Annotated in this window: 120 protein-coding genes and 3 riboswitches (2 of these 123 cut by a window edge); of the genes, 33 read left to right on the forward strand and 87 right to left on the reverse strand. The window is 44.2% G+C overall.

The features are described 5' to 3' along the window. Both ACK8P5_RS21010 and thpR read right to left on the reverse strand, forming a co-directional pair. Nucleotides 1-448: the 5' portion of a cell wall hydrolase gene (locus ACK8P5_RS21010; protein ID WP_422658186.1), read on the reverse strand. 443 nt of this gene lie to the left of the window's left edge; 448 of the gene's 891 nt are visible here — the first part of the coding sequence; it begins with the start codon at nt 446-448; the stop codon falls past the left edge of the window. Between the two features lie 94 nt (nt 449-542). Then, nucleotides 543-1,151 carry an RNA 2',3'-cyclic phosphodiesterase gene (gene thpR / locus ACK8P5_RS21015; protein ID WP_422658187.1) on the reverse strand — a complete coding sequence of 203 codons (609 nt, stop codon included), beginning with the start codon at nt 1,149-1,151 and terminating at the stop codon, nt 543-545. A gap of 297 nt (nt 1,152-1,448) precedes the next feature. On the opposite strand from thpR, the gene ACK8P5_RS21020 reads away from it, so the two are divergent. After that, nucleotides 1,449-2,402 (forward strand): D-2-hydroxyacid dehydrogenase, encoded by a 954-nt coding sequence (locus ACK8P5_RS21020; protein ID WP_422658188.1) that lies wholly within the window; start codon nt 1,449-1,451, stop codon nt 2,400-2,402. Nucleotides 2,403-2,478: 76 nt separating this feature from the next. On the opposite strand, the gene ACK8P5_RS21025 is transcribed toward ACK8P5_RS21020, so the two are convergent. The 21 genes from ACK8P5_RS21025 to ACK8P5_RS21125 all read right to left on the reverse strand — a co-directional run bounded on the left by ACK8P5_RS21025 (nt 2,479) and on the right by ACK8P5_RS21125 (nt 19,669). Further along, entirely contained in the window at nt 2,479-3,498 is a 1,020-nt protein-coding gene (locus tag ACK8P5_RS21025; RefSeq protein WP_422658189.1) for a TRM11 family SAM-dependent methyltransferase, read from the reverse strand. Nucleotides 3,499-3,582: 84 nt separating this feature from the next. Then, on the reverse strand, nt 3,583-4,533 hold the full coding sequence (locus ACK8P5_RS21030; protein ID WP_422658190.1) for an LLM class flavin-dependent oxidoreductase: 951 nt from the start codon (nt 4,531-4,533) through the stop codon (nt 3,583-3,585). Nucleotides 4,534-4,566: 33 nt separating this feature from the next. Next, entirely contained in the window at nt 4,567-5,991 is a 1,425-nt protein-coding gene (locus tag ACK8P5_RS21035) for a deoxyguanosinetriphosphate triphosphohydrolase family protein (RefSeq protein ID WP_422658191.1), read from the reverse strand. Nucleotides 5,992-6,108: 117 nt separating this feature from the next. Next, entirely contained in the window at nt 6,109-6,897 is a 789-nt protein-coding gene (locus ACK8P5_RS21040) for a glucosaminidase domain-containing protein (RefSeq protein WP_422658192.1), read from the reverse strand. Further along, nucleotides 6,884-7,333 carry a phage holin family protein gene (locus tag ACK8P5_RS21045; RefSeq protein WP_422658193.1) on the reverse strand — a complete coding sequence of 150 codons (450 nt, stop codon included), beginning with the start codon at nt 7,331-7,333 and terminating at the stop codon, nt 6,884-6,886. Before ACK8P5_RS21045 ends, ACK8P5_RS21040 begins: the two co-directional genes overlap by 14 nt. Nucleotides 7,334-7,437: 104 nt before the next feature. Beyond that, a complete protein-coding gene (locus tag ACK8P5_RS21050) occupies nt 7,438-7,878 on the reverse strand; it encodes a hypothetical protein (RefSeq protein WP_422658194.1) in 441 nt (146 codons plus the stop codon). A 15-nt stretch (nt 7,879-7,893) separates the two neighbouring features. Continuing rightward, nucleotides 7,894-9,000 (reverse strand): phage tail protein, encoded by a 1,107-nt coding sequence (locus ACK8P5_RS21055; RefSeq protein WP_422658195.1) that lies wholly within the window; start codon nt 8,998-9,000, stop codon nt 7,894-7,896. A 1-nt stretch (nt 9,001) separates the two neighbouring features. Further along, nucleotides 9,002-9,568, reverse strand: a complete 567-nt coding sequence (locus ACK8P5_RS21060) for a YmfQ family protein (RefSeq protein ID WP_422658196.1) — start codon at nt 9,566-9,568, stop codon at nt 9,002-9,004. Next, nucleotides 9,561-10,715, reverse strand: coding sequence for a baseplate J/gp47 family protein (locus ACK8P5_RS21065; RefSeq protein WP_422658197.1), 1,155 nt, complete (start codon nt 10,713-10,715; stop codon nt 9,561-9,563). Before ACK8P5_RS21065 ends, ACK8P5_RS21060 begins: the two co-directional genes overlap by 8 nt. Further along, entirely contained in the window at nt 10,716-11,174 is a 459-nt protein-coding gene (locus ACK8P5_RS21070) for a DUF2634 domain-containing protein (RefSeq protein ID WP_422658198.1), read from the reverse strand. Next, nucleotides 11,167-11,556 carry a hypothetical protein gene (locus ACK8P5_RS21075; RefSeq protein ID WP_422658199.1) on the reverse strand — a complete coding sequence of 130 codons (390 nt, stop codon included), beginning with the start codon at nt 11,554-11,556 and terminating at the stop codon, nt 11,167-11,169. Before ACK8P5_RS21075 ends, ACK8P5_RS21070 begins: the two co-directional genes overlap by 8 nt. Beyond that, nucleotides 11,549-12,526, reverse strand: a complete 978-nt coding sequence (locus ACK8P5_RS21080; RefSeq protein WP_422658200.1) for an XkdQ/YqbQ family protein — start codon at nt 12,524-12,526, stop codon at nt 11,549-11,551. The genes ACK8P5_RS21075 and ACK8P5_RS21080 overlap by 8 nt, the downstream gene beginning before the upstream one ends. Continuing rightward, entirely contained in the window at nt 12,523-13,173 is a 651-nt protein-coding gene (locus ACK8P5_RS21085; RefSeq protein ID WP_422658201.1) for a LysM peptidoglycan-binding domain-containing protein, read from the reverse strand. The genes ACK8P5_RS21080 and ACK8P5_RS21085 overlap by 4 nt, the downstream gene beginning before the upstream one ends. 62 nt (nt 13,174-13,235) lie before the next feature. Further along, a complete protein-coding gene (locus ACK8P5_RS21090; RefSeq protein ID WP_422658202.1) occupies nt 13,236-14,969 on the reverse strand; it encodes a hypothetical protein in 1,734 nt (577 codons plus the stop codon). Nucleotides 14,970-14,992: 23 nt separating this feature from the next. After that, complete coding sequence (locus ACK8P5_RS21095) at nt 14,993-15,121, reverse strand: hypothetical protein (protein WP_422658203.1); 129 nt, start codon at nt 15,119-15,121, stop codon at nt 14,993-14,995. Between the two features lie 23 nt (nt 15,122-15,144). Then, nucleotides 15,145-15,579, reverse strand: coding sequence for a phage tail assembly chaperone (locus tag ACK8P5_RS21100; protein WP_422658204.1), 435 nt, complete (start codon nt 15,577-15,579; stop codon nt 15,145-15,147). Nucleotides 15,580-15,761: 182 nt separating this feature from the next. Further along, a complete protein-coding gene (locus ACK8P5_RS21105) occupies nt 15,762-16,169 on the reverse strand; it encodes a phage tail tube protein (RefSeq protein WP_422658205.1) in 408 nt (135 codons plus the stop codon). Between the two features lie 30 nt (nt 16,170-16,199). Next, a complete protein-coding gene (locus ACK8P5_RS21110) occupies nt 16,200-17,669 on the reverse strand; it encodes a phage tail sheath family protein (protein WP_422658206.1) in 1,470 nt (489 codons plus the stop codon). Nucleotides 17,670-17,671: 2 nt separating this feature from the next. Beyond that, on the reverse strand, nt 17,672-17,881 hold the full coding sequence (locus ACK8P5_RS21115; protein ID WP_422658207.1) for a hypothetical protein: 210 nt from the start codon (nt 17,879-17,881) through the stop codon (nt 17,672-17,674). 10 nt (nt 17,882-17,891) lie between these two features. After that, complete coding sequence (locus ACK8P5_RS21120; RefSeq protein ID WP_422658208.1) at nt 17,892-18,725, reverse strand: hypothetical protein; 834 nt, start codon at nt 18,723-18,725, stop codon at nt 17,892-17,894. Between the two features lie 467 nt (nt 18,726-19,192). Further along, nucleotides 19,193-19,669 carry an ArpU family phage packaging/lysis transcriptional regulator gene (locus ACK8P5_RS21125; protein WP_422658209.1) on the reverse strand — a complete coding sequence of 159 codons (477 nt, stop codon included), beginning with the start codon at nt 19,667-19,669 and terminating at the stop codon, nt 19,193-19,195. A 305-nt stretch (nt 19,670-19,974) separates the two neighbouring features. On the opposite strand from ACK8P5_RS21125, the gene ACK8P5_RS21130 reads away from it, so the two are divergent. Together ACK8P5_RS21130 and ACK8P5_RS21135 are read left to right on the forward strand one after the other, a co-directional pair. Next, a complete protein-coding gene (locus tag ACK8P5_RS21130) occupies nt 19,975-20,406 on the forward strand; it encodes a helix-turn-helix domain-containing protein (RefSeq protein WP_422658210.1) in 432 nt (143 codons plus the stop codon). A gap of 62 nt (nt 20,407-20,468) precedes the next feature. After that, nucleotides 20,469-20,894, forward strand: a complete 426-nt coding sequence (locus ACK8P5_RS21135) for an ImmA/IrrE family metallo-endopeptidase (protein ID WP_422658211.1) — start codon at nt 20,469-20,471, stop codon at nt 20,892-20,894. An 89-nt stretch (nt 20,895-20,983) separates the two neighbouring features. Here the strand turns inward: ACK8P5_RS21135 and ACK8P5_RS21140 are convergent, their stop codons facing one another. The 6 genes from ACK8P5_RS21140 to ACK8P5_RS21165 all read right to left on the reverse strand — a co-directional run bounded on the left by ACK8P5_RS21140 (nt 20,984) and on the right by ACK8P5_RS21165 (nt 30,511). After that, nucleotides 20,984-22,303 carry an APC family permease gene (locus tag ACK8P5_RS21140; protein ID WP_422658212.1) on the reverse strand — a complete coding sequence of 440 codons (1,320 nt, stop codon included), beginning with the start codon at nt 22,301-22,303 and terminating at the stop codon, nt 20,984-20,986. Nucleotides 22,304-22,490: 187 nt separating this feature from the next. After that, nucleotides 22,491-25,826, reverse strand: coding sequence for a DUF5704 domain-containing protein (locus ACK8P5_RS21145; RefSeq protein ID WP_422661535.1), 3,336 nt, complete (start codon nt 25,824-25,826; stop codon nt 22,491-22,493). Nucleotides 25,827-25,837: 11 nt separating this feature from the next. Then, nucleotides 25,838-27,064, reverse strand: a complete 1,227-nt coding sequence (locus ACK8P5_RS21150) for an S-layer homology domain-containing protein (protein ID WP_422658213.1) — start codon at nt 27,062-27,064, stop codon at nt 25,838-25,840. 300 nt (nt 27,065-27,364) lie between these two features. Continuing rightward, on the reverse strand, nt 27,365-28,171 hold the full coding sequence (locus tag ACK8P5_RS21155; RefSeq protein ID WP_422658214.1) for an energy-coupling factor transporter transmembrane component T family protein: 807 nt from the start codon (nt 28,169-28,171) through the stop codon (nt 27,365-27,367). After that, nucleotides 28,168-29,841 carry an ABC transporter ATP-binding protein gene (locus ACK8P5_RS21160; protein WP_422661536.1) on the reverse strand — a complete coding sequence of 558 codons (1,674 nt, stop codon included), beginning with the start codon at nt 29,839-29,841 and terminating at the stop codon, nt 28,168-28,170. The genes ACK8P5_RS21155 and ACK8P5_RS21160 overlap by 4 nt, the downstream gene beginning before the upstream one ends. A gap of 40 nt (nt 29,842-29,881) precedes the next feature. Further along, nucleotides 29,882-30,511 carry an ECF transporter S component gene (locus ACK8P5_RS21165; protein ID WP_422658215.1) on the reverse strand — a complete coding sequence of 210 codons (630 nt, stop codon included), beginning with the start codon at nt 30,509-30,511 and terminating at the stop codon, nt 29,882-29,884. 89 nt (nt 30,512-30,600) lie between these two features. Continuing rightward, nucleotides 30,601-30,714, reverse strand: a riboswitch (TPP riboswitch). 165 nt (nt 30,715-30,879) lie between these two features. Between ACK8P5_RS21165 and asd the strand changes: the two genes are divergently transcribed. Further along, entirely contained in the window at nt 30,880-31,680 is an 801-nt protein-coding gene (gene asd / locus ACK8P5_RS21170; protein WP_422658216.1) for an archaetidylserine decarboxylase, read from the forward strand. Between the two features lie 11 nt (nt 31,681-31,691). Here the strand turns inward: asd and ACK8P5_RS21175 are convergent, their stop codons facing one another. From ACK8P5_RS21175 to ACK8P5_RS21185, 3 genes are all read right to left on the reverse strand, one after another. Further along, complete coding sequence (locus tag ACK8P5_RS21175) at nt 31,692-32,549, reverse strand: SDR family oxidoreductase (RefSeq protein WP_422658217.1); 858 nt, start codon at nt 32,547-32,549, stop codon at nt 31,692-31,694. Between the two features lie 335 nt (nt 32,550-32,884). Next, nucleotides 32,885-33,670 (reverse strand): helix-turn-helix domain-containing protein, encoded by a 786-nt coding sequence (locus tag ACK8P5_RS21180; protein ID WP_422658218.1) that lies wholly within the window; start codon nt 33,668-33,670, stop codon nt 32,885-32,887. Nucleotides 33,671-33,701: 31 nt separating this feature from the next. Next, complete coding sequence (locus ACK8P5_RS21185) at nt 33,702-35,240, reverse strand: PLP-dependent aminotransferase family protein (RefSeq protein ID WP_422658219.1); 1,539 nt, start codon at nt 35,238-35,240, stop codon at nt 33,702-33,704. A 116-nt stretch (nt 35,241-35,356) separates the two neighbouring features. On the opposite strand from ACK8P5_RS21185, the gene ACK8P5_RS21190 reads away from it, so the two are divergent. The 3 genes from ACK8P5_RS21190 to ACK8P5_RS21200 all read left to right on the forward strand — a co-directional run bounded on the left by ACK8P5_RS21190 (nt 35,357) and on the right by ACK8P5_RS21200 (nt 37,665). Next, entirely contained in the window at nt 35,357-35,971 is a 615-nt protein-coding gene (locus ACK8P5_RS21190; RefSeq protein ID WP_422658220.1) for a pyridoxamine 5'-phosphate oxidase family protein, read from the forward strand. Between the two features lie 116 nt (nt 35,972-36,087). Further along, on the forward strand, nt 36,088-37,386 hold the full coding sequence (locus ACK8P5_RS21195) for an aminotransferase class I/II-fold pyridoxal phosphate-dependent enzyme (protein ID WP_422658221.1): 1,299 nt from the start codon (nt 36,088-36,090) through the stop codon (nt 37,384-37,386). A 141-nt stretch (nt 37,387-37,527) separates the two neighbouring features. Beyond that, the gene (locus ACK8P5_RS21200; protein WP_422658222.1) at nt 37,528-37,665 is read left to right on the forward strand and encodes a YjcZ family sporulation protein; all 138 of its coding nucleotides are present in this window, start codon (nt 37,528-37,530) and stop codon (nt 37,663-37,665) included. 117 nt (nt 37,666-37,782) lie between these two features. On the opposite strand, the gene ACK8P5_RS21205 is transcribed toward ACK8P5_RS21200, so the two are convergent. From ACK8P5_RS21205 to ACK8P5_RS21225, 5 genes are all read right to left on the reverse strand, one after another. Continuing rightward, entirely contained in the window at nt 37,783-39,009 is a 1,227-nt protein-coding gene (locus ACK8P5_RS21205) for an ABC transporter permease (protein WP_422658223.1), read from the reverse strand. Beyond that, a complete protein-coding gene (locus ACK8P5_RS21210; RefSeq protein WP_422658224.1) occupies nt 39,006-39,758 on the reverse strand; it encodes an ABC transporter ATP-binding protein in 753 nt (250 codons plus the stop codon). The genes ACK8P5_RS21205 and ACK8P5_RS21210 overlap by 4 nt, the downstream gene beginning before the upstream one ends. Nucleotides 39,759-39,886: 128 nt before the next feature. Beyond that, the gene (locus ACK8P5_RS21215) at nt 39,887-41,251 is read right to left on the reverse strand and encodes a DEAD/DEAH box helicase (protein ID WP_422658225.1); all 1,365 of its coding nucleotides are present in this window, start codon (nt 41,249-41,251) and stop codon (nt 39,887-39,889) included. Nucleotides 41,252-41,423: 172 nt separating this feature from the next. Beyond that, nucleotides 41,424-42,197 carry an SDR family NAD(P)-dependent oxidoreductase gene (locus ACK8P5_RS21220; protein ID WP_422658226.1) on the reverse strand — a complete coding sequence of 258 codons (774 nt, stop codon included), beginning with the start codon at nt 42,195-42,197 and terminating at the stop codon, nt 41,424-41,426. A gap of 81 nt (nt 42,198-42,278) precedes the next feature. Further along, nucleotides 42,279-42,737, reverse strand: a complete 459-nt coding sequence (locus ACK8P5_RS21225; protein WP_422658227.1) for a chemotaxis protein CheX — start codon at nt 42,735-42,737, stop codon at nt 42,279-42,281. Between the two features lie 396 nt (nt 42,738-43,133). Between ACK8P5_RS21225 and ACK8P5_RS21230 the strand changes: the two genes are divergently transcribed. Both ACK8P5_RS21230 and ACK8P5_RS21235 read left to right on the forward strand, forming a co-directional pair. Then, the gene (locus ACK8P5_RS21230) at nt 43,134-44,036 is read left to right on the forward strand and encodes a LysR family transcriptional regulator (RefSeq protein WP_422658228.1); all 903 of its coding nucleotides are present in this window, start codon (nt 43,134-43,136) and stop codon (nt 44,034-44,036) included. A 37-nt stretch (nt 44,037-44,073) separates the two neighbouring features. After that, nucleotides 44,074-44,883, forward strand: a complete 810-nt coding sequence (locus ACK8P5_RS21235) for a histidinol-phosphatase (protein ID WP_422658229.1) — start codon at nt 44,074-44,076, stop codon at nt 44,881-44,883. 189 nt (nt 44,884-45,072) lie between these two features. On the opposite strand, the gene ACK8P5_RS21240 is transcribed toward ACK8P5_RS21235, so the two are convergent. Next, nucleotides 45,073-45,975, reverse strand: coding sequence for a metallophosphoesterase (locus ACK8P5_RS21240; RefSeq protein ID WP_422658230.1), 903 nt, complete (start codon nt 45,973-45,975; stop codon nt 45,073-45,075). A gap of 79 nt (nt 45,976-46,054) precedes the next feature. On the opposite strand from ACK8P5_RS21240, the gene ACK8P5_RS21245 reads away from it, so the two are divergent. After that, on the forward strand, nt 46,055-47,434 hold the full coding sequence (locus ACK8P5_RS21245; RefSeq protein WP_422658231.1) for an aldehyde dehydrogenase: 1,380 nt from the start codon (nt 46,055-46,057) through the stop codon (nt 47,432-47,434). 109 nt (nt 47,435-47,543) lie between these two features. Here ACK8P5_RS21245 and ACK8P5_RS21250 read toward each other — a convergent pair whose 3' ends face one another. The 4 genes from ACK8P5_RS21250 to ACK8P5_RS21265 form a co-directional block, all read right to left on the reverse strand. Beyond that, nucleotides 47,544-48,350 (reverse strand): aminoglycoside N(3)-acetyltransferase, encoded by an 807-nt coding sequence (locus ACK8P5_RS21250; RefSeq protein WP_422658232.1) that lies wholly within the window; start codon nt 48,348-48,350, stop codon nt 47,544-47,546. Nucleotides 48,351-48,442: 92 nt separating this feature from the next. After that, the gene (sdhB, locus tag ACK8P5_RS21255) at nt 48,443-49,207 is read right to left on the reverse strand and encodes a succinate dehydrogenase iron-sulfur subunit (RefSeq protein ID WP_422658233.1); all 765 of its coding nucleotides are present in this window, start codon (nt 49,205-49,207) and stop codon (nt 48,443-48,445) included. A gap of 15 nt (nt 49,208-49,222) precedes the next feature. Beyond that, on the reverse strand, nt 49,223-50,965 hold the full coding sequence (gene sdhA / locus ACK8P5_RS21260) for a succinate dehydrogenase flavoprotein subunit (protein WP_422658234.1): 1,743 nt from the start codon (nt 50,963-50,965) through the stop codon (nt 49,223-49,225). A gap of 16 nt (nt 50,966-50,981) precedes the next feature. Next, the gene (locus ACK8P5_RS21265; RefSeq protein WP_422661537.1) at nt 50,982-51,647 is read right to left on the reverse strand and encodes a succinate dehydrogenase cytochrome b558 subunit; all 666 of its coding nucleotides are present in this window, start codon (nt 51,645-51,647) and stop codon (nt 50,982-50,984) included. Nucleotides 51,648-51,888: 241 nt separating this feature from the next. On the opposite strand from ACK8P5_RS21265, the gene ACK8P5_RS21270 reads away from it, so the two are divergent. Then, nucleotides 51,889-52,806 carry a LysR family transcriptional regulator gene (locus ACK8P5_RS21270; RefSeq protein WP_422658235.1) on the forward strand — a complete coding sequence of 306 codons (918 nt, stop codon included), beginning with the start codon at nt 51,889-51,891 and terminating at the stop codon, nt 52,804-52,806. 66 nt (nt 52,807-52,872) lie between these two features. Here the strand turns inward: ACK8P5_RS21270 and ACK8P5_RS21275 are convergent, their stop codons facing one another. Both ACK8P5_RS21275 and ACK8P5_RS21280 read right to left on the reverse strand, forming a co-directional pair. Continuing rightward, nucleotides 52,873-53,538, reverse strand: coding sequence for a potassium channel family protein (locus tag ACK8P5_RS21275; protein ID WP_422658236.1), 666 nt, complete (start codon nt 53,536-53,538; stop codon nt 52,873-52,875). A gap of 16 nt (nt 53,539-53,554) precedes the next feature. Beyond that, nucleotides 53,555-54,898 carry a TrkH family potassium uptake protein gene (locus tag ACK8P5_RS21280; protein ID WP_422658237.1) on the reverse strand — a complete coding sequence of 448 codons (1,344 nt, stop codon included), beginning with the start codon at nt 54,896-54,898 and terminating at the stop codon, nt 53,555-53,557. 62 nt (nt 54,899-54,960) lie between these two features. Beyond that, nucleotides 54,961-55,103, reverse strand: a riboswitch (cyclic di-AMP (ydaO/yuaA leader). Nucleotides 55,104-55,423: 320 nt separating this feature from the next. On the opposite strand from ACK8P5_RS21280, the gene ACK8P5_RS21285 reads away from it, so the two are divergent. Continuing rightward, entirely contained in the window at nt 55,424-57,088 is a 1,665-nt protein-coding gene (locus tag ACK8P5_RS21285) for a CPBP family intramembrane glutamic endopeptidase (RefSeq protein ID WP_422658238.1), read from the forward strand. Between the two features lie 111 nt (nt 57,089-57,199). Here ACK8P5_RS21285 and uvrC read toward each other — a convergent pair whose 3' ends face one another. Together uvrC and trxA are read right to left on the reverse strand one after the other, a co-directional pair. After that, nucleotides 57,200-59,194, reverse strand: coding sequence for an excinuclease ABC subunit UvrC (gene uvrC / locus ACK8P5_RS21290; protein ID WP_422658239.1), 1,995 nt, complete (start codon nt 59,192-59,194; stop codon nt 57,200-57,202). Nucleotides 59,195-59,304: 110 nt separating this feature from the next. After that, nucleotides 59,305-59,622, reverse strand: coding sequence for a thioredoxin (trxA, locus tag ACK8P5_RS21295; RefSeq protein WP_208917865.1), 318 nt, complete (start codon nt 59,620-59,622; stop codon nt 59,305-59,307). A gap of 238 nt (nt 59,623-59,860) precedes the next feature. Between trxA and ACK8P5_RS21300 the strand changes: the two genes are divergently transcribed. Then, nucleotides 59,861-60,016, forward strand: a complete 156-nt coding sequence (locus ACK8P5_RS21300) for a YqzM family protein (RefSeq protein ID WP_422658240.1) — start codon at nt 59,861-59,863, stop codon at nt 60,014-60,016. A 101-nt stretch (nt 60,017-60,117) separates the two neighbouring features. Here ACK8P5_RS21300 and dnaI read toward each other — a convergent pair whose 3' ends face one another. From dnaI to ACK8P5_RS21315, 3 genes are all read right to left on the reverse strand, one after another. Beyond that, nucleotides 60,118-61,071: a primosomal protein DnaI gene (dnaI, locus tag ACK8P5_RS21305; RefSeq protein ID WP_422658241.1), complete on the reverse strand. Its 954-nt coding sequence runs from the start codon at nt 61,069-61,071 to the stop codon at nt 60,118-60,120. Between the two features lie 35 nt (nt 61,072-61,106). Next, nucleotides 61,107-62,615: a helicase DnaB gene (locus tag ACK8P5_RS21310; protein WP_422658242.1), complete on the reverse strand. Its 1,509-nt coding sequence runs from the start codon at nt 62,613-62,615 to the stop codon at nt 61,107-61,109. A gap of 185 nt (nt 62,616-62,800) precedes the next feature. Continuing rightward, entirely contained in the window at nt 62,801-63,100 is a 300-nt protein-coding gene (locus tag ACK8P5_RS21315) for a YuiB family protein (protein WP_422658243.1), read from the reverse strand. Between the two features lie 251 nt (nt 63,101-63,351). On the opposite strand from ACK8P5_RS21315, the gene hemQ reads away from it, so the two are divergent. Next, on the forward strand, nt 63,352-64,101 hold the full coding sequence (hemQ, locus tag ACK8P5_RS21320) for a hydrogen peroxide-dependent heme synthase (RefSeq protein ID WP_422658244.1): 750 nt from the start codon (nt 63,352-63,354) through the stop codon (nt 64,099-64,101). Between the two features lie 53 nt (nt 64,102-64,154). On the opposite strand, the gene ACK8P5_RS21325 is transcribed toward hemQ, so the two are convergent. Together ACK8P5_RS21325 and ACK8P5_RS21330 are read right to left on the reverse strand one after the other, a co-directional pair. Further along, the gene (locus ACK8P5_RS21325) at nt 64,155-64,403 is read right to left on the reverse strand and encodes a hypothetical protein (protein ID WP_422658245.1); all 249 of its coding nucleotides are present in this window, start codon (nt 64,401-64,403) and stop codon (nt 64,155-64,157) included. Further along, the gene (locus ACK8P5_RS21330; protein ID WP_422658246.1) at nt 64,404-65,594 is read right to left on the reverse strand and encodes an NAD(P)/FAD-dependent oxidoreductase; all 1,191 of its coding nucleotides are present in this window, start codon (nt 65,592-65,594) and stop codon (nt 64,404-64,406) included. It abuts the gene before it with no gap. Between the two features lie 423 nt (nt 65,595-66,017). Between ACK8P5_RS21330 and ACK8P5_RS21335 the strand changes: the two genes are divergently transcribed. Further along, entirely contained in the window at nt 66,018-67,019 is a 1,002-nt protein-coding gene (locus ACK8P5_RS21335; RefSeq protein ID WP_422658247.1) for an NAD(P)/FAD-dependent oxidoreductase, read from the forward strand. A 158-nt stretch (nt 67,020-67,177) separates the two neighbouring features. On the opposite strand, the gene ACK8P5_RS21340 is transcribed toward ACK8P5_RS21335, so the two are convergent. Both ACK8P5_RS21340 and ACK8P5_RS21345 read right to left on the reverse strand, forming a co-directional pair. Beyond that, nucleotides 67,178-67,321 (reverse strand): sporulation histidine kinase inhibitor Sda, encoded by a 144-nt coding sequence (locus ACK8P5_RS21340; protein WP_152669237.1) that lies wholly within the window; start codon nt 67,319-67,321, stop codon nt 67,178-67,180. 294 nt (nt 67,322-67,615) lie between these two features. Beyond that, nucleotides 67,616-68,278, reverse strand: a complete 663-nt coding sequence (locus ACK8P5_RS21345) for a YheC/YheD family protein (RefSeq protein ID WP_422658248.1) — start codon at nt 68,276-68,278, stop codon at nt 67,616-67,618. A 229-nt stretch (nt 68,279-68,507) separates the two neighbouring features. On the opposite strand from ACK8P5_RS21345, the gene ACK8P5_RS21350 reads away from it, so the two are divergent. The 3 genes from ACK8P5_RS21350 (at nt 68,508) to ACK8P5_RS21360 (ending at nt 70,179) form a co-directional block, all read left to right on the forward strand. Continuing rightward, entirely contained in the window at nt 68,508-68,714 is a 207-nt protein-coding gene (locus ACK8P5_RS21350) for a hypothetical protein (protein WP_422658249.1), read from the forward strand. 122 nt (nt 68,715-68,836) lie between these two features. After that, a complete protein-coding gene (locus ACK8P5_RS21355; protein ID WP_422658250.1) occupies nt 68,837-69,163 on the forward strand; it encodes a hypothetical protein in 327 nt (108 codons plus the stop codon). Between the two features lie 290 nt (nt 69,164-69,453). Further along, nucleotides 69,454-70,179, forward strand: a complete 726-nt coding sequence (locus ACK8P5_RS21360; RefSeq protein ID WP_422658251.1) for a hypothetical protein — start codon at nt 69,454-69,456, stop codon at nt 70,177-70,179. A 264-nt stretch (nt 70,180-70,443) separates the two neighbouring features. Here ACK8P5_RS21360 and ACK8P5_RS21365 read toward each other — a convergent pair whose 3' ends face one another. Beyond that, nucleotides 70,444-70,803 (reverse strand): HesB/IscA family protein, encoded by a 360-nt coding sequence (locus ACK8P5_RS21365; protein ID WP_422658252.1) that lies wholly within the window; start codon nt 70,801-70,803, stop codon nt 70,444-70,446. A gap of 332 nt (nt 70,804-71,135) precedes the next feature. On the opposite strand from ACK8P5_RS21365, the gene mqnE reads away from it, so the two are divergent. Beyond that, complete coding sequence (mqnE, locus tag ACK8P5_RS21370; protein WP_422658253.1) at nt 71,136-72,242, forward strand: aminofutalosine synthase MqnE; 1,107 nt, start codon at nt 71,136-71,138, stop codon at nt 72,240-72,242. Nucleotides 72,243-72,326: 84 nt separating this feature from the next. Continuing rightward, nucleotides 72,327-73,385: an NAD(P)/FAD-dependent oxidoreductase gene (locus tag ACK8P5_RS21375; protein ID WP_422658254.1), complete on the forward strand. Its 1,059-nt coding sequence runs from the start codon at nt 72,327-72,329 to the stop codon at nt 73,383-73,385. 8 nt (nt 73,386-73,393) lie between these two features. Here ACK8P5_RS21375 and ACK8P5_RS21380 read toward each other — a convergent pair whose 3' ends face one another. Continuing rightward, nucleotides 73,394-73,624 (reverse strand): YuzB family protein, encoded by a 231-nt coding sequence (locus tag ACK8P5_RS21380; RefSeq protein ID WP_422658255.1) that lies wholly within the window; start codon nt 73,622-73,624, stop codon nt 73,394-73,396. Nucleotides 73,625-73,705: 81 nt separating this feature from the next. Between ACK8P5_RS21380 and ACK8P5_RS21385 the strand changes: the two genes are divergently transcribed. Beyond that, nucleotides 73,706-73,951 (forward strand): NifU family protein, encoded by a 246-nt coding sequence (locus tag ACK8P5_RS21385; protein ID WP_208917847.1) that lies wholly within the window; start codon nt 73,706-73,708, stop codon nt 73,949-73,951. Nucleotides 73,952-74,040: 89 nt separating this feature from the next. Here the strand turns inward: ACK8P5_RS21385 and ACK8P5_RS21390 are convergent, their stop codons facing one another. From ACK8P5_RS21390 to ACK8P5_RS21420, 7 genes are all read right to left on the reverse strand, one after another. Further along, on the reverse strand, nt 74,041-74,814 hold the full coding sequence (locus tag ACK8P5_RS21390) for an SDR family oxidoreductase (RefSeq protein WP_422658256.1): 774 nt from the start codon (nt 74,812-74,814) through the stop codon (nt 74,041-74,043). Between the two features lie 143 nt (nt 74,815-74,957). After that, nucleotides 74,958-75,770, reverse strand: a complete 813-nt coding sequence (locus tag ACK8P5_RS21395; protein WP_422661538.1) for a MetQ/NlpA family ABC transporter substrate-binding protein — start codon at nt 75,768-75,770, stop codon at nt 74,958-74,960. Between the two features lie 53 nt (nt 75,771-75,823). Beyond that, on the reverse strand, nt 75,824-76,492 hold the full coding sequence (locus ACK8P5_RS21400; protein ID WP_422658257.1) for a methionine ABC transporter permease: 669 nt from the start codon (nt 76,490-76,492) through the stop codon (nt 75,824-75,826). After that, entirely contained in the window at nt 76,492-77,508 is a 1,017-nt protein-coding gene (locus ACK8P5_RS21405) for a methionine ABC transporter ATP-binding protein (RefSeq protein ID WP_422658258.1), read from the reverse strand. Before ACK8P5_RS21405 ends, ACK8P5_RS21400 begins: the two co-directional genes overlap by 1 nt. A 102-nt stretch (nt 77,509-77,610) precedes the next feature. Beyond that, a riboswitch (SAM riboswitch) is annotated at nt 77,611-77,758 on the reverse strand. 118 nt (nt 77,759-77,876) lie between these two features. After that, complete coding sequence (locus ACK8P5_RS21410) at nt 77,877-78,596, reverse strand: Cthe_2314 family HEPN domain-containing protein (RefSeq protein ID WP_422658259.1); 720 nt, start codon at nt 78,594-78,596, stop codon at nt 77,877-77,879. Nucleotides 78,597-78,781: 185 nt separating this feature from the next. Beyond that, nucleotides 78,782-79,726, reverse strand: coding sequence for a COX15/CtaA family protein (locus tag ACK8P5_RS21415; RefSeq protein WP_422658260.1), 945 nt, complete (start codon nt 79,724-79,726; stop codon nt 78,782-78,784). A gap of 180 nt (nt 79,727-79,906) precedes the next feature. Then, a complete protein-coding gene (locus tag ACK8P5_RS21420; RefSeq protein WP_422658261.1) occupies nt 79,907-80,251 on the reverse strand; it encodes a thioredoxin family protein in 345 nt (114 codons plus the stop codon). A gap of 120 nt (nt 80,252-80,371) precedes the next feature. Here ACK8P5_RS21420 and ACK8P5_RS21425 point away from each other — a divergent pair, with 120 nt between their 5' ends. Next, on the forward strand, nt 80,372-81,727 hold the full coding sequence (locus tag ACK8P5_RS21425; protein WP_422658262.1) for a DUF2515 family protein: 1,356 nt from the start codon (nt 80,372-80,374) through the stop codon (nt 81,725-81,727). 157 nt (nt 81,728-81,884) lie between these two features. Here ACK8P5_RS21425 and ACK8P5_RS21430 read toward each other — a convergent pair whose 3' ends face one another. The 6 genes from ACK8P5_RS21430 to ACK8P5_RS21455 form a co-directional block, all read right to left on the reverse strand. Then, nucleotides 81,885-83,510 (reverse strand): putative polysaccharide biosynthesis protein, encoded by a 1,626-nt coding sequence (locus ACK8P5_RS21430; protein WP_422658263.1) that lies wholly within the window; start codon nt 83,508-83,510, stop codon nt 81,885-81,887. Nucleotides 83,511-83,561: 51 nt separating this feature from the next. Next, complete coding sequence (locus tag ACK8P5_RS21435) at nt 83,562-84,041, reverse strand: DUF456 domain-containing protein (protein WP_422658264.1); 480 nt, start codon at nt 84,039-84,041, stop codon at nt 83,562-83,564. Between the two features lie 8 nt (nt 84,042-84,049). Further along, entirely contained in the window at nt 84,050-84,796 is a 747-nt protein-coding gene (locus ACK8P5_RS21440) for a Cof-type HAD-IIB family hydrolase (RefSeq protein ID WP_422658265.1), read from the reverse strand. Between the two features lie 161 nt (nt 84,797-84,957). Further along, the gene (locus ACK8P5_RS21445) at nt 84,958-87,024 is read right to left on the reverse strand and encodes a peptidoglycan D,D-transpeptidase FtsI family protein (protein WP_422658266.1); all 2,067 of its coding nucleotides are present in this window, start codon (nt 87,022-87,024) and stop codon (nt 84,958-84,960) included. Between the two features lie 178 nt (nt 87,025-87,202). Next, nucleotides 87,203-88,354: a transglutaminase domain-containing protein gene (locus ACK8P5_RS21450; protein WP_422658267.1), complete on the reverse strand. Its 1,152-nt coding sequence runs from the start codon at nt 88,352-88,354 to the stop codon at nt 87,203-87,205. A 40-nt stretch (nt 88,355-88,394) separates the two neighbouring features. Next, nucleotides 88,395-88,829: a hypothetical protein gene (locus ACK8P5_RS21455; RefSeq protein ID WP_422658268.1), complete on the reverse strand. Its 435-nt coding sequence runs from the start codon at nt 88,827-88,829 to the stop codon at nt 88,395-88,397. 181 nt (nt 88,830-89,010) lie between these two features. Here ACK8P5_RS21455 and ACK8P5_RS21460 point away from each other — a divergent pair, with 181 nt between their 5' ends. Together ACK8P5_RS21460 and ACK8P5_RS21465 are read left to right on the forward strand one after the other, a co-directional pair. Next, nucleotides 89,011-90,162 carry an MFS transporter gene (locus ACK8P5_RS21460; protein ID WP_422658269.1) on the forward strand — a complete coding sequence of 384 codons (1,152 nt, stop codon included), beginning with the start codon at nt 89,011-89,013 and terminating at the stop codon, nt 90,160-90,162. Between the two features lie 387 nt (nt 90,163-90,549). Further along, entirely contained in the window at nt 90,550-90,897 is a 348-nt protein-coding gene (locus tag ACK8P5_RS21465) for a toprim domain-containing protein (protein ID WP_422658270.1), read from the forward strand. Nucleotides 90,898-90,962: 65 nt separating this feature from the next. Here ACK8P5_RS21465 and ACK8P5_RS21470 read toward each other — a convergent pair whose 3' ends face one another. The 3 genes from ACK8P5_RS21470 to ACK8P5_RS21480 all read right to left on the reverse strand — a co-directional run bounded on the left by ACK8P5_RS21470 (nt 90,963) and on the right by ACK8P5_RS21480 (nt 93,076). Beyond that, complete coding sequence (locus tag ACK8P5_RS21470) at nt 90,963-91,580, reverse strand: SCO family protein (protein WP_422658271.1); 618 nt, start codon at nt 91,578-91,580, stop codon at nt 90,963-90,965. A 54-nt stretch (nt 91,581-91,634) separates the two neighbouring features. Continuing rightward, nucleotides 91,635-92,573: a heme o synthase gene (cyoE, locus tag ACK8P5_RS21475; protein WP_422658272.1), complete on the reverse strand. Its 939-nt coding sequence runs from the start codon at nt 92,571-92,573 to the stop codon at nt 91,635-91,637. Nucleotides 92,574-92,854: 281 nt separating this feature from the next. After that, nucleotides 92,855-93,076 carry a small, acid-soluble spore protein, alpha/beta type gene (locus tag ACK8P5_RS21480; protein ID WP_422658273.1) on the reverse strand — a complete coding sequence of 74 codons (222 nt, stop codon included), beginning with the start codon at nt 93,074-93,076 and terminating at the stop codon, nt 92,855-92,857. Nucleotides 93,077-93,194: 118 nt separating this feature from the next. Between ACK8P5_RS21480 and ACK8P5_RS21485 the strand changes: the two genes are divergently transcribed. The 3 genes from ACK8P5_RS21485 to ACK8P5_RS21495 all read left to right on the forward strand — a co-directional run bounded on the left by ACK8P5_RS21485 (nt 93,195) and on the right by ACK8P5_RS21495 (nt 94,828). Further along, the gene (locus ACK8P5_RS21485; RefSeq protein ID WP_422658274.1) at nt 93,195-93,362 is read left to right on the forward strand and encodes a hypothetical protein; all 168 of its coding nucleotides are present in this window, start codon (nt 93,195-93,197) and stop codon (nt 93,360-93,362) included. 87 nt (nt 93,363-93,449) lie between these two features. Continuing rightward, nucleotides 93,450-94,430, forward strand: a complete 981-nt coding sequence (locus ACK8P5_RS21490; protein WP_422658275.1) for an aldose 1-epimerase — start codon at nt 93,450-93,452, stop codon at nt 94,428-94,430. 155 nt (nt 94,431-94,585) lie between these two features. Then, nucleotides 94,586-94,828 carry a small, acid-soluble spore protein, alpha/beta type gene (locus ACK8P5_RS21495; RefSeq protein ID WP_422661539.1) on the forward strand — a complete coding sequence of 81 codons (243 nt, stop codon included), beginning with the start codon at nt 94,586-94,588 and terminating at the stop codon, nt 94,826-94,828. A 67-nt stretch (nt 94,829-94,895) separates the two neighbouring features. Here the strand turns inward: ACK8P5_RS21495 and ACK8P5_RS21500 are convergent, their stop codons facing one another. After that, nucleotides 94,896-95,300: an O-methyltransferase gene (locus ACK8P5_RS21500; protein ID WP_422658276.1), complete on the reverse strand. Its 405-nt coding sequence runs from the start codon at nt 95,298-95,300 to the stop codon at nt 94,896-94,898. A 232-nt stretch (nt 95,301-95,532) separates the two neighbouring features. Then, nucleotides 95,533-97,332: a M3 family oligoendopeptidase gene (locus tag ACK8P5_RS21505; RefSeq protein ID WP_422661540.1), complete on the reverse strand. Its 1,800-nt coding sequence runs from the start codon at nt 97,330-97,332 to the stop codon at nt 95,533-95,535. Between the two features lie 111 nt (nt 97,333-97,443). Between ACK8P5_RS21505 and ACK8P5_RS21510 the strand changes: the two genes are divergently transcribed. Further along, nucleotides 97,444-97,635: a YycC family protein gene (locus tag ACK8P5_RS21510; RefSeq protein ID WP_422658277.1), complete on the forward strand. Its 192-nt coding sequence runs from the start codon at nt 97,444-97,446 to the stop codon at nt 97,633-97,635. Next, nucleotides 97,632-97,862, forward strand: coding sequence for a hypothetical protein (locus tag ACK8P5_RS21515; protein ID WP_422658278.1), 231 nt, complete (start codon nt 97,632-97,634; stop codon nt 97,860-97,862). The genes ACK8P5_RS21510 and ACK8P5_RS21515 overlap by 4 nt, the downstream gene beginning before the upstream one ends. 42 nt (nt 97,863-97,904) lie before the next feature. Here ACK8P5_RS21515 and ACK8P5_RS21520 read toward each other — a convergent pair whose 3' ends face one another. Both ACK8P5_RS21520 and ACK8P5_RS21525 read right to left on the reverse strand, forming a co-directional pair. Beyond that, a complete protein-coding gene (locus ACK8P5_RS21520) occupies nt 97,905-98,606 on the reverse strand; it encodes a DUF2225 domain-containing protein (RefSeq protein WP_422661541.1) in 702 nt (233 codons plus the stop codon). 50 nt (nt 98,607-98,656) lie between these two features. Further along, nucleotides 98,657-99,034: a globin gene (locus ACK8P5_RS21525; protein ID WP_422658279.1), complete on the reverse strand. Its 378-nt coding sequence runs from the start codon at nt 99,032-99,034 to the stop codon at nt 98,657-98,659. 475 nt (nt 99,035-99,509) lie between these two features. On the opposite strand from ACK8P5_RS21525, the gene ylbJ reads away from it, so the two are divergent. Continuing rightward, entirely contained in the window at nt 99,510-100,733 is a 1,224-nt protein-coding gene (gene ylbJ / locus ACK8P5_RS21530) for a sporulation integral membrane protein YlbJ (RefSeq protein ID WP_422658280.1), read from the forward strand. Between the two features lie 65 nt (nt 100,734-100,798). After that, on the forward strand, nt 100,799-101,602 hold the full coding sequence (locus tag ACK8P5_RS21535) for an NAD kinase (RefSeq protein ID WP_422658281.1): 804 nt from the start codon (nt 100,799-100,801) through the stop codon (nt 101,600-101,602). A 165-nt stretch (nt 101,603-101,767) separates the two neighbouring features. Here ACK8P5_RS21535 and ACK8P5_RS21540 read toward each other — a convergent pair whose 3' ends face one another. Then, the gene (locus tag ACK8P5_RS21540) at nt 101,768-102,421 is read right to left on the reverse strand and encodes a YutD family protein (protein WP_422658282.1); all 654 of its coding nucleotides are present in this window, start codon (nt 102,419-102,421) and stop codon (nt 101,768-101,770) included. A 24-nt stretch (nt 102,422-102,445) separates the two neighbouring features. Then, entirely contained in the window at nt 102,446-103,345 is a 900-nt protein-coding gene (gene lipA, locus ACK8P5_RS21545; protein ID WP_422658283.1) for a lipoyl synthase, read from the reverse strand. A gap of 293 nt (nt 103,346-103,638) precedes the next feature. Between lipA and ACK8P5_RS21550 the strand changes: the two genes are divergently transcribed. Next, entirely contained in the window at nt 103,639-104,652 is a 1,014-nt protein-coding gene (locus tag ACK8P5_RS21550; RefSeq protein WP_422661542.1) for a M23 family metallopeptidase, read from the forward strand. Between the two features lie 31 nt (nt 104,653-104,683). Here the strand turns inward: ACK8P5_RS21550 and yunB are convergent, their stop codons facing one another. The 4 genes from yunB to ACK8P5_RS21570 all read right to left on the reverse strand — a co-directional run bounded on the left by yunB (nt 104,684) and on the right by ACK8P5_RS21570 (nt 108,455). Continuing rightward, nucleotides 104,684-105,682 carry a sporulation protein YunB gene (gene yunB, locus ACK8P5_RS21555; protein ID WP_422658284.1) on the reverse strand — a complete coding sequence of 333 codons (999 nt, stop codon included), beginning with the start codon at nt 105,680-105,682 and terminating at the stop codon, nt 104,684-104,686. Nucleotides 105,683-105,787: 105 nt separating this feature from the next. Beyond that, complete coding sequence (locus ACK8P5_RS21560) at nt 105,788-106,585, reverse strand: sensor domain-containing diguanylate cyclase (protein ID WP_422658285.1); 798 nt, start codon at nt 106,583-106,585, stop codon at nt 105,788-105,790. 370 nt (nt 106,586-106,955) lie between these two features. Next, nucleotides 106,956-107,744 (reverse strand): TrmH family RNA methyltransferase, encoded by a 789-nt coding sequence (locus ACK8P5_RS21565; RefSeq protein WP_422661543.1) that lies wholly within the window; start codon nt 107,742-107,744, stop codon nt 106,956-106,958. Nucleotides 107,745-107,792: 48 nt separating this feature from the next. Then, nucleotides 107,793-108,455 (reverse strand): potassium channel family protein, encoded by a 663-nt coding sequence (locus tag ACK8P5_RS21570; protein WP_422658286.1) that lies wholly within the window; start codon nt 108,453-108,455, stop codon nt 107,793-107,795. A 129-nt stretch (nt 108,456-108,584) separates the two neighbouring features. On the opposite strand from ACK8P5_RS21570, the gene sspI reads away from it, so the two are divergent. Then, entirely contained in the window at nt 108,585-108,818 is a 234-nt protein-coding gene (gene sspI / locus ACK8P5_RS21575) for a small acid-soluble spore protein SspI (protein WP_422658287.1), read from the forward strand. A 79-nt stretch (nt 108,819-108,897) separates the two neighbouring features. Here sspI and ACK8P5_RS21580 read toward each other — a convergent pair whose 3' ends face one another. From ACK8P5_RS21580 to liaF, 6 genes are all read right to left on the reverse strand, one after another. Then, nucleotides 108,898-110,478 (reverse strand): peptide chain release factor 3, encoded by a 1,581-nt coding sequence (locus ACK8P5_RS21580; RefSeq protein ID WP_422658288.1) that lies wholly within the window; start codon nt 110,476-110,478, stop codon nt 108,898-108,900. A 113-nt stretch (nt 110,479-110,591) separates the two neighbouring features. Next, nucleotides 110,592-112,145 (reverse strand): glucose-6-phosphate dehydrogenase, encoded by a 1,554-nt coding sequence (gene zwf, locus ACK8P5_RS21585; protein WP_422658289.1) that lies wholly within the window; start codon nt 112,143-112,145, stop codon nt 110,592-110,594. Nucleotides 112,146-112,282: 137 nt separating this feature from the next. Then, nucleotides 112,283-113,038, reverse strand: coding sequence for a YwmB family TATA-box binding protein (locus ACK8P5_RS21590; RefSeq protein WP_422658290.1), 756 nt, complete (start codon nt 113,036-113,038; stop codon nt 112,283-112,285). 156 nt (nt 113,039-113,194) lie between these two features. Next, on the reverse strand, nt 113,195-113,845 hold the full coding sequence (locus ACK8P5_RS21595; protein WP_422658291.1) for a response regulator: 651 nt from the start codon (nt 113,843-113,845) through the stop codon (nt 113,195-113,197). After that, nucleotides 113,823-114,905, reverse strand: coding sequence for a sensor histidine kinase (locus ACK8P5_RS21600; protein WP_422658292.1), 1,083 nt, complete (start codon nt 114,903-114,905; stop codon nt 113,823-113,825). The genes ACK8P5_RS21595 and ACK8P5_RS21600 overlap by 23 nt, the downstream gene beginning before the upstream one ends. 39 nt (nt 114,906-114,944) lie before the next feature. Beyond that, nucleotides 114,945-115,343 carry the 3' portion of a cell wall-active antibiotics response protein LiaF gene (gene liaF / locus ACK8P5_RS21605; protein ID WP_422658293.1) on the reverse strand. The gene runs 246 nt beyond the window's last position, so the window shows 399 of its 645 coding nt (coding positions 247-645); its start codon lies off the right edge, out of view; the stop codon is at nt 114,945-114,947.

The following is a 115,343-nucleotide window of genomic DNA, read 5'->3' on the forward strand; positions in this document are numbered from 1 at the left end:
GTTGTTGGCTCTTGGCCTTTGATTTTACGACTTTTGTCCCCTCTTGTTTCTTGGGCTTGGTCTGGTTTGCAGGCTCTGACTCAGCCGCAGCCTTGGACTTACTCTTAGAAGTTCGATTTGCGGTGTCAATGGCGAAATGATTTCCCTTCAGCCCTGACTCCGAAAAGGACAAAATAACATCTTCCTCCGGTTTCCAATACTGGAATTCTTTTGAAGGTATAAGAGCTGGTAATACCCTATCATTTTTATCTACAGAGATTCGCCCTGCTGTATTAGGTTCAGCTTCAGGAATAAGGGCGGATGCATCCTTGTGAGAATGTGGCTGCTCCTTCTCCCCTTCGCTTGCATTGGTCTGCATTCCCAGCAGACTTATTAAAGACAAACTCACAAAAAGCACTCCAACAAGCAGAGCAACCCAGCGATTTTGTCGTAAAATTTTGCTATTCATAATCTTCCTCCTATATGTCGGCACATTCCCTCACTATGTAACCAGAAATTCAGGAGATGAAAACTTAGAAGTCCTTTGAATTCAAAAAAGAGACTCAACCTTCGAACTTTATTTCTCCTAAAACCTCGTACATAGGGCTGGAATGCATATTCGTACGGAACAACACCAATCGATCTGCTGTAAAGATTCGCGGCTCTGGCCCGGTGCTTAACAAATCCGTTCGTATGCTGCCACCTGTAAACTTTCTAGCTACGGTAATATGCGGGTTGTAAGGCCTGTCCTCTGCTCTAAAACCTAAGGGGGCCATACCCGTTATTACGCGTTGTTGCAGTTTATCAAGCTTCTCCCTCTCACCTGCAATGCCTGCCCATAAAATGCGAGGTGCGGAAGAAAGGCCGAATATTCCGGCGCCTTGAAGACTTAATTCGATCGGCTGCTGCTCAGCAGCTACCGTTTGAAGCGAAGACAAGACGGACTCCACACTTCCGGCTTGTACATCTCCCAGAAATTGGACTGTAATATGATAATCCTGCGGGTGTACCCATTTTCGAAATGACATGTGCTTCTTAAGTTCCTGTGTCCAATTGTTAATGTTCTCTGACACAACTTCCGGCAAAGGTATGGCTATGAATAAACGCATAACCGGTTCCGTTTCGGCAGCATTCATGATATAACCTTCTTTCATTTTCGAAGTGGATTTCATGCCTACAGTCTTACAAATACCCCACTGAGTTTAACATGATACCAATAAAATCGAGAAATGTGAATGCAAGAAAATGACATTGACTAACCACTATGATTATGCTTTCCGCATGAACATTTACTTTGTTGCACTTTTTTTAAATTGATATTTGTGAGGTTTAAATCATTTTTTATCGTAAGAATCAACTATTTCTTCTCGTTTCTGAACATGCGCATACGGTGTAATTCTGGTAAGATGGTTTGTGAAAGACTGGTACTTTTTTCAATATGATCATACAACCACAGGAGGTTTGTTCCCATGCCCACTATTGTAGCTCTGCACGAACTAACGAACGAACAGAAGCAAAAAATAAGAGATGCTGCTCCCGACTATGAATTCATAAACGGGAAGTATAAGGAACTGCCTTCCGGTACCGTGGCAAAGGCGGATATTGTGCTTGGATGGTCCAGTGCTGTCAGGGAAGAAGCACTTGGTGGAGATAGCCGAGTCCGCTGGATTCAAGTCTGGTCTGCGGGTGTAGACAAGATGCCACTACATGAACTACAAGCCAAAGATATTGTGCTGACTAACGCCAGCGGTGTTCACAGCATTCCAATCACGGAGCAAATTTTCTCTATGCTTCTTGCTTATACCCGTAATCTGCATCATGCCATTCGGCAGCAAACGAAGAAGAACTGGGATAAATCAGGTACATTCCATGAACTAGCCGGTAAAACCACCGTGATTGTTGGTGTAGGGCAGATTGGAAGCAACACAGCAAAAGTCGCCAAAGCCTTCGGTATGAGAACCGTGGGTGTGCGAAGATCTGGAAAGCCCGACCCGAATATCGATGTCATGTATAAAGTGGATGATCTAGACCAAGCCTTAGCTGAGGGCGATTTTATTATTAACATTTTGCCGCTGACAGATGAAACGAAGGGTCTGTATAATGCTGGACGTTTCGAAGCGATGAAAGACGGAGCGTTCTTCGTGAACATGGGACGGGGGCCGAGTGTCGATACGGATGCGTTGTTAGATGCTTTAGAATCGGGTAAACTCGTTGGAGCTGGTCTCGATGTGTATGAACAAGAGCCTCTACCAAGTGATCATCCGCTGTGGGAGATGGAGAATGTCATCATGACACCGCACACGGCAGGTGACACCGTACACTATACCGATCGTGTCATTGATATATTTATCGAGAATTTGGAGGCCTATAGGCAGGGTAAACCATTACCACGCAATGTAATCGACTATGAGAAATCGTACTGATTCACATCATTACACCACAAAGGAGCCATCCCCCTAAGAGTGAATTCTAGGGATGGCTCCTTTTTTTTGATGAACACTATTCACACAGCCATACTTCTCGGACAAAAGTGCCTTTTCTCGTTGTTATCCGGTCAAGGACTCGCCAGCCCGTATCAGGAAGCAACGCTTCTAGCGGCTCCGTGCTTACAATAACCGCACGCCTTGTGAGTCTTCTGAGACTGTTTAGCATACGCCGTTTCTCCTCTTCAGGAAAGACCGAGCAGACGTTATACGGGAGATCCAGAACCGCTGCTTCGTACCCGCCATCCAATTCGTTCATATCGGCAATCTTCACAACGCTATCGTCATAACCGTAATGCTTCAGATTCACTCTAGCTCCCCGAATCGCAAGTGGGTTAATGTCGCAGCCCTTTACATGAAGACCCATGGACAGAGCCTCGATCAATACGTTCCCCATACCACAGCATGGATCAAGTAGATGTATCGTTGGATGATTAAGATTTGTAGGATCTGCATTAGGAACCGCTATATTCACAAGCGCTCGTGCGACCCGGGAGCTTAGCCCCGTGGAGTAGTTTTGCGGCTTTTGCTTATGGTTGAGCCATTTACGCTCTGGCAATACCAGCCGACCGAGCATCCAGCGGCCATCAATGGATATCAGGCCAAACGTAATATCGGGTGCCTTCATCTCAGCTGTCCCCTGAATGCTTCCTCCTACCAATCGTTCAAAGCTCCGCATTTCCTCATAAGAGAACGAGTCCCCTGCCTTCAAGCAAGATACCTTAAAGGTCGAACCCTCAAGCTTGATTCTACTAGCTTGTTCTGCGATCTGATCCATGGTTGTCCCCGTTAGCATGACATCCAGTCTAGCGGAAATAAACGGGCTGCGGTCTGGATCAATGAGACTCTCTACTTCAAGCCAAAATGTACCTTCGGCTGGAACTTGTCCTTGGTCAAGTCCTTGTCTAAGACCGAATAGCTCTGTAAGTTCTAGTAAGCACAATTCCTTCTCGGATTCATGACAAGCGAAGGTATAAATATACTTGCTAGGATTCTCCTCCGTCTGCTGCAGGAGGGAATCGGATAAATGGGTCATGATATGCATCATTTCTTTCCTTCGGGATAGATTTGTGGTTCCATCGCTACAACTATAACTCTAACTGAGTCACGCATAGGATCGTTACATCTGAGCTACGGCTTCCGCCAGCAAACGGTAGGAGTTCAGCCGTTCTTCATAGCTTCCTACTGGAGGTGTAAAAATTAAAAACGCCTCACATTCATATTGTTCTGCCATCCGAAGCAAGCGCTCGCTGACTTGTTCGGGTGTTCCGCAGATCATTCGAGTAGGCTCTTCACTTGCAGAAGGAGTGGATTCTCCCCGCTCCTGCGGCGGTCCTGGAAGCTCAGCTGAGAGGAGCAACCGCTGAGCTTCCTCATGGGTTGCTGCGCAAATGACGCCAACAGCCACCATCATTTTCGGATTTGCAAGTACATCAGAAGGCTGGAAAGCGTCTCGGTAGGCAGACAACACGTCAGCCCCATTCGTGTCACTCATGAACTGACCGAATACATACCCCGTTCCGAACTCCGCAGCCATAGCGGCACTCTTCACATTGGTACCAAGCATCCACAGCTCAGGAGGTATTCGGGGAACTGGCTTCGCTGTAACGGGTACCTCTTCATAAGTATAGGAATCGTTCAGCAATGCCTTGAGGGCTTGTACACGATCGGGCATATCAGCAACATTAGCAAGAAAATTGCCACTTAGCGCCATCGATGTATGTGCTGATCCCCCGGGTGCACGGCCGACACCAAGGTCAATCCGCCCTGGATATAGCGCAGCCAGCATACGGAAATTTTCTGCCACCTTGAGCGGACTATAATGCGGAAGGAGCACGGCACCGGAGCCGAGGCGAATGGTGTCCGTTCGGGCACCAATATGCGACAGCAGAACCTCGGGCGATGCGCAAGAAAGATTGTCCATATCATGGTGCTCCGCTGCCCAGTAGCGTGCGTAGCCCCATTTTTCCGCATAAACAGCCAGGTTGACCGCTTGTCCTAGTGCTTCCTCAAAGGAGGCGTCACCCATACGCGGGATGAGATCCAGCACACTTAGTGATATACGACTCATAAGGTGAACACCTTCCTCCTTGAAGCCTTGGTCTTAGTCCAAATCATAGATTGATCCGACTTTCAATCCATACAATTCGTTGTAAATCTTCTCAGCAAAAGCATCGGTCATTCCCGCAATATAATCGATCACCATGTGCTCCCACGTCCAGATCGGATGCTCCCGCTTCTGGTCCGCTTCGTACCTGTTCAGCCAGTCGGACGGAATAATTGCTTTCGAAGCGATAGGATCGTTAAAAGCATCCCATAGACGCTTAATGACCCATTCACTGCGTTTTTGCAGGCGCTGCACTCGTAGGTCCCGGATCATTGTCACCCAGGCAAAACTCTTCAGCACACTTACCGTACGCAGCATATCCTCATCTTCTACTCCATCTTTGACAAAGGTGACTTTCTTCCAATCACCGTCAGAAATAACACCCAAGCTGCTCACAAACAGGCTAACCCAGTAGGCTTTAACCTCTCGTCTTGTACGAGAATAATCATTCTCACAGACCGGCATTTTCTCATTCCAGATGCGGAGGAAATAATCCAACACCTGCACCACCTTAGGCTCGATCTGTTCTTTTGTCCAGCCTTTCCAGACCTCGTCCTCCAAGGTCATAATCTTCTCTACGATTAGCTTGTTCAGATGACTGTCGCGCAGAAAATGCTCGTGCACCTCAATCTTACCAGCCTTAATCCCGTCCTCCAGATCATGTGCAGAATACGCGATGTCATCGCAGAGATCCATGAGCTGTGCTTCGAGAGTCCTTTTCGTATCCGGAATTCCCCACTCTTTACGAATCTGAGAGATGTACTCCCATTCGTGACGGTACATTCCCTTGGGATTATCCAGACCAGAGAAAGGATATTTGTTAATACCGAGCAGAACTGCATCTGAGAGATTGAGGCCGTTCACGTCTTCTCTTTTCTCCAAGAACATGATTAAGCGGAAGTTATGCGCATTTCCTTCAAAATGTTCATATTTCCGGCGCAAGGTCTGCTGAATGAACATCGCTTGATCCGGTGTCGGCATTCCTGGCAGGTTAATCAGTTCCTCTTCTGTCTTGCGATCAATCACCCGCTTCAGAATGCCTTGCAGCACTTCCTCTCCCTTATGGCCGAACGGAGGATGTCCGAAATCATGAGCAATCGCCGCGCACTCCACCACTTCCGAATCAATGATAAGTCCTGCATTCTGTGCCGCTTCCGGAAGCACCTCTGGATAAGTACGAGCCAAGCTTCGAGCTGCCTCCCGGGCAATCTGTGCAACCTCCAGAGAGTGCGTCAAGCGTGTACGGTAATAATCCCCTGTTCCCGCACCGAATACTTGGGATTTTCCTTGTAAACGACGGAATGTGGGGGAATGAATCAGACGAGAATAATCCCGCTCATATGCAGCTCGGGATGCATCCACCTTGGTCTTCTCCGGGTATTGCCGATGTTCTCTTAGCTCCTTCAATTTGTTAGTTTCCATGCTGCTCCATCTCCTGTTTATCTGTTTCTTGTTTCGTTGTTCCATATTGTTTCATCTATTATATGTCATGGCAGCATGGAAACAAAAACACGAACTTTTAGATGGAATTAATTAACTTCATTTAATGGACTTCAGTAAGCCAAGGCGATAAAGAACCGTCATCATCCGATAGAAATCATAACTGCCTTGCGTATCCTGAATGACACCGGATTTGATGGCAGCTTGTATCGCAGGGTCTGCCCAGCTCGGAAGCGTGGTCTGATTATGAAGTGTCTGCAATGATTTCAAAATCGTCTGCAGCTGGTTGATCTGTGTCTCCTGCTTCGCTATCGTCTGCGATTGAGCCGTTTGGTTCTCAGCTAACTGACGCACCTGATCTTGCAGTTTGTTGATCTGGTTAGAAAGCTCTTCTATTTTCACCACATCCTCCTCCTTCACTTGTCCTTGTAGATCGTATTGCTGAAGTCCGTATGTCTCTATTATTGAAATAAGCTTCTGCGGATATTTCGGGTCGGTTGCATACCCACCCTTCCATATCGCGGTAGCAGCTGTTTTGTAATCAGCCCCTAGTACGCCATGGTAGCGTGCTGGTTGATCCTTGGTTCCATTCAGAATGAGTCGTGTATGGTCTTCTACCGATTCATTCCAAGCGTTATACTTGCGGAACTGCGCGTTCACAGTGTATCGGTCTTGTCCTCTATACTCTGTAGTAGGCATCGTCACGCTGCCCGCTGGGCCTGTACCTTTGATGCCGAACAAGTTGTTGGCTTGCTTCGTGAGACTGCTCTCTCCCCAGCCCGATTCCAGAATCGCTTGGGCAATCGTCAGTGAGGCTGGAACGCCATAGCGACGCATGTCCTCTACAGCCACGGGCGAAAGCTTCCCTATAAATTCAAGAGGCTTCATCCTTCTTCTCCTCCTTTCTAGCAGTTTCGTTCTCTTCCTCAGATTTAGATTGGAAGACTCTTACCACATTACGTAGCGATTGCGGAATTGGAACCCCCATTCGCCCGACGTTCTCAATAATAGATAGGAGCTCATTAGCTAGATAGAAGAAGATCACTGTATTCTGAAAATAGTTCATTTCGCCGAGTACGCGGTCTACGAGGTGGGTGATGGCGATAATGAGAAAGATCGTTATCTTTCTGGCGATGCCGATGTAGCCAATCCGGCTCTTGAGCTCGCCGTTCATCCATGCAGCCGCCCATCCCGTCAGCCAGTCGATAATGACAAACCATAACAATAAATGAAGCAGCAGCGACCAGCCGCCCCAGAAATATCCGGTCACGGCCCCCGCGCCCGCCAGAACCATCTTAAACAACTGACCGATGTGCTCATACATGATTGTTCCTCCTTTTTTAAAAGACAATAAATTTCCATGAATATAAAGAAGCCCTCGAAGGAGTCGAAGGCTTCAAAAATCTACACTTATAAATATTACAATAATTATTCTGAAATAATTAAATCCTCTCTTCCGTTAGAAATTAAGTAATCATCAATATCTACTTTTAGATCAGGACGCTGTAAAATCACAAACTCATATTTTTGAGCCTCTTCTATAATCCGTGCTGCAAGATAATCTGCAATTTTCCCGTTACCAACTAATAATTCGTCTACGGCAACTTGAGTCAAATTGACGGCTGCTTCAAGCTCTTCCGAAGTTCTCCTTTTGTAAAGATAAGAATAATCAACTATACCTTCAGGAACCTTATCTCCATATATTAATTCCGATGTATCGATATCGGTTACAATAAAATCAATAATATCAATGTTAATTCCACCTACCTCTTCGTCTGAACCCTTTATGTCTCCACCTTTAATGTAAATAACATTCTTTATTATATTAAATATGGTCTTACTTTCTTTAAAAAATAATATAGCATCCATTTTATTTACTCCCTTCTAAGTTGCTATTAATATTTGACCTGCTTGACTTGTCCATTTCTGAGTTTTAGCAGCTATACCGGATATATCCTGTACATAAAGCGTTGTAGAGGTCGAGGATACACCGTAAAAAAAGTTGGAATTGCATGTACATCGATATAATAAAGAAGGAACTCCTTTTATTTCAAAAGCCGTTCCGGATAAAGTTGAACCCGTCGCGCTTATTTTAATATCATTAAGTTCAGCAAAACCAGAGCAGTATTCTATACTTACTCCCGATATAATACCGGTAACTTTAGTTTCAATAAATATTCGCTTTGCTTCAAGATAACCTGAACATTGTTTAAACATCAGTGGATAGATATACAGAGGGTTATTAGAATCATAGTCTCCGATAGTAATGTTATAAAGTCTGATTTCGCTTAACGTACAGTTTTCAAATCTTATTCCCCTAACCTTCCCAATGTCTGTACCGATAAGAGGACAATAAATTGATATAGAACCTCCTACAAAGTCCAAAAAGTTAATAACTTCATTAAAACTACCTAATATACTTAAATTACGATTTCTCGGTGATACCTTCGGTAATAGACTTATTGCAGAGCTAATCGTTTTCTTTGCAGTATTTGCTGATAATCCATTATTAGAATCACTTCCAGTCGAAGAATTCACATATACCGTCAAATCATCCAAATTCCCATCATAATTCGTAGGTGGAGTTACATAATTGGATATATTCCCAGATGTAACAATTGGATAACTATCTACTCTAGCTACTCCGGTAAATGTCGGGTTAGCAATTGGAGCTCTTAATGCTAGCGCATTATTAACCGTAGTACTATTAGCGTTATATTCAGCCTTAAACGTATCAACTGAATTCCTTATTGCATTTGCAGCCCTCTCCGTAGCAGCCACATTCTCCCGGGTCCCATCTATCGCATTAGACAGCTGCACTATCCCCTTTTGAGTAGTACTAGCATCTGGGATATCCACCTGCACATTACCCACTGCCTCATCAATCTTATCCCAGTTGTCATTCAGCATCGTCTTAATATTAAAAGTCTCATTCCCATCCACCATCGGATCTTTCTTCAACAGTCCTAAATTCGGTGTATTACTAGACAACTTAAACACCTCCTGCAAATTTGTTTAATGGCGTTTCTTCCATCTCATGTAGTGTCAGCACGTCATGAATATCGCGTATCAGCAAATAATTAAACTCGTACTCTACAGCAAGATGCGCGGGCTTGATCTCCTCAATCGCTGCCTTCAAATCTTCCAGATTTGTCGGAATGCCAAGGGTATCTATGAACTTGACCGTAAAGCTCCATTGTTCAGGTTGAAAAGAAACCTCAACCGCTCCCCCGTCATATGCTTCCGCAACATTCTTCACCAGCCGCCCGCTAAACGTCCCTGCTCCCCGTAGTTTCGACTCCAGCACCGCACGCCGCTGCTCGATCGGCTTGGATCGGTCTGTTGGAATACCCAGCTCAGCTTCCCAGCGGTCCAGTCCCCATGTAGCTATGCGAACAAAGAACTGATCGGCGGCTGAATTCAGCGCATCGTAAAAGGCATCAAGCTCGCTTCCCTTCGCATCCATATCCGACTGCATCACCCGGGAGGTCTCGTAATAGGCCGGAAGATAAGAAAACAGCTCGCGACCACGCAAGCTGTTCATCCTCGTATTATTCACTTACGCTCACCTTCCCTAGCACCGCTACCTGACCGGAGCCAATCTCAATATTGTGCTGCTCCGTGCTGCCGTTAATCGTTAAATCGGCGTAGTCCACAATAATCGGGATATCCAGCAGCACAGCAGCAATCCGCGTATACCGGACCAAGGGATCTTTTCGGTTGAACGCAATCTGCTTCAAGTACGTGCGGACACCTTCCTCAATTAACTCCCTAATTTCCTCAATCGTTGAGGGTTGCTCCAGTGTACGCTGCACTTTAACGGAGATGTTAATCCCCACCTCCTCTGCAGGCATGACGGTGACCACCGGCCCTGCCGGAGCGGCACCTTCTCCTTGTCCATCCTGAGATGGATCAATGTGCTGCTGAACCGCTTCCACAATATCTGGGCTTGCCGCACGCTTGTCCGTATCTAGCAGATATAACCCTACCGTACCAGGTCCTTGCCAGAGCGGAGCAACCTCGACACCACCAACACCCGCTATATCGCTAGCCCACTGCATGTACTGTGATTTATTCCCACTGGTTCCTTGGCTGCGAACCTTTGCGTAAAAACGCTCCAAGAGTGACTGATCTGTCTCGGTATCACTCCCGCTCCGTGTCGGTTCCGGGTTCGTCACAGACATTATGCCACTGACCGATGTCATCATAAGCTGAATAACACCTGCGGGCACATTACCGTTCTTCCCAGGAGTAACGGCTCGAATCGGCGCAATGCCACTGCCCTGCTCACTTAGCGTGACACCCAATGTGGTTACATACTCTACAGAGGACTCACCGGACCCCTCATCCGCGGGCGTAGCTACATTTGTCCCTGCGGGTACAACGGTGCCGGGTTTCCCTGTAAACAAGGCACTTCCGGACGAAGCAACGGCTTCACGTCTTGCTAAACCATGCTCTGCGACCCTCAGATCAAGCTCGGCAGAACGAATATCTGGGATATCACTCGCTGCTGTGCTTGCAAATCCGCGTCGAAGTAATTCCTGTGCCCAGATAGCGGCCTCAGATAACATGAACGCTACCGGCGCCTGCGCATCCCACATAAAAGAACCCTCCGACTTGTCGATGTCGGAAGGAACTTTATTCAGCATTCGGTTCATGATGTTCTCTTCCGTCTGATCCTGCAGATATAAAGGAAGATTTGCCAACTAAATCACCACACTTTCTATAATCTCCGTCTCGTCCCGGACGCTCGTAATCTGGCAGCTGAAGCGGCAAGCTTCCCCTTCCCAAGTGAACAGAAATTGACTCACACTTTCCGTTCGCGCATCTGCCAGCAGCGTCTCCGTCACCATACGCTGAATCTCACTTTCTTGTAAGGCACGGTCATTCATTTCACCAATCAGCTCGGAGAGTTCACTGCCATAATCACGGGAATAAATCAGGTGATGATAACGTGGCGTGCGGATGGCTTTTTCACACCAGATGACCCACGCTTCCTTCTCATCTACAACCGCAATTTTTCGGGTCGGGGACATCACAAACTCACCAGCTTCATAATCAAAACGCCAGCTCCGTCCAAAAACCGCCCCGTCTCCTGCAAACATCTCTGTCTCTGACACCTCACTCCAGACCATATCGTCCGTTTCAGGAAACAGACTAGCCATGGCTGTTCACCACCTTACATACCACCACAACGTCATTGCCACTGTTCACTCGAACAGCCAGCACCCGATCGCCTGGCTTTAAGCCTGCTCCCAGTTCAAGGCACATATTCTCTACTTCCGTTTCTTCAAGATCCAAAGACATTTCAACCTGCTTCCCATCCCAGCTCGCACTTCCTTTCATCAGGCGCCTCGGTAACGTCAGCAGCCCGGGTATCTCAGCGACCATATAATCCTGCAGCTCATGCTTGAAATCATCCAGCTTCAGACCTGTTGAGGTGATCGTACCCAGAACCGCGCCCACACCACCAATGGCTTGACGTGTCTGCTTATGAAATGAAGCATATAAAGAGGATGCCAATTGTCCATAGGGGTCCTTATTCAAGATAAAACCTCCTTTTCACATCGTCGTAGGTTCCTAGCTCCAGCGCCATGCTCCCGGGATTGCCAAGCTCATGACTAACTGAAATGACAAGTAACTTCATGGAACCCAGCAAAACCGCATCGCCAGCTCGAACCGTGTTAATGTCCGGTGCATTCAAGGAGATCGTCTCCTGAATGCCTCGAAGCTTGCTTTTGGCTAACTCGCTTGCAGCCGCAGTCGATTTCACCTCATCATCTTGAATGATGGCCTGAAGCAGGCCATATTTTGCAATGTCCTTCTTTTCAATGGCCATCACCTTGGATGGAACCTCTTTGCCCGTCTCGCTAGCTGATGTGGCAAGCACCTTAACCTTGGTCGCTGCTCCCTCGAGCGTACGGGTCTGTGTCGTATCCGTGATCGATTCGAGGATATACGCATCCTTATTCGTCCCAAGCTCATAAAGCTCAAGTCCAGAGGAGATCATCCGGGGATGATACAGCTTTCCTCCGGCTTTAGCTGTCTCCCGCAGATCAGCGAACATACTGGCATAGATCGATTGTGTTCTGTATACCGACCGGCCTAACTTTTTCTCCGTATCTGGCAAAACAGCAATCTTTAGCTCCCAATCAGCTGCATACTTCTTGAACCGCTGCGTTGCCGTCTGCTTCGCCGGGAATAAATACTCATCCTCCGATTTATCCAGATAAATCGTGCGGTCATACAGCGTCAGAGTCATCCGCTTTACGCCGTTATTCGAAGTCTCCACTTCCCAGACCACAGCTGGATGCAAGATCGAAGCGTACTCCTTCTTGCCATAAGGAATGCCGCTAATCCGAATGGACATGCCCGGTGATATCTGCGGCATATCCGGCGTCACGATAAGATTAACCGTCCCCTGATAAGCGACTTGCTCCAATGAATCCCTGAGATGGATGTTCTCAACAAGTGGCGACAAATCATATTTATCCTGCAAAATCACCTTATAACTCATGACAGCACCAGCTTTTGCCCTGGCTTGATCGCATTGGGATTATTACCGATGGCCTTCTGGTTCAGCTTGTAAATCTGATTCCATTTTGAACTGTCTCCTAGCTCCAGCTTGGCGATTTTGGAGAGCGAGTCTCCCGGCTTTACAATATACGTCTTGAGCTTTTCCTTCATATCTTCTCTCTGCTGCTTATTCGTTGCAGACGCACCCGCAGCTCCGCTACCAGCTATTTTGGCTACCTTCATTTCACTCCAGGATCGAAGCGTGATGTCAAAATACACATCTCCTCGCTCCCCGCCCCGAAACGTCGATTGATGAGAGGATACGAACACCGGCACATTCACGGCCGTTTCGGTAATAATAAAGCGCAATGGTGTCTTAAGCACAAGAAACTCGTTCAGCTTATTCATGGCAATCTGCGGTTTAAGGAAGCTCTTCATATCTCCCTTACAGAAGGACTTGTCAAATTCTTTTGGAAAAAAAGAAGAGAATGAAAACTCCTTAATCCGGTTTCCTTGCGGAAAATCGAATTCCCCAAAGTTTAGAATCGTAGCTGTATCATATCCTTTTTGCCGGGAGATGGTGATCTCCTCAGGATTGACCGGGAACAGGAATTTTTCTCCCTTCCCATTTCGCAAAATAAACTTCACAGCGACCTCACTCCTTTCTATTAAATAGTCACTGTTAACCGACACTACTGAATACTCCCTATCTAATACGCCATCGGTCCCGGCTTACGATTCTGCGCGGCTTTAGTAAGCTCGGCTCGAAGTCGCTGTCCAACCTGCATAATCAGTCCTTCTACATCCACTGGATGCTCTTCACGAACCGTGACTTGAACCGCTCCTGGGGGAAGATTATAGTTCGTAGTATTCTCCTGTTTAAAGTCTCGAAGCAACCCAGTTAAGGAAGTCATCTGCTCTGGACTGATCTGCACAACCTGTGAAGACAATTTCCCTCCTGCATTCACCGGATTACTCGCTGCCTGTATTCGTGGACCTGAAGTTAATGCCGGGGGTGGGCCGAATGCGTTAGGGGGCACCGCAAAAGATCCGCTAGACGCGCTGTAAGAATGCGATAATCCAGTTGCATTAGTAGAAGATACAACGTTTCTTGGCGTAATAGCGGCCGGCTTGTTCGCAATGTCTTCCGCCTTGTTCTTCTTTTTGCCAAAAGAAAACTTACTGGAGAACCAGTCCGTAACCTTCGAGGCACTCTCTTGGATTTTGTTGCTTGCATCCGAGATAAGTCCACCGGCTTTCTCTCCGAGCCAACTGCCTGCGGTTCCTCCCAAAGCAGAACCAACCAAGGTTCCTGCCCCTGGAATAATGGATCCAATGAAGCCTCCGATCGCCGCTCCTGCACCTCCACCGACTGCTGAGCCGATCGCTTGAGAGCGCTCTTTTCCCGGTGCTGCCGTTGCAATGGATGCGACATCGGCTGCAAACCCCAACGGCCCTAGCATTCTTTTGCCGAAGCCTTTAACTGCGTTTGAAATCAGATTTCCACCACTTTTAGCCATGCTCTTGGTAGCGCTCGCCGCTATACCATTACCATTCGTCATACTCTTGGAAGAACTGGACATGATGCCCCCACTAATTGTCATACTCTTGGAAGCACTAGACACGATGCCACTACTGCCCTTTTTCTTACCAAAAAGCTTGCCTAAACCTTGAAATCCCCCAATCAGATCTCCACCAGCCGAGCCAATGGTTTCAAGTAAGGCCCCTGCTGCACCTGCGGTTTTTCGAAGTCTTCCTCTCTTCCTGCCTCTTGTCTCAATCCTCGAAGGAGTTCTGGAATCATCACTTGTTACGAACTTTCCCCCTTTACCGCCAGGATTTCCTCCCTTCTTCGAACCTTTAGACGTTCCGCTCGGTTTTCTTCGGGCCATAATACCATTGGAACAACAACATTTCTCTTGCTCTTTGCCCTTCCAAGCATCACCAAGCGCCTTGATCTTCTCCGGTATCTCCGCAGCACTCTTGACCCCACCGCCGATGGATTTTGCAACGCCGAACCCGTCTTTAATTTTGTCCCATATACTTTTCGATTTCTCTTCCTTAGCTCCACCAGGCGCGCCGACTTTCCCGATCGACAATGTCATCTTGTTTATCGTTTTGTTATTCACTTGCAGAGCCTTTGTCATGGGGGAAAATTCCTTCTGTCCACCTGTCTGCTTCACCTTTACATTCAAGTTCACATTGGCAGATGCCTGAATGACTTCGGATTTCACTTTGTTGATTTTAGCAAGCAGGCTGTCCAGTCCTTTCGAAGCGCTGTCCTTCAATACAATTTCAGGAGCCATACGGGTCCTTCCGATCTTGAGCACACGTCCCTGAATTCGTTCAAAATATCGCTCCATCGCCCGCAGCTCACGATTTGCCTTGATCACATTTTTCGGATCAATGACAAGATTCATGCGATAATTTATCGCTTCAGCCATTTAGATTCACCTCCCTTGTTCATTTAGTGCTGATCGACTGCACTGTCCATTTCCATCTCGGAAAAAGCAAGCAGCAATAGACGTTCACCCCGAGGTAAACGCCAAAAATCTCCGGGACGAAGGTGATGCCGTACCCACAGATGATATAGCATCGTTGTCATTCCCCCGGAGCTGATCAGTTTTTTAGGTCCGTAATTTCAACCCCAAATCCGGACAGCTCCAGCACCTTATCGCCAACCGCATCCAGCTCTCCAGCTAGAAGCATGCGGCGAACAGCCTGCTCCCCGCCCGACACTTTCATGCGGCTCGTAATCCTCGGATCACCCCAACCATTCAGAGCTAGCCCTTTTACAGATAGGCTGCCCGTCGCTTCGGAAATAAGCAGCGCATTAAACGTTTCGGTATCTACTTTCTCATCTACCGCCCCCTTCACGGTCCGGCGAACAATGCAGCGTTCACGGATGCTATCTACCCTGCTCGAAGTCAGTCCATGCAGAACGATCTGCATGTCCAGACGCTTAATGCGCACCGTTTCCTCTGGCAGCTTCTCCGCGGCCTCAAACAGACTTTCTAGAATTTGTTCTTCGCTTAAGTTCTCGTGCAAGCTCATGTTTTGTCTCCTTTTCATTAAAAAAGTATTCGAATATATTCATCACACCCATAATCCGTCGGCCGCAAAATCCCCACACCCGTGGGGATTTATCCATAGCAGCTCCAAATGACGCGTATAGTTACACTCGGTGCAGATGAAACATCCATACGCTAACGAATCATTTTTGCAGTATCATCCATTTAATTAGCCTTAATTGGGTCCAGCAGCACGTATCCTTCAAAAGTAAAGGTCGTTTCCTCCTGCACTTCCTCCCCCGCTGTCCAGTTGGCAAGCTGGATCTTGTCCGGCATACAGTTGATCAGTTGAACACGCTCATGACCGTATGACTCGGGATCATCCAGCTTTGAAATGATATTGAATTTCGTAAAGCCGCGGGAGATCATGTCCGAGGTCACCTTGTAACCACTCATCGTACCCGTACCTTTTTTGCTTCCAGTCTTGTGCACGGTCCATTCATTGCCAACTAGCTTTAGCTCCCGCTTCTCCATTTCCACACTGGCTTCCAACTTGTTAATATTCGTCTGCCATTCTCCCTCAATAAACACCTGTCCGTACGTCCCCATAATGACTCTTGAAGCATCTAACATACCTAGTTCCTCCTCGAAATTTCGAATTTATTATTGTACGTAAAAAGTACCAAACAACTGCTCCATCACATCGGTCAACTTCACATTCCATTGCAGGAATACCTGATCTGGCTCTGGCTGCGTGACAGCCGAACTTCCATAATAAGCAGGGTCAAGAATAACATCATAGCCATCCGGCTCAATCACATTACTCAGTGACAATTGGGCAAGATACTCCTTCACGGCTGCGATCAATGCAAGTCGACCCTCTTCGGTATTGTTCACCTTTCCGATATAAGTCTGCTCTGCTGCTAGCTGTAAGTCTGCATGGATTGCATCCATTACTCGAATGGAGCGAATCTTCTTCCATGCGTTGTTCTGTCCTTCCGCTGGATTGACCAGCGTGTTAATTCCACGGAGTGCCTTCACCTGACGACCATCGAAAAAGAGCAGGAACACACCGCTACGCACAGCTAATTCCTGCTCGGAGCGTGTAAAGCGGCGAGTTACATCTTCAAAAGGAGTCACCGCATAGGTTGCGGACTGATTTAGCCGCTGTCCAGCGATCAGTCCAGCTACATAAGCTGCAGTCTGAGCAGAACTATAGCTCACACCAGATAGACGCACACCAGTACCAACATTGATAATTCCTTCATGGTTCAGTGCTAGTGAGCGGGCTGCAGCTAGATTCGCCGCATGCCTCGATACGTCATCGGCTGCACTGCCACCGAATACAGCCATGACTCCACGACCCTCGTTACGAAGACGCATCACCCAAGCGGCATAACTTTGCAGAAGAGCCATATCAGCCGCATAGTCGAGGGTTAACAGATCAAACTCTTGACCTTCCACTGCATCCTGCATTTCAATATAATCTGCATTCGTAATACCACTGTTCCCACTCTTACCTCCCGACAGTTCAGCACCACTGATATCGGCCAGAGTACCTCTACCATCGCCAAGCAACTTAGCCGTTACCCAAACATTCTCATGATCGTTGTTAATCTGTTCTACAATGGAAGTTGCCGATCCATCAGCACCTTTATAAGTGCCAAGCAGTTGGGCTCCTTCATAAAGGCGAAGCTCCCGAACTGCAGGATCAATCAGTGATGGCTGAACCGTAACCGAGAAACCATTACCACGGCTACCTGGATATTTGGCCTGCAATTGAAGTACATCAGATGGTGTATCCTCCGCGTTCTGAAGGGTGACGGAGGCCAAAGCTGCCGTAGCATCAGCCAAACGATAAGCGATTAGCTTTTTCGGACCTCCAAGCAGAGCAAGATATAATGAAGAGTAAGCCGTGGCTCCATCCAAGCTATCCATAGAGAATTTCTCGCCAATCGCATGCTCGCTTCCAATTTCCACAAACTCTCGCACTGGTCCCCAGTTTGCTTTAACAGGGATAATAACCGTGCCGCGGGTACCACCTTGAATTGCTGAAGCAGCTGCCGCCTTAAAATTCATATACAATCCCGGAAGTACCGGCTTATTCGTGCTTTCCCATGTTCCACCTGCCATGATTAATCCACCTTCGCTTTCATAAATTGTTCGACTCTTTGTTTGACCTCAGATACTGTAAACTGCGCTCCGGCTACTCCATACATAGCTCCCACAAGCACTTCGGCTCGAACGCCGAACAGCTCCTTAGCATGAACCTGCAGTTCAGATAGATCATATCGTGGAGCACTGCTGATACGTGCTTCGGTCTTCAATGTTCTTTTCACAGCCATAAAGGCCACCTCACTTTAAAATAGGATGAATGTTAACACGCCTAATCAAGGCTGCCTCTTCCACAGAACGCATCTTACGCTGTACGAGCGTTAGTGTAAGCTGACCCTCAAGAATGGGATCTGCTTGTAAATTGCTAGAGGCGTCTAGTACCGATAAGTATCTGCGATTGTCTGAATCAAGCAGCTGCAACTGGCTTCCAAGCTCCTCCACAAGCCTTATGGCTGTGAGTTGATCGCTTTCGGAAACCGGGGAAGCAATATGTCCAGTGAAGCTTTTGCGGATTTCGTACATCGAGGTTCCAACCATCTTCGCCTCGCAACTTGTCAGCCGCCATAGCATAGCGTAATCATCCCGATCTACGGGCCACGCCGTATGATATACAGTCCACGGGTTTCCGAGCAGACTACTCGTCCATCCAGCAACAACACTGAGCCATTCGTCCGGTTGTTCGGGCGAGCTTGCCTCTGATGGCTCCGGCACATAAATGCCAAAACGTATCATCCGCATCACTTTGCCTGTTACAGGATCGAACTTGTCCGCTTCCGGTACACCTAAATAATGAAGCTTGTATGCGTCATTCTTTAAGCCGATCACCCGCTTCCGGTGTAGCCCTTTCATTAGGCTTACAGCCCATGCATCAAGCTTCGATAAATCCGCACTTCCTGCATAAAGCTTCAGGCGTATCACCTGCCGATACCCCGCCCATGAAGATTTCCATACATCCTCACCAAGTGTGATGACAGCGAACGAATCATCCATTCCCGCAGGTGGAAACACATCATAAACTCGCCCATCCAGCTCTGGAATGACATCGATAATGCCCTGTCTGACTGCCTTTCTCATGCTTTCTTTTGCCGCAGCGCTTCAATGTTCTCATCATAAGAAGCTTGGCTAACAAGAATAGATAACTTTCGCAATACGACTCCCTCCTTTCTGTAATGATTGTCTTACGGGTTACGGGGATGACTCAAAGGAGTTCATCCGCATTAAAAAACCGGCCCAAATGGCCGGTTCAACATACACTGTGTGCTTTCGGTATGCTCTTTTGCTTCATTCCCGATAATACAATCTTACAGCCCTAGAACGTATACGCTGACGGTGATATGGATGAAAAGGAAGGTTCTTTTAGCGAATCTGTGGATGAAAAAAGTAAGATCGTATGTTCGTATTTAATGTACGGCTATCAATAACTGTAAACATCACTTCAACCTTACAAATGAAAGAGTGAGCACCGACCTTCTAAACACAACGAAAAACCGGAAGACCTGTAATAAGGTCCCCCGGTTTGAGTGGACGAAGCATTCTCCTTTTTATCCGGACTTACATTTCGATATTTTTTCAAGCTCATTCAGCTTTAGCAACCCTCTATCTGCTAATGCCAGGGCCATCTTGTAAAAAGCACGGGTGCGGATCTTTGTATAGGTATCTTTGCTGACCGGTGGTTCAAGGATATGGTTGTACACCTTGTAATCAAATACATCATCTTGTTTCATGTACCGTTCCTTGATCAACTGCTGTTCACGTTCACTTAGCCGCGCCACGATCAGCTCAATCATGTCACAGTACTGCTTCCTTTCCGCAGGAACATCTACATTATATACAGCAACCTTCGCGGTCTGATCTGAAGTCACATTCGTTGGTCCATGGAACCGTTCCGTATACGATGCGGTCGTGCTTGCCTCTCTTACTTCAAAAGTTATGATTCTATAAATTCGATACTTCTCAAGTACCGCCTCAACTGCATATTGGGTCTTTCTGCGATCTAGTTCCGGTAAAAATGGATTCATACCGATTCTCTCCCCTTTGAATGTCATTTAGAAATCCATCTTCTTGCCATTTGGCACTAACCTTAAGCTTCTTCAAACTCGTACATATGTTCGTGTTTTTTAATAATATACCACTATTTGGTCTGAATCGTAAAATGCTAAAATACCTAATCTACTATCGTCCACAAGTACATATCTCTGCTTTTCTTGCCTTTTGGCAATAATGCCTCTTTTTCTTATACCTATTGGCAAAAGCATTTAACGTGTTTATACTATATATAAAATATGAAGTTACATATGGAATTAAGGTAAGGAGTGGCCGGAACGTGGAGCAATCATTTGGTTCGTACTTAAAACAGTTAAGGGAAGAGCGCGGCTGGAGCATGAATCAACTTGCACAGGCTGCAGAGATCAGCGGATCACAGATATCCCGTATTGAAAGCGGCTTAAGAGGTGTCCCTAAACCGCAAACGATTCGTAAAATTGCCGATGCATTGAATGGATCATATGAGGAATTAATGAAACAGGCTGGTTATTTAGAAGATGAACATTCCCTTCAACCATCCACTGCAGACATGACTATTCCTGAATGGGCAACAAGCAGAGACAAGCGCGACTTCAAGAAAATGCTGGAGGATGACGGTGAGTTAATGTTTGACGGAATTCCACTGGATCAGGAAGACAAGCAGCGGATCAAGGATGTACTGACGGGATTGTTCTGGGAAGCGAAGCAGATGAATAAACGAGGTAAGAAGTGATAATCTCCATATCAATGAAGGAATCAATGAATCACATACTACTATTTTGCAGGTGAAATGGCATGGATGATCTTGTACAACCCTTAATCCGCAAGCTAATCAGAAAACATCATACCAACTGCCCCTTTCAATTGTCCGAAGCGTTAGGAATTCATGTCCGATATGCCGACCTCGGCAAGACGACTAAAGGACTTTATTTCCGTAAGCTCAAAAGACGGTTTATCGTTATACATGCCCACCTGCCCGCAGAATGGCAGCGTTTTGTATGCGCGCATGAGTTAGGACACGATCGACTACACAAGGGCATCAGCCGCCTCTTTTTAGAAGAGCACTCTTACTTCTGCCCTGGCAAATTAGAGAGGCAAGCCAATCGCTTTGCGGTTGCATTGTTAACAGCTGACTTAAGACCAGTACCTGAGGAAAGTATGCAAGAATATTACCAGCGAGCGGGTATTCCACATGAAATGCTATATTTTTTTGATATCTAACCGAACATACGATCTGTAAAATCATCTTATTTCCACTTCAACTAAAAAGGACCGAGCATCATAAGCCCAGTCCCTTTCATCATCGATCTTTAGTTTTGTCGCGAATCTTTCCTCTTCAAATAATAATAAACCGGAAGCCCGATTAAGGTCACTCCAATTGCCCACATACTATCGATCGGTTGTTTAAGCAATGTACTCACTACAACAAACAGGGAACCTGCAATGGCGGCCAGTGGGATGAAAGGATAGAGCGGAACGCTGTACTCCCGCTTTAAGCTTCCCCGTCGTTTACGCAGAATGAACACCGCCATAAAAGCCATAATGTAGAACAAGTAAATCGCGAAAATCGCAAGCTCGGACAGATAATCCGGATTACTCACAACCATTAGGAATACAGCCAAGATCACCTGCATCACAATAGCAGCCACAGGCGTTCCCCATTTGGGATGCACCTTACTGATTAGATGAGAGAAGGGTAGCTGACGACGTTCCGCCATGGCAAAAGGCACCCGAGGAAACGTTAGTATTTTTCCATTCAGACAGCCGAATATGGAGATCAGAATGCCCACGCTAATGATTTTAGCACCGACTCCCCCCATTAATATTTCAGCAACTTTCCCCGCTGAGGCAGTGCCAAGTAAGACAATTTCATCTGGTGGTAGCACCTTTAGCATCGCAACATTAACAAGCATATATACAACGGTAACGACAGTTAATCCACCCACAATTGCGATTGGCAGATGTTTTGCTGGATTTTTCATCTCACCGGCTACAAAACCGAGCAGCATCCACCCATCATAAGCGAATAACGTCGTAAGTATAGCTGCGCCCATACCTAATTGGTCCATGACAGGGCTGCCGCTACTGAATACTTGCTCATTGCCTTTCCAGATTCCCAATACACCAATAAGCAGAATGGGTGCAAATTTGGCAATCGTGGTGATGGTCTGGATCGAGCCGCCATACTTCGTCCCGTAGCTGTTTACTACAGCCAGGAATATAACAGCCCCAATCCCTAGGGGAAGATACCAAGCTTCCGATAAGTAAAATAGATTCGCCAGCAGCAATCCAAAGTACAGTCCGAGCGCTCCAATAATCGCAGGTCCATAAATGATCGTCTGCATCCACCCGCAGAGATATCCCCATACTTTTCCATAAACTTCTTCCATATACACATACAGTCCACCGGTCTTCGGAATTTGCACTCCAACTTCTGCAATTGTAAGACCACCTGCAATTGTAATCACTCCACCTAAGAGCCAAGCAATAAGCGCGAGATTAGCACTTCCCGCATATTCAATAACAACCCCAGGCTTCATAAATATCCCCGAGCCAATAACGGTACCAATAACAAGAGACATTGCTACCGATAACCCAATATCTTTTTTTAACTGTCCTTCTGTTTCCACATCATTTCCTCCAGCCACATTCTCGTTGTCGAACGTTCATTATATCATTTTTGCACCTTATCCATTGTTCTTATACGAAATGAATGTAGAACGAGAAAAAACAGGCGCCCAGGGCGCCTGTAAGTTAAAGTCATTTGCAGTTATTATTTTAAAATCACTAGTTATGACTGAGCACGATTAGTCAAACTTAATGCGGCACCTGAGAGGTGAAATCTCGCTTGCTAGACTGATCTGCATGGTAGAACAGCGTATCTCCATCCGTTAGTGCAAACCTGTACCCATACGGGTTGGTATATGAATTGGCGTAACCCTCCAGCTTCCACTGATTCATAAGTGGTGCGTTGATGTACTGAAGATGTGGCTGAGTTAGATTTCCCGCTTGAATTGTCTCAATATTAAAGTTCACCACAATAAATCCTTTTTTCAGAAAAATTTCTGAATTCTCATCAAGTCCCTTCACGCGCCCGTATGCAGCAAGGTCAGCTCCCTTCTTGACTACATATACGTCTGACGGAATACTATATTCTCCATACCACCGCTGAACCGCAGCATTAGCACGCTCTGCATCTACTGTAGACGGAAGGCCAGACTTCGGCCCGATTAGTGTACGCACACCTGAGGGAAGGAGCATCCAGTCATAGCGTCCAACCCAAGTCTTATTCTTGGTGATTTTCTCAACGAATTGCTTCATAAACGCTTGGGCTGATATGCCACCGGGAGCTCCACCATGATTGTAGAGATAAGATGCAGTATCCTGAAGCTCACTCTGGGGTACATTTCGCAATCTTTCGTTTAGAATGACATACCGCTTCTCTTGATCCTGCGGTGAACCGATTCGGATAAAGTTTCGCTTATCGCTATGGTAATAAAGATCTACAGCCTGTCTCCCTTTTCCATCTTTATTCACGAAGTAGAAGCTTGGTGTGATCGCAATGCCATCCTTGGTGCTAAACATGTTTCCTTTGGTTTTGAGATCAAATTTAAAATGGTAGCCTGTCTTTACAGATACGTTCTTATATCCTGGATTAGGATGCTTCCCAGGGGCAATCGGGAGTGTATTCGGTAGCTGGTTCCCTCTTATTGCTCCATCAATATCCTGCTTGCCCGTCCAATATGAGGTGCCACGTGGAGATGAGCTACCCTTTTGTGTTCGAAATACCGTCTCCCAGTTATAGTCTGCGATATCTGTAACTCGAAAATCATAGACTCTTCCGATCACCTCAACCTGCTCTATATCCGTTGCGACATGGTGCTTCAAGTCCTGATTAGCGCTTGGCTGTGTGGAATAATCCTCAGGAGCATTCTCAGCAATGGTCCGAAAAGAAACGGTATAATCGCCTTCGTCCACCCATACCGGCAGAAAAAAATCTGTATCGATCTGATTCACCGGAATGGTAATCCAGGTATTCTTCGGATAGAATGTCGACCTGTCCCGGCTGTACACATCAAACGGAAAGTAGACCTGTTTGGTCCGTATGTATTTCGCATAATCTCGGTTCCCATATCCCGGGTAATTAACATGCTGACCAGAAGTCGGAATGCGGACGGTGAATGGACGATCCAAAATGAAGGCCGCACGGCTCGCATTCGGCTTAGTCTTCTGATTATGTGCTTGGTCATCCGTAACAGAAGAATAGTTAACAACAGGAGTATGTACCGTTACGGTATTAATCCCATGGATCGGGAACTCCTGCTGACTCCCTCCATTGATGTTACCTGGTAGTAGATCATATATAATTGTCCCTGCACTTGTTGTATTCGCTCGATTGATCTTGTCCGGGCTAATCATGTGGTTCGGACTGTACAGTATGTCTTGTCCAATCTGTGTTGGGGTTGGAATCCTTGCTGGTGTAGGTCCTGTTTCAGGCACGCGAGCTCCGTTGATGATCGTCTGATTATTAAAACTCAAGGAATCATTTGTAACTTCAACTTTTTGGATCGCCTTTTCCGCGTAGCTCTTTAAATCATCATTCGGTGGAGAGGGCTTCGTCTTTCCCCCACTCTTACTATCACTTGGCGCAGTGACCGTGCCTGGACTTGTTGGGGGATAATAATTACCTGTTGATTGAGCTGTATAGGTAGGTGCCTGATATCCTTTCGGACGAAGTATAATCTCCCCACCAGGCAGTGCATAGTTCTTTAATGTTGCCTGATCAATCTGGTAGACTTCTAGGTTATCGATTACCCAAAAAGAGTACGGACGTTCAACCGTATGTGTCTGGGTAACCGTTTCTTCTTCAGATTGTGGATCTGGCTCCTCTGTTTCCTTTCCATCCGGACCAGTGACCTTTTTACCGGGGTCCCATGTCAGTGACCATGTTTTTTCAACATTCACCGTGAACTTACAAGTACCTTTCATGTTCACAAACTTATTCTGATAGAGATAGTTTCTAGCAGATACATTACCGTAAAGTGATTCAGAGGTCGGAATGCCTCGTAGAACATCGAACGCTTCACTTCCACGCTGATCGGCTAGAATTTTGGCAGTAACAACGGGATCCATGTAGCGGCCTTCTGCGGCTGTACTAGGTGATGGATCAGTACATTCCACTTTGGGTTCTTCTGGTGGCTTTTCGCAGCCCGGCTCACCCGGTATGCAGGGAGGAAGGGTTTCGTCACCTACGGTGATGTTCACGTAATCATAAATGTAATAAGGCCCACTCTTCCATTTAGCTGTAATCTTTGCAGACCCTTTCCCCTCTGCCTTAATCACCCCTGTTTTGGGATCTACAGATACAACGGATTCTTTGTCAGTAATCCATTCGGTCTGAACACGCCTTGTAACGTCTACATAGTCAGTAAAAACATCCATGTCATACTCTTGTGTTCGGACTTCCGCTTTTAGTTGTTTGGTTTGTCCCTTTTTTAGGGTCGCATTATCTGAAACTTTGAGTTCTTTGGTTTCGGTGACGTAGCCTTTGTAGTCAATTTCAAGAGGAATGTAATAGTGAGCGTTGAATTTGGGTGCTCCGTCTGGTCTAGTACCGTATCTAACTTTTTTTGTCACTGTTGAAGGATGTCCAGTCCATGTCCATAAATGTGCAAAGATATCCCCCTTTATAAAATCAGGTTTTTCTCCTTCCTTCTCATATGAATCTGCAATAATATAATTCATATCTTCAATTCCTAGTTGCTTTACATGTTCTCTTTTAAATGGGTTGTTTGCTTTATCCCTCATTGATTCTGGGGCATAGTCCAATGAATTAATTTTATTCTTCACCATTGCTTTTGTTGGTACAGCATTTTCTCCTGAACCAAATGTACCCGTTCTTACTTGTTCTCCGTTAGCGCGAGTTGCAACCCATTCATCTGTATCTGTTTGAGTCCAAATAATATTACCTTGAGGAGTAGCCATACCTATTACTGTTACTTCAATTGTTTGTTTTTTAAATGCCAACCCATTAGGCTTTATTTCAATATCTTTCGTAGGATAACCATTTGAAAATCCAGCATAAATTATCTCATTAAAATTAATTAACAAAATAGAAGCTATTAGTATTATTGATAATAATCTCTTCAATATATTTATACCCCTTAATTCTTCTGATCCATGTAAACAACGGAACCATCATCCATATCAAATTGTCCCCTTAGGCTTCCATCTTTCATGGATCTTTTAACCCATACAGTTACGCCTTCTGGACGATTGGCAAAGAATTTTTTTGTGTCGATATATGGAAGAGTATTATAGCCAAATTGCTTATATAAATCATTGTTAATTCGTTCACCCGAAGTATAATCAGTAGTCCCAAAAGAGTAATGTTCCAAATCAAAGTTTTTCGACTTCGGATAAATTGTAATTTGCATGAATAATGGGTATATTCCTTTTTCTCTGGTTAAAAATTTTCTGTTGCTTTCGTCGACAAATAATGGAGCATATATACTTTTCTTGTTTTTCCAATCCTGTATATCAACAGCTATAGCCCGATGAAATACAAGATAGCCTGCTCCATTCCTAAAAGTCTTTTTCTTACCTGCTATATTTGAAAAAGAAGTATTAGTTGTTGTAAACGGAGTCACCAACTCCAAATTCGTTTTCTTCGTCCCCACCATTCGCAGTTCGTTCAAATCTGCAAATGAATCAGCGGTTTGACTGCTTACTTTCTCGAGCCTTAGGAGAATTGCAGATGTCTCCGCTCTAGTTGTCGTATTTTTAAGGCCAAAAGAGCCATCCGGATAACCACTCATTAAATTTGTCCCCATTGCCACTGCAATATATGGCACACTTGCCTGGGAAATACCTGGTTTGAATGCCTCTTTTGCAGGGATGAGTGTGGATTTCGTATCCGCTAGTGCCTGTTTGAAATCCTTATCAGCCGCTGCTAACCCTGAGCTCAGCCATTTAGCCATCTCTTCACGGGTTAATGGAGTGTTCGGTTTAAACCCATTTGGGTAATCACTGGGATTTATAAAACCTAGCGATACTGCGCGATCTACTTCTTTTTTACTCCAGTGATTCTTCAAGTCCGTAAATACATCTGTCTTCTCTTTATCAGGAACAGTTTTCGACACACGCGCCATTAGAGCTGCAAATTCCGCTCTAGTAACCGTAGCATTAGGCTTAAAGACTCCCTGACCATACCCCTTAAAATACCCCTTCCTCACAGCAGCTTCAATAGAAGAACTAGCCCAATGACTCGCTGGTACGTCTTTAAATTTCGTAGTAGCTGCTGATACAGGCTCAGCCCCTCCAAACCCTAGCACTGCACTACTCGTTACTACAGCTGCAAGAAACCCTTTAACAATCGTCAACAATGTCATCCCACACTCCCTCAAAATATGTTTTCGCATAATTTACGCATCTTCTCTTTTTCTGCAATCTAGCTATTTCAAATGCCTCACCTGCATAAATCCAATAGTCAATTGTAACTAGTTTATCATATATTGGTTTATTTTGGCATAAATACCCAATCCTCCTTCTAGTCTATTAGACATATATTCCTGCGCTATGTGCACCTCTATTACACAAAAAAGCGGAGCCCACCGAAATCTCGGTAAGCTCCGCTTTATACGGTAGCAGGAAAGTATTTACATGCAGTTTAGCATCATCTTCCCCTAAAATCAATTGAATCGCACATCCCCAATCCCAAACCATGGATAGTTAATGGCAATGACATACGCTGTGCAGGCCGCACCTGCCAATAATAGAACGATGAGAACATCGTACACCGTGAACCGAGACTTATAATAGAAGGTTCTAGCCTTTCTGCTCTCCCCGCTAAACTGCTTTGCCTCCATGGCAGCCGCAACGCGGTGGGCTCTCCGAATGCTCTGAGCTAAGAGTGGAACGACATACATCCCAGCTCGATCTACCACACCCTTCCCCCCGCGAATGGGTCGAAGCCCTCGTACCTTAAGCGCCTGACGGCGCACCAGATATTCCTCCCATACCATTGGCAACAGCCGAATCGAAGCCATGAAGCTATAGGCGTACTTAGGTGCAAGACGAAGTTTTTGCATCAATCCATAGAATAAGTCCACCGAAGAGGTCGTTGTGACGAACAGCAGCCCTTCCGCGGCAAACGTAATTCCTTTAAACCCGAGATGCAGTCCCCGATAAAAGCTCTCTTCAGACACACGGAACAAGCCCCATTCCCACCAGATGTTATCCCCACGACCAAACAACATCATCGAAGAGGAGGATGAGATGAACGCAATCCCAAACGGCAGACAGAACAATAACATTTTCCACGGCTTAATGCCGCTTAGGAACAACAAACATAGCGTGAAAATAACGGCCTGGTACATCACAAAATCAAGATCATGGGTGAGTACCGTGATAAGAAACAAACCCATAAGAACCCCCAGCTTAACGACTGGATTCGCACGATGCAACCAAGTTAACCTTTGCGGTTTCCAAAAGTTCATCGACTCACCCCCGTAAGACTTAGCTCTTGTTCATCTCGGCTCTCTCTCCTACTACTACCAGGAAAACCAGTTGTCATGCTAGATGAAACCTGATGGGGAACTACTCTTCCCTCTCGAACATCCCATACCTGGGTGGCCGCATGCTGTGCAATTTTCATCTCATGAGTCACCATTATAATCGCTGTTCCTGCCTGCCGCAGCTCCTCACACATGTCCAAAATGGCGAACGTGTTTCGTGCATCCTGTCCAAATGTAGGCTCATCCAGCAAAAGCACCTCCGGCTGCCGTGCCATTGCGGTGGCAACGCTTAATCTACGTTTTTGTCCGGTGGATAGCTGATAAGGATGGCGATGCTCAAGTCCTTTAAGCCCGAATCGATCCAGCGATTCCCGCGCTGCTTGTTCTGCTTGTGCGAGCGGCATTCCGTCTACTAGAAGCGAGTAGGCTACCTCGTCTAATACTCGCTCTGTGACGAATTGAAGCTCCGGATTTTGGAACACAAAGCCGATTCGGCGCAGCATCTGTTCCCGAAACTTTCGCTCCTTCCTCTTCTTCCCTAGCACCACGACTTCACCAGAAAGATAATACTCACCTTCCAGTGGAAGTAGGCCGATCAAGCCCAGCAACAACGAGCTCTTCCCTGCTCCATTTGGACCCGTTACAGCTATGAATTCCTCTGGATACACCACACCTCGTTCTAGCTGTACGACCGCTTCTTTTTTCCTGAGTACTGTAATATCATGTAAATCCATAACAGGATGAAGGGCTCCACTTCGCGTGATGGTATCCATTCCGATCCTGCCGAGATCCTTATTCTCACTTAAGCTATCATAAGGAACCACATCACTAGCTAGCTCCCCATGTCCCATAGTTGCAGAAATATGATCCGTCTTTGCCTTTGCTTTTGCCTTCGAATCTGCTCCAGCCTCTGATCGAATGTAGTCATCCCACACCCCGGGGTACCATATCCCGTAATCCTTCAGCTCCTGCTGATAAGCTGTAAACATATACTCTGGTCTACCTTCACCGAGGATCAGTCCACTAGGTCCAAACAGCACCACACGGTCAACATACTCCACCATCTCCTCAATCCGGTGCTCAACAATAATGAGCGTTCGCCCGTCTGAAACAGATTTTACGGCTTCCCATATCTGTTCTCTTCCCTCTGGGTCCAGCAGTGCAGAAGGCTCATCTAGAAACAGCACATCCGGCTGAAGAAGCAGAGCAGATGCGAGTGCAAGCCGCTGCTTCATTCCCTGAGAGAGATGACTGATAGGCATATGAAGGTCATCCAGCTGCAGGCCAACCTTACCTAGAACCTCTTTCATCCGAGCAAGCATATCTTCCTGCGGAACACTGAGATTTTCCAGCACAAAAGCCAATTCCTCGTCCACATACGGCATACAAAATTGTGTATCCGGGTCCTGAAACACATACGCCCACGAAGAGGGAATCTGCTGTCCCGCGCATTTCATAGGCACTTCTATTGCATTCGGAATCATGCCACTAAGCACCTGAAGCAGTGTCGATTTACCACATCCACTCGGTCCTAGGAGAAGCACCTTTTCTCCTTTTTTCGCTGCAAATGATACATCCTTAAACGTCAGCTGACTCTCGCCCGGAAACTTCAACCGCAAGTCTTCCACATAAACCGTACAAGGTGCATTCATTACCTCATCACCCTGCACCAGATGTTGATCCAGTGTGTTCTCATACATGCTGAGGATCATCCAAATCTTCATAGTCCTTAGCTGAAACCGGACGAAGCAGTGAGGTTACTCCTGTTCGTTCCAATGCTTTTGCCAAGACATACATGAGATATCCTGCAATCAGGGCCCCGCTAATAACACGCATGCTGTACTTGGCAATGAATAGCCACCAAGCATAGTCATCTGTATACGCTAAATAGAAATCCATAAACATCGAACCAACCGCAGATACTCCCCCGGCAAGAGCAACGACCCAGACCGAATACTTTTTATAGCGAAAAGCCGCAAATACGAGTTCTGCCCCCAAACCTTGGATTAATCCGTATAACAGCAAGTTAAGACCCCATCCACTTCCGAATAACACCTCCACATGAGCAGCTGCAAGCTCTGCTACAAGCGCTACACCAGGCTTACGAATCAGTAGAAAAGCAAGAGTAGCCGCAGCGAACCACATTCCATACAGCAACTCATCTGCTTCAAAAAACAACGGTTTAAACAGGTTATACACCGAGCCCCAAAAGTGGTACACCACACCAATCACAAGCGATACCAGAACGGTAACCAAAATATCACTCAATCTTAGTCCTTTTCTGACAGGTGTATTCAACTTTTCTTGAGTACTGGATTGCATCACAACTTCCCCTCTCTTACTTAAGATCTTTATCAGAGCACAACAAAAAACCGTCTGGAAACATGCGCAGACGGAAAGAAGGCCCTATGGATTGAGGGTCGGATATTCTCTACGCTGGCATTACCCAGTTCAGATTAACGGTCAGCAGCGGAATAATGTCTGCAGTCTCAGCCTGATTCACTCAAGCCCCCGTATTCCCTATTCGATTTTAAGCTGACTTAAAAATACACACGATCTCCAAAATTTGCAAGTCCCTTTTTTACAAATTCCCCTTTTTATTGATTTAACCCCTGTTCTATGTCAATATAATTCAGAGTGCGGATGGTTTGATCCGCCCATTGTTAATGCATGAGTAAAAGGAGAATCACATGGCTAAACAATTACTGAGGCTGATGACAGAACTATCTTCCCGTAAGTGGGTATCCCGGATCATGGGAGGCTTTTCCCACAGCAGATTGAGCCGTTATCTGATACCAACGTTTATACGAATATATCAAATCCCCGCCCATGAAGCGGAAAAAGAAATCCATGAATACCGTTCACTGAACGAATTCTTCTCCCGTCGATTGAAGATGGGGATGCGTGCAATCGATGAAACGGCCAGTGCAATGACCAGCCCTGTAGACGGAGTCATTACCGGTATGGGTCCTATTCATTCCGGTACCATCCTAAACGTCAAAGGCCAAGATTATACGATCGGCGATCTGCTTGCTAATTCCCCGCGAATGGAGAATTATACGAACGGTTATGTATTCGTGCTATATCTAAGCCCTACCGACTATCACCGGATTCACTCTCCTGTAACCGGGAAAAAGGCGGAAAGTGAGCATCTCCGTGGTAAGGTATACCCGGTGAATGATTTTGCGATGACGAACATCCGATCCGTCCTTAGCCGTAATGAAAGACTCATAACCTACATCACTCACGAGCATGGCGAAGTCGCTGTTGTTAAAGTCGGTGCGATGAACGTCAGCAGTATTAAATATGCCGATCCATCCGTAAGTGAATGGCGTAACGGTGACGATCTGGCCTACTTTGAATTTGGTTCTACCGTTGTTCTTCTAACAGAGAATGGTACGTTCACGCCTCGTGGTGACCTAACGGTCGGAGATAAGGTGAAGATGGGCGCACTTCTAGGTCTTCTTCATAAGCCGTCAAAAGAATCATAGAACTCGCTTGCCTATTTATTAAGCGTTCTTAGTACGATATGCCGAAACAACCGGTAAGGCAGTAACAACTTAGCTACAATAGTCATCCGTGTTCCAAAAGGGACTCTGTACCTGAACTTTGGGGAAGCGCTTCGAGCGATTTCCCCAACCAGTCGGGCAACTTCCTGCGGATCACCGCTTTTTTCAGCAGTTGTTCTGGAGAAATCCAGCACATTATTCAGCATTTTATGGTAAGGAGATCCAGCCTCCGCTTTTATATCGCTAAACCCTTTGCCCCAGATTGGTGTTCCGTATGCTCCTGGCTCAATCAGCACCACATCCATTCCGAGCGGCTGAAGCTCTAGTGAAAGACATTCAGCCATTCCCTCCACAGCAAACTTAGAAGAAGCGTATGGTCCATACCCAGGGAATCCGACGACTCCACTTATACTACTCATGAAGATAATTCTAGATTTTGGAGTTTTGCGCATGAGTGGCAGAGCTGTTTGAGTTACAGAGACGGTTCCGAAGAAGTTCACATCCATCTGTTTCCGCCATGCATCAAGCGATACCTCTTCTACAAATCCACCCACCGCTTCTCCTGCATTATTCACAAGAAGGTCCAGACGCCCCCAGCGATTATGAATCTCTGAAACAGCTTGCTCGATCAATTCCGGCTTACACACATCCAGTCTGACCACATGAATTCGAGATTCCAATCCCGCTTCTATAGCAGAAGTCATCAGCATCTTCGAAGCCTCTACCCTTCTCATCCCTGCTACCACCACATACCCCTGCGCTGCAAGCTCCAGACAGATCAAGAGGCCAAATCCACTTGATGCTCCGGTTACAAACGCTACTTTTCCGGTTAATTCACAAGGCTTTTTCATTCTTTCTCTCCTTTGGGGTTCCGATCATTCATCTATTATAAACGTTAAAAAAGCACCTTTCTATTTCGCCAAGGAATCAATCCTCTAGGAGAAATAAGACAGGTGCTGTTATGTGTATGATTTATTAGAACCACAAATTCTGCTCAGGACTAGCACTCTTAAACCGACGTAAACGATTTCTAAAAATGCCGCAACCACCACGACTGCATATTAAGCTGCGCATTCTTCTTCTTTGGCTCATTGCCGGCACCCTCCTCTCTGTCTTATCAAGACTTAATCCTAGTCATTACCCATTGTAATGGGAGATGAAACATAACGTTATCATCCACCATTTCTTAACGAACCTCAGACGGACTTTTTCCTGTGTACTGCTTAAACTGCCGACTAAAGAAGAAAATATCTCTATAGCCGAGTGCATCAGCCACTTCTGTTACGTTCATACCCTGATGCAGTAGCAGATGCTGCGCCCGCTCAATCCTCATCTTAATAATATAAGATTGGACCGGTGTACCCATAAGCTCCTTGAACTTGATTGAAAAATAGCGGGGAGACAGCCCTGCTCTTGCAGCCAAATCCTCAACCCTGTGTGGTATACCCGGATGTAGACGAACATAATTCGCAATCTCATGAATCGCCTCCGACAGATGGTTGCTCGCTTTCTTACTAACCGGTGTATCCTGATCATCTCTAAGCAAATAAATCATCAGCTGCTTTAAGATCATCTGCCCTTCAATCTCCGCCCCATAAGGCTGGTCTAGATACAGCCGAACGTACTTAGCAAGCAAATATTCGAAATCCATCGTCTCGGTCAGCCTCCGATAGGGAGCAGGCACCTCACTGACAGGATCGGTCACGTCAAAATGCATGTAGGTTAGAACAAGCGGCTTCTGCGGATTGTGTGTGGCACTTGTATGATCGCCAGGAGAGAATAGAAAACAGCTTCCCTTTCCTACCTCATACGCTTCGTCATTGAGTACGACGGTTCCTTCACCACTCCATACATAAAATAAGTCATAATTTTGCATCGGTTTCTCACGCTTCTGCCATTTCCATCCTGGTTCACAGGCGATTTTCGCTAAAGCGGGCTTGATTACAAAAGAAGACGGCGATGCATTTAGCATCACGTCATTCCCCCTTGTCTCTTTCAAAATATTAATTTCTCTCTATCTCCATGATACTCTTTTTTGATAGGTTTTGCATGTCCTCCCATGCTAGAGCCATTCGGCAGACTCCATTCTCAATTTTCTCCCTATCTAGATGAGCGAATGAGAAGCAACCAGCCGGAATTCCCGGCGTAAGACGGTACAATGCAGCATCCCTAAACTCTACACCTCTATATTGACAAGCCTGTTTAAAAACCTCGTACTGATCTGCTCCATGCAGCCAAGTCGCGTATATATGCAGCCCGGCATCTCCAGGATCTACTCGGAACAAATGGGCTATCTTCTCTTCTATATGTTTTACCAAGTGCGAATGAAGTCCTTTATAAATTCGAGTCATACGACGCAGATGCCTGCCATATTCTCCTCGTGTCATAAAATGCGCCAAAGCTCGCTGCTCCAGTAGCGCAGGTGACACGGGCTCATACAGTGCTTTTGCAGCAACCACCGGATTTACCATCGCCTTAGGAAGGACTGCATATCCAATGCGGAGACCGGGAAACATCGTCTTGGAGAATGAACCGATATAAATGACACGCCCCGTGCTATCCAGCGCCTTAAGTGGCTCCATGGGACGACCACTAAAGCGGAACTCGCTATCATAATCATCCTCAATAATAATGGCATGATGAGCGTTGGCCCATCTTAACAATTCTCTTCTCCGATCCAGGGGCAGTACCGCGCCCGTTGGATATTGCCGACTTGGTGTGACGAATAAGAGCCGCGCATCCCAAGGAGCAGGAATGATACCGAAACGGTCCACCTCCCCCGATACAACTCTTCCACCACAGGCCTCCACTGCCTTTCGTATTCCAAAATACCCTGGGTTCTCAAGAACCACAGGCTCTCCTTGATTTATTAGTAATTGGGAGAGCAGCACAATGCCTTGCATTGATCCGCTAAAAACCACAATATTTTCTGCCTCAGCCTGTATCCCTCGTGTGAATTTTAGATGTGCAGCGATTGCTTGACGGAGTTCGAAATGACCTGCCGTAGGTAGCTCTTGATGGTATTCGTTTCTCGGATTGCTTACAGCATAATTGATCGAGCTTCTCCATTCCTTAGAAGGAAAATGCTCAGACGCTGCTCTGTCACCGATAAACGATATGCATGCCTCAGTTTCAGTGCTTTCTCTTCCCTCTTGCAATCTCCATGCATTAAAGTTTGAATCCGGCCGTTGTTCACGAAGGGGCAAGCAATCTACCATCCGTTGTCCCCAGGTGGATAATACAGGATCAGACTGTACATCATCTTCTTCCTTTCCCCTTGGTGAAATAGACACGCCCTTGGCTACATAAGTTCCACTTCCTATCATCGCCTCTACGTAACCTTCAGCAAAAAGCATATCGTAGCTTTGTGCTATCGATCCCCTGGACATCCCATACAGACGAGCAAGCTCACGAGTCGCAGGAAGCCGTGTTCCCTCAGCGAGCACTCCACTTAATATGGCGTCCCTTAAAGCATGATAAAGAGCCAAGTATTTATAGCGGTATTTCTCCTGATATTTTTCAACAGATAATCCAAGCTCCATCACTTTCCCTCCAATTCCAGATTGGACCATTTAAAACAATGTAAATTGGATCTTTTTTCTTGTCAATTGGAACCTTATGCTGTTTAAAACTGAACTCGAAGGGAATGCGGATTGAAATGAGAAGAAGTGAATTTAGGATTGAAGATCCACAGGAAGTGGAGCAGTTTCTAATGGAAATGAGCTTTGGTTTTCTTGGAACGGTTGATGAAGCGGGATGTCCACGGGTCACTCCACTGAATTTTGTGTTTGTTGACGGTGCTTTTTATTTTCATGGAAGCCGTATGGGCGAAAAAATGGACCACCTGTTCCAAAATTCAGCAATCAGCTTCACCGTAGCAGATGAATATGCAGTGATTCCGTCTTACTTTACCGATTCAGCGATGGCCTGTCCGGCTACAGCATTTTTCAAAAGTGTTACCGCAAGCGGAACTGCTGTTGTTGTAGAGAACATTGAAGAAAAGGCAGTAGCCCTCAGCCAGTTTATGCTTAAGCTTCAACCCGAGGGGGGATATGATCCGATCGATGCCAAGGACCCAAGATATATTCCTCAGCTGAAAGGTGTTGCCTTAATTAAGCTTGATCCTACTCATATGTCAGCTAAATTTAAGTTTGGACAAAACCTGAAAAATCAGCGACTCAATCATGTACTAGACGGACTCAAAAGCCGCAATGAGAACCGGGATGCAGTAACCGTTGAACATATATGTAAGTACCATCCTTCCTCTTCGTAGACGTATGCATTTTCCGTGACGCTTTCGCAGTCAAGTGTTATAATGTTAGTCAATGAAATCAGAGATGAGAGATACTGCACCTTAACCTAAAGTACTCGGAAGGATGGAATCAACTCATGAACCCATTGGCTGGACAATTGAACGAAAGCATCAAAACAGGAAATCCTCATGTCTACGACATGTTGTCAAACCTCGGTAAAGAAATTTATTTTCCTAAGGAAGGTATTCTGAGCCAATCAGCGGAAGCAACAAGCCATGCCAAAAAATATAACGCAACCATCGGCATTGCAACAGAAGGCGGAATCCCCATGCATTTGGGCGTCATCCAAGACAAGCTGTCTGCTTATCAGCCGAAGGATCTTTACAGCTATGCTCCTCCTGCTGGTAAACCTGAGCTGCGTTCTGCTTGGCGGAACAAGATGATACAGGAGAACCCTACGCTTGAAGGCAAGAGCTTCAGCAATCCTATCGTTACCAATGCACTCACACATGGACTGAGCATTGTTGCCGATCTGTTTGTTGACGAAGGAGATGCGGTTGTCTATCCAGATAAGAACTGGGAGAACTATGAGCTCACTTTCGGTATCCGCCGTCATGGTGTTACCGTGAACTATCCACTATTTACAGAAGATATGAAATTTAATGCCGCTGGCCTACGCGAAGCACTTCTAAGTCAGAAGGACAAGGGTAAAGCAGTTGTACTATTGAACTTCCCTAACAATCCGACGGGCTATACACCAGGTGTTGAAGAAGGCGAAGCCATCGTAGCTGCTATTCTGGAGGCTGCAGAAGCTGGCATTAATGTTGTTGCCGTAACGGATGATGCTTACTTCGGTCTGTTCTTCGAAAATTCACTTAAAGAATCCCTATTTGGACGCTTGGCGGATATCCATCCACGAGTATTAGCAGTCAAAATCGACGGAGCGACCAAAGAAGAATTCGTATGGGGCTTCCGTGTCGGATTCATTACTTATGCTTCGGAGAATAAAGACGTACTTACTGCACTCGAACAGAAGACCCTTGGTATTATTCGGGCTACGATTTCAAGTGGTTCTCATCCTTCTCAGACCTTTGTGCTGGATGCGCTCAAGTCTCCGGAATTCGAACAACAGAAGTTAGAGAAGTTCAACATCATGAAAGGCCGCGCGAATAAGGTTAAATCCCTTCTCGATAGCGGTAAGTATGGTGATGTATGGGAGTATTACCCGTTCAACTCCGGATACTTTATGTGCCTTAAACTTAACGGTATCTCTGCCGAGGCGCTCCGTTCCCATCTCATTCATGAATATGGTGTTGGAACGATTGCCCTTGGGGAGCACGATCTCCGGATTGCCTTCTCCTGTATCGAAGAAGAACATCTCGAAGATCTATTCGATCTTATATATAAAGGAATTCAAGACTTACAACAGGCATAATTCCATACACAAACCACGAATAAGATCGGGCTAATCCCCGATCTTATTTCTTTATTCAGAATACACGCTCGCCCATACACTTGGCCATGTGGCCACATAGTATACTGTGTACTAACACAACGAACTGAAAGGGGAATGAACATGAGTGCAGTTGAAGAAAATAGATGTGGTGGATATGGTGGATATGGTGTATGCGGCGGAGGATACGGAAGCGGCGTAGGAGCCATTCTGGTACTCTTTATCCTTCTCGTTATCATCACTCGTGCTTTCTGGGTATAATGAAACAGCATTATAAATAATAATTTCTAATCCACGAATGGCTTTCATCTATTATAAAAGGGGTATCCTCACACGGTCCTTGACCCGTGGGGATACCCCTCTATTTGTTAACTATTTTTAGAAATCGTCCTCATCCTCATCTTCCTTGCGTCCCCGTTTCAGAGCAGCCATTCGGAATATAACGACAAGCGCCACACCACATGCCCCCGTACCGAGCACAAGTCCAGGCTCAGTACCTATGGAAGCAAGTAGTGGAAGCCACATGAGCACCGCCCATAACAATTGCACCTGAAACACAAGTTTTACTTCATTAACCCGCCGTGTTCCCTCAGGCAGAGGATAAACATGAAGCCAGAATGACTCATGGTGCAGCTTACGCAGCGATGTAAGCTGCAATCCAGCGATCATCAAGCTGACCAGATAAACTGCACTTGAGGCCATACCTCCGCGTGTCCACCAGACAAGCAGTGCACCAAGAATCCCAACTCGGATCAGAATGCCGAAGATATCACTTCGAACAAGACTTTTGATTAATAAATAACGATAAGCTGTATCTTTGCGCCAAGGGATTCCACTTCCCCAACGAGACAGCCATCTTCGTGCATACACCCTCTGTTCACGCTGTGGCACATTCACGAACCAGCTAAGGATCATCATCACCCGGCCGGCCTGCCTTTTCTCTACCTGAATCAACCGCTCCCAAGCAACAGGATGCTTAGCCGGAATGGATAAAGATGCAACATAAGTAGCCCCTACCAGCACGATAAACAACAGACTGCGAAGACTTGGATACCACAGCCATGAAGCGATAGCTAACGCAATAATCGTCCAGCGCAGTGCACGATACGCTGCAGCAGCCCCCCGTGAGGTCATACTAAGCTCTTTCCAGCTTCCGTAACTGGACAGGAGTTTTAATCCAACCAAGACCACAATACTTGCTAATAAAGACTTTGGATCCTGATCGCTCCGTATGTATAACGGCCATAGGGTAAGTACCACCATGATTAATCCCGCAATTTTGTAGACTGTGCCGCCTACCCAGCCCTTAGCAAAGTATTGATTCATTCTTGATTCTTGAGGCATAAGAAACACCGTATCTGCCTGTTGAAGATAAGTGCGAACACCACTATTCACCGTTAGCGGTAATAATACGATTAGCATAATCCAGCGTATAGGTAAGTCGGGTGGTATATGCTGTACTAATGAGGTATACCAAGCCGAGAAAGCAATGAGCAGGAATAGAAATACAACCGCTACACCACTTTGAATAACATAACCAAGGTACGGTAGAACCTCACCCCAAAATTGACTCCGTCTTTTGGCATATAACTCCCGCAGATTCATTCGCCATTCCCGCCTTGAATAAGTGCATAGAACAGCTCCTCAAGCGGTAGACCTGGTTTCCCAGCCTGCTCTGCAACCTCTTGAAGGGTTCCCTGCGCAATGATCCTTCCTTGATGCAATACGATAAACCGATCACAGTAATTCTCAATCGTTGATAAAATATGTGAACTTAACAACACCGAGGAACCGGCAGCTTTAAGCTCAAGCATGAAATCAAGCAGAGAGCGAATACCAAGTGGATCGAGCCCCAAAAAAGGTTCGTCTATAACATATAATGATGGCCTTGCAACAAATGCACACATAATCATGACCTTCTGCCGCATTCCTTTAGAAAGATGTGCAGACAGGCTATCCATCTTATCCTCCATACGAAACATGCTGGATAATTGAGCTGAGCGAGTTTCATACTCTTCACGAGGCACGCCATAGGATCTTGCAGTGAATTCTAGATGCTCCCTTACCGTCATCTCCTCGTATAGAAGCGGGGATTCTGGGACAAATGCCAGTGCACCATGATACGCTTCCGAGTTCTCATCCCGAGTCTGGTTTTGAACCCGAACTTCACCTTTCTGCGGCTTCATAAGCCCAAGAATATGCTTCATCGTGGTACTCTTACCTGCTCCATTAAGTCCGATCAGGCCCACCATTTCACCAGGCTGGACACTAAAGGTGACATCATGCAGAACAGGGCGGTTCAAGCTATACCCCCCGCTTAAGTTTTGAACGGATAATACTGGATTCTCCTTCATTCCTGTTCACCCCATTTTCAGCAGTGTCCTTTCGCATACATAACGATACGCTAAAAGGACACTGGATAATGACATTTCATTGTATTGCATTACACTTACATGAATCTAAATGCTTGTTATTTCATTAATTACCCCTGTGGCGGTTTGTTCTTCAGCCACTTCGGAGCACCCTTGTTCTTCCGATCGCGTTCCCGTTCACTCTGACGCTCCTGTGATACTTTACCGGAAGAGCTGCGAGTACCCGTTTGTCCTGATACCTTAGCTGGCTTCCCTGGGTTCTGACGAGCTGGGTTGTTCTCTTTAGCTCGTGTGAACGAACCGCTATTGGGAGTACGAGCAGTACCGGATGGTACTTCTCTTGGAGATCTTACCTTACCGCCATATAACGCTTTTTCCTCAATCGAAATACCCAACTCACGGTTGAATTTTCGCATAATAAAGGTTTGCCGATCCGTAACAATCGAGATAACCATCCCGCTGCGTCCCATGCGTCCCGTTCTTCCTGCACGATGCGTATAAAATTCAGCATTCATCGGTGGATCGTAGTTAATAACCATACCGAGTCCCTCAATATCTAGGCCCCTTGCAGCGACATCACTCGCTACCAGAAGCTGTGTACGCCCTTCGCGGAACGCATTCAATACTTTACTGCGTGTCATTTTGTCCGCATCGCCATAAAGAGCTGCAGCACTTAAGCCTGCATAATTAAGTTTGGCCTCAACCTCAGCAAGATCCGCTGTCGTGTTGACAAATACAATCGCTCGATCTGTTTTATAGTGCCGGAAAATTCTCCGAACCATGTCTATCCGGTCCCGTTCCTCACTGACGAAGTAGTAGTGCTCCAGAGCAGACGGTGTTCTTAACTCAGGATCAATGCCAATCTCTACAGGTCTGTCCATCTCCCGCTTAACCAATTCAGCTGTTTGCGGGCTCACCGTAGCGGATAAGAATACAAGCTGACGATCACGCATGGCGCTTCGCAGGATTCGTTCCACATCCCCTGCTGCCCCAAGATTAAACACCTGATCGACTTCATCCACAACGATTGTAGTAACTGCGTGCATCTTAAGTTTCTTGATTTCAATCAACTCACGCACACGTCCTGGTGTACCCACAATCAATTGAGGATGTAATTTTAGCTTCTCTAGCTGCCGTTTGGCTGATGCGCCCCCGATCAATCCGAGCACACCGATTCCTCGAACTTCACCGTAACGCTCTCCCTCTCGCACAATCTGAATAGCGAGCTCCTGAGTAGGCGCTAGAATCACTTTCTGAACTGCTTTGCTCTCGGTATCTATGCTTTGAAGCACAGGCAGTAAATACGCTAAAGTTTTGCCGGTTCCTGTCTGAGAAGTTGCAAGCACATCCTTACCTTCCAGCACTTGTGGAATCGCTTCTGCCTGCACCGGAGAAGGCGTATGTATTCCAAACTCACCCAAGCGGGCTGCTAAATCCTCGGTAATACCGAGTGTTGTAAATGTAGTAGAAGTCATAGGTTCGTCCATCCTTTATCTCTGAGTATTGTTCACTCATGTTTCATTATATGCTAAAACAGAAGATCTCACCAAATGAAGCTTATCTTATCGTAAAAAGTATGTCTCGGTAAACTTGAAAAAACCGGCTCCAAAAGAGCCGGCCCATTCGCTTAATACTAGAGCGATCTGTTTATTTCTTATTCATGAAGCGATAAGATAAACGATCAGCTAGACGGGGGAACAGATTATAGAATCTTATCCCTGCACCTGCAAGTCGTGGCAAATCAATTTCTTCCTTGCGTTTTCGGATTAACTTTACAATTCGCCCCGCAACATATTCGGGCTTCATCATAAACCATCCAACATTCTTAACATACCCACCTGTTGGATCTGCAAGTGAGAAGAAAGGAGTATCAATCGGCCCTGGATTCACCGCTGACACAGTTATTCCCGTTCCCCGCAGCTCTTGTCGAAGTGAATTTGTGAGACCCAAAACCGCATGTTTCGTGGCAGAGTATGCAGTGGACTTAGCAGAACCGATTTTTCCAGCCATCGATGCAACATTCACGATATGTCCAGACTTACGTTGAATCATTCCTGGAAGCACAGCCTGCGTGCATCGAACGATTCCCATATAATTGACATCCATCATGTCTTCAAACTGTTCCTGTGGCATATCGATAAACGTTTCAAATATTCCGTACCCAGCATTATTTACAAGCACGTCAATTCTGCCATGTTTATGTTCGATCTGAGAGAACAATGCTTGCACTTGAGCTGTATCCCGTACATCCAGCAGCGCGAGCTCATATGAACCTTTCATCCGGCCTCCAACCTGCTTTAGACGCTCCTCTGAACGCCCTGCAAGTACTACATAAGCACCTTGACTCGATAGCATCTCAGCCGTTAATGCACCGATGCCGCTAGACGCTCCTGTTACAACAATAACTTGGTTATCAAGCATGATTTCTACTTCCTCTCTACAGTCTGGAGCCCTGTTAATAACAAATCTCCGTTTGTGAAGGACTGTTCTAATCTCTCTATTCTAAGAAATCATGACTTGAATATCCAGCTCTCCGATCCCATCCATTACGAGTGGGATGCTAAGTGCCTTCTTCTGAGTAAATTCAGTAATATTAACCGATCTAATTACTTTAGGAGGTGTGATATCAACACTAACTCCTTGATTGGACAATATCGTGCTTGCATTGCCACTAATCATATTTCCTAACTCAGAGATAGCGCTTTGCCCCATCTCATCCATCTCCGTCAGTACATAACCGCCCATCATAACTGACACCATGCGCAGTGCTACTTGTTCCTGCAGGCCGAATACAATATCACCACTCATTTGACCTGTCATACCAATCTGTATCCAAATATGGTTATCGATTAAAGAAATCTCCTTGACCCCAAGATTTCCCGTGGAAGGTGAGACCTGTATGACTTGCTCAATGACGAGTCTTGCGGATTCTAAAAAAGGATTGATAACTTCCGCTTTCATTACCGATTAATCCCCTTTCACTGGGTTTATGGTCAGGGTCCCAAAGTCCCGTTTGTTAGTTAATGTCATTATAATGTATACCCTGTAATAAATCATCATAAATTAACGCTCACGTATAGATTTACCGAATGAAAGGACAGACAAGCTACTTTAAAATCACTGTATTCCTTAGGTCTTTCGTCGTAGTCCGAAAATAGCGACTTTATTATTATCGGTATTTCCTCTCCCGCAATGAATATAGAATTTCTGGAAAATGAAAATTAATCTCGATCACGTCACTTAAAGCTTTAAAATAGCTTCGCATTGCCCCGCTCCGTATAATAACCTATAATTTAATAAGAAAGTTACATCACTTGAAAGACACGGATCATATGAAATCATAATAGGAGGACGGCCATGAACATCAGCCAACTGGAGACGCTCATCACCATTTCCAAGACGATGAGCTTTCGTAAAGCGGGAGAATTACTGAATTTGACCCAGCCGGCCGTTTCGGCCCAAATCAAGAGCCTCGAAGATGAATTCAAAACCGTGCTTGTCGATCGAAGTCAGCCAGTCACATTGACTGACCGGGGCCAGGTGTTCGTTGAACATGCTGAGCATATCCTAAGAATTGTTGACGAACTGAAACAGAGATTGTCCGATTTGGACCAAACTCCTCAAGGACATATTCGACTTGGGACCACCACATCCATTGCAATTCAGATCTTACCGCGCGTGCTGTCTTATTTTCAGGATCAATTTCCACACATTAAAACAACGATCCAATCCATGGCCTCATCGCAAATTTATCACAGTGTTGAGAACAACCTCATCGACATCGGAATTGGATATCTGATTGAACGGAATCCTAATGTTAACTCCTCCATCCTGTTCTATGACTCTTTTGAACTCGTTGTGTCGCCACAGCATCCCTTAGCTAAAGCAAGCAAAGCCGACATTGAAGTACTTGGCCAAACCCCTCTGATCCTTCTGACACAGGATACAGTTGGACGAAGATTTGCCGATGAGGTCATGAGATCTCGCGGTATTCAGCCTCAGGTTGTTATGGAACTGTCTAGTAGTGAGGAGATCAAACGTATGGTGGAGATCAATCTCGGGGCAGCCATTATATCCAAGCAATCCGTCTCCTCTGAACTTCGAAACGGATCCATGAGGATCGTCCCTCTTACTGAATTAGAGGTAAGCCATCCTGTCGGGGTTATTTATAAAAGCGGACGATATGTCAGCTCAGCGATGCGCCAATTTATAAGTGACCTAAAGGGCATGCCAGAAACACAATTCATTAGCAGCGAATAAACACCACTCTGTAAATTCTTATTTTAAGGAGGGCATCATGAAATTCGATCTGCACACACACCACTACCGCTGCGGACATGCAGACGGGAACATCAGAGAATATATTGAGGCAGGGATTAATGCTGGCCTTAAAGTCATCGGCATCTCCGATCACACCCCTTACTTTGGGAGCCAAGAGGAGCAGCCATTTCCTTATATTGCGATGGGGAAAGCTGAACTAGCTAAATATGTAGAGGAAGTTCTTCAATTGAAACGAGAGTATGAAGGGAAAATTGATGTACTTCTCGGCATTGAATCTGATTTTTTTCCTGAACATACGGAGATCTATCGACAGACCCTTTCCCTATACCCATTCGACTATATCATTGGTTCTGTCCATCAGGTGAGCGGAGTTAGTATTTTTAATAAGAACCGGTGGAGAGACTTAACCTTGGATCAGAAAATCACGGAGAAAGAGAATTACTTCGCCCTCATCCGTGACTCAGCTCGAAGTGGCATGTTTCAAATTCTCGGACATATCGATGCTATGAAAGGCAATTATCCTTCCTTCACCGACATCGTGACAGAGGAAGCACTCGATGAGACGCTTAAGGTGATCGCTGATTGTGGTGTTGCTATTGAGATTAATACTTCCGGAAAAACCAAATTGAGCGGGGGTTGGTACCCTTCCAATGCGATCTTAGAACGCGCTCGTTATCACGGGGTTGAGGTTACATTTGGCTCGGATGCTCATAAGCCCTCTCGAGTAGGTGATGAATTCGAAGAGGTAGCAGGAGTCCTTAAAGACATCGGCTTTACAGAATGGGTTTATTACAAACAGAAACGGAAGGTAACCGTGCCTCTTTAACCTGGGGGCAACGGTTAACCTTCCGTTTTTCCTTGCATACACATAGACAAAAAAAAAGAGGACCCAGAAATCTGGGTCCAAATAAAATATATATTCTCAAAAGGGGGTCATGAGATAAGTTTACCCTGCTGCTGTTAGAGTTTGATAACAGGTATATTTCATTTGTGTAACAAATTTAGAATTTTCTTATTAAACACGATTATTCAGTGTCAAAATCGTCAATTCAGGTTTACAGAGAAACCGAAACGGCAGTCGTGTGGTTCCTATCCCCCTGTTCACATAGAGGCGCAAATCTCGGTCACCTATTTTGTATAAGCCTTTGATGTACATCTTCGAACCCGGAGGTGTGATGACTTCCCCGACCCACGGCAAACGGATTTGTCCCCCATGACTGTGACCAGATAACTGCAGATCAAATGGATGCTCTGATGCAAGGCCCGCATAATCAGGCTCATGCATTAACAGCAAGGTATACATATTCTGCGGTATCCCTCTTCGCGCTCTATCCGGATTTGGTTTCCCCAGCAGCCAGTCGTCTAGACCAACAACCGCCATACGCGATCCGTTTCGTTCCAATATGACATTCTCATTACGAAGAACGGTAAAGCCCGCCCTTTTTTGCAATGCAATCAGCCGCTTCATATTCTCAAAATCATGATTACCCACAATCGAAAGCACACCTAGAGGCGCCTGCAGCTTTGAGAGCGGAGCAACCGCTTCGACCATATCTTCTGCTGGACCATCAACCATGTCTCCCGTAAAACAGATGAGGTCGGGGCGTTCCCGATTGATTACACTGACCAGACGTTTGACATCATCAGCATTCGTATGAAATCCAAGATGCAAATCACTGAAATGGGCAATCTTTATGCCATCAAAAGCATCTGGCAGCCTTTTCTGTTGAAGCGAAACTCTAGTCACCTCAAGCATCTTCGGCTCCAGTAACGAAGCATAACCTCCCGCTGCAAGTCCCACTCCTACGAGAGCAGATGTACTGAGCTTTATAAACTGCCGCCGGGTCAGGGAAAATGGACGTTTCTCCCGAGCCTCCTTTTGATCAGAGTTATGTATAAGGTCAGGATGATTTTTCATTTTGTAGCGGCCTCCTTTATAATCTATAGAAGAGCATCATTGTCCGTCATCTAGAAACGGGACAGGAAGGAGTTCACCTATGAGCATTAACGATTCCATTGAACAATTAGTTTCAGATCAGCGTCGATTTTTCAAATCTGGTGTGACAAGAGATATTCATTTCCGGATGGAGCAGCTGAATAAACTAAAGACCGCATTAATTGCAAAAGAAGATGAAATTATAAAGGCATTACAACAAGATTTAAACAAAAGTGAACAAGAATCCTTCACAACTGAGATCGGAATTGTATATAAAGAGCTATCCTATGTAATGAAAAATCTTCATAAATGGGCTAAACCACGCCGTGTTAAAACTGCTCTGACACATATCGGAAGCCGTGGAGAGATTCATCCAGAACCCTATGGTACGGTTCTCATCATTTCCCCTTGGAATTATCCTTGGCAACTTGCCATATCACCACTGATCGGTGCAATAGCAGCAGGAAATACAGCCATTATTAAACCATCCGAATTAACACCAAGCGTATCAGCTCTTATCACATCTATGATTAAAGATACATTTTCGGATCAATATGTAGCCGTTGTAGAAGGTGGACCGGACACAAGTACAAGTCTGCTTAAGCAACCTTTAGATTATATATTTTTCACAGGCAGTACGAATATCGGTAAAGTTGTTATGCAAGCAGCTGCCAAAAATCTTATTCCGATCACCCTTGAGCTTGGGGGAAAAAGCCCCTGCATCGTTCACAAGGATGCTCCACTTAAGTTGGCCGCAAGGCGAATCGTTTTTGGTAAGTTCACCAATGCGGGTCAGACCTGTGTTGCACCGGACTATCTACTCGTCCACGAAAGTATAAAGGAGCCACTCCTTAAACACATGAAAGAAGCCATCACCGAGTTTTATGGTGATTCTCCTCTTATGAATTCGGAATATGGCAGAATCGTATCCGAGAAGCATTTTCTGCGATTATCCAATTTCTTAAGCAACGGTTCTCTGCGACATGGAGGGAAGTGTGATGCAAGCAAACTTCTCATTGAGCCTACTTTACTGGATGATATTACTTGGGAGATGCCTGTCATGGAGGACGAAATTTTCGGACCTATTTTTCCTATTCTGACATACGATCATTTGGATGAGGTCATCACCTCGGTCAATAACAGACCTAAGCCGCTAGCGCTTTATCTTTTCACTCAAGATTCCCAAGTTCAGCGCAAGGTCTTGTCCGAAGTCTCCTTCGGTGGTGGATGTGTAAATGATACCCTCATGCATCTCGCTACTCCTCACCTTCCATTTGGAGGCGTTGGCGAAAGCGGTATGGGTTCTTATCACGGTAAGCACAGCTTTGAAACCTTCTCTCATATGAAGAGTATTCTACGTCAGACGAATAAATTTGATTTTAGTTTCCGTTACCCCGGCAAAGAGGGACTCAAATTACTACGCAGATTGATGAAGCCTTAGTTAATCGAAAAAAAAGAATTGCCCTTGATATAGAATGGATGTTAATCAAGCAGCCATCTAGTCTAGGGCAATTTCTCTGTATTCTCTATCTATTATTCATCATTCAGCTTCACGCCTTACGATTCTTCTCTAACCACTGCACTGCATAATCAACCATCGCACGCTGCTCTGCTAGTACACATCTACTCTTCTGAACGAACCCTTCGGTATACATCTCCTTGCAGTCTTGTTCAAATTCAGATCCAATCTGAGCAAAATCATCGGACGAAAAATCGATATCTTCGAAAGTCTCCCATATCGTACGTCCCTGTTCTCTTCGGATCGGCGCACTCGCAGTTACTTCCTTCTTCCCTTCCCAATCTGCTCGATATTCAGCTAAGTGAAAGGAGGTATTATTATCATAGCCTGATCCAAGCAACAAGACATAAGCTCCAAGCTCATAAAGCTTGGCTAGTGGCGAATCATCACCCAAGCTGTAGGAGAGTCGATGTTCATTCGTGATGAATTCCGCGTATTTTCCTCTTGCCACAAAAGAGACATGAGGATGATTACTCCGAAGAACCCCACTTTGACGCCGGAATACTTCAGGCATTATGCCCATGTAGGATGTGATTGTGAAGTCTACATCAAAAGGTGGCATCGCATCGCGAATCAATTGCCACCATTTAGGATCAGCAGGCGGATTCCCCCATGTCGACGGATCTGTCAGATCGGCAGAGTGGGCAGGCATAACTAGTGTCCCTTCCGCTCCCAGCAAGTCTTCCAGTGCCAAAATGACCGCTTCAGCACCGCCTACAATCCATCCTCCTACACTTTTCAATGAAGAGTGGACCAGAAGAGTCATTCCTGGTTTAACTCCCAGTTGTATTAAATCTGCACGGATATCCTCTATCGTAATCGGTTTTTCTGTAATCATAGTTTCAATTCCTCTGTCTGATGACTATGTAAAAAGAGCACCTGTCCTATTAACAACCAGGACAAGTGCTCTTCATAGTTGAATGAATGTTCTTACACGCTCAACCAGCGTTTGAACAGATGCTTCGTGGTATCTTTGTTCATCTCAGCAATGGATGTAGTCAGTGGAATACCTTTAGGACAGGAACGCACACAGTTTTGTGAGTTTCCGCATCCTTCAATACCTCCATCTTGCATCAATGCTTCCAAACGCTCTTCCTTATTCATTTCACCTGTTGGATGGGCATTAAAAAGACGAACTTGTGAAATGGCTGCGGGGCCAATGAAGTCAGTCTTCTCATTGACGTTCGGACATGCCTCAAGACACACACCGCAAGTCATACATTTAGATAGTTCATAAGCCCACTGGCGTTTCTTCTCAGGCATACGTGGACCAGGACCAAGATCGTAAGTACCGTCAATTGGAATCCAGGCCTTAACTTTCTTCAAAGCCGTAAACATACGACTACGATCGATTACTAAGTCACGTACAACCGGGAAGGTCTTCATCGGTTGAATACGAATCGGTTGCTCCAGCTTATCGATTAGCGCTGCACAAGCCTGACGAGGTTTACCGTTAATCACCATGGAACAAGCACCGCAGACTTCCTCAAGGCAGTTAGAATCCCAGCAGACGGGAGTTGTAGACTGACCTTGAGCATTCTTCGGATTACGCTGAATTTCCATCAATGCACTAATTACGTTCATGCCAGGACGGTATGGGAGATTGAATTCCTCAGTGTAGGTTTTCGACTCCGGGCTGTCCTGACGGGTAATTATAAATTTGACGCTCTTCGAGGCTGCTGTGGTTTGAGCCATGTCAAATCCCCCTTCTTACTTATCTTTCGAATAGTCGCGAATACGCGGTGGGATCAAGGATACATCTACATCTTCATAAGAAATCTGTGGACCATCCGGTGTCCATGTCGCTTTTGTTGTCTTCAAGAACTCTTCGTCATTACGGTCTGGGAACTCAGGCTTGTAGTGAGCACCGCGGCTTTCGTTACGCATCAGTGCTCCAAGTGTCATGGCCTCAGCAAGCTCAAGCATGTTCCAGAGTTGGCGTGTAAATGCTACGCCTTGGTTATTCCAACGGGAAGTATCCGTCATATTAATATTCTTATAGCGCTGTTTCAGCTCTTTAATCTTGCCAATGGTTGCTTCAAGCTTGTCGTTATAACGAACCACCGTCATGTTGTTGGTCATCCATTCACCAAGCTCTTTATGCAGAACATAAGCGTTCTCTGTGCCCTGCATATTTAGGAGACTATCGAATTTAGCTGTGTGTTCTTTAGCAGCCCGATCAAAGATCGAAGAGGAAATATCTTGAGATGATTTCTTCAACCCTTTAACATATTCGATCGCCTTTGGACCAGCTACCATACCGCCATAAATAGCAGATACGAGTGAATTGGCACCCAAACGATTCGCGCCATGGAATTGATAATCACATTCTCCAGCAGCGAACAATCCTGGAATGTTGGTCATCTGATTGTAGTCAACCCACATGCCGCCCATAGAATAGTGTACAGCCGGGAAAATCTTCATAGGGATTTTACGAGGATCATCACCCATGAACTTTTCGTAAATCTCGATGATTCCGCCCAGTTTAACATCAAGTTCCTTAGGATCTTTATGTGAAAGATCCAGATAAACCATGTTCTCACCATTTATTCCGAGTCCTTCATCTACGCAGACATGGAATATTTCACGGGTAGCAATATCACGCGGTACTAGGTTTCCATAAGCAGGATATTTCTCCTCTAAGAAGTACCATGGCTTTCCGTCTTTATAAGTCCAGATTCGGCCACCCTCACCACGAGCTGACTCAGACATCAGGCGAAGTTTGTCATCGCCTGGTATGGCTGTTGGGTGAATCTGAATGAATTCACCGTTAGCATAATGTACCCCTTGCTGATATACAGCACTTGCTGCAGTACCTGTATTAATAACCGAGTTCGTTGTCTTACCGAAGATGATACCAGGACCACCACTCGCAAGAATAACAGCATCACCCGGGAACGTGCGAATTTCCATTGAACGCAGATCTTGAGCTGCAATACCACGGCAGACACCTTCATCATCAATAACTGCGTTCAAGAATTCCCAGTTCTCATACTTCGTTACAAGGCCCGCAGTCTCCCAGCGACGAACTTGTTCATCCAGTGCATACAGAAGCTGCTGTCCTGTTGTAGCGCCGGCATATGCCGTACGGTGTCGTTTCGTTCCACCGAACCGGCGGAAATCGAGCAACCCTTCCGGTGTCCGGTTGAACATAACACCCATCCGGTCCATCAAGTGAATGATGCCAGGTGCTGCGTCACACATCGCCTTAACTGGTGGCTGATTCGCCAAGAAGTCACCACCGTAAACCGTATCATCGAAATGTTCCCAAGGAGAGTCACCCTCCCCTTTCGTATTAACCGCTCCATTAATACCGCCTTGCGCACACACAGAGTGGGAACGTTTAACAGGTACTAGTGAGAATAAATGCACGTGAGCCCCAGCTTCAGCAGCTTTAATGGTTGCCATCAACCCAGCCAGTCCGCCACCCACGATTATAATGTTAGATGCCATTTCTGTTCACTCTCCTTTAGCTCAAGACTGTCTTACACACATCAAGTAGTGCTGTAGCTGCAAATTCCGAATCACGGAAAGCAGTCAATGCCAATATAAACATTACACTAGTAATTACAAATAGACCCATGCAGATGTAAGAAGATATACGCTGCGCACGTGGACCAACTGTGATGCCCCAGCTTACTAGGAACGCCCACAAGCCATTCGTAAAGTGGAAAGTTGCACACACAATTCCGATGATATACAGAATGAACAGAATCGGATTGCTTACAATACCATGGATTGTGGCACCCAGCTCATCATGTGTAATCTTACCAATTGCAATCATAAAACGAGTATCGTACATGTGCCAGATAACAAATACAAACGTAATAACACCGGTGATCCGCTGTAAAGTAAAGCGAATATTACGTTCATAATTGTAGTTTCCGACGTTGTTATTTGCTTGGTAAGCAATATACAAGCCGTAAACGCCATGGTACAGAAGTGGCAGCCAAATCAGAAGTAGCTCAAGGAAAAATATGAGCGGCAGACCGTTAATAAACTCGACACCTTTAGCAAAGCCTTCCTTTCCACCATCGAAAGCCTTAAAGTTGGTGATCATATGAGTGAGCAAGAAGGCTCCGAGCGGTATGATACCAAGCAAAGAGTGCAGCTTTCTGGAATAATACCCTTTCATCAGTTGACGTTCCCCTTTCTGATTGTACAGCGTTTTCATTAAGACTCAACGTAATCTATTACACTAATACTATCTATGCGTCACACGCATACAACGACAAAATGTGCCACATTTCGGTTATTCTGTGAACATCCTGTGTCATGTTTCATGTTACTCCTTTTTTTCTTATAATGGAATTGCAATATAATTATTAATCGTTATAATCTATACGCATAAGTCATTATTATAGGAAGTGATCGTATTGTTCGAAGAATTGGACGTGTTCTCCGTTGTTGTTGAGCAATCCAGCCTTAATAAAGCTTCCAAACTGCTGAATCTATCTCAGCCTGCCCTTTCACGCAAGATTGCCAAACTTGAAGATCAGCTTGGCGTTCAGTTGTTTAATCGACGTGGTAAACGTCTGGAGCTTACTTCTATTGGTCAGCTTGCATATACATATGCCTTGGAGCAGCGACAACAGCAACTAAAATTCATGCAGACTCTTGCTCATTATCGTGGAGAAGAACAAATCACCATCACGCTCGGGGCTAGTCTAACCACACTCCAAACTACACTACCTCCCCTTGTGAATGCATTTATGGAGAAGCATCCATCTGCTGAGATCAAATTAGTAACAGGAAAAACACATGAAATTGTTTCTTATGTCCGTGATAAACGGGTGGATGTTGGAATTGTTGCTTCATCTATTAATCAGCCTGGCTTAAATTGCATCCCTCTCTTTGATGACCACCTTGAACTCGTCGTACCCACAACACATCCTTTAGCAGATAGTCTCGATGTCGGAATTGAACAGCTCCAAGGGATGCCTATGATCATCTTCTCAACTGGAACCTGGTACCGAAAGTTAACGGACGATCTATTTCATCGCTGTGGAATTATGCCTGATATTCGCATGGAAATCGATTCGTTCGAAGCGATCGTGCGGCTTATTCCTACTTGTAAAGCGGCAGCATTACTTCCGAAATCATATCTTCGCCCCCAATTGCTTTCGGACAACGGTCTTGTTGATATTCACATTCCTGCTCTAGTCGAAACGAGACGGACAACAAGCCTCATCTATGGAAACGCATCCGAACTAAGCAATGCAGCCAACAGGTGGATTGCCGAAACAGAGGTCCTATTTAGAGAACTTCAAGAGAACCAACAACAAACAACCTGACGCGAAGCGCGCCAGGTTGTTTACACTCATATCTGGTATCACCAGAATCGTATTTATAATTACATATTACATATTTACAACTTCACCTTCAAAACGATCAATGTTCTCCTTCGCTCCAATAACAACCATGATATCTCCAGCACGCAGCACATCCATGGCAGTCGGAGCCACAATGACACCCGCACGTTGGTTCAGCGCTACTACGCTAATCCCATAACGAACACGCGTGTTTAACTCATTTAATGTTTTGCCGTCCATACATTCCGTTACCGTCATCTCTACAATTCGGTATTCTTTAGAGAGCTCTATATAATCGAGAAGATTCGGTGTAACAAGTTGATGAGCGACACGAATTCCCATATCTCTCTCCGGGAAAATAACCCTGTCTACACCCAGCTTTTGCAGCGCCCGTCCGTGTAGCACAGAGATTGCTTTGGCTACGACCGTATTAACACCTAATTCCTTAAGAAGAATTGCTGCAAGAATACTCGTTTGAATTTCGTCTCCTATAGCCACGATGCCACAGTCAAAATTACGAATACCAAGCGATTTAAGTACTTCTTCGTCTGTCGCATCAGCGACCACAGTATGGGTGAGGAGCTCACTCATATCTTCGACCACTTCTTCATCTTGGTCGATCCCGAGAACCTCATATCCTAATTCCATCAATTCAAGCGCAAGGCTTGAACCGAATCTCCCCAGCCCTATCACTGCAAACTGCTTTGGTTTCATTTCTTAGCCAATCTCCTTATCCAATAATCATTTTACCTTCGGGATGACGATACAACTCTTTACCTTTCTTGGGTCCTAATGCATAAGCAAGTGTTAATGGACCAAGACGACCAGCAAACATCGTTACACAGATAAGTAACTTACCGAAGAGCGACAACTCAGGAGTTAATCCCATAGACAGCCCTACCGTACCAAATGCTGACGTAGCTTCAAAGAGTATAGTGAGGAAGCTGCTATCCTCTGTCGTCGATAGAATCATCGACACTGTAATAACCAGCAGTAGTGCAAGCAGCGTAATCGTTAACGCTTTAAGAATTCGCTCCTGAACCAAACGGTATCTGAACAACACAATATCGTCTCGGCCTCGCATCATGGCAATAACAGCGGCAATCATCATTGTGAATGTTGTCGTTTTGATACCACCACCCGTAGAGCCTGGAGAAGCTCCGATAAACATCAGTATAACCATGAAAAATTGAGTAGCCTGACGTAGCTCAGTTATATCTAGTGTGTTGGCTCCCGCTGTTCTCGGCGTAACCGACTGGAAGAAGGAGCCTAGAATTTTCCCGCCCCAATTCAGCGAGCCTAGTGTCTCTGGATTTGTAAATTCAAAGATAAAAATAACCACAGCACCTATGAGAATCAGCGACCCTGTCATGGATAACACCACTTTAGAATGCAGTGAAAGCCTCCGACTCTTCCTATAATCAACCAGATCAGCCATGACGATAAATCCAATCCCTCCGGATACAATCAGGAACATCACCACAAAGTTAACAAGCGGATCATATACAAATCCAGTCAAGCTCTTAAAGTCGCCAAACAGATCAAATCCCGCATTATTAAACATGGTTACCGCATGGAAAACGCCGAAATAAAGCGCCTTACCAAACGGCATATCAAAAGCCCATCGGATGGTTAGTAGTGTCGCTCCGCACGCTTCAATCACTAAGGAGTACAGTAGAACCCTGCGGATCAAGCGCACGATTCCTTCCATAGAAGATTGATTCATCGCTTCCTGAAGAACTAGACGGTCTTTCAATGAAATGCGTCGCTTCAATACAAGCGCGAACAGTGTTGCCATGGTCATGAAACCCAGACCACCGATCTGTATCATTATCATGATGACAACCTGTCCGAAGGAACTGAAGAATGTCCCTGTATCCACCACGACAAGACCTGTTACACAGGTAGCAGATGTCGCCGTGAACAAAGCATCCATAAAGTTCAGCGGTTCCCCTGTCGTATTGGAAATCGGGAGCATGAGAAGCATCGTCCCAATCAGGATAATGGCCCCAAATCCCATGACGAGAATTTGCGGCGGCGACAAGCGAAGCCATTTAATTTTGGAAGTCAACATGTTCACCTCTTTAAAAAAATCAAAGAAAAAAAGACACTGGAAATCCAATGCCTTACGCGGTTGGGTTCCTGTGCTACAGCCTACGAGGTTAGCTGACGGATTCGGGCATAACACAGGTCGCCCTATTCACTACCTTTCGGAAGCGAAATTCACCCCACTTAAATGGTTCCCCCATTTTCATTACGAAATTCGGCTGATCTATTCAATTAACGTTATCCAATATTATGATTCATGAACATGTTCAATAGCATGTAGTGATTATAACGCAATCCTTTAAGGATACCAAAGCCGTTTTAGACTTAAATTAACTTAAAAATGAACCGAATTGGGCATATTCTAGAGTAGTAGCACATGGTTATCTACGCTTTTCGGAATCTTTCCTTCATTTTCATCGAATTTTTCATAAATTTGAATGGGATAAGCCGTTTGTGTCTTTCATATCTATGTTATATTGACTTTATGTCTTCATGAAAACAGATAGCTTAATCTAATTGATAACTCGCTAATGCCAAAAGGAGGAATGACATGAATAAAGCAGGACACCCTCTTCATCTTAAATCTGACAAACAACCATTGGTACTACTTGGAATTATTGGTCTCATTCTATTTCTCATCTTTCAGGTCTTTCCATCCACAGCCTCTATTTCATCCGAGGTCAAAACACCCGAAATGATCACCAAGGAGGCAGCCATCAGTGCTGCTGAAAGATTCGCACAAGAACATCTGCAGTATAGTAGGACTTCTTCCACTGACAAACCTCTCGTTACATATCAATCCAGATCTGATGTTTATGGATATCTATCTAAAGAGAATTTGCTCCGCGAATACAATAAAAAGTTTGAGAGCAAATACCCCTATGATGTCTTTCGAGTTCGGTTAGTGCAAGCTGATGGAGTAGCCCTAAACGTAGACGTCCATATGCAGAATGCTAGTGTAGCAGGGTTTTCTTATGATCTGCCTGACTCTAGTTATGAAGGTGCCCTCCTGCAAAAAGGTGACGTCCGCAATCAGATGCTTCGTTTAATCGAAGGAGAGATGTCACTGACTGAAAAGATGTCACTAGCTGAGCCTTGGCTAGAGAGAGAAGGATATAGTCTATCCAACCTGAAACAGATCACCAAAGAAGGGGAGCCTGGACTGATATATCAAGACCCCGAAGCTAAGATTGGGAGTTCACAGCTCCAGCTGAAATTCTCCTTCGAGGATAATCAACTTCGTTCCTATGAACCTGTATTTTCGGTTCCGAAGGACCACACAGCCTATGTAGAGAAACAGACACTAAACGCAACGCTGCTCACTCTACTGGGATATGGTTTATTCACGCTAATCTTGGGGATCTTAGCCATTGTATACAGTGTAAAAACGAAAGCTCACACATCATTTAAACGTGGTATCTTTCTTGCCGTGTTCCTGTTTGTTATTCAGATGCTGAATACCTACAACCTAATTCCCGTCTTCCAAGCGGAAGGTATGTCAGATGCCGGTATCATGGGTATGATGATTTTTTATGCCGTATATTCTCTTGTATTCTCAGCACTCTTGTACTTCTCTCTTGTTGGAGGAAGCGGACTATGGCGTAAGGAAGATGGACTGAATCCTTGGCCACGCGCAAGCGAAGCCGGGTATGGTTCTTACGTGCTAGAGAGCATGAAACTAGGATATATATGGGCATGTATTTTGCTCGGAGCTCAGTCTTTGATCTTTATAGGATTGAATTTCACACTCCACACCTGGTCTACAACAGATGCCTCACAATCACCTTATAACATGCTCTATCCATGGCTCTTTCCATTGATGGCGTGGCTGGCGGGAATATCCGAAGAGGCAGTATACCGTCTGTTCGGGATCAAAATGGTTAAAAAAATCGTACGAAACACATTTGTGGCAAGTCTGATTACTTCCACTATTTGGGCTCTCGGACATACTTTATATCCGATCTATCCGGTCATTTCAAGACCGATTGAGCTCATTATCATCGGACTCATGTTCAGTTACATCTTCTTACGATATGGATACTTAACTTCGGTATTTGCCCATGTTGTGTTCAACAGTATTCTGATGGGCTTCAGCCTCATGATGATGAATGATCCATTCAACCTAGGAATGGGCATCTTCTACATCATTCTGCCGGCCATCGTTGGTTATGTAATCTATAAATTCAATAAATCAAGAGTAGCTAAAACGATCTAACCAATTCCCTTCATTAATTTGGCAACAAAAAAACGGCTTCTCGTCCATCTTCTGGATGAAAGCCGTTTTTCTTATGTCATTACAATCAAGTTATAAGAAGAAGTCCTTTATTTACGACTCCTCATCACGCAGTGCCTTCAATATTTCTTTAGCCAGTTTATCGCCTATGGACAGAGGACGGAAATCATCAATGGTAGCTTCTTTTATCTTTTTGATGGATCCAAAATGCTTCAACAGCATCTTTCGGCGTTTCTCTCCTATGCCTGGGATGGAATCCAGCTTCGAAGTCACCATCGACTTCCCGCGTTGTTCCCGGTGGAACGAGATCGCGAATCGGTGAACTTCATCTTGTATACGCTGAAGCAAGTAGAACTCTTGGCTGTCACGTGGCAGTGCCACCGGCTCCGGTGGGTCCCCAACCATCAGCTGTGCTGTCTTATGCTTCGCATCCTTCACAAGCCCGCAGACAGGAATAAACAAGCCTAGCTCATTCTCCAGAACATCCACAGCTGCTGAAATCTGTCCCTTGCCTCCATCCACCACAATCAGATCAGGCATCGTTAGATTTTCCTTAAGCACCCGTTCATATCTACGGCGAATAACTTCTCGCATCGTTCCATAATCATCCGGACCTTGTACAGATCGTATCTTATATTTCCGGTATTCTTTTCGCTCTGGCTTCCCGTCGATAAATACGACCATAGCAGAGACAGGATTCGTTCCTTGAATGTTCGAGTTATCAAACGCCTCAATTCGGTGTAGCGTATCGAGACCGATAACCTCTCCTAGATTAGCAGCAGCAATCGTTGTCCGTTCTTCATCTCGCTCAATCAGTCTAAACTTCTCATCCAGCGATACCTTTGCATTTTGTGCAGCCATCCCAACCATTTGCCGCTTCAGCCCTCTTTGCGGTACATGAACCTTCACACCAATCCATTCCTGCAGAGCAGCAGCTCCACCAGCAGCGTCCACCGTTCCTGCTCCCTCACCAAGGAAGTCTTCGGCAGGTTTGGAGGATTCAGCCTTAGGATTACCTTCCGATTCAGATACAGCAGGTTCCTTAATCTCCTCAGAGGTCACTGCTTCGCTCTCCGTAACGGGCGAAGAGACTTCATCTTGGTCCATATCATCAGACGAAGGGCCTGGCAGAAGAATTTCCTGAGGAAGAGCTGGGTTCTCACTGTAATACTGCGCTACAAAGGACATAAAATCACTGTACGCTTCTCCATAATACGGAAACACAGATGCATTTCGCTGGACCATTTTCCCTTGACGCATATACAGAATTTGAACACACATCCAGCCTTTATCTACAGCAAAACCAAACACATCTCGATCCTTCGTATCCGTCGTCGTAATCTTCTGTTTCTCCATAATGGCATCAATATGCATAATCTGATCTCGAAGCTCTTTTGCCCGCTCAAAATACAGCTCTTCTGCCGCCTCCTGCATTTTACGCTGGAGCTCTTTTTTCACTTCTTCGTGTCCACCACTTAGAAATGAACTGATCTCTCGAGTAATCTCCTCATAAGCAGATTGAGGAACTTCTTTTACACAGGGTGCCATACACTGACCCATATGGTAGTATAGGCAGACTTCCTTCGGCATTACACCGCATTTACGCAAAGGATACATGCGATCAAGCAGCTTCTTCGTCTGTTGTGCTGCATAGGCATTCGGATAGGGTCCGAAATATTTAGCTTTATCTTTAAGCACCCGCCGGGTCACTTCAAGCCGTGGGTGCGCTTCATTCGTAATTTTTAAATAGGGGTATGTCTTATCATCTTTCAGGAGCACATTATAACGAGGCTGGTGTGTCTTAATCAGGTTACACTCCAGAATTAGAGCCTCCATATTGCTGCCTGTAACAATGTATTCAAAATCGCGAATTTCAGAAACAAGTCGCTGGGTCTTTCCATCATGACTGCCCGTAAAATAGGATCTAACCCGATTCTTGAGTACCTTGGCCTTACCTACATATATAATTGTTCCTTCACTATTCTTCATCAAATAACAACCTGGCAGATCGGGTAATAGAGCAAGCTTATTTCGGATTTTCTCCATTGCCTTTTCCTGTTCCAGATGTTTCTTCGCGAAATCTTCCATCCTTCTACTCCTCTCCAAGGAGATATGATTCAAAACCACACAAAGCGCCTCCGGTATAAACCGAAGGCGCTATATGGGTACAAGTTCATCCTATATAAATAGATGCTTGCTTATTGATGTTTGGCAATAATGCCTTTCAACGCTTCTTTGGAGTTTAGTCCAACAACTTTATCGACAGGTTGGCCGTCTTTAAAGAAGATCAGTGTTGGGATACTCATCACGCCGAAACGGGAAGCAGATTCAGGATTCTCATCTACATTCACCTTCGCGATTTTCACATCATCACCGAGTTCTTGGGACAGTTCGTCCAGAATCGGAGCAAGCATTTTACAAGGACCGCACCAAGGCGCCCAAAAATCAACTACAACCGTTCCTTGACCTTCCACTTCGTTAGTAAAGGTTTGGTCGGATACATTGACGATAGCCATGAGTTTCTCCTCCTTATAGGAAAGTCACATTATGTGCTTAAACTATTATGTCTAAGCTAACCACTATAGTATACCACATCCTTATCCGAGAAGTGAAACGGGTATTCCTTTCCAATTGGAATGTTAAGCCAATCTTTACAAATGAATTAACCTTTGGGTATACTACAAGTAACAAGCTGGGTGATGATGTCAATGATGTCAATCACACGGTAGTTGATCTTTTGAGGAGGCAGGCACCATGGATGTTAACGTGCGCGCAATGGATCCTCGGGAGCATATTAATGAAGAACCACGTAATGATTTTGGCGATTTAATGTTGGGCTTTACGGGCATGTTCGGCTTTATGTTCGTCCTATTCTTCGCTATGGTTATTATTAAGTTCATCGTTGGCTAATGCTCCTCTGAGCTCGCAGGAAACCAAAAAAGTCTGATCTCTCGCCAAAGCGGCGTGTTGATCAGACTTTTTTCATAGATAAATAATTTATTTCAATAGAGTTATACTTTTCCTCGATGGTTCTCACCGTATAATTGAACAGCATCCACAAATGGAGAAATTCGATTCATTAAACGCTGTCCTTTATGCGCCTCTTCCCCATCCTTACTTGTAAAGCTAAGATGTCTTTCGAGCCCATCGAGTGGATAATTGGAAGTATAGAAGGTCGGCTTACGATTCATTCGGTAATTAAGAATAGCCCCCAGTACATGATCTCGAACCCAAGGGCTCAAGTTCTCTGCACCAATATCATCGAAGATGAGTAGGTCACAATTCTTCATCGTGTCCACCGTTTCTTTGAGCTTGCTATTATCCGTCATCATCGACTTCAGATCTTCAACGAAATCCGGCATATACACGATGACTCCAGTATATCCTTCCTTCGCCAGCTCATGGAGCATATAACACATTAAAAAAGTCTTTCCTGTCCCGAATGATCCTGATAAATATAAGCCTCGTGGAGATAATCCGTTCTCTTTCGTATTCCGAATATATCGGAACACTTGATGTACCGCTGGAGCGCGAAGACGATCTTTCGCCATAATCTCAACTTCATTGTATCCTTCATTCAGTGCACGTTCATCCAGATAAAAGCTGCGAACCCGTTTACGGATCTGGTCCTCATTATCTTTGGCAATCTTTAAGGAACAAGGAGCTTTACGTTCATAGATCTCCATCGACCCATTCAAGCTCTGAACATCCAGCTTGCTAAAGTGACCTTGAAAATCATTCGGACAAAGGTCAAGTCCCGGACAATTCTTACAGTTCTCATGATCACCAACATATTGATATAAGCGGCTTAGATTCGTTCGCAATACCCGATCATCAAGCTCCGGGTGCTCAGCCCGAAGGCTAAGAATAAGTGGATGATGTAGCAAATTTTCAGCAATCTCCTCTGAACGACGACGAAACGCTGGACTTTTCATGCTATCCAGCAATTGACCAAGAGAATCCACGTAGTCACCTTCCTTTCACAAGAAGCGGGCAATGATTATCCGCCTCTCTTCTTACTCGCCTGCATCTCTTCCGCAAGCCTCAGCATTTCCTCATATTCTTCTTCTGTTACGACTTCACCCTGAGCAGATTCAAGCGCTACAGGAATATCCGGCTTCACCTTGCCTCCCTTGGCGTATGAACGCGTGCGAGAAGCGGCGGCAGCTTGCTTGCCCTTCATCTTGGCTTGATCGCGAATATATTGCACAGCCTTCTCATAGCTGTTAACCTGCTTCAGCAGCATATTGGAAGCGATGGCCTCCACAAAATTTCGGTTGATCCGTTGGTCTCCACCAGCTGCAATCAACGACATTAAGTAATGAATTAGTACATTGATCACTTCGCCTGGAAGCTTATAGCTAAGGTCGATCTTCTCAAACATCTCCATGAAATGCACAGGTACTGAACCCGGAAAAAAAGTCTGGAGCAATTTTGTATAAGGCTCATTGCGAAGCATCATATTATATTGGTGGATATCACATTTGGATTGAAATTGAACCGGGACCTCTACATAGTACTCCATCTGTACTGCGTGCTCCTCAGCAGGAATATCCGGATCCGTATTCAGTTCTTGATGCAGAGCCACAACCTTACCGGCTGTGATCTGTCTTTTCTCTTGCATCTTCATCCCTTGACGGAAATGAAGGCTTGCTCTGTGCTGGAGCTCATCCAGTAACACTTCACCTTGACTTGAGAAAATATCATCTTCATCCAGCAGGCGGCATAAATCCTGTACACTGAGCTCATATTTACGTACAACATAATTCACAATACCTAGCTGTTCGTGATCGTACCTAAGACGTTCTACGAACACCCGGTTCTTAGATTCACGTGGGAAACGCAAGATAATATCCGAATAATTAAGCCCTTCACCCTGTGGAACTACCGGCTGTATCACAGGATTTCGCGGCGGTTCGACCTCGGTTAAAGCTTGCTCTAGTTCATAATCGATCACATGGGTATTCAGTTCAAATATATCGTAAAACGGAACTGAAATATTTTCTTTATTTAGTGATATTCCAGACCATTCCTGCGGCTCTTTACTCCATAGTTGTTCACGTAACGACATAACGGCAAATTTGCCAACCTTGTCACGCAGCAGCAGTGTCAGATGCTGTGTATTGAAGAACTCGGAAGGAGACAACGGTGTCTGAAGTTCGTATTCATAAATATAATCGTCTGTCTCCGGAACATACATGCGGCTAGTCTGGAGCAGGCCAACGGCCTCTAGCTTCGATGTCTGTTCTATCAAATATTTACGGCCTTTTTCACTTGGCTCAAGACCTAACGTTAAAAATAAACGGCGCTGCTGTTCGATCGCTGAATATCCTACTTTCTCCATAGGAACATGCATAACCAGGAGACGGTAAAAACTAATCGCAAAAGCACCTACCATCGGCTGATAAATGGAAATAAGCATTTTGTCATCCAAACTACTTAGGCAGAAGTCGCGGTATACGCAGTAACGGTGATTTTCAGTGAAATGTAAAAAGTTAGTCATGCGCATCGTGATTGCTCCTCCCTGTCGTCTTAAAATAGACTTCCTCTATTCTATCATAAAAAGGACTTCCTTAAATCTGTTTCATAGAGCAAAATTTCTGGAATAAACGGTCATGATTGAGAGGAGCAACAAAAACGACCCACCCGTGTTTGGGAGAGCCGCCGATGCCGATATAAGTGCGAAGTAAATATTTAAAACATTTTAAACCCTCTAACACGTAAGGTATGAATGGCCCAGCCGCTCAAAAATGCACCTGCCAGACCAGCTACTCCTGTCAGATAATCTACCAGTTGGAAGGAGCTGATATGCGCCCAAAGTGTCGCCTCATCTCGGTTCCACAAGCTATAAACTACAGCTGGCAATATGACGATCACGAACAAGTAGCAGGGAAACCAGGTGGTTTTCATCAACATATTGAGGATAAAACCGATACCAAACATCATGACAAAAAATAAAATCATCAATACTAGCACGGGAATAAACTGCAGCATTGTCGCCAATTCACCTCTTCTTCGTCACCATCACAATTCGCGGCTTCCTCTGACTATGAAGAAAAGCACACGATAGGCGGGCTAGTAGATAGTGTACTAAAAAAAATGTCACATATCAACGAACATTCGGTGAATAGATTGTGTCAGCGTTTGCCCTTATCGCAGTCGTTAGATACAATGAAGGAAGATGAAGCAAGCGGTTTCTCCGTTTGTGTGCTAGATATGCAAGAATACATTTTAGGGGTGATCCTATGAACGAAGCCGCAATGACGCTTGAGGGCTGGTATGCACTACATGATTTTCGTTCTATCAATTGGCCGGCCTGGAAGGCTGCGGATGACGAGGAACGCGCTGTAGCATTGGACGAGCTGCACGATTTCCTTAATGAATGGAATCAAATTGAAGAATCTAAACAAGGTAGTACTGCAATCTACACCATCATTGGGCAAAAGGCAGACATTGTATTCATGCATTTGCGTGAAACACTAGAAGAACTGAATGCAATTGAAAATGCATTTAATAAAACAACTTTCGCTCAATATACAACGAAAGCATATTCCTACGTCAGCGTTGTCGAACTCAGCAACTATTTAGCAGGTTCCTCAGAAGGTGATCCTATGGAGAATCCACATGTGATTGCTCGTCTGAAACCTGTGCTTCCTAAATCGAAACACATCTGTTTCTATCCAATGAATAAGAAACGTGATTTGAGTGACAACTGGTATATGCTTAGTATGGAAGAAAGACGCTCTATGATGAAAAGCCACGGGATGATTGGCCGAGGCTATGCGGGTAAAGTGAAGCAGATTATTACAGGGTCCGTTGGTTTTGACGATTGGGAATGGGGAGTTACTCTCTTCGCTGATGATGCACTCCAATTCAAAAAACTCGTTTACGAAATGCGCTTTGATGAAGTGAGCGCCCGCTTCGGTGAGTTCGGTCCATTCTATGTCGGAAATCTGCTAGACCAAGAGGCCTTTGTACAACTGATGAAAGTTTAATAATATAACGAAAAAAATGGACAGCCAAGGTGGGCTGTCCATTTTTATGCTATTTAATCTTCATCTGATTCCTTATCCAAGGATTCCAAATATTCTGCAGTCGCACGATCTCGGGCTCTGCTCTTATCCTTCAACCGCTCAATCGCTGGCAAAATTAATATATCCACTTCTTGCTGGATTGTATATGCCAAATCATATTGTTCCTGAGACTCCAAATAGGAACCGACTTCCATAAGTGCGTTATAACGATCTAGCTCATCACGTGTCAACAGACCCCGAACCTGAACACTGCAGTGTCTCATTTACAAAAACCTTCCCTTTTTCAGGACGAGCGGTATGCCTCCAATAATAAAGAGATACCGCAGGTCAACCAGTTTTTTTAGCTGAGCTGCCTTAAAGCCTTGATATTTCTTATCGCCTACAACGGCAATCCCTTCACCGCGGCCGAGTGAAGCCACTGTGCCCTTGTTATGGAACTCGAATTTCTTCAGTTCCTTGCCACGAATGGCGGCTACAATGTTTTGTGCACAACAAACGCCCTGCTGCATTGCCATTTGTGCAGTTGGTGGATATGGACGTTCACCATTGAATATTAGCGAATTATCTCCAATAATATAGATATTCTCATATCCCGGAGCACGTAAATACTCGTCCACCTTCACACGTCCACGCATCGTTTCGAAACCTGCTGACTCCACCAAACGATTTCCACGAATCCCACCCGTCCAGACAACTGTTGCAGATTTAATCTCTTCACCTGTACTAAGGATAACACCGTTTGGCGTACATTCCTTAATCGCAACACCAAATTTAAACGTTACACCCTTCTTCTGCAGCAATTCAATCGCATAATCCACTAACTCAGGTGCAAAGCCCGGTAAAGCCGATGGTGCAGCCTCAACATTATAGATGTTCACAAGCGCAGGGTCGACATCATACTCTTTACACAATCTAGGGATACGATCAGCTAGCTCAGCCACAAATTCAATACCGCTAAAGCCCGCCCCCCCAACAACAAAGTTAATTCGCTCTTGTGGTCTGCGTTCATTCTTATACAGCGCAAATTGATACTCAATATGCTCACGGATTAATCGGACCGAGTTAATACTCCGAATGGACATCGCATACTCCGCTAAGCCTGGGATTCCAAAGGTTTCCGGCTCGCCGCCTAGTCCGATAATTAGATAATCATAGGACAAGGTACCATCTTCCAGGATGACCTTTTTGTCATGGAGACGAATTTCTTGTACAGAAGATTTCACCAGATCAATTTTAAATTCATCGATTAGCTTCGATATAGCAACACGAGTATTCTCAATGCTATCTGTACCTGCTGCTGGCATATGCAAGTGTGTTGTTATGTAATGATAGTCATGTCTGTTCACCAACGTCACATCAGCTTCATTATAATTGAGCTCTTTCTGCAGCCGCTGCGCTGTTAATATGCCACCGTAACCCGCTCCAAGGATTACGATTTTCGGTATGCTGCTCATTGTCCTGCTCCTCCCACCGTACTTCTATATATAGTATGGTTTTAAACTATTGTTTTTTTTGTATAAAACTCTCAAAAAAAAGAGAAGAGCCCTATTTCAGGCCCATTAAATATTACAACATAATCAACCTTCATCTTAAGGATCCAGCCACTTCAATTCATGCTCAAAAAATGTCGAATATCCGCTTTAAAACACAGGTTATCACGTTAATCATATGCATAAACAGATTAAAGATCAAGGATTAATTTTGGCCTAAAAAAAGTTAAGTTCTTTCGTATTATGAGCCGTACAAATAAGAAAGCGCAAACATGTTTATCCTAGGTATTTTGATGGAAATCACGACTTTCTTTGCTGGTTCCAGAAGCTTATAATAGTAAGGAAATGAAATCAGTTGAATCAATACATTACGGAGGTGCTCCCCCCATGACAACAACATCACAAGAACAACCTATGACTGACCTGCTTATTATCGGTGGCGGCCCTGCCGGTATGTTTGCTGCTTTTTACGGCGGCATGCGTCAAGCTTCGGTCAAACTCATTGAGAGTATGCCCCAACTCGGAGGTCAACTGGCTGCTCTTTATCCAGAAAAATATATTTACGACGTAGCTGGCTTCCCCAAGGTTACCGCTCAAGAGCTTGTGAACAACCTCTCCAAGCAGATGGAGTTATTCGACACGGATATTCGGCTTGAGGAGAAAGTCCAATCTGTCGAGAAGCTTGATGAACGGCATTTTGTCGTAAAAACGGATAAAGATGTGCACCACGCCAAGGCGATTATCATTACAGCAGGTGTCGGTGCGTTCGAACCACGCCGTCTTGAAGTCGATAAGGCTGATAAGTTTGAAGAGACTAATCTTCACTACTTTGTAAGCGATCTTAGCCGTTTCCAAGGCAAAAAAGTACTCATCAGCGGCGGCGGAGATTCCGCTGTAGACTGGGCTCTTATGCTTGAACCAATCGCTGAGCAAGTGACGCTCGTTCACCGCCGTGATAAGTTCCGTGCCCATGAGCACAGTGTGGAGAGACTGCTTGCTTCTAAAGTAAACATCGTCACTCCAACGGAGATCGGTGAGCTTCATGGCGATACACACATCACTAAAGTCACACTCTCCCATATCAAAACCAAAGAAACTCAGGAGATTGAAGTGGATGATGTTATCGTCAATTTCGGGTTTGTCTCCTCTCTTGGTCCGATTTCCGAATGGGGAATTGCCATTGAGAATAACTCGATTGTTGTTGATTCCAGAATGGAAACAAGCATCCCAGGTATTTTCGCAGCAGGTGATATCACGACTTACCCGGGTAAAGTGAAACTCATTGCTGTCGGGTTTGGTGAAGCACCTACCGCGATCAACAATGCCAAGGTTTACTTTGACCCTGAAGCACGTCTTGCTCCAGGACACAGTAGCAATATGAAAATATAATGAATTAGAGCGCAACAAAAAAGGTATCTTCTATCCACAACTAAATTCATTAGTGGATACGAGATACCTTTTCTATTAGTGTACGACATTTATATGTAGATGTGCGACTTGATGACATGTCGACGTATCAGTATTTCTTTTATCTATACGTGTACAGACTAGTGCAGGATGCTGATGGAATCGGTGTCTAAGTTCCGTTTATGAATTTCGGCCAACAGTAAAGTAATAAACTCCCGTTCTAGTTTTAGTTCAACAGCCATATGATAGGAATCTAATAACATCTCGTCCGTCAACATAGCCATCACCCTCACACCCTTTCCTCTTTTTCCTAAATCTATCATATCAAACATCATAAAGCGGAACAACTGTTCGCTTATCCACAGCTTATTGTGGAGATCCTGTGTATAATTTGTTGGTAAGTGTTGGAAACTAAGCTACATCAAGGTGGATTGTGGGGATAAATGTTATACACAGGAATTGGTTTAATAAAAACCTAAAAAAAATATTTAATATATTTATCGGAAGATTGCTACTATTTTTTAATTACCCTGCTTTTATTTAATATAAACCTTTATATTGGATATTTTTGGTTTATTTTAACTAGGCCGAGTGTTGACTTCCAGAATCCATATGGCACCTGTATTGTCCAAAGCATAATCAAAACCGAGTTCACCAATGCCGGGAAACCGCTTTTCTAATACAGCGATACAGTTTCGAGTTAACTGCCTCATTTCATTCCGCTTTTGAAAAGAATTAATGTGAGGTAATGATCTTCTAATTGCAGGTCTGCAACGAAGCAGCGTACCTCCTTTACAAAGATTCGTGACGAATAGACCTGGTCTAGCAAGTCGAGCAACCATGGCTCTAAACTCCCAAGACCGCTTTACCTTAACCACTTTCACACGATAGTCCAAAGGACGGCCGTTTATTCGAGCTAAATCAATCCCCTGCTGGATCAAGTATCTTCGTTTCATCCTCAAACCGGACAACACCTGAACGAGTTCAGGGAATGAATGGACAAACCTCGTACGTCCCTTATGGCTGACGTTATAGCCTTCATCGTTATTTTGAATACGTATAACGCCGTTCCCACCTGTTCCCACAACTGGTTTAATGACAACCATATCGTATTGTGAGAGCATCGACATCAGATTATCCTTATCGTATGCTATCGTCTCTGGAATGTACGGGATAATCTGAGGATCGGTCAGCAGCGCTTCCGTTTTTAGCCACTTACTCGCCAACTGTCTTCCCGCCATGCTGCCTACGCCTCCTTTTAATCTAGACATACGTTATACTACTCTAGATCATGGATGGATTCTTGGATGATTGTCCGTGTTAAACTGCCTATTCCTTCCAACATTCCGTTAAACCCCTGTTTCACGAAGGTTATCCCTTTCCAAAGCTATCAATCTATCGTATAGTAAAAAGCAGATATTTAAACCGTCGATATGATTGAATTCATGTGTGAAAAAGGAGGATTTAACCTTGGCAGCTCTGTTTGAGGTGTTGTACTGGATTGCTATGGTCGGCATGTCCATCTCTCTTGTAGCCATAACGGTATTAATTTTTGTTATCGGTTTCAAGTTTATTAAAGACAAACGAAGAGGCCTGGGTGCAGGCTGTATCGCTTTTTCACTGATCGCCGCAGGTATGATTGTGTTTATGCTCAATAAACAATTCTTCTACGCTTGATCTTCGTTATTAGAGACTAAAGAACCCTATTCTACGTAGAATAGGGTTCTTTAGTATAAAAAAATTCCTATTTTTGGTATGATTTATAAATGTAATTAGATGCGTATATGGAGGCGATCATGATGAACATTGAATTCGGTGAATTGGATCAACTTGAGAATAAGCTCAAGCATATTCAAGAAAAGGCAGAGAAGCTCTCTGATATGAAGCAAGAAGTTCATACAGATGAACTGTTCCCAGATTCATTCGTACAAATGTACACATCTGCATCATCATTTGAGGAATTGTTAAAAGGTGCGGGGTATCAAGGCAATAGCCAAGAAGAGTTCGAGCAATTTACAAATAATGACCTTAATGCTTATCTGGCAGAACACTCTAAAATTACGACATGGAAAGACTTCCAGGATAAAGCGGTTGCGGCTTATGTTGCAAGACAATTGGGCCTTTAATGTAATAACAAGAAAAAGACCTCTATAGAAACAATCGCACCAGGCGATTATCTATAAAGGTCTTTAATCCATTACAAAATCAGTTGAAGGTTAGAATCTATAATTAACTTTTTATAAAGTACATCTCCACTATCTTTGAAAAAATGGAATTTTTATAGTTACTCCGCTTTGGTCTTTAAAGATATGCAACCCCTCAGGGCCCTTTTCGAAAGTGATTCCTTCAGATCCTCTCTCCTCAACTAGACGACATTAAAGGGGTAAACGCATACGTTTATAAATAAATAATTAGAATGGAGGGACAATCCACGAGAAATTTTTTTATGATATTAAGTGTTTTTTTAGGGATTATTACACTATCAGCATGTTCAGAGCAAGAAAATGTAAATGAAGCAAGTGATATCTCTTCAATATCCGATGTACGCCGCATACAAAATTTAGAAGAAGCAGTAAGTTACTCGGATCTTGTTGTTATAGGAACGGTAGATAAAGTACATCCGGCGACTAAAAGGAATATGAACGCAGATAAGTCTGATCCATTTTATGCTGTATACACGAACCTAGATATTAAAGTAGATAATATAATTTTGGGGAATATTACTCAGCGTCCTCAGAACATGTTTACAATGAAACAAGCAGGTGGGGTGTACGATGGAATAGAATATGCAACTTACGAACCTATATTAGAAGAAGGAAAAACATATTTATTCTTCTTGGCTACTTTCGATAAATATGGCTTACCAGAAGAACCTTACACATTGGTAGGCACTGATGAAATTGTAGTACCCGTGGAAGAGGGGATCGTAAAATTCAATCCTTCTCTCTATCTTACGAATCGACTTGAAACAAAACAAATTAAGGATAAAAATTCCACTGACCATAATGTTGCTATAAATCTAGATGACGTCATCCCCGAAATTATTAAAATTAATGAATACCTTCCTGAACCAAAATATGATATAGATAATTATCTTCCAGATCCAGTTGATACTGATGTAGATTTAAATAGTCTGAAATAAGTTACACTTTTCCAAAATATAAAACTCCTCAAGCGTAGATAGCTCCTATCTATACTAATGCGCTTCGTGTGCTGTTCTAAAGACATAAAAAACGACCTCCATAACGGCTATTTACCGTCATAAAGGTCGTTATTCACAATCCCAAAACGTCTAATCGCGATTGAGGACTGCGCTTTTATCGATGCAATCCGCAATCATGGCGCCTATGCTTCCGCAAGACTTCCGTTCGTCACATCCGAAACCATTAACGCCAAAACTCCTTTATTAACAAGGCTCCGCGCTCGGATTCCCCGCATCTGTCTTCGTCCGGAAGGAGCTTCCGCAGCCGCAAGTTACGGTAGCATTCGGGTTATGAATGGTAAAACCACCGGTCATGCCGGATTCCTCGAAATCGATCTCAAGACCATTCAAATATTTCATGCTATCCTTGTCGACAACGATCTTCATGTCGGCAATATTCATATATACATCATTTTCCGTCTCGTCGTCATCAAAGCCCATGGCATAGGAAAATCCGCTGCATCCACCGGAAGTGACGCCCAAACGTAGGAACATATTCGGTGTTTCCTGTTCAGCAAGCATTTCTTTCAAGCGCTCTGCTGCAGTATCGCTAATTGAAATCATAGGTCACCCTCCTTTTCGTTCACTTTTCAGTATACTCCACATCGTTCTATCCCTCAAGCGGCTTGCATCCAAAGTCATGCTATATTTACAGCATTCCCTTTTCCTCCTGTTTGTATTGCCCGACCGTTATGTGAGGTTTATAATAGGGAAGGATCGTGCTCAAGTGTTCGATTTCTGTCACATCCGGCAGCCTAAGCTGCCTTTTTGATGTGTTCGGGTTCATAGTTGTATACATTTCACAAAATCCTTTCAAGCGAATCATTCACCAGGACTGATAATTTTATGCATCTTGTATCTTACAGGTACCGCGTGCATAAAGAGGAGGAAAATTTATGAACACCCACTTAAATCCACTAATGGATAAAAGAATGGCCGAGATTGTAGAGAAAGTCCAAAACGGGATCCGTTTAGATCTTGAAGACGGTGTCTACTTATACCAAACCGATGACCTTCTAACCCTAGGACAGCTTGCGAATGCAGCAAACCTACGAAAAAATGGGAAAAAGGTCTATTTTATTGAAAATATGAGTTTATATTTCACGAACGTATGTGAATCCCGCTGTGCTTTCTGTAATTTCCGTAAAGATCAGGGCGAGGAAGGTTCCTATACCCTCTCTGGTCCAGAGATGATCGAATATGTAGAAGAGCATTTCCATCCAGGTATTCGAGAATTCCACATTGTTGGTGGTCATAATCAACATGTTCCTTTCCAGTACTATGTAGATTCACTCAAAGCCCTTAATGAGCGTTTCCCAGAGGTAACTTTAAAGGCTTATACAGCTGCTGAAATCGATTTTTTTACTCGCATCAGTGGTCTTAGTATTAAAGAAGTCCTTCAAGAGTTACAAAAGGCCGGCCTCAAGTCCTTGACTGGTGGTGGCGCAGAAATCTTGTCAGATCATTATCGTCAAAAGATGAAGGTCGATAAAGCGAATGTGGATGAGTATCTAGAAGTGCATCGTACCGCGCATAAGCTTGGCATGAAGACACATACCACGATGCTCTATGGTTCCATCGAGACTCATGAAGATCGTATCCGTCATATGCTTCAAATTCGTGATTTGCAAGACGAGACGAATGGATTTATGGTTTTTATTCCGCTCTCCATGCAGCCGAAGAACAAAAACGCTGGCATCATGCGTCGTAACTCAGCTTACGAGGACCTGAAGACCATTGCGATTAGCCGACTCATGCTGGATAACATCGACCATGTGAAAGCTTATTTCATTAATATAGGCGCTCAACTAACCCAAGTGGCACTTAGCTTCGGGGCATCTGATGTTCACGGCACGATTCTTAAAGAACGTATTAGTCATGCCGCAGGTGCATTAACACCAGAAGGCTTAACCCGCAAAGAGCTAATCTGGCTTATTCAAGGCGCTGGAAGAATTCCGGTTGAACGTGACACGTTCTATAACGAAATTAAGGTATATGAATAACTAGGGTTCCAAATTACGGAAAAAAGGTTAATGGGATGATATAAAGCTCTGCTTTCCGATCTCTCTAGAAAGGAAGACACTTATATGAAAAAACTCGTCATACTCGGCGGAGGCTACGGTGGTCTTGCCTTAATTCAAGAATTATTTAGCAGTTATCTTCCTCCTGACCTGGAAGTCGTACTTGTCGATCGTATGCCTTATCAAGGTCTAAAAACGGAATACTATGCTCTAGCTGCAGGCACTGTTGCAGATACAGCCCTTCGGGTAAAATTCCCACAGTACGATAAGCTCAGCATCCATTACGGAGAAGTTACTTCGATTGACTTAGAGTCGAGACAGGTGCATTTACTCAATGATGATCCCATTGAGTATGATCAACTTGCTATCGCACTGGGCTGTACAGACCGCTATCACGGAGTCCCAGGTGCAGAAGAATTCACCTGCAGTCTGCAATCCTTTTCTGGAGCAAGAGAAACCTACTTACGATTAAATAACCTCAAACCATATGGTCAAGTCCATATCGTTGGTGGTGGATTAAGCGGCATCGAGCTCGCATCGGACTTAAGAGAAAGTCGGCCAGATCTCAATATCGCGATTCTTGACCGAGGAGTTCGTGTTCTCTCCTCATTCCCGAATCGCTTATCTTCATACATTCAGCGCTGGTTCGAGGAACATAATGTAGAAATTTTAAGTGGGGTTTCTGTGTCGAGAGTAGAACAAGATGTGGTCTACAACATGGATCAGCCCATCCCAACCGATATAACCGTCTGGACAGCAGGGATACAACCTGTTTCTGTAGTCCAGCAGATGGATCTGCCTAAAGACCGCAGTGGACGAATTTTATTGAATGAATTTTATCAAGTGCCTTCCTATCCGGAAGTATATGTCATCGGAGACTGTGCCAGCCTCCCGTTTGTGCCTAGTGCCCAAGCAGCAGGTGCCCAAGCCGAACAGATTGGTCATGTATTGAAAGCGCTATGGAGAGATGATACCCCGAAAGTACATCCCTTGAAATTAAAGGGCACACTCGGTTCGCTTGGAAAACATGCAGGCTTTGGTTTAATGGGAAATACCTCTGTAATGGGCCGTGTTCCAAGACTCCTCAAGAGCGGGGTCCTGTGGAAGTCCAAACGCCATTTTTGATCCGTAAATCATTCTTCTTCTATTTCCTTAATTTTCTGAAGAATTGCAATATACAATTCTGCTGCCGTTGCTGCCTCCACGATTTCATCGTTTACCAAGGCAAAAGGTGCTAAGTAGCATTGTCCGCAATTGGTGAGGCAGCCATACTCGACGATTTCGTAAGCCTCCTCAAGGGGCTTTAGAGCTTTATCTGTACCAAAATGAGCGTTACCTGCACAGAATTCAATAATGGGTCGCATAATGAAGTACCTACCTTTAGATTGGCATTTTAATTTACCGGTTTATGTACTATAATATAGGGAGGAAAGGAGTTGAACAAGATGAGCGAAAACGCACAAAGCACCACTTATGATGAAGTGGCTGAAGTGCTCGATAAGCTTCGTCCGTTCCTGCAGCGCGACGGCGGTGACGTGGAGTTGGTCGACGTTGAAGACGGCATCGTAAAGCTGAAATTGGTAGGTGCCTGCGGCAGCTGCCCAAGCTCCACCATTACTTTGAAAGCCGGGATTGAACGTGCCCTGGTTGAAGAGGTAGAAGGCATTCAAGAAGTAGTACAAGTGTTCTAAAAACCATATACAATGTAGAAATAACTCCGCCCTCCCTTCTTTCATGAAGGGAAGGCGGAGTTTCTGCAATATAAGTGGAAATTATTGTCCTATTCAGGAATAATTCGTGGACGAATAGGATCTAAACCTCCGGATATATCCATAATGTTACCTGTTATAAAATCAGACTTCTCCATACATAAATATTCAATAACCCTCGCGATGTCCTCACCACTCCCCGACCTTCCGCGGGGGGTAAGATCATCCGTTATCCCAGATACCTCATCAATCGTCTTTTCCTTATTCGCTCCGCGAATGTCTCCAGGACAGACCATGTTTACCGTGATGCCAAACGGAGCTTCTTCTACAGCCAATGTCTTGGTAAACGAGACAAGTCCCACCTTAGCAGCAGCGTATACTGACCGATGGGGCCATGACCTTGCTTCACCCGCATGTCCGAAACCAAAGTGAATGATTCTTCCCCATTTTCTCTCTCGCATGGAGGGAAGAACGAGGTGGTCAAGTAACATGACTCCGGTTAGGTTGCCATTAATCAGGTGTACAATTTCATTCCGATCATACTGTGAGAATAAACGTCTCTCCCGAATAAATGGTCCAGCATTATTGACTAGAATATCCACAGGGCCAAGCTGCTCTTCTGTCTGCTTCACAAGACTGTACAGCTCTTTTTCCTCAGCAATATCTGCCTTAACTGCAATCACTCGAACACCCATTCTTTCAATCTCTTCCTTAAGCGTATTCGCTTCATCCTTACTGTTTACATAATTTAATGCGATATCACATCCCTGAGCAGCCAGCGTCAAGGCAGTCATTTTCCCAAGTCCTGTTGCACTTCCTGTAATCAACGCCACTTTCCCTTCCAAAGCCTTCCCTCCCCGTACATATACATCTTACTTCAGTATAAAAGATTTAACCTCCCCCCACAACTTGAGCAAATCTATTTTTCAATAATGAACTACGAAAAAAACCCTTGGACTAAACGTCCAAGGGCGAGTGCATAACTCCATTAAAATGCTGGAATTACGGCACCTTTATATTCTTCTTCAATAAACTTCTTCACGTCATCTGAGGTTAAGGCTTTAGCTAACTTCTGAATGGCTTCAGAATCTTTATTATCTGGGCGTGCTACAAGGAGATTGGCATAAGGATTATCTTTATTCTCGATGAAAATAGCATCCTTCATTGGATCAAGGCCAGCTTCAAGCGCATAGTTCGTATTGATGATTGCCATGTCCATCTCATCCAGCATACGAGGCAGCATTGCAGCTTCCACCTCTTTAATATTAAGGTTCTTTGGATTTTCCGTAATATCTTTAACGGTAGCCTCCAGTTTACTCTCATCCTGCAATTTAATTAGACCATTCTGCGCCATTAAAGCAAGCGCACGTCCTGCGTTTGATGGATCATTCGGTATAGCAACTACAGCACCGTCTTGCAGCTCATCCACCGATTTGATTTTCTTAGAGTATGCACCGAGAGGCTCAACATGAACAGCCACAACTGACACCAGATCCATGCCCCGCTTCTTTATTTCACTATCCAAGTATGGCTTGTGTTGAAAAAAGTTAACGTCTAGCTGCTTCTGAGCTACCTGCTGATTCGGAAGCACATAATCTGTAAACTCCACAATCTCAAGCTTTACCCCTTCTTTTTCAAGTGCCGGCTTGATATGCTCCAACATTTGAGAATGGGGCTCAGGTGAAGCACCTACACGTAAAGTCACACTTCCATCGCTTGATTCTGTTGCAGGCTTTTCTCCACAAGCTCCTAACACGGCTACCAATGATAAACTCAGAACTGCTAATGCCCATTTTTTCATCATATGACGCTCCCTTCGAGTCTTGAATTGATTTATATCAAACGTATTTTTCGTTACTTCCTTGTAAAATGTCGTACCATTCGATCTCCTGCCATCTGTAACAGTTGAACCAGCACAATCATAAGGAGGACAGCCACAATCATCACTTCAGTTTCGTAGCGGTAATAACCATACTTAATTGCTAAATCACCAAGTCCGCCTCCACCTACCATACCCGACATTGCGGTATAGGAAACAAGGGTAACGATTGTGATTGTCATGGCAGCAAGTAAGCCTGGTCTTGCTTCGGGAAGCAGCACTCGCCATATCACCTGGCCAGTAGATGATCCCATCGAATGAGCTGCTTCAATCACACCCTTGTCCACCTCATTGAGTGATGTTTCAACTAATCTTGCAAAGAACGGAGCTGCACCAACCACGAGGGGAGGAATCGTGCCAAGCACGCCATAAGACACACCCACAATCGACTTCGTAATCGGAATCATAGCTACAATCAGAATGATAAACGGTACGGAACGAAGGATATTTACCACAAATGACAGAACCCCATATCCAACACGAACCCATCTTGATGAGGATCGGGCTGCCATGTATAACAACACACCAATTGGAAGTCCAATTAGGAATGTAAACAAGGCGGATGATGCCAGCATTTTAAGTGTGTCCAGTATCGCGGTAACAATCTCATCCCAGTTCACTTCAGAAAAATTAAGACCAAACATCAATCCATCACCTCCACATCAAGTCCCTGTTCGAGCAGTCTCTGAATGGTTAGGTCAATCGCTTGCATATCGCCTTCAAATCGAACAATCAACTGACCGTACGGTGTATGTTTAATCGTTGAAATTGTACCTTGTAAGATTGCGAACGCAACTCCGGTTTCACGAACGGTTTGAGAAAGCGTTGATTCATACGTTTTGGAACCGAGAAATGTAATCTTAGCCGCACGGGACGATTCAGCGTGAGGCGCATGAATGGCCAGTTTTAACGCATCCCCACTATCTGTTTCCTTACGGACAAATTCCTGTGTTACTTCATGTTGAGGTTTTAAGAATACTTTAGTAACGGGACCTTCCTCCACTATTCCACCTTGATGAATGACCGCAACACGGTCACAGATTGTCTGGATGACGTGCATTTCGTGAGTAATGAGCACAATCGTTAGATTGAAGCGCTGATTGATGTCGAGCAGCAATCTAAGAATGGAATCGGTTGTCTGTGGATCTAGTGCAGAGGTCGCTTCATCACAGAGCAACACTTCTGGATCGCTCGCAAGTGCCCTTGCAATACCAACCCGTTGTTTCTGTCCGCCAGACAACTGCGAAGGGTATTTGTTACGATGTGCCTCCAGTCCAACAAGTTCTAGAAGCTCATTTACTTTGCGTTCAACCTCAGCCTTCGGTGTCTTAATTAAGCGAAGTGGAAATGCGATATTCTCAAATACCGTTGCAGAAGATAGCAAGTTAAAATGTTGAAAAATCATGCTGATCTTTCGGCGTTCCGCTTGAAGTTGCTTATTGTTAAGAGACGTTAAATTAACTCCATTAACCCAGACCTCACCGGAGGTTGGGCGTTCGAGCAAGTTGATACAACGGATCAATGTACTTTTACCTGCTCCGGAGTGTCCGATAACTCCGAATATTTCACCTTTTTCAATCGACAGATTCAATTCTGACAATGCAGTCGTTAACGTTCCGGCTTTTCCATACTGCTTCGTCAAAGATTTAAGTTCGATCAATCCCAGTTCCTCCTCATACAATTTATCGAATGATACAAAAATAAAAGAGCCCTCTCTTTGCAGAATCAAAAAGGGCCCTCTTTACGTAAAGACGAATGCCTTTTCTCATCTGTCAAAACTGCATGATCATCCGCAGTTTTGAAGGAATTAGCACCATGTCATTCCAAGCGCTTCAGTCACGATTGACTGTACACTAGGAATCGGTTGCCGGGCTTCATCGGGCCTGTCCCTCCGCCTCTCTCGATAAGAAAACATCGATATGAAATTATAATTAATTAGCTTTCAATAACATTTCAAATTCAAGAATGCAATTGTTAGTATAGATTCTTTTTGCATGTTTGTCAAAAGGAATTTATAGGCTTAAAGCCTCAAGAACTTACACCTTTATCCGCCCATAGTTCATTAGTATAGCGATATGAAGCTGACAAAGTCTTGCATACCATATCAAGTCCTTGCTTCAAATCATCCAAATGCTGATCCAGATCCTCTAGCTCTATTTTGTCATGGAGCCCTTGGTGCCGCTGCCACAGATCATCTTGCATCTCGGAGTTCATATAATGAATCTCTGCATTTCTTCGTTTACGCAGTGCATCGATAGCCGGATCATAATGATCATTAATCGCTTCCAGTTTACTCGCTAAATCTTCATGTGTTTTGGTATATCTAAATTGACGAACTACTGTAAAGTAGGAGAAATGAGCTTTATACTTGGCGGTATTCAGATTATATATCTCATTCAGTACGGTTCCAAGCTTATCAAGATTGGAGAATACCCGAATGAACCCATCCTTATAAAAATATACATATCGTGCATAGTCGCCTTGTTCCAGTGGAGACATGTCATCAACATATCCCGCTATTACGGATTTACGAAAGTGACTTGCAGCAAACCAGCTCTGCTCCAATTCATCCAATGATCCAATGAGACCACGAGTCCAGATCTCCAGCTTACGGAAGTCATGTGTTGGGTCTTGGCTCTTCTCAATTTCCTTTTGTAGCAACTGCGTTGTCTTTACCATGGTCTCCACGGCATCTTTAAGTAATCCTTCATTTATACGGGGTGGTTCCCCAAGTAATATTCGAAGCATGGCGTTCCCCCCTAAAAGTTAAGTTCTGGCTTATCGGGACCGATCTCATTCCTATCTTTAAAATGTCCTTAACTAGCCTATATTCATTCCTATTTACAACAAAAAACCCCGAACAATTGTCCTGGGATTTTGTTGATGATTGAATCTAACTACTTCATTTGTGCGCGTTTGACGAAGTGGACTGATCAAGAAGGGTTCTTTCCGCTAAGGGGTCTGCTTAACTGCCATGCTCTTACGCTTAAATAACATAAAACACCGAATAATCCGGATATGAGTAATGTATGGCCCAAAGCTGCAAAAATATACAATTCTTCATTGTGTAGTGTTGCCATCAAGAGTGGACCACTTAGTACTTGCATTAAGCAAAGAACGACTGCTGATACACCAAGCATTTGAATTTCACGATTATTCCGGTTTCGCCAAAAGGCAAAGTGTCCCATCACCGCTACCACTAGTAACAGAAGTGCTGCCGCAACCCTATGCATAAAGGCAATACCTACTCCACCTGATAGCTCCGGGATAATCTCACCATTACATAACGGCCAGCCAGAACAACCTTCTCGCGAATCCGTATGACTCACAAATGCCCCTATGTATACGACGATATAAGAATATATCGTTGTTCCCCATACCAGATTGCGAAATGATTTACTTACCCTAGGAAGCTGTTCAAGCTGCCTTTGATCTTTAGCTTGTTCAATTCTACGCATCGCTAATGCCAACATAACTGAACTCGCAAATGCAATGAGAGAGAATCCGAAATGAAGTGCCATAACAGCTGCCGATTGCGGCACCATAACAGCCATAGCCCCCATAATAGCCTGTAGAATGACAAATATCGCGGTCAAAACCGCGTAAGTAACAATGTCACGTCGCTCTCTTTTGAACATAAAAAAAGCGATTAATGAGGCAAGAGCTGACAAACCTGCCAACCCACTCACTGCCCGGTGAGAGTATTCTATCATCGAAGATAAAGTGTAAGCCGGAACAAATTTCCCATTACATAGTGGCCACTCCTGTCCACAACCCATACCTGAATCCGTCTTCGTCACGACCATCCCACCAAAAGTTGCGAAGAACATGACAAGACACGTAAAGTAGCTAAGCCATTTTAATTGTTTATTATTCATGATTTTCACCTGCTGCCATATTCAGAATATATGAAACCTTGACATGCATTTTTTCCAAATTTTTATACACTCCAATATGTATTATACCTGATAAGTACCTTCGGATCATAGATGAATATGACAAAATGTTCAAAAACAAAACACCGCCGACTCATAATACAGTCCAGCGGTGTGATGAATTTACTTGTGTATCGAATCATATACCTCAAGGGCGCGATCTAGGAATGCTTCAATCTCTTCCCGTGACTTACGAAGCTTATTTACAAAACGAACCAATTCACGGCCATCCGTATAAGCTACAAAGCTTGGAATACCCATAATGTTCTGCTCCTGGCTTACATCACCCACTTGCTCTACATCAACTTCTACCAGTGTTAACCGGTCAGAATACTTCGTTTCCACTTCAGGCATAAATGGGTCGATAAATCTGCAATCCACGCACCAATCTGCTTTAAATACAGCTATCGTCAATCTTGGGGACTGAATCGATACCTGAAATTCAGCTTCTGATGTAATCTTTTCCAAGGGAATCTCCCCTTCCGTCTGAATTTGTTCACTTTAAGTGAAGCAAAATGTTGAGTGGAAGTCAAATTTTAAAGCCATACTTACAATAGGTTCACTGACATATGGGAAAGAAGGTGCCTCATGAGCCATTCCGAAGGTTTCAAGAACAAGCGCAGCTCCATCTGGTCATTGCTGCTTTCCGTGCCTCGAGCAGCCGCTGAAGCAATACATGGATTTACAGCTTCGTGGACTGCATCCGGTGAGCTAAGACAGGCTCGGAAGGATTTGCAATGGAATGAAGGTGCTGCTAGAAGTATATCTTGCCTACTGGATAAAACAGCCGAAGGCTGCTTACGAGAACGTGCCGGTCAAACGATGAAGTTAGATCCTGAACGCAAAGAATCAGCAGATCAGTCACCCTTAGATCACTTGACAGCATCTGATGTTCAGCTTGTTCAGCACATTCAGGAAGCTGTGGCAAAAGACAATCGAAGCAACATCACTCGGACACGTGCTTATCTCGAGCTGTATGACGATTTCCCTGAGATTCACTGGGCACTGCTGGCTCACATGGTTTCAAGAAATGGCGGCTGGAATATGTCTGATATTAAAAGTGGACTTATGACAGACTTAACGGACAGCATGTTTAAGAATTACTTGTATCGATTTCTAGAACGCTGTAATGCTCTGATCTTTCAGGATGCCTATCCACAGCTATTGCTGTATAAATACAGTAAACAAATGGAACGCAGCTGTTTTCATCTGCTTCCTTATTTTCATGTATCTGCATTTATGGCTCCGTTCTGGGAGCGATTCTGGATTGATCGAAACAGCAGCTTACTGACCGTTGCCCTAATCATCAATGAGCAAAATTATATAGAGGGCCGAGTCGTACAGCATCCTTTTTTCCGTAAACATGTTTTAAACAATCCCTCATTTCGATTACATGAATTGGCACGCTTAAACCAGATTATATTTCCCCTAGGTGAAGTTCACTGTAAACATAATGTTAATCGGGAATCCAACATGGCTCTCCGGCCTTTAGCTGGATTGACCCTGAATCATTTTGGCAATCCGTCATCTCGAATAAAGGTAGGCAAGTCACTTTATGCCATGCTGTTTGGTTATGAAAATATTTATGAAGGTGTCCTTCATTTTGCACGCAGTACGACTCACTTGGGTTCACGTTCCGAATATTGGCCAGCCTTATTCACACCCTATCCCGATAAGACTATGAACTCACTTAAGGAAAGCAAAGAGCTGCTGCAAGCGGAATGGTTGTCCGCTCAACATCAATTATATAGCCCCTTGCTGGAAGATGTGTGGCATGATACCGAATATGAACCGATTCCTCGCTTCGATTGGTTTCAGGAACCCACCATGTTGCGGCATATTAGTAAGCCCATCCGACCTTTCCTTGTGGACATGACTCATGCTCACCGAGCAGCGCTTGAAAGAACCGCGTTTGTCCATGATATAAACGGTCACTTTAAGTAAATCATAACCAAAGCGGAGAATGTACTTGCTGGGTTGTCCGCTTAACTATAGTCTTGCCTAACAGAAACAGAGCTGTCCCTTAAGATCGGAGGATCTTGCGGGACAGCTCTGTTCTACTATACCCAACATTGGGTATAAGTCATTAACGTTAATACTCCTAGCCGCGTTCACGAAGCCGTGCTGGCTGAAGGCGCATTAATGGACGGAATAATTTTTGCAGTAGTCGAGGGTAACTTGATAGTTCGGATTGACGCAGTACACCTAGCATGATCAGCATAACCAGATAGATGACTACAACAACAGCCCCAACCAATAGACAAGTAATGAAGAATGCGATTCGTGCAGGCATAATTTCAACCATCTGGTTACCTAGCTGATTCACTCCAAAGCCAGCTCCAACTGCAACCAGAACTGTAATCAAAAAGCCTGTCCAACGCGTTCCCAAGATCGAGAATGGAACGATTGCTTTAATTGCACGCAAGTTAAGCACTGTTATGACAAGGAAACAGATTGCCGTTGCACCGATAATACCATAAATCCCGAATAACGGAGCAAGAAGCACACTTGCGACAAGCTTAATGATAATACCAATCATAACGTGAATCATAGATATTTTCGCTTTCCCCATTCCAAGGAGGATCGAACCAGATGTCATCATCGTGATTTGAAATATCGTTCCGAAGGTCAGCATGGCAATAATGCCGCTACCGTTAAGGGAACTGAACAGCAGTCCGTTAACGGAATAAGAGGCAGCAACTAGAGCCAGAACGATAGGCATTCCTGTCAGAATAGAAATTTTAAGTGCAAGCGTAACCTGACGCTGCAGATGGTCCTGATCTTTTCTAGCGTAAGCTGCAGAAATAATCGGGATCAAGGATTGACTGAGCGCTATGGCAAGGATTGGAGGAATACCTGCTATGCTTTGCGCACGAGTACCCAATACGGCAAGAGCAGCTGTTGCTTCCTCTGCTCCGATTTCACCAGTCAATAGCGGCTTGACGATAGATCCGTCTATGAAATTGATTGCCGGGACAGCAAGTGATGATAATACAATCGGAATGGATAAAGTGAAGATCGCTTTATAAATTCCACCAAGCGGGATGGATGTATCTGGACCAGGCAGTTGCAGTTTATGATCTTGGCGACGAAGCTTCATCGCGAAGAAGATCATCACACCAAATGCTGCAACACTTCCCAGTACTCCACCGAAGGAAGCCCCTGCTGCTACCCACGTGTCATCATAGCCCATCCGAACGAGAATATAAGCTATACCAATACCAGTAATCACTCTAGCGATCTGCTCGACAATCTGCGATATACCACCGGCCGTCATAAAGTTTCTACCTTGGAAATAGCCACGCATCATTGCGATGGTTGGGAATAATAAAAGAGCGGGTGCAAGTGCCTGAATAGCTGCCGCTGATTCTGGTACCTCTGCTACATATGTTGCATAGTACGGAGCAATAAAATACAGCATCAGTGTCATCACAATTCCGGCACCAGCCGAGAAGAACAGCGCCGCCTGATAGATCCGTTTCGCTTCAGACGGTCTGTTTAGCGCATATCGTTCAGATACCATTTTACTCAGTGTGCTTGGTATGCCAGCCGTGGCCAAAGTCAATAACATTAAATACACATTGTTTGCAATTGTAAAGGATGCATCCCCTACGTTATCGAGTAAGTGCTCCAGCGGGATCCGCTGGGCAAGACCCAACACTCTGGCCACTAATGCAGCAGCGGCCAATATGATTGTACCTCTGAGGAAAGTCTCTTTCTTTGACAAGTAAGTACCCTTCTTTCTTCCGATAGGCAACAACTATTGCAGTAATATGCCCTAAAAAATCCAAATCAAGAAAATGATAATCATAGCAAGCTGCAATACAATTTTAACGACAATACTGCTAAAGAGTCCAAGCACGGACCCTAATCCTACTTTCACAGATTTGCCAGGGTTAGAGCCAGCCAATAACTCGCCGATAAAGGCTCCAATGAATGGTCCAATAATTAAACCGAAAGCCGGAATAGCGAACGGACCAATGATTAAACCGATGGTACTTCCCCAGATGGATGCTTTTGAGCCACCAAGTTTTTTAACTCCCCACGCATTAACCGCATAATCGGCGATAAACAGAACAATCAAGATTAACGTCTGTATAATCCAAAAGAGTGCATTATAATGCTCAAACGTAAAGAACCAGCCGTAGACGAACAATGCCAGATAAATGGCCACCACGCCAGGCAGTATCGGATAAATAGCCCCGGCCATACCGACCACAAATAGGGCTATAACAATAATCCAGCCTAGTACATCCACTTATTGTATCACTCCCCGCATAAAATATAATCACGAATTACTTCAACAATGCCATCATCATTGTTACTAGCCACGACTACGTCCGCCTCATCTTTGACGGTCTGTTGTGCGTTCCCCATAGCAACACCCAAGCCGGCCTGCTGAATAGCCGCTAAATCATTCAAACTATCTCCTACCGCAACCGCCTGTGATATATCAAGTCCAAGGAGTTCACATACCTGTCTAATGCCTTCGGCCTTGTTGATCCCCTTCGGATTAATCTCAAAATTATAAGGAGAAGAGTTGGTGATCTCCAGACCATCCATCTCTTGAAGTTTCATCAGAATATGATGGCGCACATCGTCATCATCATTATGATAACCGAACTTCAACCATTCTTGATTCTCAATGTTTCCACTCCAAGTCTCCCGATTATATAACTTATCCACCGTATAAGCCCAGAACCATGAGCCTGTTTCTTCTGCCAAATCATGCATCTTCCGAACAAGCTCTACATCAAGTAAAGCACGACGATACAAATCATAAGGTGCACGCCACACTTCACTTCCATTTACTGTAATCATCGGGGTTGTGAGCTCTAGTTGTTGTGCATAAGGATATGCATTCTTAAAAGCACGCCCTGTAGACAAGCACACATGAACTCCTTGTTTAACCGCCTCTTTAATCCATTTCACCGTTTCCGGAGATACCTCGTTGTCATCCTGAAGCAGTGTTCCGTCCATATCCAATGCCAGCAGCTTATACTTATGATTCATGGTCTAGTCCCCCTTCATATCTGCTCTCATGTTTAAACATAACGCCATTTTACCACAAACAATTTCACCGTACACTCGCAAGCCGTGAGCTAACCTATTTCAAACAAAACAGGCCGGGGTTATATTACCCCAGGCCTGCCTTTTTGTTATCCCCCGGATTATTAATTGTTTCCGGCCTCAGCATCTTCCGTGCTCCCATCCTCATTCTTAACATTCTTCGGATGTGGTGTGCCGTCTAAGCCGTATACTTCATCATAAGCATCAAAAATTTTACGAGCTACAGGTGCAGCACTATAAGCACCGAATCCACCTTCTGGGATGATAACGGCTACTGCAAGTTTCGGGTTTTCCCTTGGAGCAAACCCAATGAACACCCCGTTATCCGTTAAGGTTCTAGTCCCGTTGCTATAAACTTCCTGCTGAGATGTACCTGTCTTACGAGCAATATCATATGGGAAATCTGCAAAGGCAGCCACTTGTGTATTCATACCTTTAATTACTTCATCCCAATACTCATCTTTGAAATTAACTTCATTCAGAACTTCACGCCCAAATTTCTTAACAACATTGCCATCTTGATCTTTAATTTCACTCACTAACTGAGGTTTAAGACGAGCTCCTCGATTAGCAAGGGTTGTAACGTACTGTGCTAATTGCATCGTGGAATATTTACCGGACTGACCAAATGAAGCATATACCAATGCAGCAAGTGGACTGCCTGCCTGCTCGATATTGGTATACTCGATAGTACCTTTAAACTCACCTCGAAGCCCGATCTCTGTTGACTCGCCTAGTCCGAACTCCTTCATATACTTATCCCAGACATCTATGCCTTTGATACCATATTTATTGAACAGCTGCTTCCCAACCATGTCAATCATAAAGGCATTCGATGAATTTTGAAGAGCTAACGCGGGATCAATAGATCCGAAAGCTTTGGACTGTGAGTTCCGGACTCTCGACTTGTCTCCACCGAATTCTGCATATCCTTTGTCGTAGTAATAAGTATTTACACCGAAGAATCCTTCGTTTAGTCCGATCAACACACTTAATGGCTTAACCGTGGAACCAAGGAGCAATACGGACTCCAGATTGTTAGCCGAGCGACCGGAGCTAAATGGACTAATTGTACCATTCCCCATGAAAGGAGTTACTTTATCCCAATTATCTGTTTTATCTTTCCACACATTGGGGTCATAATCAGGGATGCTCGCCATGGCTACAATATTACCGGTTTCTACTTCCATAGCAACCGCGTACCCTGTCTTTGCATTTCGGTGGGTTTGACCGGAGAAAGGAACCTTATGTAACCAATCTAACTGGTCTACAATGGCCTGTTCCGTTTTCAGTTGAATATCTTTGTGAATAGTTGTGTGTACATTGTTGCCTTTCTCAGGCGGAACCATTGTCGGCACACCATCAATCATATTTTGCGGATTGATTGGAATACTCATATAACCATTCTTGCCACGAAGTTCATCTTGGAACATCATTTCTAGTCCATCGAACCCAACCCATTCGGTTTCCGTATATTTCAGTCCGGGGTCCTTCTGGTCCTTGTTCGCTTCATCAATTTCCTTATACTTTTCTAAAGATTTAACACCTTTAAATTCTTTCAAATACCCTATGGTTTGTACCGCCACGGTATCCTTATCATAGAATCTCACATTTTCTTCAACGATTTCTACGCCAGGAAATTCATCTTTATTCTCAATAAAATACGCAACTTCCTTATCCGTAAGATCCCCTTTGATTCGGCGAGGCTCATATCCACCTTGTTTCTTCGAATCGAGATCTAATTTATCCAGAATCTCCTCCACCGTCATCTTCTCTGCATCAGCCGAACCATGTTCTTCAAACACCTTGAACATCTTCTCTGCAAAGGCTTCGATTTCAGGACGATTTTCTTTCCCTTTATCTGTCTGACTATTATAATTCTTCAGCAATGTAACATATAGTGCATTCGAAGGCTTAGAGTAAGCAATCGGTGTTCCCGATGCATCAATAATACTTCCTCGGATCGGCTGAAGTGGAAAGTTCTTTGTTCGACCACCGGTTTCTTGCTCCGTCAGCTCAGGACCCTCCACGAATTGCAAGATCGCAAGTCGGACAATAATGATGCAAAATATAATAAACGTACTGAAAAAGAACAAATTAATCCTCAGATTAAATTGTTTTCCGGCATCTCCTTCATCCTGCTTTCGTTTGTCCGATTTGAAACCTTTCACCTTAAACTTCTCCCCTTTGTTCACTTTCACATAAGATCATCTTAACATAAACCATATAGACGATTCACCTTTCCGGAATTTTACAGAAAATGCGTTAAAACCAAATACAAGATGGCCTTGTCCAAAAGGGCCACCTTGCTTAGAAAACTTCAAATTTTAAATTCATGCTAATCTGATTTCAGAATACTTCTTCTTTTATATGCGTCTCATTAAATCGCGGTGGATTAAACCAGTCTCCACTCTTCGCCCATGTGGGATCTAGTGGTATCCACTCCTGCTTCTCCTGCAAGTAAACCTCATTCCATGCGTGTGGTCCATAGCTTCCTTGTCCATCATATCCTCTTCCTGTAACGACTCGGACCTTTAGATCCTGCGAACGAGCCATCATGGCGTACAAGCGTGCATAATCGATGCATACACCCGAACGGGTATCATAAGTATCCTGAGGTGTTTGTTCCCGCCAAATTCGCTGCTCCTCATACACTTTTACTTTTTCATAATCATACGAGACTCTAGAACCTACCCAATCATATAGTTTACGCGCCTTTTCCTCATCTGTTGATGCACCCTTCACAATATGAGCTGCAGTCTCTTCAATTCCTTCTGGAATGGCGTGATCCACAACCTCATACTTCTGCTGCATAATTCCATTCAGTTCTTCTTGAACCGACTGGGTGAACACAGGTAGTTTATCCCGAACTAAAGAACCAGATAAAGGTTCAATCACGGCCTGTGCTCCTTGACGATACACCGGTGAAGATTCGACATAACGACTAAATGAATGATCTGGATAAAGACTCACCCATATGAAAAGAATTGCGATAACGATAATCCCTCGAGCAGCTCCCATAATTACACCGATCCCTGCCCCAGCCATACGACTCCCTATAGTTGCTGGCCTATTCTCTCTTGATCGAAACAATCCCAGGTGTCCACCTATGGTCAAGGATACCAACAAGCGAAGGACAAAGAGAATCAAGCTGTAACTGATCATGAATAGAACTGCAAACCGAAGCAATGGAAAATCAGCCATGGAATTAACGAATGTATAATACATCTGCTCCCATAATTTAAGCTCCCGGTCCGGAATTTTACTTCCTAGTGATTCAAGCCACACCGAAGCTGATGGAGACAGCCAAAGAGTGAAAGGAACGGAGATAGCGAGGCCGATTATACGCAGAATAGCTTCACCCAGAAAAAAAGCGAGCCTCCCAGCCGATCGGGAAGCCCCTCGATTCCATCCTTGTATCAAAGAAAAGGCTAAGATAAACAGCAGCAGGATCGTAATACCATTCCCCTCCCGCAGACTATCGCTCCATGATGACAACATGTTCAGCCCTCCTTTTCGTATGACATAATTCTAAGCTGTCTTAATTTGTTTTTGCTTGTGCTATAAATTCTTTGATCGATTCGTTTACATCCCACTTACCGACCGATACCCCTTTAAAGTTCACTTCCACTTCAGTCGATCCCGACTTACCTTTAAGTTCTAAATTCGGTGACTTTACCGTAAATGTTCCATCACCGTGCGATGTATATTTTGCTTCTTTTGCTTCTTTCATCATGATGTTCATGGCCTCAGACTTTACGGTGTCCACAGCTTCATTCTTCACAGTGGTCACAACCTCACCAATTTGTTCTAAGGATATTCCGCTATAGATGAGCAATCCCGCGATTATCAGAATAACTAAAGCCCATTTGATGAACGTCTTGACTAGATTGACCACAATAAACAACACAACCAAAGCAATGACAATCACCAGCCAATTTTGCTTTAGAAATTCTAACCATACCTGTGCATCCATTTAACTCTCACCCCTATCACTTCGCGACCTCCGGCAACTTATACCGTACTTTCCGATTATACATTATTCCCCGTCTCAGTGTCAGTAAGACCCCATACTAGTCAAAATTAGGTATAAGCTTGGCAACTTCAACGTACAAGTATAACATAACCTGTCTTAAGTGCGGGTAGGAGGTGCTTATATGAAAACAGCGATTTGGTTGTACATGTTTTTGTTCTTGGCATTCTTTGATCTGCATGCCCAGTATCCCGTCCTCACACCGTTCGCCATATCGCTCGGTGCCGCCCCAACTTTCATCGGGTGGATGATGGGCATTTATGCCTTAACGCATCTTCCTGGCAACCTAATTGCCGGGAGATTAATTGACAAGCAAGGGAGCCGGCGTTATATCATCTTCAGTTTAACCGCTGCTGGGATAATTCTGCTGCTTCAAGCTCATGTGCAGATGCCCTGGCAGTTACTTGTACTCCGTTCGATCAGCGGATTCGTGCTCGCCTTCTTATCTCCGGCATGTCTTGCTCTTCTAGCTTCGCTATCTAAGGATTCCGTAACGCAGGGTAAGTACATGTCAGGACACGGTGTTGTCCATACACTAGCCTCCGTGCTTTCTCCTGCAGCCGGTGCTTTCATTGTAGCAAAAGCTGGTTTTTCAGGGACATTCCAAAGCTTGGGATGGGTGCTGATCTTCACAGGAATCATGGCATTTCTCACGCTTCCAAAGCAATCTGCACAGTCAACCTCCCAAAATAAAAATGAGGCTTTACCGATTGAAAATGATCCTCTTCCTTTCAATCTACGGCTGTATCTTATTCCGTTTGCCATTGCATGCGCACAAGGCATTCTCTTCTTTGAAATTCCACTTCGAGCAAACGGTCAAGCCAGCATTATGTCAACTGGGCTTTTATTTTCCTGTGTCAGTCTCGGTGCCTTGGTCACCCTCAGTATGCTATTTCTAAATAACTATTCACCTGGTAAAAGAGTAACTATAGGTGTATTTATGTTTGCACTATGCTTCTATGCGCTAGCCGCCATAGATCAGATTCCTATTATTGTAATCCTGTTTGTGCTTGGTACAGCGAAGGGGATTTTGTTCCCCGCACTTTCTTCTTTATTCATTGAACTAAGCGGTGGTGGAAGGCTCGGAAGAGTATTCTCCTACCAATCTATTGCCATGTCCATCGGTTCATTTGTCGGTCCGATCGCTGCAGGTCAATTACGAGGAACGCTCTCACCATATTTCATCGCTTTTATGATGTTAATGATCATTCTAATGCTACTTCCACACCCTAAGAATCCGAAATCTGTTGATATTCCAGCAGGGATAAACGTTTAAGCAGTATGAATGACCCTCAACTCAGCCCAAATAGATCTAATTAGGCCAACACACAGTCCAGCTAGGTATTTTGACATAGTATACATTGTGGCAGATGACCACTTAGATTATTTGAGGAGTGAAATTACATGAGTCATGTTCATAAAAATTGTCATCAAGTACCTGTGTCTGGTTGTTCTTCAGTAGGCATGATTTTAGTTCTCTACATTTTGTTAGTAATCATCCTGAGCTGCTTCTAAATACATGTTTTCTCATAAGACGGCCTTCTTTTGAAGGTCGTTTTCTTTATTTTTGCATGAAGTCTCATTTACAAGTTAAACTATAGTCATCAACATTTCCCGGGGAATTTCGATTGGGGCATGCCGTAATATGACAGGAGTGATACAAATGTCGATTTTCATTATCGTAGAGGGTAAGAATGATCGGAGTAGGCTTCGTCGATTGGTGACTCCTGACATCACAATTCTTTGTACATTCGGGACACTAAATACACTCAAACTGGAAACACTCCATAAGCAGGTTAATGATCAAGAAGTGTATCTATTTATGGATAATGATAGTTCAGGCAAAAAAATTCGAAATATGTTGCGAGATGTTTTTCCAGATGCAACACATATGTACACACGTCGAGGTTATGCTGGGGTTGAAGGTACTCCGGATGAATATCTAATTGCTCAACTTGAAAAGGCTGGACTTGAAGAGTTTATTATCTACCCACCTACCCTGACTTACTAACTGTATATTGGATATAAAAAAGCGTTTGAACCAATTTAATGGTTCAAACGCTTTTACATATCGTATTATTCTTTAGCCAAAGCTTTGACGTCCTTTACAACTTCTTCGATCTGTACACTGGATGGATCTGCAGCATTGTACATTTTTCGAATGTTGTTATCACGATCAACTAAAGCAATATAGTTACCATGAGTATAATTCGTCGAATCTTTACCGAGGAGCGGAATCTTAAATGAACCTTGCATCAGATCACGGGTCTTTTCTTGATCCCCACGGAGAAAATACCAACCGCTGTAATCAGCGAAGAATCGATCACCAAATTCTTTGATTTTCTCACGCGTATCCGTAACAGGATCAAATGAAATGGAGACAAAACTAACATCTTTCCCGAACGTACCATCTTTCTTCAGTTCATTCTGAACCTGAGATAGCAAAAATGTCGTTACAGGACATACATCCGGACAGCTTGTGAAATAAAAATACATCAACCTCACTTGTCCTTTAGTATCGTCTCTGGATACCGTTTTTCCATCCACATTCTCCATCGTAAAGTCCGCAACCTGTCCAACCACTGGGAACTTGCTCTTGCCTATACCTAATGAATTGTACACAAGAACTACTGCCGCGATTACGCATACTGAGAGCAGCAACCACGTCCATTTATACCGTTTCAGCGATGACATCTATACTCGTTCTCCCTTCATCCACCTCATTATTTATGGGATAAAACAGTCCATTTAATGAACTGTATCGAGAACGAGTACAATCAGACTCAATGTCAGATAGTTAATGGAGAATAAGAATACCTTTTTTGACCAAGCCTCGTCATCTTTTGCACGGAAGCCTTTAAGTGAAAGATACAACCAAGTAATAGACAACAACAGTGAAATAATAAGAAAAAAGATTCCAGCGTATCCGTAAGCATACATGAGAATAGGCAATGGAACGAGCAATGCAACATAGGGGATCATCTGAATCTTAGTACGTTTAATCCCTTTAACAACTGGGAGCAAAGGATATCCTGCTGCACGGTAATCTTCGACACGACGAATACCGAGCGCCCAGAAGTGAGGAGGTTGCCATAAGAACAACAAAGCAAATAGCAGCCAAGCGCCCATATCAACCGTTTGCGTAACCGCAACATAACCGATAACAGGCGGCATAGCTCCTGAAATCGCACCTACAGATGTACTCCAAGTTGAACTACGCTTAAGCCAAAGGGTGTATATGACTACGTACACAAACATACCTACAATGCCAAATACTCCAGCAAGTACGCCCGAAAAGATAAACAGCATGGCAAGTCCAACAACACCTAAGGTAATTGCGTACCATAACACCACTTTCGGAGTTAGTCGTCCTGTTGGAAGCGAACGTTTACGCGTACGTTCCATCTTCAAGTCTAGATCGCGGTCAAAATAATTGTTAAATACACAAGACGAAGCCATAACTAATACGGTTCCGAGAAGTGTCATGATCATCAATCCAAATTGAATGTCCCATTGGGACGCAAGCCAAAATCCGGCAAAAGCCGCTATTAGATTAGACCGGATAATCCCGGGTTTTGTCACTGCTATGAAATCTCTCCATGTCCCCGTTTGTTCGGGAGGCTTGGATTTTGCGGAAGCCAATGTAGCGGAATCCGAAGGAGCCTGGTAACTCATATGATTTTCCACGTCTCAAACGTTCCTCCTTGTTCTATCGTTATGGAGGAAGATGCCTCCGCTATAAAGTTTATCATATCGGCATGAAAAAGTGTTGCGTAATCCTTCGGATTTCATTCTATCAATATGACAATTCAGTGACATTTGATGTCGCTTTTCCATCTTGACGTTTCCCCTTCCATTAAGGCACAATTTGTCTAAGATTTACTGTTAGACGACGAGGTTCTTCGCATAAAATAAAAAGCCCGAAGCATTTCTGCTTCGGGCTTGATCACACAAGTATGAAACCTTTATTACGAGTTGCGTCCAGAAAGGGACTGTTCTGCGATTTGTACTAGACGTTTTGTGATATAACCACCTAGCGACCCAGTTTCACGGGAAGTATAATGGCCCATGTAACCATCCTCTGGAATGCTTACACCCAATTCTTGAGCAGCCTCCATTTTAAGCTGTTGCAGAGCTGCATTCGCTTGTGGTACTACCAGATTATTACTGCGGGAACCTCTTTGTGCCATGTTAATCAAATCTCCCTTCACTGAATAGGTCTGTAGTGCAAGCTTGCAAACTTATTATGTCTTCTTCTCGCAACCTTATACCGAAATATTAAATACCAAATTATCGGAGGTTTTTCTCATGAGCAAAGGACTTTCCCTATGGTTCGCTATCTCGTCCATCATTCTGTTAAGTGCAGCGGCGATCTCGATCAGTTATAATGCATTCATAGCCATAGGACTTGGGATTCTGGCTGTGTGTAATATAGGCTGGGGCTTTATAATTAAAGCTAAACGCAGAAACTCCTAACACTATAATTTTTCACGTCTGTTCGTAAAATCTGTTATGATGAGGTTAATCATCTACTATTGATTATTGTGGTAAAGGAGCATCGATATGAATCAAGTGACCAAAGGACAATGGAATGGTTACGACACCTATATCTTAAACACTGGACGGTTAGAAGTGACCCTCCTTCCTCGTCTCGGTAACAACGTCATCGAAATAAAGGACCTACAAGAACAGCGCCAAGTGCTCCGGAAGCCTGAAGAAAGTGAACTGGCATTTTATTTACAGAAACCTTACCATTTCGGTATTCCGATGCTTATTCCGCCCGGAAGGATCGCTAAAGGGCGCTTTGAATATGATGGTGCCAGCTATCAGTTTGATCAAAACACAGCAAATGATAATCATATCCATGGATTGCATCGCACACAAGCTTGGTGCGTTAGCGACATTGAAGAAGATGAAGAAGGTTGTGCAGTTACTACGGAATTTTCAACGGCAGATGACTCGCGCTGGACTGCACAAATGCCTGAACCTCTAAAATTACAAATGACTTTCCGCTTACAAGGATCTGATTTAAAACAAGAACTGCGGATTACGAACAACGGAAACCGAGCTGTTCCTTTTGGGATGGGCTATCATACTTGGTTTCTCTTAGATGGTCAGCCTGATCAATGGACTCTTAAACTGCCTGTTGAAGGTATTTATACACTTGATGAACAGCTTCTCCCAACTGGCGAGTTCGCTCCTCTTAAGGATCTGGAAGCTTTGAATACGGGATTCAATCTGAAGGGGTCTGATCTGGATACGATATTCAAAATCCCTGAAGATCAGCCAGCAGAAGCATTCTTAACCCGAGATGACGGATATACCATTCAATACACAGCCGATCGTTCCTACTTTAAACATTGGGTGTTGTATACGAAAGGAACAGCGGATCAATTTCTTTGTATAGAACCTTATACTTGGCTTCCTAACGCTCCGAATCTCGATCTACCGAACGAAGTAACTGGTCTTATTAACTTAGAGCCTGGCCAATCGGTTGAGCTACATACGAAGCTGCAAGTCCACTATCCAAGCACTACGGATTGATTTAAATGATTCATAAGTTAGAGTCCTGAGAAATCTCAGGACTCTTTTTCGTCTAATATTTACCAATAATGATCTTTGAATCTATACGCATGAGATTCTCTTCTTTCAACCATAATAACTTCATACAACACGAGAAGGAGGTGAAAAACATGGGTATGGGTCAATCAGGACAAAGCGGCAGAAGCGGAAGTCGTTCTAACAACCTAGTCGTTCCCCAAGCTAACGCTGCACTTCAACAATTGAAGTATGAAGCAGCACAGGAATTGGGCGTATCGATTCCACAGGACGGTTATATGGGTAACTACACTTCCCGTGAGACTGGTTCTTTGGGAGGTTACATCACAAAGCGTCTGGTACAAATGGCTGAGCAACAATTATCAGGTAATTCTAACCGATAGTTGATATTGTTCAACTAATAAAGAAAGAGGCGATCTTCTCCCCAAAGATCGCCTCTTTTTGTATGTATCAGGACTCAGAAACAGCATCAGATACACTAGTTCTTGGATAACGAATCATTAGATTGGCCATATTGTAATTCGATTCGAGCACCGCATCTACAATGATAAGTCCTTGTCGTACCGTGAAATCATAGCTTATTTCTCCATGAGTCCAATGTCTTTTGTGCTTTAGACTCTCAAGTGCCATTGCTCTAAAGGATGATTGCTGGTCCCTGTTCAATCCATCTTCTACGGGAGCCATTACTCCGTTACGCCCTGTAAGAGGATTATGACGGATTCCAAATTTACCAATAATATTATTTCGTATTTGCACAAATACAGTACCAGAAGAAAGTCCTGATAATTCATTTTCCAATTCTTTAAATACTAAGTCTAATTGCCTCACCAGCGATAATTGATCCAATTTAATCATTTCAAACCCCCTCAATTTTTCATCGCAATCCCCTTATATAGGGCTTATGACTCATTATAGGACAAAGATATGGATACATCAACAATTTTCAACATAATTGGGTATTTGTTACTATTTTTTCATAAATTCCTTGTCAGCTTCTTTGGAATTCCGACAACTTTCTGTTTTCTACGACAAAAAAAGAAGTCCACAAGGACTCCTTTTGATCAATATAATTTCAAGTTTCTCCAAGTTACGCCAAATGATCAGTCATTTGCAAAAATTGTTGAATATCTGCGATGCACATATCTGCCGCACTTTGCCAGAAATCACGCTGGGTCAGGTCGACATTTAGGTGCTTTTTGGCTAACTCTTCTACTGTCATGATTCCAGTATCCCGTAGCAGTGCGTCATATTTATCTGCAAACGCACTGCCTTCCTGCAATGCCCGAACATAGAGCCCAGTACTAAACATATAGCCAAATGTGTAAGGGAAATTATAGAAAGGTACACCTGTAATGTAGAAATGCAGCTTAGAAGCCCAGAAATGCGGGTGGTAGGTTGAGAGAGCTCCACAATAAGCTTCCTTCTGAGCTTCTTCCATTAGGGAAGAGATTTCATCTGCACTCAGTAGCCCTTCTTTCCGCTGAGTGTAGAAGCGGGTCTCAAATAAGAAACGAGCATGGATATTCATGAAGAAGGCTACGCTGTTTTGGATTTTCTCCTCTAGCAATGCCAATTTCTCGTCCTCGGTTTTGGCCGATTTTACAAGCGCATCCGCCACAATCATTTCTGCAAAAGTTGATGCTGTTTCAGCTACATTCATCGCATAATTCTGATTGAGCACCGGCAAGCCCTTCATCACATATTGGTGATAAGCATGGCCTAGTTCATGCGCAAGCGTGGACACATTCGATGCAGTACCACTGTAGGTCATAAAGATTCTTGTCTGATCGCTCTCCTGAAATGAGGTGCAGAATCCACCAGGACGTTTGCCTGGTCGATCTTCTACTTCAATCCAGCTTTTATCAAATGCCATTTCTGAGAATTCAGCTAACTTCGGACTGAATTTTCTGAATTGCTCCACAATCGTTTCGGCAGCTTCATCGTAAGTTACTTTAGAGACCGAAGTTCGAATAGGTGCTTCTACATCCGTCCAAGATAGTGTCTCTAGACCAAGAAGCTTCGCTTTTCGATTCAGATACTCAACAAGCACTGGCTTGGTGTCTTGAATAACTGCCCACATTGTATCTAAGGTCTTACGTGACATACGGTTGATTGTTAGCGGCTCTTTAAGAACATCATCCCATCCACGGTTCCCATAAAGCTTAAGTCGAAAACCCGCTAGATGATTCAGTGTATCTGCGCAGTAATCCTCAGCTTCTGTCCAGGCATTTTCCCATTTTTCAAACATTTCTTGTCTGATTTCCCTGCTTGGGTTGTGCAATTTATTAGAAGCCTGTCCAGCAGACAACATCTCTGTCTTCCCATTCTCTTCAAATGGAATCTGAATTTTACTTACAATCGTGTCATAAAACTCTCCCCATCCATGATAACCGTCGATGGCAAGTTCAAGTGCTAAACTTTCAAGCTCTGGACTCATTTTCTCACGTGCCAGATCTCTGCTCTCATTCAATATGAACTTATGAGGCTCTACCTTCGCAGTTGTTATCCATTCATTCCACAGTGTATCGTCCACTTCACGAAGAAGGTTATCAAATTGAGCTGCTACACTTTGAAGATCAGCGAATAACGATGTAATACGCCCAGATAACTGAATCGCTTTTTTATCATTAATATCCTGCGCAGCTAGACAACCGATAAATGCACTTGCCTCACTAGCCTTAGCCCAGCAGCTTTCTAGTGAAAATAAAATATCCTCTAAAGTTTCAGCTTCCTTCAGATCTGTTGGAACGATGGCTGTTTGGACCATTCCACGAAGTTCCTTCACTTCTTTCTCCAGTGAATTCAGAAATGCTGTGAGTTCAGGAGATTGCGACCCTCCCGGAAAAACAGTTTCAAGATCCCATGTTTGCTTTAGTGGCTTATTCATCGTCATCACCTTTCTCCATTCCGTAATGAGGTGTTTTAATTTGTGTGGTATCGTGTTAAAGTGTATAACTATATTTATATCCTTTAAAATAAGGCTTGGAGGGAAACTTCTATGAGACCATTGCAAATATCAGCCGAAACGGCATTGACCCTTTCAAAACAGCTTGGCGTCCCTTTAGAACAGCTGATGCATATGCCTCAGCATATTCTGATGCAAAAAATCGCTGAACTGGCTAAAACAGAGCAGCAACCTTCATCTGATGGCGTAAAAGACCAAACTAGCGGCACTACGGAGAAACCATGATCCCTTTTGCTAATGCATGGCCTTATGACATTATTACTGGAGATGTATATGTACAGAACTGCCCCTTCTGTGGCAGCGACAATGTTCTTCTTCCCATGAAGCCGAAAGAACTTATCAGTGTTAGGGAAGGGAAAAAGAAACTTCTCATCTTTCCTTGTTGTCATAACAAGGTTACGGTACTCGATAGTGACGCAGATTACCTTCTAACCGATCAAAAGCTTCGATAACGTAAGATTCGCTTCAGGCCCTGTATATGGGCCTTTTTGTCGTTATATAGAGTTCATTTCCTCAGGTAAGGCCAGCTTCTCAGCCAACATCTGCTCCCGAAGAACAGCCCACTGTTCGCGTGACGCCCGAATCATCGCTGAATCGACAATTTTTTTATCATGAATCACTCGTGAGAACCACTGAACAGCATCACTGTATCGACCGATTCGTCGATTTAATTCTCCAATTAAGTAAAGAAGGCGTGCATCATTCATACCTACTCCTTCGACCTCATAGACCCGAACATAGGAATCAAGGCTATGAGCCAAAAAACGCTGTTCCTGCTCCTTATTCCCTTGATATCGGTAAAGCCAGGCAATATGGTGTAGGAGGCTTGCAACAATTCGTTCCTTCTCACCAATGCATTGCGCACAGAGAAGAGCCAGCTTATATGTTTCTAACGCTTCTTCCAGTCCCCTGCTGCCTCCGAAATCCCGCTCAGTCCATCTGCTTGCGATTTTCGTTTGAAAATCTGTCCTTTGGCGTTCATTCAAATGATCAGCTGAATGCTCAGTAGAAGCAAATCCGCATTTAGGGCAGATTCTCACCACATAAAAATCTGGATTTTCATTTTTGTAATAACCACAGAAATCTGTATCTGTTCTTATGGCTTTTTTGAAGCTAGGCCGTACTCTCGATGTGCTGAATGGGTGCTCACAATTGCTGCAGGTTACCGTAATCGTGTACAGAGGTTCTAATGCTATAGCCATACCGATGACATCCCTTTCCCATGATGTGTCTTATGAAAGTCATATTAAGGTGTGTTTACAAAATGTCGGGCAGGTCCGGATAAACGTTTCAAAATATCTTCCCGGAGCATATCCTCCACGCCAATATCTTCTAAGGCTCCAGCCATACAGCTCAGCCATTCATCTGCATGCCGGTCTGTTATTGGAAATTTAAGATGTCTAGCTCTCATCATTGGATGTCCGTATGCTTCTGAGAACAAAGCAGGACCTCCAAAAAACTGGCTTAAAAACATATACTGCTTTTCCATCACAGGCATGATATCTTCTGGAAATAGTGGAGATAGCAGCTCATTTTGTTGAACTCTCGGATAAAAGGCTTCGACTAAAGAGTGAATTCCTTCAGCGCCACCTAAATTTTCGTAGATGCTCAGGCTAGGGTTCATTTACAATATTCTCCTATCTGAAATAAGTAGTTAGTCTCATTATATCAGAGTTACCAAAAACATGTATTGATCTTATCTCATAGCAAATTGTTCTTGCGTACGATCAAAAAAGAACAAAAAAAGGCGCTAAACAAAGTTTAGCACCCTGAACTTATTAATAACTGCGCCAATCCTCTTCACCCTGATGGATGAGAGAGGCACGTATTACATAAACGAAGGCGCATACCAGTAAACCCGCGACTATGCTCATGATCATCACTCCATCCAAATAATTCGAAAGATGTGCTTTGATGGTTTCATTATAGCACAATGTTCTCAAAAATAAAGCATTTTTGTAACCGCTTTCCAACTTTTTTTGTACTGTTTGTCCTATGTCCCGCATACAGATTGACCATGAGAACAAATTTGATTTACAGCAGCTAACCGTAATTGATACAGATATAATCGGTTTTACCCAGGGGGCGTTGTGTAACCTATGACCATGAAAAAAATCGGCTGGCTACTTCTGATGACTGGATTATTTAGCGTTGTCTTCCTAATGGCTATTTTTCCGGAAGCAGCACTCCATTCAGCTATTCGTGGTCTTGCTATTTGGTGGGACGTGCTATTCCCTTCACTCTTTCCCTTTTTCGTCATATCTGAGGTATTGCTTGGCTTTGGGGTAGTTCACCTCATAGGGACGTTGTTAGATCCTTTAATGAAGCCTTTATTTCGTATTCCAGGAAGCGGCGGCTTCGTGGCAGCCATGGGATATGTATCAGGTTATCCCATAGGAGCCAAATTAACAGCGAAATTATGGGACCAGAAGATGGTTACCCGTGATGAAGGAGAGCGATTGGTTGCTTTTACAACTTCATCAGATCCTATTTTCTTAATCGGAGCTGTTTCAATCGGCTTTTTCCATAACCCGCGAATCGGGTTAATACTTGCTCTAGCCCATTATGGTGGTGGCTTCATCGTTGGCCTGTTAATGCGATTTCATGGTCGAAAGAACAGTTCATCATCAAGCCCGTCTAATGAATTGATTAAAGGGAGTCGAATTAAGGCTGCACTCCATAATATGCATAAGGCACGAGAAGCAGACGGACGCGACCTTGGAAGCTTATTAATGAATGCAGTTCAATCTTCCCTACAACTTATTATTGTCGTAGGTGGGCTAGTTGTATTCTTCTCTGTATTTCTGGAGTTATGGACACGTGCCGGGGCGATCCCTGTCTTGAGCCAAGTAGTCAATTCTCTTCTATCTCTTGTTGGTGTACCGGAACAACTCTCAACGGCACTTGTTGGTGGTTTATTCGAAGTAACACTAGGTGCTCGTTATGCTGGAGAAGCTGGGGATACTATTCCACTGGCATATAAGGCTGCTGTTGCTGCGTTTATATTGTCATGGGGAGGTTTATCCGTACATGCCCAAATCGCTAGCATCCTGAACGAAACACCTCTGCGCTATATACCGTTTATGATCGCAAGGATCACTCATGGTGTAATTGCTTTAGTTGCTGTTTTAGTATTGTGGAAACCCATAATGGGTGAGACAACTCCCACACTCTCTCTGCCTGATGTTTCTTATTTGTCACAGAACGGGTATAGCCATATTATGTTGGTCTTTTGCACGATGCTTGGAATTCTCATTATCCTAGCTTTATTTATCGAGGCATTTATGTTACTTCGACGAAAGTTCCGCAAATTCCCAAGGTGAACATTGTTTTCTTCTTCAAGATTGATTATCATCGATATATAACCTTATAAAAGGAGCTTATCAACTTGAGATACTATGTTCTGGACCGCGGAGACCCATTGTCTGTAGAATTGAGTCAACAATTTCACAAGCTGGCGGAACAGCGGGGCTTTGAACTGGATGCAGAATCTCCTGAAATTGTTGTCTCCATAGGCGGAGACGGCACGATGCTGCACGCCTTTCATACGTTTATTGATCGGATTCCAGATCTTGCTTTTGTAGGAGTCCACACAGGCCATCTAGGTTTTTATGCTGATTGGAAAGCGGACGAGATTCCGAAGCTGATTGATCTCATGAGCGGCATCGGAGATCCCAAAATTCTTAAACCACGTATTGTTCAATATCCGCTAGTACAACTAGAAATTCATAAGAAATCGGGCACTGCTTCTTACATTGCTCTTAATGAATTCACGCTTAAAGGTGTGGATGGTACTGTCGTAGCACAAGTTGATATTAATGACGTTACTTTTGAAATGTTCCGGGGCGACGGTATTTGTATTTCAACGCCATCTGGCAGTACCGCTTATAATAAGAGTGTTGGGGGGGCTATGGTTCATCCGTCGATAGATGCACTTCAAATTGCCGAGATCGCATCAATCAACAATCGGATATTCCGTACACTAGGATCCCCGCTTCTACTTCCGAAGCATCATCATTGCGATATTTTTTCATGTAAAGAACAACGCCTGCTACTGACGGTTGATCATAATAACTTCCAAATTGATGATCTTATCTCCGTACGTTGTCAGGTAGCTGAGCAAAAGGTAAGCTTTGCTCGGTATCGTCCATTCCCATTTTGGAATCGGGTCAGGGATGCTTTCTTAGGGTAAATTACTCACACAAAAGTATAGGGGTGTCCAAAAGATATAAGATCTTTTAGGGCGCCCCTTTCTTTCTGTTGTGACTTTGTTAGTCGATCACGTTGTTAAATTAAAAGAAAGAGCTATCCCATAGTAGAAAATCCACTAATAAGACAGCTCTATTGTTACAATATACTATTCAACTTGCTGTTGACTTTTTACAGCATGTGGACGCGTGTCCTTATGCTCTCGGATTTCTCTGATTTCCCGGTTCTCACGCTGCTTAGCCTCTTTCCAGGGCTTGGACGATTTGTTAGGACGTGATTCTTTAACTCCTCTGCCTTCCCTACCTTCACGTCTTCCCCGGGGCTCTGGTACTTCTTTGTCAGCTAAAGTCTCATCCGAACGACCGCTTGATCGATGCTCTTTGGATGCTTTTCTCGCCTCAGTTTCGATGGAGTCAGAATCAGCGTTATCCTCCTCCTGACCATTCTCCAACGCTTCACGTTCCGCTCTCAGTTCTTGTTCCTTTAATTCCTGCTCTTTTAATTCCTTAAGCTCTTTGGGATCTTTGATCTCCTTGCTCTTTTGTAGTACAAAATAAGCACACCCAAAGTTACAATATTCATTTATATAATCAGACATCGTCGAGTAGATGACGTCTTTCGCAGCTTTGGGATGGTTATCCCGATAAAATCCCTTTAACCGCAGTTGGTTGTATCCCCAATCACCGACAATATAATCGTACCTCTCAAGAACTTCACTATATCTGTCGCGGAAAGCTTCTGGATTCCAACCATTCCGATGATCTTCTAGCACTTCATAACTTCTATTGCCTATAACGATCAAACAAGCTTCCCCTGCCTTTCCCGGTTATGACCGTACACTCTCTTCCTTTCGGCGTTCAGCCGATTTCACCTGTTCATGCGCATGATATGAGCTACGAACAAGTGGTCCAGATTCCACATGACTGAATCCTCGTTTAAGCCCCTCTTCTTTCAAGATTGCGAATTCTTCAGGGGTATAATACTTATCCACATTCAAATGTTGTGGAGAAGGCTGTAAATACTGTCCAATTGTCATAATATCACAATCTACGGCTCTAAGATCATCCATTGCCGTTAAAATTTCATCCCACTCTTCACCTACACCTAGCATGATACTGGATTTGGTCGGAATGTCAGGCTGCATTTGCTTTGCATTTTTCAGCAACTCGAGCGAACGCTTATATTTTGCTTTAGCACGAACACGATCGGACATGCGTTCAACCGTTTCGATATTATGGTTCAGAATATCCGGCTTTACATCCATTACGATCTGAAGCGATTCAGCATTCCCCATGAAATCAGGAATCAGCACTTCTACCGTGCATAATGGCAGCCGTTTTCGGATTGCCTTAACGGTCTCCGCAAATATATAGGCTCCTCCGTCTTTCAGATCATCCCGCGCAACACTTGTCACAACACAATGACGAAGGTTCATCTGTTCAGCAGCTTCAGCCACACGTTCAGGCTCTTGCATGTCCAGCTCTGTAGGAAGACCTGTATTTACTGCACAAAAACGACATGCACGAGTACATATATCTCCTAATATCATAAAAGTAGCAGTACGGTTAGCCCAGCACTCATATATGTTAGGACACCGTGCTTCCTCACAAACGGTATGCAATGTTTTGGAACGCATCATACTTTTAATTTCGTTATAGTTATCGCCTGTTGTGAGCTTGATCTTAATCCAATCCGGCTTAGTTTGTTTGTTAGATGTCTTGGACAAGAAGAAAACCTTCTTTCAATTTAATTGGATAGTCCATTCAGCTGTTCCATATTATATCATGAAAATCTTCAGATTACCTATCTACATCGATATGAAATTCATCTGAGCACGGCATGGATAAAAATCAGTCTTTCGATAAACCCTACAGGTAGGCATCAATGTCCGTGCATTTTTGCAATCAAAGATCTGGAGGACAGGACACCATGACAAAATCAAGACAACATTGGGGTCGGATCGCGGCTAAGACCCACTTGGCTACTGTGGTTATAACAACCGTTACAGTGGCATCCCTTATGACGCCTTGCTATGCCGCGCCTAAAGGGAAGGCTGTCCTAACCAATACGAACGAGGCAAAGACACAAACTACAACGAATGAGAACGAAACCTTTGCTGCCAGAAAAATATTGTATGATCGTATTTCAGCGGTAACTCAGATCCCGTGGTATCGCTTAGCAGCCATCGATCAATACGAACGGACATTAACACGTGTACATCCCAAAGACCGGAAACATCCCGAACGTGTTATTGGCATTTTTGTGCCCTCAACAGCTTGGAGCGGTCCGCTTAACCCCAATCAGGAAGATACTCATCCCGCGACCATCGAATTGTATGCTGGTATAGGTCTCGATGGAGATGGGGATGGCAAAGCTGATCCCAATAATAATATGGATCTACTCTATAGTATATCATCAAGATTAAAACCTTTTGGTCATTCTTCTGATGATTTTGCAATCGGCTTATGGGCATACTATGAGAATTCACGATCCGTTCAACGAATCATGCAGTATGCTAAGATCTACGAAAAATTCGGAAAGCTTGATTTGTTTAGCCACGCTTTCCCGCTCCCCATTGGCAACAACTACTCTTACCGAAGTACTTTTGGAATGGGACGAAGCTGGGGAGGTTACCGAATCCACGAAGGAACTGACTTATTTGCTGGATATGGTGTACCTGTTCGCAGTACATGCTACGGTGTTGTTGAACTTAAGGGCTGGAATAAATACGGGGGTTGGCGCATCGGTATTCGTGACCTTAACAATCATTATCATTACTACGCCCACCTTCAAGGCTTTGATAAAGGTGTTAAAGCAGGAGATGTTGTCACCCCTGGACAGACCATTGGCTGGGTCGGTAGTTCTGGATACGGTAAGCCAGGTACGCAAGGAAAGTTCCCGCCCCACCTACACTATGGAATATACCGTGACACGGGATTGTCCGAATGGTCGTTTGATCCTTACCCACTCCTTAGGCACTGGGAGAATGAAGAGAGACAAGCTTTACGAAAAGCCAAAAAAGCGCATCCCTAATCTACTTGGGTGCGCTTTTTTGGTCGTTGAGCTAAGGAACGACACTATTATCATTATCGGGAATAGTTTCCGATCCATGTGGGGTTACTCCCTCACTCGGTGAAATCGGCGCAGGAACAGATACTCCAGGACTCGGACTTGTCGTTATATTGTTATCTCCTATTGGGGCATTCCCTTCAGATTTGCTGGGCGGAGGAAGTGCGATGCTCGGTGCATTGGAGCTATTCTCCCCAACAGGTCTTCCTTGATTATCGTAATAATACATAGGTACATCACCAACAACGAGCATATAAGAAATTGGGATATCTGTTTCAACAACCTGAGGCTCCATATCAAAAGGCACAACAACCGCTACCTCGGTCACAATATGAACATACACCTCAACAAGAATCATATTGATCCCGGCTTCCTGCTGCCTTGTATCCAATTGTACCTTCACCGCTCCTTGCGGCTCTATCTTCACTGGAATCTGTGGACCAAATGAAGCAATGATCGGACTTTTTAATACCTGACCTAGAGGAATATGCTCTTTCCTTTGATCCATGGATTCCAGTGTTTCCTGCACCAGCTGAGTTGTAAAAGATGTGATCTTCAAATGCTCAGCATAATTCAGCATAAAACCTGTCACTTTTCCAGTACTATCGGTTTTCCAGTTTACCAGATTATCAAATTGCTTCCCTTCAGTAACCTGACTTGTTATCGCCTTGTTGATCGCTTCCGTTGCAATTTGCTTCACACGAATTTGAGCCAAATGCATAATAGGTGGCCTCAGATTACGCTCGACATAAAGAAATAATTGAAAAATGCCGAATAAAAAAATTAGTGATGCAATAATCCACCACTTCCTCCTGCTCCGTGGCTGCTTCGTGCTATGGGGATGTGTCCGGTTCCATGACGATTTAACTTTCATGGATTTAAAGTGACTTCTAGACGGTTTAGTTTTCTTATATACACGCCGAATCCGCGTTCTAGGCCATACAGGCAAAGTCGGAAATGACAAGCGCCGAGTCCCCCATTTTTTTCTTCTCACATGTTCGACCTCCCTTCACCTGCTACGAAGGTGTCCCCCTCTTATTGCCAAGCTTCCCTACAGGATATGCGGACAAAGTATAAAAAAGAAGAGTAAGCGTAACGGTTACTCGCTTCGCTTACTCTTCCTTCGTTCCTTGTTCTCATACATGTTCTTATCTGCATATTCGAACAGGCGCTCCATTTTCCCAATAGACCATTTACTATATGAATAGCCAATTGACATTTGTATTCTAATTTCATAATAACCTTCATTATAAATTGCGATTTCTCTTTCAATCTTCTCAATTAGCGTTTCTACGCTTGGTTTAGTCATATTCGTAATTAGAATAGCAAACTCATCGCCGCCAATTCGAGATACAATAACATGGTTATCCGAATAAGAATTTAAGATATTAGCAACATTCTTAATCAAAAAATCGCCTTGCTTATGTCCTAAGTTATCATTGATATACTTTAACTCATCTAAGTCACATACAACGATGCCGATAGGTACATTTTCTAGCTGATTGTATCTATCCATTAATTCTTCAAAAACCTGACGATTAAACACTTTTGTCAGACTGTCATGCGTACTTTTATATTCTAGATCCTCTTGAAGTTTTAACTTCCAAGTAATGTTTCGTAAAATCCCTTGGATGGCAACTAATTCCCCGTCCTTATATACAGGCGTTGTATATTCTTCGAAGGTTAAATAATCTCCTTCAATATTCATGATCCGATATACACAAGGTTTACTGTAGTCCATCTGCCCATTGATTTTTTTCATAAGCATGTCTTGATCATCCGGGTGAACTCGGTCCAGCATGATCTTTGGCTGATCATAAGCAAGCTTCCCCTGCTCTTCTCCAAAAATTTTCTCAAAGGGTGGATAGATGTATGTAAATCTCCATTTAGGTTTCATCTCAAAATAATACACATAATCTTTGGTATCCTCAACTAACTGGAACGGCCTTTTGTTTGTCTCAGTTTGTGTTATTTGTGCTACTGATTTCTTTTTTATATACAGGTTAACACCATAAGTAATCATGATGCCTATAATTATGCCAGGTATAAACCAGATCACCGTTCATTGCCCCTTATCCCGTAAGCCTAAGCAAATAAAATAAATAACTAAGCGTTTATTCTACTATAAGCATGTAAGTATCGAAAAGGAAATAATTTCAAACAACAACTCGCTGTATTTCCAAGTATAGAGAAAGACCGGGAAATGATCGAAGGTTAATCGAACATTCTCCAGTCTTCAAGAACAATGAATTGGATTCCAGAACTGATTAGTTAGTCTTAAACTCTCGCTGGCGAAGTGCTTCAAACAAGAGTACCGATGCAGCCATAGCTGCATTTAGAGACTCTGCCTTACCTGGCATTGGGATGATGATCGCATCATCCACGAGCGCCGCTACCTCCGGTGAGACACCGCTGCCTTCACTACCGATCACTAACCAGCATGATCCGGTAAAATCATAGTGATATGCTGTAGTCTTGCCCTCAAGAGAAGTTGTTACTAATCGAGCTCCACTTTCTCTTGCCTGAGGAAGGATATCTGTTAAATCCCCCTCCACTACAGGTATGTGAAATAGAGATCCCATCGTAGAGCGAAGCGTTTTCGGATTGTACAAGTCAGCACAGCCCTTGCCCAGAACAACTCCCCCTGCACCCGATGCATCTGCACTGCGAATAATAGTCCCTACGTTGCCAGGATCTTGCAGACCATCTAGAACAATGACCAGTTTGTCCTTCTCTAGATGATTCCAAGTCATTTTCTCTTTGCGAACAACAGCGAACACGGGCTGAGGCGTCGAAGTATGGCTAACCTTAGATATAATGGCTTGTGTAACACCAATCCACTCTACACCGATAGTATCTTGCATTTGCTTCAACTCATGTGGAATACCTTGCTCATAGTCATAGGCAACACATTCAATATCTACACCAGAGAGTAGAGCCTCTTGTACCAAGTGAATACCTTCAATGACATACTTGTTCTGCTTGTCCCGGTGTTTTTTTTCCTGTAACTGTGCCCATGCCTTAACTCTTGCATTTTGTAGTGATAATATTTCCATATCTGCTCCATCCATTCATTCTAGCGTGTGTCTGCTTGATAAATCCTCTTATTTCGGGAATGCAAGCTCCAACTTCGTTAAATCATTCTTCTGCCCAACAATGACCAGAATATCCCCTTCAGCAAGTCGGTCCTCAGGATGCGGTGAGATATTCATCTTACCTCCACTCCGAATCCCCATGACGTTACAACCAAACCTTGCACGGATATCAAGCTCACGTAAATTCTGACCGATCATTTCAGGAGCTGCACGTAATTCCATAATGCTATAATCATCCGATATTTCAATATAGTCCAAAATATTAGGGGATACCAAGTGATGCGCTACCCGTAAGCCCATATCACGTTCGGGGAAGATCACTTTATCAGCACCGATTTTTTGCAAAACCTTACCATGAAGCTCATTTTTCGCTTTGACTATAATTACAGGTACACCCAGATCCTTAAGGATAAGTGTCGTTAAAATACTTGACTGTATATCTTCTCCAATTGCCACAACAACGACATCAAAATTACGAATTCCAAGTGCGCGCAGCGCCTCTTCATCCGTAGAATCAGACGATACTGCATGCGTTACTATACCTGAGATTTCCTGTATACGCTGCTCTCGTGCATCGATGGCGAGTACATCAAAACCCATGCCGCTAAGCTCTTTAGCTACGCTCGTTCCAAAACGCCCCATCCCGATGACTGCATACTGCTTCTTAGCCATTTCCCTTCCTCCCCCGAACCCTCGATTATCTGTGCCTAGTATACCATATTGGACATCGAACGTTGAATGTATCCGTGCTTTCACGGGTACATTAACAAAGACCCTTAATTAACAAGGAGGAACATTTCGATGTCCATATTGTTAGATCTAAGGCAAGCCGTCATTCACAAAGTGCATAATCAGGATGAAGACCAGCTTCGCTCGATGATCGAGGGGTCCATTGACGGACCCGAAGCCGCCCTTCCCGGTCTCGGTGTTATGTTCGAGATGATGTGGAAAGACATGGACTCATCGGCTCAGACCGATCTTGTCAGCTCACTTCATGACCACCTGAAAACCGTAACTCCCGGCAAGTTGAGCTAAGCGTGCACGGGATACGGGAATAACAAACAATCCCCCCTCCATGAAATTGGAAGGGGGATTGTTTGTTATCTGTAACTCCTTATGGAGCCATTTCCAGAAACTTAGCCGTTGGATTTTTGTCCACAGCCGTTCTCATCGCATATTCATTTTCAAATAGAACAACATAATTATCCTTCTTATCTTTAACGAGTGTTGAATTTATACGGAATTTCGACGGATCAATCTTATCATCAACAATCCAACGTGCGAATTGATATGGCATACGCTGAAGCTGAACATCAACACCGTACTCACCTTTCATCCGATATTCAAACACCTCGAACTGAAGTTGGCCAACTACGCCGAGAATCATCTCATCAAAGCTAACTGTACGGAATACTTGAATCGTGCCTTCCTCCGTCAATTGATCAATACCCTTCTGATACTGTTTATGTTTAAGGGCATTTTTCACCGTTACCTTGGCGAACAATTCTGGGGAGAAGGTTGGCAATTCATCAAATACGATATCACCACTCTGACTCAAAGAGTCCCCAATGCGGAAAATACCTGGGTCAAAGAGACCGATAATATCCCCTGGATAAGCCTCCTGCACAATATCCCGATCCTGTGCTAGGAACTGTTGAGGTTGTGCCAGCTTGATATCCTTACCCATGCGTACATGTTTAACACTCATCCCACGTTCAAACTTACCTGATACAATTCGTAAGAATGCAATACGATCCCGGTGAGCTGGGTTCATGTTCGCTTGGATTTTAAATACATATCCTGAGAATTTCTCATCTGTTGGCTGAACAATTCCCTCAGTACTCCGACGTGGTTCAGGCTTAGGTGCTAATTGAAGGAAGTTCTCTAAGAATGTCTGAACACCAAAGTTGTTGACCGCACTGCCGAAAAATACAGGCGTCAATTCACCCTTCAGTACTTTTTCAAAATCAAAAGGATCTCCGGCTACATCCAACAGCTCAAGATCTTGGCACAATTGATCATGCAAAAAATCTCCAGCCATTTCTCGTATCATCGGATCGTTGTAATCCTCAACCTTTTGAACATTGATGGTCGAATGGTCATCCCCTTGGAAAAGCTCAACCTGATTTTTCATCCGGTCATATACACCGCATAGCTCACGTCCTGATCCAATCGGCCAGTTCATTGGAACAGATCGAATACCGAGCACTTGCTCAATTTCTTCCATCAGATCAAATGGACTCCGACCTTCACGGTCTAACTTATTAACAAATGTAAAAATAGGAATTCCCCGTTTGGCACATACCTGGAACAGCTTAATCGTCTGGGCTTCCACACCCTTTGCGACGTCGATCAACATAACTGCACTATCTGCTGCAGTTAATGTCCGGTACGTATCCTCACTAAAGTCTTGGTGACCAGGCGTATCCAGTATATTAATCCGGTGACCTTGGTAGTCGAACTGCATAACAGAGGAAGTTACCGAGATCCCCCGCTGCTTCTCAATTTCCATCCAGTCACTTGTCGCGTGTTTGCTTGCTTTTCTTGCTTTTACTGAACCTGCCAAGCGAATGGCGCCACCGAACAGCAGTAGCTTCTCAGTCAGTGTAGTTTTACCGGCATCCGGGTGGGATATAATCGCAAAGGTTCTGCGCTTATCCACTTCGCTTTGCAGCTCATCTATTGTTTTGCCCATTTCACTGTTCCCTTCGTACTAAAGTCATGTATATTATTGTACCACAATCCATACGCAAACCAACCCCATACGCTGAGCGTATGAGGATGATTTTTAAATAGCAGGATCGAATTTTAATTAGAGCCCTTTAACCACACTACGTTGTCTTCCTCTTGCCCATTTACTGGCCACCAATGGAATCCATCTTTAGCAAGCAGTTCATCAGCCTGCTTAGGTCCCCATGATGCTGCTGGATAGCTTTCGAGCTCGCCTTGATTCTCTTTCCACGCTTGTGCAATACGATCAACGAAGGACCAAGCCGACGCAACCTCATCCCAACGTGTGAAGTAAGTGGAGTCTCCGCGTGCTGCATCATGCAGCAAACGCTCATAAGCTTCAGGTGAGTTAATGCCAACCATGCAGCTCTGACAGAAATCCATAGCTACCGGTTCAATTTCTGATTCAGAACCTGGCTTCTTAGCATTAATCTTTACATACAACCCTTCCATCGGGTTAACCCGAATAACAAGAAGGTTAGGTTCAAGCGTATGTTTTTGTCCAAGATATACATTTCCCGGCATACGTTTAAATTCTACAACGACCTCAGTCGTTTTTACTGGGAGACGCTTACCTGTACGGATATAGAATGGTACACCAGCCCAGCGGAAGTTATCCACAAATACACGAGCTGCGAAATACGTTTCTGTTGTTGATTCTGGATTAACCTTATCCTCTTCACGATAAGCTGGCAACTCTTTGCTACCTACAGAACCCTTCGTATACTGACCACGAACAACGTTTTCTTTAACTTCTTCATGGGTCGCATAAGGACGAAGTGAGCGAAGAACCTTCACCTTCTCGTCACGGATATCTTCCGGAAGAAGACGGCTAGGTGGCTCCATAGCAATCATTGTGAGCATTTGAAGCATATGGTTTTGCCCCATATCCCGTAATGCTCCTGCATGATCGTAGTATCCTCCACGCTCTTCAACACCTACAGTTTCACCAAGCGTAATCTGTACGTTAGCGATATGCTTATTATTCCAGAGTGGTTCAAAGAATGCATTAGCAAAACGGATAACTTCAATGTTCTGTACCATTTCCTTACCAAGATAATGGTCAATACGATAAATTTCTTCTTCTTTAAACACCTGTGTAATTTCTTCATTCAGCTTCCCTGCCGACTCTAAGTCGTAACCGAAAGGCTTCTCAATTACAAGGCGATTCCAGCCTGCTCCGTCTAGCATGCCACCCTTCATCAAGTTGAAGGACACACTACCGAACAATTCTGGAGCGAGAGCTAGATAGAATAACCGATTACCGGCTATATCAAACTTCTCTTCCAACTTCTCAGTTTGCTCACGAAGCTCACGGAAGCCGTCAATATTGTTAATATCTAAAGATTTATATTCAAAATGTTGCGCAAATTTGTTCCATTCCTCGTTATCTTCGGAACGGTACCGGCAAAATTCCTGGATCGAACGTTGCACATCCTCACGGAATTCATCTTGAGTGCGCGGACGCCGTGCCACGCCGATTACCGCAAAATCCTCAGCCAATTTTCCTTCGCGATAGAGACTATAGATCGCCGGGAACAATTTGCGTCTTGCCAAATCGCCGGTCGCTCCAAAGATGAAGAATACCGCTCCCGGTGTCTTTAATGATTCTAGATTTTGATTTTCAGCCATGGCTCCTCATTCTTTCTATAAATTATAGTGTATTTTTATGCATCGCATGTTATCACGACGTGATGACATTTTAGCATATTCGTATAAAGTATGCTATCTCAATTTCATACATTTTCATCGTATTTCAGAAAGAATCCTTAATATTCTATTGTAATTACCGGAAATCCGATCGTTATTCTATTATTTTTCTTCATAGAATCTTCATGCACAGCCACCTGCATATGTATCTGCTGGTCACCGCTCATAACAAATGTCCCCAATGAAGGAACCTTATAAGACCTGCTTTCCGTCGTACTATCTTGGTATGAATCCACTTCGTTTAACGATAGATTTGACTCCATTTTCCCTTCCACTAGTTGCATTGTTTTCTCTGCTGACAAACTATTATTGACACTTCCTTGAACAGAAGCATTCCATGCGGCAATTATTCCAACTTCTTCAAGAATACCCTCTACCTTCTTCTGTATATCTATTAGATGTTGGAAATTAGCTGTTCCTACAGTATCTAATTGAAACTTCACATAACTGTGTCCTCCAGCTTGGACCCAGTCCATTCGTACATCCATACCAGAAATAACTTCCCGAACCCTATAGGACTGCTCTCCATTCTCTGTATCCATGAACATATCTTTCAATCCTATTTCTGCTTTTAGCGCTTCAACAGTTGCTTCGATCTTGTCACTAGAGAAATCCCTTCTCTCACCTTGCAACTTTACCGTTACATGAAGTGGAGAATCCACTTGCATCTCTCCAAGAGAATAGAGCAGTTTGAGTGAATCCCCACTGTTTTCTTTAACAAACTCGGAACTTTTATTTTTAGCGGAATCCCCCGTGAACCCAGCTAGAATCACCGTCATCCCACATAGCAATATCATGCCTACTATAAATTTCATTCCGAGCTGCCTCATCAATAACCGCTCCCTTTTACCGAATCTATCAATCTAGTAACAGGATACCCGGTTATATGCGAATTATTCTCTTGAATTATAAAAAAGCCCAACCACCATCCGGTAGCCGGGATCTAATGAGCCTTAAGTGCTCATTCCTATTTACTCTGCAAGACCATTCTTATAAGCATAAATAGCAGCTTGTGTACGGTCCTCAACTCCGAGTTTTGCCAGAATATTCGTTACGTGAAATTTAACTGTCTTAATACCTATGATTAAATCATCCGCAATGTCCTGATTCGACTTACCTTGTGCAAGTAAACGGAGAACTTCCATTTCACGGTCTGTTAATTCACTATGTGCAGGAGCTTCTGCTTGAGGATGGCGGAATCGATTCATCATTTTGGATGCAACCTGAGATTCGAGAACCGATTGACCACGTGCAGCAGCACGAATAGCATCTGCCACTTCAGATGCCCTTGATGTCTTTAACAAATAACTGAATGCTCCTGCCTCGATAACGGGGTACATTTTTTCATCATCCAGGTAACTCGTAAGTACAATAACCTTACAGTCTGGATAGAGGCTTAACAACTGTCGTGTTGTTTCGATCCCATCCATTCCGTCCATGACTAGATCCATCAAGACTACATCCGGACAATATTCTTTCGCTAACCGTATACCTTCTTCTCCACTACCTGCTTCCCCGACCACTTCAATCCCGTCTTCTGTCCCTAACACAGCAGCAAGACCAATTCGAACCATCTCGTGATCATCAACTAAAAGTACCTTAATTGGTGTTTCCATCTCCATCTTTTTCACCCCGGTTTCGTTCTTCGTCCATCAGTGGGACGGATATTTCAATACGCGTGCCTTTTCCCGGCGCTGTAATGAACTGTATAGAGCCACCAAGCTCTGTCACTCGTTCCTGCATGGTCGAAAGACCGTAAGAGGTTTGCTTCTTCTCATCAACCTCAAAGCCAATACCGTCATCTCGCAGTGTCACACGCACCGTATTTTGCTTTCTCTGGATTCGGATATCCATCCGATCTGCTTTCGCATGTCTCAGTGTATTGGACATCGCTTCCTGAATGATACGGAACAGATGATTCTCGATCCCTTTTACAAGGGATATTCCTTCATCCATCTCAAACGTGATCTCCATGGGAACTTTAATTTGGAGCTCTCGTATTAACTCCCTGAGACCTTGCTCCAGTGCCTTCCCTTCGAGATAGACTGGACGCAAGTGTAGCAGTAATGCTCGCATTTCTGACTGTGCTACTGCCGACATTTCTTCAATGAGAGCAACCTGGCGCTGTGCTTTACCAAAGTCCTTATCTAGTGTTCGTCCAACAGCTGTTGCTGTCATTGAAATCGCAAAAAGTTGCTGCGATACTGCATCGTGCAGTTCTCTTGCAAGACGCTGCCTTTCCTCTACAATAGCTGTTACACGAGCTTGCTCAGCAAGCTGTGCATTGTTTGTGGACAAGCGTTGTAGGGAATTGACCTGCTCTTCCCAGCGTTTGCTTATTCGTCCAAGCTGTTCACCTAGACGCCCAACCTCGTCATTACCCATATCAGGCATAACTGCTGAAGTTACACCGCCTTTTTCCCAAGTCACTAGAATTTCTCTTACGGAATCAAGCCTTCGCTTTACCCGGTAACCTTGAAAAAATCCATATACTGCCCCTAAACTGATTGGCAGCAATACAAGTGTTATTCCCGACTGAATCACATTACGCCAGGAATCAAAGGGCCTCAAATAATCATATGTATATAAAATGTACATCACAACGAGCATAACTACAAAGCCCAGAAGGGTGCCTTCACGCATACTTCGAGTGATTATATTTGCATTCTTTTCCGACATCATCGGGCAGCCCTCCTGATTTTCCTCTGTAGCACGTTAATATTACACAAAACGAATACTTAAATCTCCACCTAGGTACGATACAATAAATTTCACTTTATACTCACTAGTCTCATAATTGGGCGATTTCCAGTTCAGACGATTCATAACACCAGTTTCCTTCTGTTTACCGATATCAATTGATCCAAAAAGAACAAAGGCCTCAATCTCCACTCCGTAATAGTCAGGTAACGCTAAATCGATATCACCTAGAATTCCATGGAACATCATAACTGTATACTTTTCCTCAGGTAATGCTAAGGATAGATCAACGTCGGCCTCCCCAAGGACATGCCACACACTCATGCTTCTCATAACCCAAGGAGCACTATCCCAGTCAAAGTTGGACATAAAGTTCTGTTTCTGAATATATCGATCTGTTCCATGAGCACGTCGAGCTTT

Source organism: Paenibacillus sp. EC2-1, assembly GCF_049311625.1.
In the GTDB taxonomy this organism is placed as follows: domain Bacteria; phylum Bacillota; class Bacilli; order Paenibacillales; family Paenibacillaceae; genus Paenibacillus_AQ.

Bases quoted from the DNA above. Each gene is read 5' to 3' on its own strand.
- ACK8P5_RS21265 (WP_422661537.1), bottom strand. From the start codon at position 51,647: ATGAAAGGGTATTATTCCAGAAAGCTGCACTCTTTGCTTGGTATCATA.
- ACK8P5_RS21325 (WP_422658245.1), bottom strand. From the start codon at position 64,403: ATGAGACACTGCAGTGTTCAGGTTCGGGGTCTGTTGACACGTGATGAG.
- ACK8P5_RS21040 (WP_422658192.1), bottom strand. From the start codon at position 6,897: ATGAAGCCTCTTGAATTTATAGGGAAGCTTTCGCCCGTGGCTGTAGAG.
- sspI (WP_422658287.1), top strand. From the start codon at position 108,585: ATGTCCATATTGTTAGATCTAAGGCAAGCCGTCATTCACAAAGTGCAT.
- ACK8P5_RS21580 (WP_422658288.1), bottom strand. From the start codon at position 110,478: ATGGGCAAAACAATAGATGAGCTGCAAAGCGAAGTGGATAAGCGCAGA.
- ACK8P5_RS21375 (WP_422658254.1), top strand. From the start codon at position 72,327: ATGAAAAAACTCGTCATACTCGGCGGAGGCTACGGTGGTCTTGCCTTA.
- thpR (WP_422658187.1), bottom strand. From the start codon at position 1,151: ATGAAATCCACTTCGAAAATGAAAGAAGGTTATATCATGAATGCTGCC.
- ACK8P5_RS21210 (WP_422658224.1), bottom strand. From the start codon at position 39,758: ATGAAGGAGAATCCAGTATTATCCGTTCAAAACTTAAGCGGGGGGTAT.
- ACK8P5_RS21250 (WP_422658232.1), bottom strand. From the start codon at position 48,350: ATGATTACAGAAAAACCGATTACGATAGAGGATATCCGTGCAGATTTA.
- ACK8P5_RS21150 (WP_422658213.1), bottom strand. From the start codon at position 27,064: ATGACATTGTTGACGATTGTTAAAGGGTTTCTTGCAGCTGTAGTAACG.
- ACK8P5_RS21155 (WP_422658214.1), bottom strand. From the start codon at position 28,171: ATGAACTTTTGGAAACCGCAAAGGTTAACTTGGTTGCATCGTGCGAAT.
- ACK8P5_RS21380 (WP_422658255.1), bottom strand. From the start codon at position 73,624: ATGCGACCCATTATTGAATTCTGTGCAGGTAACGCTCATTTTGGTACA.
- asd (WP_422658216.1), top strand. From the start codon at position 30,880: ATGGCTAAACAATTACTGAGGCTGATGACAGAACTATCTTCCCGTAAG.
- ACK8P5_RS21110 (WP_422658206.1), bottom strand. From the start codon at position 17,669: ATGGCAGGTGGAACATGGGAAAGCACGAATAAGCCGGTACTTCCGGGA.
- ylbJ (WP_422658280.1), top strand. From the start codon at position 99,510: ATGACCATGAAAAAAATCGGCTGGCTACTTCTGATGACTGGATTATTT.
- ACK8P5_RS21600 (WP_422658292.1), bottom strand. From the start codon at position 114,905: ATGATGTCGGAAAAGAATGCAAATATAATCACTCGAAGTATGCGTGAA.
- ACK8P5_RS21525 (WP_422658279.1), bottom strand. From the start codon at position 99,034: ATGAACCCTAGCCTGAGCATCTACGAAAATTTAGGTGGCGCTGAAGGA.
- ACK8P5_RS21455 (WP_422658268.1), bottom strand. From the start codon at position 88,829: ATGGATGCACAGGTATGGTTAGAATTTCTAAAGCAAAATTGGCTGGTG.
- ACK8P5_RS21315 (WP_422658243.1), bottom strand. From the start codon at position 63,100: ATGCTGCAGTTTATTCCCGTGCTAGTATTGATGATTTTATTTTTTGTC.
- ACK8P5_RS21590 (WP_422658290.1), bottom strand. From the start codon at position 113,038: ATGAAATTTATAGTAGGCATGATATTGCTATGTGGGATGACGGTGATT.
- ACK8P5_RS21035 (WP_422658191.1), bottom strand. From the start codon at position 5,991: ATGGAAACTAACAAATTGAAGGAGCTAAGAGAACATCGGCAATACCCG.
- ACK8P5_RS21505 (WP_422661540.1), bottom strand. From the start codon at position 97,332: ATGAATAAGCCACTAAAGCAAACATGGGATCTTGAAACTGTTTTTCCG.
- ACK8P5_RS21205 (WP_422658223.1), bottom strand. From the start codon at position 39,009: ATGAATCTGCGGGAGTTATATGCCAAAAGACGGAGTCAATTTTGGGGT.
- ACK8P5_RS21080 (WP_422658200.1), bottom strand. From the start codon at position 12,526: ATGAGTTATAAGGTGATTTTGCAGGATAAATATGATTTGTCGCCACTT.
- ACK8P5_RS21190 (WP_422658220.1), top strand. From the start codon at position 35,357: ATGAGAAGAAGTGAATTTAGGATTGAAGATCCACAGGAAGTGGAGCAG.
- ACK8P5_RS21465 (WP_422658270.1), top strand. From the start codon at position 90,550: ATGTCGATTTTCATTATCGTAGAGGGTAAGAATGATCGGAGTAGGCTT.
- ACK8P5_RS21070 (WP_422658198.1), bottom strand. From the start codon at position 11,174: ATGGCTAGTCTGTTTCCTGAAACGGACGATATGGTCTGGAGTGAGGTG.
- ACK8P5_RS21550 (WP_422661542.1), top strand. From the start codon at position 103,639: ATGACGCCTTGCTATGCCGCGCCTAAAGGGAAGGCTGTCCTAACCAAT.
- ACK8P5_RS21500 (WP_422658276.1), bottom strand. From the start codon at position 95,300: ATGATTAAATTGGATCAATTATCGCTGGTGAGGCAATTAGACTTAGTA.
- ACK8P5_RS21300 (WP_422658240.1), top strand. From the start codon at position 59,861: ATGGATGTTAACGTGCGCGCAATGGATCCTCGGGAGCATATTAATGAA.
- ACK8P5_RS21340 (WP_152669237.1), bottom strand. From the start codon at position 67,321: ATGGCTATGTTGACGGACGAGATGTTATTAGATTCCTATCATATGGCT.
- hemQ (WP_422658244.1), top strand. From the start codon at position 63,352: ATGAACGAAGCCGCAATGACGCTTGAGGGCTGGTATGCACTACATGAT.
- ACK8P5_RS21415 (WP_422658260.1), bottom strand. From the start codon at position 79,726: ATGAATAATAAACAATTAAAATGGCTTAGCTACTTTACGTGTCTTGTC.
- ACK8P5_RS21240 (WP_422658230.1), bottom strand. From the start codon at position 45,975: ATGAAAAATCATCCTGACCTTATACATAACTCTGATCAAAAGGAGGCT.
- ACK8P5_RS21310 (WP_422658242.1), bottom strand. From the start codon at position 62,615: ATGCGCATGACTAACTTTTTACATTTCACTGAAAATCACCGTTACTGC.
- ACK8P5_RS21450 (WP_422658267.1), bottom strand. From the start codon at position 88,354: ATGTTGTCATCATGGAGCGATAGTCTGCGGGAGGGGAATGGTATTACG.
- sdhB (WP_422658233.1), bottom strand. From the start codon at position 49,207: ATGGCTCAAACCACAGCAGCCTCGAAGAGCGTCAAATTTATAATTACC.
- ACK8P5_RS21020 (WP_422658188.1), top strand. From the start codon at position 1,449: ATGCCCACTATTGTAGCTCTGCACGAACTAACGAACGAACAGAAGCAA.
- ACK8P5_RS21280 (WP_422658237.1), bottom strand. From the start codon at position 54,898: ATGTTGACTTCCAAAATTAAATGGCTTCGCTTGTCGCCGCCGCAAATT.
- ACK8P5_RS21395 (WP_422661538.1), bottom strand. From the start codon at position 75,770: ATGAAAAAATGGGCATTAGCAGTTCTGAGTTTATCATTGGTAGCCGTG.
- ACK8P5_RS21235 (WP_422658229.1), top strand. From the start codon at position 44,074: ATGAAATTCGATCTGCACACACACCACTACCGCTGCGGACATGCAGAC.
- ACK8P5_RS21030 (WP_422658190.1), bottom strand. From the start codon at position 4,533: ATGAGTCGTATATCACTAAGTGTGCTGGATCTCATCCCGCGTATGGGT.
- ACK8P5_RS21490 (WP_422658275.1), top strand. From the start codon at position 93,450: ATGAATCAAGTGACCAAAGGACAATGGAATGGTTACGACACCTATATC.
- ACK8P5_RS21470 (WP_422658271.1), bottom strand. From the start codon at position 91,580: ATGTCATCGCTGAAACGGTATAAATGGACGTGGTTGCTGCTCTCAGTA.
- ACK8P5_RS21045 (WP_422658193.1), bottom strand. From the start codon at position 7,333: ATGTATGAGCACATCGGTCAGTTGTTTAAGATGGTTCTGGCGGGCGCG.
- ACK8P5_RS21220 (WP_422658226.1), bottom strand. From the start codon at position 42,197: ATGCTTGATAACCAAGTTATTGTTGTAACAGGAGCGTCTAGCGGCATC.
- ACK8P5_RS21345 (WP_422658248.1), bottom strand. From the start codon at position 68,278: ATGGCGGGAAGACAGTTGGCGAGTAAGTGGCTAAAAACGGAAGCGCTG.
- ACK8P5_RS21215 (WP_422658225.1), bottom strand. From the start codon at position 41,251: ATGACTTCTACTACATTTACAACACTCGGTATTACCGAGGATTTAGCA.
- ACK8P5_RS21100 (WP_422658204.1), bottom strand. From the start codon at position 15,579: ATGAGCTTGCACGAGAACTTAAGCGAAGAACAAATTCTAGAAAGTCTG.
- zwf (WP_422658289.1), bottom strand. From the start codon at position 112,145: ATGGCTGAAAATCAAAATCTAGAATCATTAAAGACACCGGGAGCGGTA.
- ACK8P5_RS21355 (WP_422658250.1), top strand. From the start codon at position 68,837: ATGAACATTGAATTCGGTGAATTGGATCAACTTGAGAATAAGCTCAAG.
- ACK8P5_RS21200 (WP_422658222.1), top strand. From the start codon at position 37,528: ATGAGTGCAGTTGAAGAAAATAGATGTGGTGGATATGGTGGATATGGT.
- mqnE (WP_422658253.1), top strand. From the start codon at position 71,136: ATGAACACCCACTTAAATCCACTAATGGATAAAAGAATGGCCGAGATT.
- ACK8P5_RS21115 (WP_422658207.1), bottom strand. From the start codon at position 17,881: ATGGCTGTGAAAAGAACATTGAAGACCGAAGCACGTATCAGCAGTGCT.
- ACK8P5_RS21400 (WP_422658257.1), bottom strand. From the start codon at position 76,492: ATGTTTGGTCTTAATTTTTCTGAAGTGAACTGGGATGAGATTGTTACC.
- ACK8P5_RS21160 (WP_422661536.1), bottom strand. From the start codon at position 29,841: ATGAATGCACCTTGTACGGTTTATGTGGAAGACTTGCGGTTGAAGTTT.
- sdhA (WP_422658234.1), bottom strand. From the start codon at position 50,965: ATGGCATCTAACATTATAATCGTGGGTGGCGGACTGGCTGGGTTGATG.
- ACK8P5_RS21195 (WP_422658221.1), top strand. From the start codon at position 36,088: ATGAACCCATTGGCTGGACAATTGAACGAAAGCATCAAAACAGGAAAT.
- uvrC (WP_422658239.1), bottom strand. From the start codon at position 59,194: ATGGAAGATTTCGCGAAGAAACATCTGGAACAGGAAAAGGCAATGGAG.
- ACK8P5_RS21510 (WP_422658277.1), top strand. From the start codon at position 97,444: ATGAGACCATTGCAAATATCAGCCGAAACGGCATTGACCCTTTCAAAA.
- ACK8P5_RS21480 (WP_422658273.1), bottom strand. From the start codon at position 93,076: ATGGCACAAAGAGGTTCCCGCAGTAATAATCTGGTAGTACCACAAGCG.
- ACK8P5_RS21410 (WP_422658259.1), bottom strand. From the start codon at position 78,596: ATGCTTCGAATATTACTTGGGGAACCACCCCGTATAAATGAAGGATTA.
- ACK8P5_RS21425 (WP_422658262.1), top strand. From the start codon at position 80,372: ATGAGCCATTCCGAAGGTTTCAAGAACAAGCGCAGCTCCATCTGGTCA.
- ACK8P5_RS21360 (WP_422658251.1), top strand. From the start codon at position 69,454: ATGGAGGGACAATCCACGAGAAATTTTTTTATGATATTAAGTGTTTTT.
- ACK8P5_RS21385 (WP_208917847.1), top strand. From the start codon at position 73,706: ATGAGCGAAAACGCACAAAGCACCACTTATGATGAAGTGGCTGAAGTG.
- ACK8P5_RS21125 (WP_422658209.1), bottom strand. From the start codon at position 19,669: ATGAATCCATTTTTACCGGAACTAGATCGCAGAAAGACCCAATATGCA.
- ACK8P5_RS21285 (WP_422658238.1), top strand. From the start codon at position 55,424: ATGAATAAAGCAGGACACCCTCTTCATCTTAAATCTGACAAACAACCA.
- ACK8P5_RS21175 (WP_422658217.1), bottom strand. From the start codon at position 32,549: ATGAAAAAGCCTTGTGAATTAACCGGAAAAGTAGCGTTTGTAACCGGA.
- ACK8P5_RS21515 (WP_422658278.1), top strand. From the start codon at position 97,632: ATGATCCCTTTTGCTAATGCATGGCCTTATGACATTATTACTGGAGAT.
- ACK8P5_RS21330 (WP_422658246.1), bottom strand. From the start codon at position 65,594: ATGAGCAGCATACCGAAAATCGTAATCCTTGGAGCGGGTTACGGTGGC.
- ACK8P5_RS21275 (WP_422658236.1), bottom strand. From the start codon at position 53,538: ATGAAACCAAAGCAGTTTGCAGTGATAGGGCTGGGGAGATTCGGTTCA.
- ACK8P5_RS21365 (WP_422658252.1), bottom strand. From the start codon at position 70,803: ATGATTTCAATTAGCGATACTGCAGCAGAGCGCTTGAAAGAAATGCTT.
- trxA (WP_208917865.1), bottom strand. From the start codon at position 59,622: ATGGCTATCGTCAATGTATCCGACCAAACCTTTACTAACGAAGTGGAA.
- ACK8P5_RS21025 (WP_422658189.1), bottom strand. From the start codon at position 3,498: ATGACCCATTTATCCGATTCCCTCCTGCAGCAGACGGAGGAGAATCCT.
- ACK8P5_RS21135 (WP_422658211.1), top strand. From the start codon at position 20,469: ATGGATGATCTTGTACAACCCTTAATCCGCAAGCTAATCAGAAAACAT.
- ACK8P5_RS21560 (WP_422658285.1), bottom strand. From the start codon at position 106,585: ATGAAACCTAAATGGAGATTTACATACATCTATCCACCCTTTGAGAAA.
- ACK8P5_RS21565 (WP_422661543.1), bottom strand. From the start codon at position 107,744: ATGGAAATATTATCACTACAAAATGCAAGAGTTAAGGCATGGGCACAG.
- ACK8P5_RS21050 (WP_422658194.1), bottom strand. From the start codon at position 7,878: ATGGATGCTATATTATTTTTTAAAGAAAGTAAGACCATATTTAATATA.
- ACK8P5_RS21570 (WP_422658286.1), bottom strand. From the start codon at position 108,455: ATGGCTAAGAAGCAGTATGCAGTCATCGGGATGGGGCGTTTTGGAACG.
- ACK8P5_RS21485 (WP_422658274.1), top strand. From the start codon at position 93,195: ATGAGCAAAGGACTTTCCCTATGGTTCGCTATCTCGTCCATCATTCTG.
- ACK8P5_RS21230 (WP_422658228.1), top strand. From the start codon at position 43,134: ATGAACATCAGCCAACTGGAGACGCTCATCACCATTTCCAAGACGATG.
- ACK8P5_RS21165 (WP_422658215.1), bottom strand. From the start codon at position 30,511: ATGCAATCCAGTACTCAAGAAAAGTTGAATACACCTGTCAGAAAAGGA.
- ACK8P5_RS21120 (WP_422658208.1), bottom strand. From the start codon at position 18,725: ATGAGAAAGGCAGTCAGACAGGGCATTATCGATGTCATTCCAGAGCTG.
- ACK8P5_RS21460 (WP_422658269.1), top strand. From the start codon at position 89,011: ATGAAAACAGCGATTTGGTTGTACATGTTTTTGTTCTTGGCATTCTTT.
- ACK8P5_RS21185 (WP_422658219.1), bottom strand. From the start codon at position 35,240: ATGGAGCTTGGATTATCTGTTGAAAAATATCAGGAGAAATACCGCTAT.
- ACK8P5_RS21105 (WP_422658205.1), bottom strand. From the start codon at position 16,169: ATGTTAGATGCTTCAAGAGTCATTATGGGGACGTACGGACAGGTGTTT.
- ACK8P5_RS21495 (WP_422661539.1), top strand. From the start codon at position 94,586: ATGGGTCAATCAGGACAAAGCGGCAGAAGCGGAAGTCGTTCTAACAAC.
- ACK8P5_RS21245 (WP_422658231.1), top strand. From the start codon at position 46,055: ATGAGCATTAACGATTCCATTGAACAATTAGTTTCAGATCAGCGTCGA.
- ACK8P5_RS21335 (WP_422658247.1), top strand. From the start codon at position 66,018: ATGACAACAACATCACAAGAACAACCTATGACTGACCTGCTTATTATC.
- ACK8P5_RS21595 (WP_422658291.1), bottom strand. From the start codon at position 113,845: ATGGAGATGGAAACACCAATTAAGGTACTTTTAGTTGATGATCACGAG.
- ACK8P5_RS21180 (WP_422658218.1), bottom strand. From the start codon at position 33,670: ATGCTAAATGCATCGCCGTCTTCTTTTGTAATCAAGCCCGCTTTAGCG.
- ACK8P5_RS21225 (WP_422658227.1), bottom strand. From the start codon at position 42,737: ATGAAAGCGGAAGTTATCAATCCTTTTTTAGAATCCGCAAGACTCGTC.
- ACK8P5_RS21090 (WP_422658202.1), bottom strand. From the start codon at position 14,969: ATGGCTGAAGCGATAAATTATCGCATGAATCTTGTCATTGATCCGAAA.
- ACK8P5_RS21095 (WP_422658203.1), bottom strand. From the start codon at position 15,121: ATGCTATATCATCTGTGGGTACGGCATCACCTTCGTCCCGGAGATTTT.
- ACK8P5_RS21440 (WP_422658265.1), bottom strand. From the start codon at position 84,796: ATGAATCATAAGTATAAGCTGCTGGCATTGGATATGGACGGAACACTG.